At 64.8% G+C, this 83,827-nt stretch carries 78 protein-coding genes, 2 tRNA genes and 2 pseudogenes (1 of these 82 running past the window's edge); 66 read left to right on the forward strand and 16 right to left on the reverse strand.

What is annotated here, in order from left to right; translation table 11 throughout:
• Both xerC and FM069_RS09060 read left to right on the forward strand, forming a co-directional pair.
• A protein-coding gene (gene xerC / locus FM069_RS09055) for a tyrosine recombinase XerC (RefSeq protein WP_143488065.1) crosses the window boundary here: on the forward strand, positions 1-893 show its 3' portion. Its footprint begins 4 nt before the window's first position; only the last 893 of its 897 coding nucleotides appear in the window; its start codon lies off the left edge, out of view; it ends in the stop codon at positions 891-893.
• Positions 890-1,582, forward strand: coding sequence for an HAD family hydrolase (locus tag FM069_RS09060; protein ID WP_143487972.1), 693 nt, complete (start codon positions 890-892; stop codon positions 1,580-1,582). Before xerC ends, FM069_RS09060 begins: the two co-directional genes overlap by 4 nt.
• A gap of 60 nt (positions 1,583-1,642) precedes the next feature.
• On the opposite strand, the gene sutA is transcribed toward FM069_RS09060, so the two are convergent.
• The 4 genes from sutA to glnK all read right to left on the reverse strand — a co-directional run bounded on the left by sutA (position 1,643) and on the right by glnK (position 4,321).
• Positions 1,643-1,972: a transcriptional regulator SutA gene (gene sutA, locus FM069_RS09065; protein ID WP_143487973.1), complete on the reverse strand. Its 330-nt coding sequence runs from the start codon at positions 1,970-1,972 to the stop codon at positions 1,643-1,645.
• A 72-nt stretch (positions 1,973-2,044) separates the two neighbouring features.
• Positions 2,045-2,470 (reverse strand): secondary thiamine-phosphate synthase enzyme YjbQ, encoded by a 426-nt coding sequence (locus FM069_RS09070; RefSeq protein WP_143487974.1) that lies wholly within the window; start codon positions 2,468-2,470, stop codon positions 2,045-2,047.
• A 148-nt stretch (positions 2,471-2,618) separates the two neighbouring features.
• Positions 2,619-3,944, reverse strand: coding sequence for an ammonium transporter (locus FM069_RS09075; RefSeq protein ID WP_143487975.1), 1,326 nt, complete (start codon positions 3,942-3,944; stop codon positions 2,619-2,621).
• Between the two features lie 38 nt (positions 3,945-3,982).
• Positions 3,983-4,321 carry a P-II family nitrogen regulator gene (gene glnK, locus FM069_RS09080; RefSeq protein WP_143487977.1) on the reverse strand — a complete coding sequence of 113 codons (339 nt, stop codon included), beginning with the start codon at positions 4,319-4,321 and terminating at the stop codon, positions 3,983-3,985.
• 406 nt (positions 4,322-4,727) lie between these two features.
• On the opposite strand from glnK, the gene FM069_RS09085 reads away from it, so the two are divergent.
• The 3 genes from FM069_RS09085 (at position 4,728) to FM069_RS09095 (ending at position 8,276) form a co-directional block, all read left to right on the forward strand.
• On the forward strand, positions 4,728-4,982 hold the full coding sequence (locus FM069_RS09085; RefSeq protein ID WP_143487978.1) for an accessory factor UbiK family protein: 255 nt from the start codon (positions 4,728-4,730) through the stop codon (positions 4,980-4,982).
• Positions 4,983-5,227: 245 nt separating this feature from the next.
• Positions 5,228-6,661, forward strand: coding sequence for a M23 family metallopeptidase (locus FM069_RS09090; protein ID WP_143487979.1), 1,434 nt, complete (start codon positions 5,228-5,230; stop codon positions 6,659-6,661).
• Between the two features lie 118 nt (positions 6,662-6,779).
• A complete protein-coding gene (locus FM069_RS09095) occupies positions 6,780-8,276 on the forward strand; it encodes a YifB family Mg chelatase-like AAA ATPase (RefSeq protein ID WP_143487980.1) in 1,497 nt (498 codons plus the stop codon).
• A gap of 7 nt (positions 8,277-8,283) precedes the next feature.
• On the opposite strand, the gene mep72 is transcribed toward FM069_RS09095, so the two are convergent.
• Complete coding sequence (mep72, locus tag FM069_RS09100) at positions 8,284-10,089, reverse strand: biofilm-associated metzincin protease Mep72 (protein ID WP_407681569.1); 1,806 nt, start codon at positions 10,087-10,089, stop codon at positions 8,284-8,286.
• 75 nt (positions 10,090-10,164) lie between these two features.
• Positions 10,165-10,818, reverse strand: coding sequence for a biofilm-associated metzincin protease inhibitor BamI (gene bamI / locus FM069_RS22145; protein ID WP_143487983.1), 654 nt, complete (start codon positions 10,816-10,818; stop codon positions 10,165-10,167).
• 268 nt (positions 10,819-11,086) lie between these two features.
• On the opposite strand from bamI, the gene FM069_RS09110 reads away from it, so the two are divergent.
• The 4 genes from FM069_RS09110 (at position 11,087) to FM069_RS09125 (ending at position 15,819) form a co-directional block, all read left to right on the forward strand.
• Positions 11,087-11,437, forward strand: a complete 351-nt coding sequence (locus FM069_RS09110; protein WP_143487985.1) for a hypothetical protein — start codon at positions 11,087-11,089, stop codon at positions 11,435-11,437.
• Positions 11,438-11,919: 482 nt separating this feature from the next.
• Positions 11,920-12,456, forward strand: coding sequence for a hypothetical protein (locus FM069_RS09115; RefSeq protein ID WP_178106698.1), 537 nt, complete (start codon positions 11,920-11,922; stop codon positions 12,454-12,456).
• Between the two features lie 544 nt (positions 12,457-13,000).
• Complete coding sequence (locus tag FM069_RS09120) at positions 13,001-14,323, forward strand: hypothetical protein (RefSeq protein ID WP_143487986.1); 1,323 nt, start codon at positions 13,001-13,003, stop codon at positions 14,321-14,323.
• 167 nt (positions 14,324-14,490) lie between these two features.
• A complete protein-coding gene (locus tag FM069_RS09125) occupies positions 14,491-15,819 on the forward strand; it encodes a hypothetical protein (RefSeq protein WP_143487988.1) in 1,329 nt (442 codons plus the stop codon).
• A 12-nt stretch (positions 15,820-15,831) separates the two neighbouring features.
• Here FM069_RS09125 and FM069_RS09130 read toward each other — a convergent pair whose 3' ends face one another.
• The 5 genes from FM069_RS09130 to FM069_RS09150 all read right to left on the reverse strand — a co-directional run bounded on the left by FM069_RS09130 (position 15,832) and on the right by FM069_RS09150 (position 22,472).
• Positions 15,832-16,209 carry a response regulator gene (locus FM069_RS09130; RefSeq protein WP_143487990.1) on the reverse strand — a complete coding sequence of 126 codons (378 nt, stop codon included), beginning with the start codon at positions 16,207-16,209 and terminating at the stop codon, positions 15,832-15,834.
• Positions 16,210-16,338: 129 nt separating this feature from the next.
• Entirely contained in the window at positions 16,339-17,544 is a 1,206-nt protein-coding gene (locus tag FM069_RS09135) for a hybrid sensor histidine kinase/response regulator (protein WP_143487991.1), read from the reverse strand.
• Complete coding sequence (locus tag FM069_RS09140) at positions 17,538-18,152, reverse strand: chemotaxis protein CheB (protein WP_143487993.1); 615 nt, start codon at positions 18,150-18,152, stop codon at positions 17,538-17,540. Before FM069_RS09140 ends, FM069_RS09135 begins: the two co-directional genes overlap by 7 nt.
• Complete coding sequence (locus tag FM069_RS09145; protein ID WP_143487994.1) at positions 18,149-18,967, reverse strand: CheR family methyltransferase; 819 nt, start codon at positions 18,965-18,967, stop codon at positions 18,149-18,151. The genes FM069_RS09140 and FM069_RS09145 overlap by 4 nt, the downstream gene beginning before the upstream one ends.
• Before the next feature lies 1 nt (position 18,968).
• Positions 18,969-22,472 carry a response regulator gene (locus FM069_RS09150; RefSeq protein ID WP_143487995.1) on the reverse strand — a complete coding sequence of 1,168 codons (3,504 nt, stop codon included), beginning with the start codon at positions 22,470-22,472 and terminating at the stop codon, positions 18,969-18,971.
• 301 nt (positions 22,473-22,773) lie between these two features.
• Between FM069_RS09150 and FM069_RS09155 the strand changes: the two genes are divergently transcribed.
• The 9 genes and pseudogenes from FM069_RS09155 to FM069_RS09200 all read left to right on the forward strand — a co-directional run bounded on the left by FM069_RS09155 (position 22,774) and on the right by FM069_RS09200 (position 34,133).
• The gene (locus FM069_RS09155; protein ID WP_143487996.1) at positions 22,774-25,344 is read left to right on the forward strand and encodes an ATP-binding protein; all 2,571 of its coding nucleotides are present in this window, start codon (positions 22,774-22,776) and stop codon (positions 25,342-25,344) included.
• A gap of 236 nt (positions 25,345-25,580) precedes the next feature.
• Positions 25,581-26,354 (forward strand): ABC transporter ATP-binding protein, encoded by a 774-nt coding sequence (locus FM069_RS09160; protein ID WP_143487997.1) that lies wholly within the window; start codon positions 25,581-25,583, stop codon positions 26,352-26,354.
• A gap of 15 nt (positions 26,355-26,369) precedes the next feature.
• A complete protein-coding gene (locus tag FM069_RS09165) occupies positions 26,370-27,119 on the forward strand; it encodes an ABC transporter substrate-binding protein (RefSeq protein WP_143487998.1) in 750 nt (249 codons plus the stop codon).
• A gap of 74 nt (positions 27,120-27,193) precedes the next feature.
• The gene (locus tag FM069_RS09170) at positions 27,194-27,889 is read left to right on the forward strand and encodes an ABC transporter permease (RefSeq protein ID WP_143487999.1); all 696 of its coding nucleotides are present in this window, start codon (positions 27,194-27,196) and stop codon (positions 27,887-27,889) included.
• Positions 27,886-28,575, forward strand: coding sequence for an ABC transporter permease (locus FM069_RS09175; RefSeq protein WP_143488000.1), 690 nt, complete (start codon positions 27,886-27,888; stop codon positions 28,573-28,575). The genes FM069_RS09170 and FM069_RS09175 overlap by 4 nt, the downstream gene beginning before the upstream one ends.
• A gap of 129 nt (positions 28,576-28,704) precedes the next feature.
• Entirely contained in the window at positions 28,705-29,919 is a 1,215-nt protein-coding gene (locus tag FM069_RS09180; protein WP_233282011.1) for a methyltransferase, read from the forward strand.
• Between the two features lie 203 nt (positions 29,920-30,122).
• Positions 30,123-30,198, forward strand: a tRNA-Thr gene (locus FM069_RS09185).
• A gap of 163 nt (positions 30,199-30,361) precedes the next feature.
• A pseudogene (locus tag FM069_RS09190) lies at positions 30,362-31,682 on the forward strand (tyrosine-type recombinase/integrase).
• Positions 31,683-32,822: 1,140 nt separating this feature from the next.
• On the forward strand, positions 32,823-34,133 hold the full coding sequence (locus FM069_RS09200; RefSeq protein ID WP_143488001.1) for a PIN-like domain-containing protein: 1,311 nt from the start codon (positions 32,823-32,825) through the stop codon (positions 34,131-34,133).
• A gap of 84 nt (positions 34,134-34,217) precedes the next feature.
• Here FM069_RS09200 and FM069_RS09205 read toward each other — a convergent pair whose 3' ends face one another.
• Positions 34,218-34,880 (reverse strand): hypothetical protein, encoded by a 663-nt coding sequence (locus FM069_RS09205; RefSeq protein WP_143488002.1) that lies wholly within the window; start codon positions 34,878-34,880, stop codon positions 34,218-34,220.
• A 393-nt stretch (positions 34,881-35,273) separates the two neighbouring features.
• Here FM069_RS09205 and FM069_RS09210 point away from each other — a divergent pair, with 393 nt between their 5' ends.
• From FM069_RS09210 to FM069_RS09355, 30 genes and pseudogenes are all read left to right on the forward strand, one after another.
• On the forward strand, positions 35,274-35,738 hold the full coding sequence (locus tag FM069_RS09210) for a hypothetical protein (protein WP_143488003.1): 465 nt from the start codon (positions 35,274-35,276) through the stop codon (positions 35,736-35,738).
• Positions 35,735-36,247 (forward strand): ankyrin repeat domain-containing protein, encoded by a 513-nt coding sequence (locus FM069_RS09215; RefSeq protein ID WP_143488004.1) that lies wholly within the window; start codon positions 35,735-35,737, stop codon positions 36,245-36,247. The genes FM069_RS09210 and FM069_RS09215 overlap by 4 nt, the downstream gene beginning before the upstream one ends.
• Before the next feature lie 13 nt (positions 36,248-36,260).
• Positions 36,261-36,608, forward strand: a complete 348-nt coding sequence (locus FM069_RS09220) for a hypothetical protein (protein ID WP_143488005.1) — start codon at positions 36,261-36,263, stop codon at positions 36,606-36,608.
• A gap of 36 nt (positions 36,609-36,644) precedes the next feature.
• Complete coding sequence (locus tag FM069_RS09225; RefSeq protein WP_143488006.1) at positions 36,645-37,469, forward strand: AraC family transcriptional regulator; 825 nt, start codon at positions 36,645-36,647, stop codon at positions 37,467-37,469.
• Positions 37,470-37,540: 71 nt separating this feature from the next.
• A complete protein-coding gene (locus FM069_RS09230) occupies positions 37,541-37,948 on the forward strand; it encodes a cupin domain-containing protein (protein WP_143488007.1) in 408 nt (135 codons plus the stop codon).
• A gap of 234 nt (positions 37,949-38,182) precedes the next feature.
• A complete protein-coding gene (locus tag FM069_RS09235) occupies positions 38,183-39,211 on the forward strand; it encodes a GGDEF domain-containing protein (protein ID WP_143488008.1) in 1,029 nt (342 codons plus the stop codon).
• A gap of 994 nt (positions 39,212-40,205) precedes the next feature.
• Positions 40,206-40,652 carry a head completion/stabilization protein gene (locus tag FM069_RS09245; protein ID WP_143488010.1) on the forward strand — a complete coding sequence of 149 codons (447 nt, stop codon included), beginning with the start codon at positions 40,206-40,208 and terminating at the stop codon, positions 40,650-40,652.
• Positions 40,652-40,870, forward strand: coding sequence for a tail protein X (locus tag FM069_RS09250; RefSeq protein ID WP_143488011.1), 219 nt, complete (start codon positions 40,652-40,654; stop codon positions 40,868-40,870). The genes FM069_RS09245 and FM069_RS09250 overlap by 1 nt, the downstream gene beginning before the upstream one ends.
• 25 nt (positions 40,871-40,895) lie before the next feature.
• Positions 40,896-41,213, forward strand: a complete 318-nt coding sequence (locus tag FM069_RS09255; RefSeq protein ID WP_143488012.1) for a phage holin, lambda family — start codon at positions 40,896-40,898, stop codon at positions 41,211-41,213.
• A complete protein-coding gene (locus FM069_RS09260) occupies positions 41,210-42,034 on the forward strand; it encodes an N-acetylmuramidase domain-containing protein (protein WP_143488013.1) in 825 nt (274 codons plus the stop codon). Before FM069_RS09255 ends, FM069_RS09260 begins: the two co-directional genes overlap by 4 nt.
• Positions 42,031-42,390: pseudogene (locus tag FM069_RS09265) on the forward strand (Rz-like lysis system protein LysB); the annotation flags it as partial. The gene FM069_RS09260 and the pseudogene FM069_RS09265, both read left to right, overlap by 4 nt.
• A complete protein-coding gene (gene lysC / locus FM069_RS21705) occupies positions 42,317-42,577 on the forward strand; it encodes an Rz1-like lysis system protein LysC (RefSeq protein WP_218570289.1) in 261 nt (86 codons plus the stop codon). The pseudogene FM069_RS09265 and the gene lysC, both read left to right, overlap by 74 nt.
• Entirely contained in the window at positions 42,574-43,104 is a 531-nt protein-coding gene (locus FM069_RS09270) for a phage tail protein (protein WP_143488015.1), read from the forward strand. The genes lysC and FM069_RS09270 overlap by 4 nt, the downstream gene beginning before the upstream one ends.
• A gap of 415 nt (positions 43,105-43,519) precedes the next feature.
• Entirely contained in the window at positions 43,520-44,113 is a 594-nt protein-coding gene (locus FM069_RS09275; RefSeq protein WP_143488016.1) for a phage baseplate assembly protein V, read from the forward strand.
• On the forward strand, positions 44,110-44,454 hold the full coding sequence (locus FM069_RS09280) for a GPW/gp25 family protein (protein WP_143488017.1): 345 nt from the start codon (positions 44,110-44,112) through the stop codon (positions 44,452-44,454). Before FM069_RS09275 ends, FM069_RS09280 begins: the two co-directional genes overlap by 4 nt.
• Entirely contained in the window at positions 44,451-45,287 is an 837-nt protein-coding gene (locus tag FM069_RS09285; protein WP_143488018.1) for a baseplate J/gp47 family protein, read from the forward strand. Before FM069_RS09280 ends, FM069_RS09285 begins: the two co-directional genes overlap by 4 nt.
• Positions 45,284-46,189 carry a phage tail protein gene (locus FM069_RS09290; RefSeq protein WP_143488019.1) on the forward strand — a complete coding sequence of 302 codons (906 nt, stop codon included), beginning with the start codon at positions 45,284-45,286 and terminating at the stop codon, positions 46,187-46,189. The genes FM069_RS09285 and FM069_RS09290 overlap by 4 nt, the downstream gene beginning before the upstream one ends.
• Before the next feature lie 3 nt (positions 46,190-46,192).
• Positions 46,193-46,681, forward strand: a complete 489-nt coding sequence (locus FM069_RS09295) for a hypothetical protein (protein WP_143488020.1) — start codon at positions 46,193-46,195, stop codon at positions 46,679-46,681.
• A gap of 8 nt (positions 46,682-46,689) precedes the next feature.
• Positions 46,690-49,899, forward strand: coding sequence for a DUF4815 domain-containing protein (locus tag FM069_RS09300; RefSeq protein WP_143488021.1), 3,210 nt, complete (start codon positions 46,690-46,692; stop codon positions 49,897-49,899).
• Positions 49,900-49,902: 3 nt separating this feature from the next.
• Complete coding sequence (locus FM069_RS09305; protein WP_143488022.1) at positions 49,903-51,228, forward strand: hypothetical protein; 1,326 nt, start codon at positions 49,903-49,905, stop codon at positions 51,226-51,228.
• Between the two features lie 516 nt (positions 51,229-51,744).
• On the forward strand, positions 51,745-52,242 hold the full coding sequence (locus FM069_RS09310; protein ID WP_143488023.1) for a hypothetical protein: 498 nt from the start codon (positions 51,745-51,747) through the stop codon (positions 52,240-52,242).
• 146 nt (positions 52,243-52,388) lie between these two features.
• Positions 52,389-52,835, forward strand: coding sequence for an Rrf2 family transcriptional regulator (locus FM069_RS09315; RefSeq protein WP_143488068.1), 447 nt, complete (start codon positions 52,389-52,391; stop codon positions 52,833-52,835).
• An 88-nt stretch (positions 52,836-52,923) separates the two neighbouring features.
• Positions 52,924-53,814 (forward strand): NAD(P)/FAD-dependent oxidoreductase, encoded by an 891-nt coding sequence (locus FM069_RS09320; RefSeq protein ID WP_143488024.1) that lies wholly within the window; start codon positions 52,924-52,926, stop codon positions 53,812-53,814.
• Positions 53,815-54,007: 193 nt separating this feature from the next.
• Positions 54,008-55,177: a phage tail sheath protein gene (locus FM069_RS09325; protein ID WP_143488025.1), complete on the forward strand. Its 1,170-nt coding sequence runs from the start codon at positions 54,008-54,010 to the stop codon at positions 55,175-55,177.
• 28 nt (positions 55,178-55,205) lie between these two features.
• Entirely contained in the window at positions 55,206-55,721 is a 516-nt protein-coding gene (locus tag FM069_RS09330) for a phage major tail tube protein (RefSeq protein WP_143488026.1), read from the forward strand.
• Between the two features lie 491 nt (positions 55,722-56,212).
• Positions 56,213-56,533 carry a phage tail assembly protein gene (locus tag FM069_RS09335; protein WP_143488027.1) on the forward strand — a complete coding sequence of 107 codons (321 nt, stop codon included), beginning with the start codon at positions 56,213-56,215 and terminating at the stop codon, positions 56,531-56,533.
• 8 nt (positions 56,534-56,541) lie between these two features.
• Positions 56,542-56,664, forward strand: a complete 123-nt coding sequence (locus FM069_RS09340; protein WP_143488028.1) for a GpE family phage tail protein — start codon at positions 56,542-56,544, stop codon at positions 56,662-56,664.
• A complete protein-coding gene (locus FM069_RS09345) occupies positions 56,651-59,080 on the forward strand; it encodes a phage tail tape measure protein (RefSeq protein WP_143488029.1) in 2,430 nt (809 codons plus the stop codon). Before FM069_RS09340 ends, FM069_RS09345 begins: the two co-directional genes overlap by 14 nt.
• A gap of 13 nt (positions 59,081-59,093) precedes the next feature.
• A complete protein-coding gene (locus FM069_RS09350) occupies positions 59,094-59,534 on the forward strand; it encodes a phage tail protein (RefSeq protein ID WP_143488030.1) in 441 nt (146 codons plus the stop codon).
• On the forward strand, positions 59,531-60,793 hold the full coding sequence (locus FM069_RS09355) for a phage late control D family protein (RefSeq protein ID WP_143488031.1): 1,263 nt from the start codon (positions 59,531-59,533) through the stop codon (positions 60,791-60,793). Before FM069_RS09350 ends, FM069_RS09355 begins: the two co-directional genes overlap by 4 nt.
• A gap of 726 nt (positions 60,794-61,519) precedes the next feature.
• Here the strand turns inward: FM069_RS09355 and FM069_RS09360 are convergent.
• A complete protein-coding gene (locus FM069_RS09360; RefSeq protein WP_143488069.1) occupies positions 61,520-61,867 on the reverse strand; it encodes a helix-turn-helix domain-containing protein in 348 nt (115 codons plus the stop codon).
• Positions 61,868-62,274: 407 nt separating this feature from the next.
• Here FM069_RS09360 and FM069_RS22275 point away from each other — a divergent pair, with 407 nt between their 5' ends.
• From FM069_RS22275 to FM069_RS09380, 4 genes are all read left to right on the forward strand, one after another.
• The gene (locus FM069_RS22275) at positions 62,275-62,616 is read left to right on the forward strand and encodes an ogr/Delta-like zinc finger family protein (RefSeq protein WP_143488032.1); all 342 of its coding nucleotides are present in this window, start codon (positions 62,275-62,277) and stop codon (positions 62,614-62,616) included.
• Positions 62,617-63,645: 1,029 nt separating this feature from the next.
• Positions 63,646-63,721, forward strand: a tRNA-Thr gene (locus FM069_RS09370).
• 172 nt (positions 63,722-63,893) lie between these two features.
• Positions 63,894-64,190 (forward strand): DUF2934 domain-containing protein, encoded by a 297-nt coding sequence (locus FM069_RS22280; protein WP_143488033.1) that lies wholly within the window; start codon positions 63,894-63,896, stop codon positions 64,188-64,190.
• The gene (locus tag FM069_RS09380) at positions 64,187-64,402 is read left to right on the forward strand and encodes a hypothetical protein (RefSeq protein WP_143488034.1); all 216 of its coding nucleotides are present in this window, start codon (positions 64,187-64,189) and stop codon (positions 64,400-64,402) included. The genes FM069_RS22280 and FM069_RS09380 overlap by 4 nt, the downstream gene beginning before the upstream one ends.
• A 72-nt stretch (positions 64,403-64,474) precedes the next feature.
• Here FM069_RS09380 and FM069_RS09385 read toward each other — a convergent pair whose 3' ends face one another.
• Entirely contained in the window at positions 64,475-64,804 is a 330-nt protein-coding gene (locus tag FM069_RS09385) for a hypothetical protein (protein ID WP_143488035.1), read from the reverse strand.
• A gap of 305 nt (positions 64,805-65,109) precedes the next feature.
• On the opposite strand from FM069_RS09385, the gene rfbB reads away from it, so the two are divergent.
• From rfbB to FM069_RS09440, 11 genes are all read left to right on the forward strand, one after another.
• Positions 65,110-66,186, forward strand: a complete 1,077-nt coding sequence (rfbB, locus tag FM069_RS09390) for a dTDP-glucose 4,6-dehydratase (protein ID WP_143488036.1) — start codon at positions 65,110-65,112, stop codon at positions 66,184-66,186.
• Positions 66,183-67,061 (forward strand): glucose-1-phosphate thymidylyltransferase RfbA, encoded by an 879-nt coding sequence (rfbA, locus tag FM069_RS09395; RefSeq protein ID WP_143488037.1) that lies wholly within the window; start codon positions 66,183-66,185, stop codon positions 67,059-67,061. The genes rfbB and rfbA overlap by 4 nt, the downstream gene beginning before the upstream one ends.
• Positions 67,058-67,603 carry a dTDP-4-dehydrorhamnose 3,5-epimerase gene (gene rfbC / locus FM069_RS09400; protein ID WP_143488038.1) on the forward strand — a complete coding sequence of 182 codons (546 nt, stop codon included), beginning with the start codon at positions 67,058-67,060 and terminating at the stop codon, positions 67,601-67,603. The genes rfbA and rfbC overlap by 4 nt, the downstream gene beginning before the upstream one ends.
• Positions 67,600-68,466, forward strand: coding sequence for a dTDP-4-dehydrorhamnose reductase (gene rfbD, locus FM069_RS09405; protein WP_143488039.1), 867 nt, complete (start codon positions 67,600-67,602; stop codon positions 68,464-68,466). The genes rfbC and rfbD overlap by 4 nt, the downstream gene beginning before the upstream one ends.
• Before the next feature lie 48 nt (positions 68,467-68,514).
• Positions 68,515-70,344, forward strand: a complete 1,830-nt coding sequence (locus tag FM069_RS09410) for a sensor histidine kinase (RefSeq protein ID WP_143488040.1) — start codon at positions 68,515-68,517, stop codon at positions 70,342-70,344.
• On the forward strand, positions 70,341-71,708 hold the full coding sequence (locus tag FM069_RS09415; RefSeq protein WP_143488041.1) for a sigma-54-dependent transcriptional regulator: 1,368 nt from the start codon (positions 70,341-70,343) through the stop codon (positions 71,706-71,708). The genes FM069_RS09410 and FM069_RS09415 overlap by 4 nt, the downstream gene beginning before the upstream one ends.
• 497 nt (positions 71,709-72,205) lie before the next feature.
• Positions 72,206-73,636 (forward strand): arginine-ornithine antiporter, encoded by a 1,431-nt coding sequence (gene arcD / locus FM069_RS09420; protein ID WP_143488042.1) that lies wholly within the window; start codon positions 72,206-72,208, stop codon positions 73,634-73,636.
• Positions 73,637-73,670: 34 nt separating this feature from the next.
• Entirely contained in the window at positions 73,671-74,927 is a 1,257-nt protein-coding gene (arcA, locus tag FM069_RS09425; protein ID WP_143488043.1) for an arginine deiminase, read from the forward strand.
• A gap of 89 nt (positions 74,928-75,016) precedes the next feature.
• A complete protein-coding gene (locus FM069_RS09430; protein ID WP_143488044.1) occupies positions 75,017-76,027 on the forward strand; it encodes an ornithine carbamoyltransferase in 1,011 nt (336 codons plus the stop codon).
• Positions 76,028-76,093: 66 nt separating this feature from the next.
• The gene (arcC, locus tag FM069_RS09435) at positions 76,094-77,029 is read left to right on the forward strand and encodes a carbamate kinase (RefSeq protein WP_143488045.1); all 936 of its coding nucleotides are present in this window, start codon (positions 76,094-76,096) and stop codon (positions 77,027-77,029) included.
• A gap of 245 nt (positions 77,030-77,274) precedes the next feature.
• On the forward strand, positions 77,275-79,179 hold the full coding sequence (locus tag FM069_RS09440; protein WP_143488046.1) for a beta-ketoacyl synthase: 1,905 nt from the start codon (positions 77,275-77,277) through the stop codon (positions 79,177-79,179).
• A gap of 19 nt (positions 79,180-79,198) precedes the next feature.
• On the opposite strand, the gene cysQ is transcribed toward FM069_RS09440, so the two are convergent.
• Complete coding sequence (gene cysQ / locus FM069_RS09445) at positions 79,199-80,020, reverse strand: 3'(2'),5'-bisphosphate nucleotidase CysQ (protein ID WP_143488047.1); 822 nt, start codon at positions 80,018-80,020, stop codon at positions 79,199-79,201.
• Positions 80,017-80,583, reverse strand: coding sequence for an ADP compounds hydrolase NudE (nudE, locus tag FM069_RS09450; protein ID WP_143488048.1), 567 nt, complete (start codon positions 80,581-80,583; stop codon positions 80,017-80,019). Before nudE ends, cysQ begins: the two co-directional genes overlap by 4 nt.
• 103 nt (positions 80,584-80,686) lie before the next feature.
• Between nudE and yrfG the strand changes: the two genes are divergently transcribed.
• The 3 genes from yrfG to FM069_RS09465 form a co-directional block, all read left to right on the forward strand.
• Positions 80,687-81,343, forward strand: coding sequence for a GMP/IMP nucleotidase (yrfG, locus tag FM069_RS09455; RefSeq protein WP_143488049.1), 657 nt, complete (start codon positions 80,687-80,689; stop codon positions 81,341-81,343).
• Positions 81,344-81,359: 16 nt separating this feature from the next.
• On the forward strand, positions 81,360-82,250 hold the full coding sequence (locus tag FM069_RS09460; RefSeq protein WP_143488050.1) for a LysR family transcriptional regulator: 891 nt from the start codon (positions 81,360-81,362) through the stop codon (positions 82,248-82,250).
• Positions 82,251-82,644: 394 nt separating this feature from the next.
• A partial coding sequence (locus FM069_RS09465) for a type VI secretion system Vgr family protein (protein WP_143488051.1) occupies positions 82,645-83,827 on the forward strand: 1,183 nt, incomplete at its 3' end.

The raw sequence follows: 83,827 nt of genomic DNA on the forward strand, positions 1-83,827 counted from the left end.
AGGCCGAGCTGGACGCCTACCTCGACTACCTGCGCCACGAGCGCCAGGCGTCGCCCCACACCCTCGCCGGCTACCGCCGCGACCTGCACCTGCTGATGCACAAGGCCGCGGAAGCCGGGGTCGAGGGCTGGGCCGGCCTCGACAGCCATCGCCTGCGCCACCTGGTCGCGCGCCTGCACCAAGACGGCCTGTCCGGTCGCAGCCTGGCGCGTCTGCTATCGGCCACCCGCGGCCTGTACCGCTACCTGATCCGCGAGAAACGCTGCGAGCACGACCCGGCGGCCGGCCTGAGCCCGCCCAAGGGGCCGCGCCGGCTGCCGCGCGCTCTGGATGCCGACCGTGCCCAGCAGCTGCTGGACGGTGGCGTGGAGGACGACTTCATCGCCCGCCGCGACCAGGCCCTGCTGGAACTCTTCTATTCCTCCGGCCTGCGCCTGTCCGAGCTGGTGGGCCTCGACGTGGACGGGCTCGATCTGGCCGACGGGCTGGTACGGGTGCGCGGCAAGGGCGACAAGGTGCGGGTGCTGCCGGTGGGCCGCAAGGCCCGCGAAGCCCTGGAGGCCTGGCTGCCGCTGCGGGCCCTGGCGGCCGCCGACGGCGCGCTGTTCATCGGCCGCCAGGGCAGGCGCCTGGGCCCGCGCGCGGTGCAGCTGCGGGTGCGCGAGGCGGGCGTACGGGAGCTGGGGCAGCACCTGCATCCGCACATGCTGCGGCACAGCTTCGCCAGCCACCTGCTGGAGTCCTCCCAGGACCTGCGGGCGGTGCAGGAGCTGCTGGGCCACGCCGACATCGCCACCACCCAGATCTACACCCACCTGGACTTCCAGCACCTGGCCAAGGTCTACGACAGTGCCCACCCGCGGGCGCGACGGCGTACCGGAGACGAGACATGAGCATCCGCCTGATCACCTTCGACCTGGACGACACCCTGTGGGACAACCGGCCCGTGATCGAGGGCGCCGAGCAGGCCATGCGCGACTGGCTGAACCAGCACGCCACGGCCCTGGCGGAGGTGCCGGTGGAGCACCTGTGGGACATCCGCGCGCGCCTGCTCACGGAACGCCCGGAGCTTCGCCACCGCCTCAGCGAGCTGCGCCGCAGTACCCTGTTCAGCGCCCTGAGCGACGTGGGCTACGGCCAGGAGGAGGCCCGCGAACTGGCCGAAGGCGCGTTCCAGGCGATGCTGGAGGCGCGCCACCGCATCACCTTCTTCACCGACACCGTACCGACCCTGGAACTGCTGGCCGGGCGCTACCGGCTCGCGGTGATCACCAACGGCAATGCCGACGTGGGCCGGCTGGGCCTGGCCGACTACTTCACCTTCGCCCTCTGCGCCGAGGAACTGGGCATCGGCAAGCCCGACCCGCAGCCGTTCCACGAGGCGCTGCGGCGCGCCGACGTGCAGGCGAACGAAGCGGTGCACGTCGGCGACCATCCCGGGGACGACATCTTCGGCGCCCAGCAGGCGGGCCTGCGGGCGATCTGGTTCAACCCGCAGAACCGCGCCTGGGACGCCGAACACCGGGCCGACGCCGAGGTGCGCAGCCTCGCCGAGCTGCCCGGGCTGCTGGAACGTTGGTGATCCGCCGGGCATGAAAAAGCCCGCCGGAGCGGGCTTTTTCCAACGAGCGGGACGGATGCCTCAGATGGGACGGCTGCCGTATTTGCTGTCGGGCTTCTTCGGCGGGTCGGCGACCACGTTGGGCTCGACTTCCTGCACCTTGCCACCCCGGGCGAGGAATTCCTCCATCGCCCGCGCCAGCGCATCGCGCTCCTTCTGCTTGGCTTCGATGCTGGGCAGCTCTTCGGCTTCGACGGCGGCTTTCTTCTTGCCCTTGCCGGCGGCGCGCTCTTCGCCCGCTTCAGCTTCCTCTTCCCCCTCGGCGCTGTCATCGGCCGCGGCGGCCAGCTCCTCGCCGTCCTCCTCTTCAGCCGTATCCAGATCGTCCTGTTCCAGTTCTTCGTCGCTCATTGTTCTACCTCATGGGTTCAGCATCAGCAGTGGGGTCATACGCTCCGTCCGCGCAGGCGTCCGGAAAGAAACTCAGCGGGTCTCGCCGTGCAGGGTGGCCAGCACCTGGCGGGCGCCGCCGTGGTCGCGGTGCTCGCCCAGGTACAGGCCCTGCCAGGTGCCCAGCGCCAGCGCCCCCTCGGTTATCGGCAGCGTCAGCTGGCAGCCCAGCAGGCTCGCCTTGAAATGCGCCGGCAGGTCGTCGGGGCCTTCGTAGTCGTGCTCGTAGCCGGCTTCGCCGCGAGGCGCCAGGCGCTCGAAGAACCGCTCGAAGTCGCGGCGAACCGCGGGGTCGGCGTTCTCGTTGACGGTCAGCGAGGCGGAGGTGTGCCGCAGCCACAGATGCAACAGACCGACACGGTATTCGCGCAGTTCCGGCAACCCGGCGAGCACTTCATCGGTGATCAGGTGGAACCCGCGCGGGCGTGCCCGCAGGGTGATCGAACGTTGCCGCCACATGGCCGTTTCCCGCCTCGATTCCGCTTCGGCGCGCATTCTAGCGCGGCGACGGAAAAAGCAAAGCGGCGCGGAAAAACCCGCTGTGACGGGCATCCCGCCGAGACGCGAACGCCCGGGAAAACCCGGGCGTTCGGTGACGCAATCGCGGTTACAGGTTGTAGCCGCGCTCGTTGTGCTGCGCCAGGTCGAGGCCGACGGTTTCCTCTTCCTCGGTCACCCGCAGGCCCATCACCAGGTCGAGCACCTTGAGGATCACGAAGGACACCACGGCGGTGTAGATCACCGTCAGGCCGACGCCCTTGAACTGGATCGCCACCTGGGCAGCGATGTCCTCGACGGTGCCGAAGCCACCCAGGGCCGGCGCGGCGAACACACCGGTGAGCAGCGCGCCGATGATCCCGCCGATGCCGTGCACGCCGAAGGCGTCCAGGGAGTCGTCGTAGCCCAGCTTGCGCTTGAGGCTGGTGGCGGCGAAGAAGCACAGCACGCCGGCGGCGATGCCGATGATCAGTGCACCCATGGGGCCGACGGTGCCGGCGGCGGGGGTGATGGCCACCAGGCCGGCCACCACGCCGGAGGCGATGCCCAGGGCGCTCGGCTTACCGTGGGCGATCCACTCGGCGAACATCCAGCCCATGGCCGCGGCGGCGGTGGCGATCTGGGTGGTCAGCATGGCCATCCCGGCGGTGCCGTTGGCGGCGGCCGCGGAGCCGGCGTTGAAGCCGAACCAGCCGACCCAGAGCATCGCAGCGCCCACCAGGGTGTAGCCGAGGTTGTGGGGTGCCATGGGGGTGGTCGGGTAGCCCTTGCGCTTGCCCAGCACCAGCGCCGCCACCAGGCCGGCCACACCGGCGTTGATGTGCACCACGGTGCCGCCGGCGAAGTCCAGCACGCCCCAGTCCCACATCAGGCCGCCGTCGCCGCTCCAGACCATGTGGGCGATGGGCGCGTAGACCAGGGTGAACCACAGGCCGGAGAAGATCAGCATGGCGGAGAACTTCATGCGTTCGGCGAACGCACCGACGATCAGGGCCGGGGTGATGATGGCGAAGGTCATCTGGAAGGTGATGAACACGCTTTCCGGGAACAGCGCGGTGGCCGAGGTCAGGCCGTCGTGGCTGAGGCCCTGGAGGAAGGCCCGGGACAGGCCGCCGACGAAGGAATGCAGGTTGGTGACGCCCTTCTCCATGCCGGAGACATCGAAGGCCAGGCTGTAGCCGTAGATCACCCAGAGCAGGCTGATCAGGCCGGTGATGGCGAAGCACTGCATCATCACCGAGAGAATGTTCTTGGAACGCACCATGCCGCCGTAGAACAGCGCCAGGCCGGGGATCGTCATGAACAGCACCAGCGCGGTGGAGACCAGCATCCACGCGGTGTCACCGGAATTGAGCACAGCCTCGTCCGCCATGGCCAGGCCAGGGGTTGCGAGGGACAAAAGGGCGCCTAGCCCTGCGAAACGACGCAGAGTCATGTGTTTTTCTCCTGGGGCTTTAGGGGGGTGTCTGAGGCTTAGATCGCGTCGGTGCCGGTCTCGCCGGTACGGATGCGGATGGCCTGTTCCAGATTGACCACGAAGATCTTGCCGTCACCGATCTTGCCGGTGTTGGCCGCCTTGGTGATCGCTTCGATCACGCGGTCCAGATCCTTGTCGTCGATGGCGACGTCGATCTTCACCTTCGGCAGGAAATCCACCACGTACTCCGCGCCGCGGTACAGCTCGGTGTGGCCCTTCTGCCGGCCGAAGCCCTTGACCTCGGTGACGGTGATGCCCTGCACGCCGATCTCCGACAGCGACTCGCGCACGTCGTCGAGCTTGAACGGCTTGATGATGGCAGTGACTAGCTTCATGAAACTTCTCTCCCGTGTTGGTGGACTTGCCCCAGGAAGAACAAACCCGGGGCAAGTCTAAGCGCAGTGTCTGGCTTTTGTAATGCGCCGGCCGCCCGCGCAGGGTGCGGCGCCAACTGCCCGCCCGCGGCGAAGCGCTCCCCCGCCTCGCACGCCACACCGGAACCGCATCGGTGCAGGCTTCACTGGGTGGTTAGCAGAAAGCTTGCCAGCTCGGGGAAAGCTAGGCTTTTCAGGGAGATAGGCACGAGGCTTGGCGTTCGGTACGAGGCTTCGATGGGCCGGCGCACAACTCTGGTGCGCGGCAGCGCCTCGTCAGGCGCGAAAAGCGTGCAGCGGCCCGGCGGTCGGCAGCCGGCATGGCCGTGCTAGACTCGCCTCCGACCTGTTGCCGGAATGACCCCTCATGCTGCCGCCCAAAGCCTTCCTCGACGCCCTTTCCAGCCAGGCATCGCGCCTGTTCGACGGCGAGCGCCCGCTGCCGCGCCCGGAGCTGGAGCGCCAGCTCAAGGCCCTGCTGCAGAGCGGCTTCAGCAAGCTGGACCTGGTCAGCCGTGAGGAATTCGATGGCCAGATGGCCGTCCTGGCCCGAACCCGTGCCCGTCTGGAGGCGCTGGAAGCCAAGGTCGCCGCACTGGAAGCCACGCCCCCGGCGAGCTGATCCCGCCTCTTCTCTTTCTGTCTCCCCCGCTTGGCCGACGACCGGCATCCCTCTGTGCCATCTTGTGATGGCACGCCCGTGCCATTTGACTAAACTTGACCGGGCTGTCAGGGACGACAGTCGCGCCGGCCGGGCCTGAAACCCGCCCGGGCTCCTTCCGCTCGTCTCCTGATCGCATAACCCCCCAGCCGGCTGTCCTGCCCGTGCAGAGCGACTGCTTGCCCGATCTCAGCGAGGAGTTAGCGATGAAATCCCTATACGGAGCCCTACTGATTGCCACCGTCGCCCTGAGCGCCGCCGCCCCGGTCCAGGCCGGTGCGCAGGCCACGCCCGAACCGGCGCTGCTGTATTCCTACGCGGAAATGCGCAGCTTCGACCTGCCGGCCTACTTGGCCAGGCGTGCGCCCCAGCTGCTGCCCCATGCCGAGGCGATCAGCCACTGGGCTGGCTACAGCAGCATCAGCCCGAAGGTGCTGCTGACCCTGATGGAGATGCACAGCGCTGCCCTCAGCCGGCCCACCCCTTACGCCCTCGCCCACCCCTTCGGCCCCCTGAGCCAGGCGCCGGACGTTGCCGCCCAGGTGGAGGAGATCGCCAACCGCCTGGCCACCGCCTACTACGCGCAACTGGATGCGCCGGCCGCCGAACGCGGCCTCGCCGCCACGCCCCATGCCCTGGCCGAGGTGCTGCCGCCGGCCACCGACGATGCCGCCTTCGCCGCCACCTACGCCCGACTGTTCGGCCAACAGCCGCCGCGCCTGAATCAGAAGCGCCTGGCTGACTACCGCATCCAGGACGTACCACCCGCCACCCTGCTGCAGCTGCCGTTCCCGGTAGGCCAGGCCTGGGGCTTCGGCGGCGCCCACACCAACACCGGCAGCGGCCGTTTCCCGCTGTCCTCCATGGACTTCCACGACGGCGGCTACTGGGGCTCCGACACCTCCAACAAATGGGTAGTGTCCGCCGCCGACGGGCGCGCCATCCGCCATTCCTCGTGTTCGGTGGAAGTGGTGCATGCCAGCGGCTGGTCCACCACCTACTACCACCTGTCCAACGTGCAGATCCAGACCAACCAGACCGTGCGCAAGAACCAGCGCCTGGCCAACTACGCCAACAACATCAACCAGGCGCTGTGCAACGGCGGCCACTCCACCGGCCCGCACCAGCACTTCAGCCTCAAGCGCAACGGCGCCTACCAGCACCTGAACGGCGTGCAGCTCTCCGGCTACCAGATCCGTACCGGACGCGACAGCTACGACACCGACTGCAGCTATTTCTGGCTGAGCCGCAACGGCCAGCGTTACTGCGTCGGCTATCGCCTCAACAACCCTGGCGTCAGCGGTCGCGCCACCGCCGTGGACGGCGTGTCGCGCAGCGAGGCACCCAGCGCGCGCCTGTCCTGGCGGGCGGACATCACCAGCGATTACCGCGCGGTGCTGTCCCGCGGGGCGATGACCCTGAACATGGGGTTCTCCGCCGATGACGACGAAGGGGCACCGGCGAGCCGCGGCACTCCCGGCCTCGACGACGGGCGCTGCCAGCCCTTCGACGCCAGCCGCCGCGAACTCTGCCGCTACGTGCGCCCGGCCCTCGGCCAGCCCGCCGCGGAGGAGGCCTTCGCCGTGACCGACGCCGAGGTCCGCGACGGGCCGCACCCGCAGCCGCGGGTCGCCTTCTGACGCCCCGGACCGGCCCCGCAGGGCCGGTCCCGCCGCTGGACGACGGCTCACGGCGCTCCTAGACTGCCACGCGCACGCCACACGACTCGGCCACGCGCCGCACGATCAAGGAGCGATCATGTCACTGGCCATCGTCCACAGCCGCGCCCAGCTGGGCGTCGAGGCGCCGGCGGTCACCGTCGAGGCCCACCTGGCCAACGGCCTGCCGTCCCTGGCCCTGGTGGGCCTGCCGGAAACCGCGGTGAAGGAGAGCAAGGACCGCGTCCGCAGCGCCATCCTCAATTCCGGTTTCGATTTCCCGCCGCGCCGCATCACCCTCAACCTCGCGCCTGCCGACCTGCCCAAGGACGGCGGCCGCTTCGACCTGGCCATCGCCCTGGGCATCCTCGCCGCCAGCGGCCAAGTGCCGGCGGACGCCCTGGATGGCATCGAGTGCCTGGGTGAGCTGGCCCTGTCCGGCGCGGTGCGCCCGGTTCAGGGCGTGCTGCCGGCGGCGCTGGCGGCCCGCGCCGCCGGGCGCGCCCTGGTGGTGCCCCGGGCCAACGCCGAGGAGGCCTGCCTGGCAAGCGGGCTGCGGGTGCTGGCCATCGAGCACCTGCTGGAGCTGGCCGCCCATCTCAGCGGGCAGACGCCCCTGGCGCCCTACCAGGCCCACGGCCTGCCGAGCCAGCCCCGGCCCTACCCGGACCTGGCCGACGTGCAGGGCCAGCAGGCGGCCAAGCGCGCCCTGCTGGTGGCCGCCGCCGGGGCCCACAACCTGCTGCTGTCGGGCCCGCCGGGCACCGGCAAGACCCTCCTGGCCAGCCGCCTGCCGGGGCTGCTGCCGCCCCTGGACGAGCACGAGGCCCTGGAGGTGGCGGCGATTCATTCAGTGGTGAGCCACGCGCCCCTGGATACCTGGCCCCAGCGACCGTTTCGCCAACCGCACCACAGCGCCTCGGGGCCGGCGCTGGTGGGCGGCGGCAGCCGGCCGCGGCCCGGGGAAATCACCCTGGCGCACCAGGGCGTGCTGTTCCTCGACGAGCTGCCGGAGTTCGACCGCAAGGTTCTGGAGGTGCTGCGGGAGCCCCTGGAGAGCGGCGAGATCGTCATCGCCCGGGCCCACGACAAGGTGCGCTTCCCGGCCCGCTTCCAACTGGTGGCGGCGATGAACCCATGCCCCTGCGGCTACCTGGGCGATGCCGGCGGCCGCTGCCAGTGCACGCCGGATCGCATCCAGCGCTACCGGGCCAAGCTCTCCGGGCCGCTGCTGGACCGCATCGACCTGCACCTCACCGTGGCGCGGGAAGCCACCGCCCTGCAGCCCAGCGCAGGCGACGGGCCGAGCAGCGCGGAGGCGGCGGCCCACGTGGCGGATGCGCGCCAGCGCCAGCTGGCCCGCCAGGGCAGGGCCAACGCGTTTCTCGACCTGGACGGGGTGCGGCGGCATTGCGCCCTGGAGGAGGACGACCGCCGCTGGCTGGAGAAGGCGTGCGAACGCCTGGGGATGTCGCTGCGCGCCGCCCACCGGGTGTTGAAGGTGGCGCGCAGCCTGGCGGATCTTGAAGCCCGCCCGCGCCTGGCGCGCCACCATCTGGCGGAGGCGCTCCAGTATCGCCCGGGCGGGGCGGCGTGAGCCGCGCTTACAGGCGCTGCACCAGCACGTCGTCGATGAACAGCGACTGGGCCGGCTGGTCGCCCAGCAGGATCAGCTCGACGCGCTTGAGGTTGCCGGCCGGCAGCTGCACCTGGCCCTGCAGGGTGGTCCAGGTGTTGCCGGCGGTCTGCCGCAGCCCGATGGACTGGTAGGCGCCCTGGCCGCGGGCATCCTCCACATACAGGTAGCCGTACACCGAGCCCCGGACGCGGCTGTCGCGGCCCAGGGCCAGGGTCGCGGAGACGCGATACGCCTTGCCGCCCTCGACGTTGCCCAGCAGGCTCACGCCGGCGCCACTGCCGGCCACGCTGCGGCCGTAGGCCTCCAGGGCCAGGCGGCCACTGCGGGCGAAGGTGCTCGGGCGTACCTGGGCGTAGAAGCCGCCCCAGCCGGCGATGCCGTCCTCGAAGCCGTAGGCGATGCGCGCCGGAGCCGGCGGCAGTTGCGGCGCCGCATCGGTCCACTCGCTCAGTTGCACCTCGTCCGCCAGCAGGCTGGCGCCGCTGGAGGTCATGGCGGCGACGTACACCGCGCGGGCACCGGCGGACGGCTTGTAGGTGAAGCGCTTGTCGAAGCGGGTGAACTCGTTGCCGGTGATGGACAGGCTCACCGCCTGGGTGTCCTGGAAGGACAGGCGGCCATCGGCGCCTTCCTCGAGGATCGCCAGCATGGCGGTTTCCCGCACGCCCTTGGCCTTGAGCATCAACTTGCCTTGCAGGCGATAGTCGCCGCCGCTGCGCAGCCCGGCCACCGGGGTGACGAGGATGTCGAAGGAACGGGCATCCATTTGCACCACGGTGTCGCGGCAGCCCTGGCCGGCCTCCACCAGGCTCAGCTCGGAAGCGCCATAGAGCCCACGCCAGCCGTTCAGGCTGCGGAACTCGGGATCGGCGATCAGGCCCTTGAGCTCGGCCTTCTCGCACCACGGCAATTGCGGCGGGGTGGGCGGGGTCGGCTGGCCCGGATTCGGCTGCGCCACCTTGGTCGGGCGGTATGCGGCGATCTGGGCGGCCATGGCGTTCAGGGCGCGCACCGCGTCCGCCTTGCCGGCTTCCCCGCAGGCCTGGTTGGCGCAGTCCGCCGCGGTCAGCGCCGGGTTGGAGAAGAACGGCGCCTGCACCGGCGCGCCATAGACATGGGGGTAGGCCATGATGGTGCTGAACTTGCCATAGACGCCGTAGCCGCGGCTCCACTCGTAGGTGCCGCTGTGGCTGTTGGCGCCGCCGGTGCGGTAGTAGCCTTCGCTCTGGTCCTGCTCGAAGGAGTGGCGCAGGCCCATGTTGTGGCCGGCCTCGTGGGCGAAGGTGTTCAGGCCGCAATCGACCCCCACCAGGTTGAAGGCCATGTCCTTGGACCAGGCATAGAAGGTGCCGCTGTTCTTCGCCGCGCTGCCCATGTAGCCGATGCCGCAGGTGAACATGCCGCCGCCGGCGTCGGCGGACAGGTTGATCAGGCTGACCACGTCGGCGCCGTACTGCTCGCGCAGGCGCAGCACGTTGGCGTCGTCCTTGAAGCGATCGAGGTTGGCCGAGGTGACGTCGCGGTATTGCGTCCAGTCCAGCAGTTGCTTGTGCACCAGGCGCATGCGCAGGTCGACGCCGCTCTTTTCATAAGCGCGGTTGGCGAACTCGATGTAGCTGGCGATCCGCGCGTCGATGTCGCGGCCGTTGCGGTGGGCCACCGCGTCGGCGGTGTAGAGCACCAGTACGTCCACCGTCTGGGGCGCCGCCTGGGCATCCAGGGCGGCGGCGACAAGGGCCGGGGCGAGCAGCCATTGCAGTCCTTTCATCATGTGTCTCCGTGAGAGTCGGGCAAAGGGAAGGAACGGACCCCGTCCGGCGGACGGGCCCTGGAAGGAAACCGGGAATCAGCTCTGGGCCGGTGGCGGCAGCGGCGGCAACGCAGCCGGCTGCGCGTCGACGTGATCGGTGTGGGGATCGCTGCGGCTCGCCAGGGCGTTCTCATCGGTGATCACCGTCTGCCCGCTGGCGTTGTCCACCACCAGGGACACGCTGCCCTGCAGGGTGGCGACGCTGATGTGGGTGTCCAGGCGGCCGCGGACGATGGTCAGGCTCTCCATCGGGCTGCCGTCCAGCAGGCGCGCTTCCCAGACTTCCAGGCCATCGGCGTTGTGGGTGGAGACGAGCTGCGCCCGCATCGGCTCGGCACGGCCGGGCAGCGCCAGTTCCAGGACCTGGTCCTGCTGCAATTGGCCCAGTAGCGACGGGTCGGCCTGGGTGTAGTGCACCGTGATCCCGTCGGCCTGGCCTTCTCGGAAGTCACGGCTGGGAAACAGCTCGTGCCGGGCCGAGCGGGCGGAGGCCGCCGGCACGCCCGCGGGGGCTTTCCCGGCGGGCGCGGACGCCACGGGCATCGGCGCCCGGGCGGTCGGTGCCGGAATCGCGGTGGATTGGGCCACCGTGGCCGGCGCGGCGGGCTGGCCGTCGAGATAGATCAGGCTGCCGACGGTAGCGCCGGCCAACAGGAGGGCGACGCCTCCGATCACACCATACTGGGACATGCAGGAGGTCCATGCGTGGGAAAACGAGGCGCCCGTTATAGCGGCGCCACGAACACCGCCGCCGCCCACCCACGGCGAAAATGTGAAGGCGCCCGGAAAAAACCGACGCCGGCGGCCAGGGCCTATGAACGGGTTCAACTTTCCAGGCATTTCACGGTGTGACGCCTCGGTCACAGTACCCCCTGAGCCGCCGCGCCACGCCCTCGGCAGGCCCGCGCCCAGGCAACCGTGTGGCACTATCGGCCTTTCCGCCCGAGAGCACCCCGCCATGCCCGGCCATCCCCCGCTCCTCTCTGCCCGCCCGGTCGCCCTGGTGCTGCTGGTGGCGACCCTGGCCGGGTGCTACCACCGCGCCGACGATGCCGAGGCCATGGAAAAGGACTTCGAGGCCTGCAAGGCGCTGATCGAACAGGCCGCCCACGACGACTTCGACAAGGCCCGGGTCTCCTACGCCACCGCGGGGACCTACCGCATCGACGAGGACAATGCCGCTCTCATCGAAATCGACCTGTGGTTGCAGACCCGGAAAGCGACCCTGGCCAAATCAGCCCTGTGCACCCTTCCACTGTTCGGCAAGCCGGACCTGGTGTTGACGGATCCGGCGGCGCCGGGCATTTGAGGGCGCCGGTCCTTACGCTGGCCTTACATGGAGCACCGGAAACAGCTCTGGCATTCGCCGCGCGCGCCCCGGTGCAGGCAAGGGGCGGGCCTCTTCGCCCGCGGGACGATCGTCCACCATTCATGGGGGGTTCGGCTGCAGGCCCCTCAAGACGAGCCGCCTAGCAGCACGCGGGAACAAGCCTACCAGGAGCCGGATACCAGCCCCCGCAGGCCGCGGGTTTCTCGCTTTACCCAGCCTTTACACCCCGCTGACCGTCCGCTGCAGTCTAAATTTGTGCCTGGAAGGAACCGGGCTAACGTGTTGGAAGCTCAGACGCTTTCTTTCAAGCCCGCCCACCCAGGCGGGCTTTTTCTTGCCCGCGCGCCGAGCACGAACGCACTTCTTGAAAAAAGTTCCCCAGCGGTAATGTGACACTGGTCACATTTCTCAAGAAACCCTCTATAGTGCGCGCCCCTTGAATCCCGACATGGAGGTCGCGCGTGCGCACTCTGGTTTCCGTACTTGCCCTTTCCCTGCTCAGCGGATGCGCCAGCATCGTCAGCGAGAGCAAATACCCAGTCAACATCGTCACTTTCCCGGCTGGCGCCCAAGTGGACATTCACGACCGCAGCGGCGCCACCGTCTACACTGGCACCACGCCGGCCCTCGTCAGCCTGGACTCCGGCGATGGTTACTTCGGCCGCGCGGCCTACACCATCGACCTGAAGAAGGACGGCTTCGCGCCGACCCAGACCAACCTGCGGGCGTCCATGAACGGCTGGTACTGGGGCAACATCGTCTTCGGCGGCCTGATCGGCATGCTGATCGTCGACCCCCTCACCGGCGCCATGTACAAGCTGCCCGGCAACAGCAGCACGTCCCTGCAGGCACTGCCGGCACCGGCCCCGGTGGCCTCCGCACCGACGGCACCCGGCCAGGCCGACGCCGAGCGGGCACGCCAGGTCCAGGAACTGCAGCAGGCCAACCTGCCTTACGAGGAATACCAGCGCCGCTACCAGGCCCTCCAGTCCCGCTGATTGCCGAGCCGTTCACCGCAGGTACGCCCGCCAAACTGTGCACTGGATCACTTTCGACCCACCTGCCGGGTCCAAAGGGCGTCGTGGCGCTTTACCATGACGCCCTCGCCGGCGCGCAACGCCGGCCTCGACAGGACGTTGCCATGCCCGCTCGGCCCAGCACCCGCACTCCTGCGCCCCGGCATTCTGTGGGCAGAAAACCCTCCGCCACGGCGCTACCGTGTAAACCGATACCAGGCAGCCAGTCGATTCGCGAGCCAGTGCTTCGTCTCTTCGAGGAAGACACCCCGTATCGTTGCCTTCACGCCAGTATTCCAGGCGCACCCGCTCCGCGAAAGCCTCTGGCAACCCAACCTGAGCCGGGCGCCCATCGCCCCTGTGCGAGCGAGACACCCGATCAACATCGTGGGCAAGCAGGCTCGTCGATCAGTCGACTCGACCTTGATGCACCCTGCCGTTCAGCGCTCGGGATGCCCGGCCATCGCGCTGATGGATGCGTCACTGCGCGCCCCCAGGACTTTCCGTTTCCGTTAAGGACAATGACATGAACCCTGCCGCCTCCCTCACCCTGGCCGTGACGCTGGGCCTTTCCTCTGCCGCTGGCGCGGTCGAGCTGTCTGCCAGCGGTGCCGGCCAGGTGCTGATCTACCCGCTCTATAGCGTGGAATCGGGCAACGACACGGCCATCCACGTGACCAATGCGAGCATGACGCCCACCGTGGCCAAGGTCCGTATCCTCGAGGGGCTGGAGGGGCGCGTCGTCCACAGCTTCAACCTCTACCTGGGCAGCCATGACGTGTGGACGGGCGTACTGACCCGCAGCGACAGCGGCGCTCGGCTGGTCAGTGCCGATAGCAGCTGCACGTTGCCGCAGCTGCCAGCCGAGGGCGTGGAGTTGGCCGGCGCTACCGATCCGGGCCTGGCGGCACGCGCCCGGGTCGGCAGCATTGAAGTCATCGGGATGGCAGGAAACTGGGCAAGCGTGCCGAGTCTGCCCCCGCAGATGGGAAGCGCCCCAATCATGGGCATCCCGTGCGACGCGCTTCGCGATGCTTTTGGCGAAGGGGGCGTTTGGGCTCAGGACAGCAATGCCGGGCTCTATCCCCCTGCCAACGGGCTTTCCGGTAGCGTGACCCTCACCAACGTGATGAACGGCCACCAGATTGCACTGGATGCCACTGCACTGCTGGATTTCAGCCAGAACGCCCGCCAGACCCGACCAGAAAACCCCGAACCCACCCTGGGCCAGAGCGAAACGACCTACGCGGCGATGCGCGACGCGGTGCTGCCCTTCCGCAATGGTACCGAAGCCGTCACGGCGCTGCTGACCCACCAGAGCGGCGATGGCGACTACGCCTATGGCGCCGGGCTCAATGCCGAAACCGACTGGGTCATCACGTTTCCTACCAAGGCTTACTTGAACGCGGTCCCTGACGCCTCGCTGCACTCGCCGTTCTCCGTGACGCCCGGCCCGGCGGGAACCACCTGTGAAGCAACCCAGCCCTGGTACCAGTCGCGTGAAGCACTGCTTTCTGCCGACCACACAATCGACCTGTGTGGCATCACCAATGTCATTGGAATCGGAACCAGCAATATCCTCGGGGGCCAGTACGTCCGCACGCAGTTGGCAGTACCCCTGTATTCAGCAGGATGGATGAGCTTGTGGTTCTGGCCACCAGGAAGCGGGATCATGGCCCCCCCCTCTCCGCTTCGAAATCTCACCGTGTCTTCTGGATCAGCGCCTTTCAGCCTTCAAGGCCTGGGGATGATCGGGTTCTCCATCATCCGCATCCAGAACGGAGACGTCGATGGGCTGCTCTCCAATTATGTCAGCGTCAAGCGCCTGACCTCACCCGCAGGCCATTGATGCCTATCAGCCCACCCATAGTGATGCGCCGGTCTTCGAAAGGGTTTCGTTGGGCAAGGCCGCCTGTGCCGATGCCATGGGCTTTCCCTTTTCAGGACGGGCTTATTGCATATCGCCCGACGCCGAGCAGGGCGGACCGTTTGCTTCACTTCATAAGGATGAATGACATGAAGGGTGTTTCCTTCTTCGCGCTGGCTCTGGGCCTGAGCGCAGGCTGCGCTGCCAATGCGGTCGAACTGGCGGTCAATGGCCAGGGGCAGGTCCTGATCTATCCCCTCTACAGCGTCGAGTCGGGCAACGATACAGCGATTCACCTCACCAACACCGCCAGTCGCCCCGTCACGGCAAAGGTGCGGATCCTCGAGGGGCTGAATGGCCAGGTGGTGCACAGCTTCAACCTTTACCTGAACGAATACGACACCTGGACCGGCGTGCTCGTCCGCAGCGAGACCGGGGCCCGGCTGGTCAGCGCGGACGCCAGCTGTACGGTCCCCTCGCTGCCCGCAGAGGGTGTGGAGCTGGGGGCTGGCGATCCCGAGCTGGCGGCGCGCAGTCGAGTGGGCACCCTCGAGGTCATCGAGACAGGCGTCTACATGGCTCCGGCCTCGCAGAGTGAGGAGTTTGCACTCATGCAGCTGTTCTATGGCTATCCCGCCGATTGCGGTCGCTTCAGCGCTGCGTTCGCCGAAGGCGGCGTCTGGGCCCAGAACAGCAAGGCCGGGCTTGCCCCTCCCGAAGGCCAGCTGTTCGGCAGCGTGACCATGACCAACGTGATGAACGGCGAGCAGATCGCCCTGGACGCCACGGCGCTGCTGGACTTCAGCCAGCACGCCCGCCAGACCCGTCCGGAAGACCCCGAGCCCACCCTGGCCCAGAGCGAAACGGTGTTCGCGAAGATGCGTGGGACGTCGGTGTCCTTCCGCAATGGGGCCGAAGCGGTCACGGCCCTGCTGACCCGCCGAAGCGCCGACGGCGAATTCGCCTACGGAGCCGGGCTCAACGCCGAAACCGAGTGGGCCGTCACGTTTCCCACCAAGGCTTACCTCAACGCCGACCCGGAGGCGAGCCGGTATTCCCCTTACTACAACCCACTCGTCATTGACGGGCGTCGGTGCGAAGGGTTCTACAGCCCTTACCGAAATCGTGACGGCTCGTCACGATTTGAATGGGCGTGGGCTAACCTCTGTGCGATTACCAACATCGTTGGGTTTGGCGACAGCGACATACTCGGTGGTCGATACGTCCGTACGCAGTTGCAAGCACCCGATAGCGATACCGGCTGGGTAAGCTTCGACCTTGAGGATGCTGGGGGTACCATGGGCCCGCCGAACCAGTACCGGAACCTCGCCGCCTTCCCTGGACCGGCGCCCTTCAACCTCAGAGGGGTGGGCATGATCGGGTTCTCCGTCATCCGCATCCAGAACGGCGATGTGGGGGGCCTGCTGTCCAACTACGTGAGCGTCAAGCGCCTCACGTCACTGGCCGACCCGGAATAGGCCGGCGGCCGCTCAGCCCAGCAGGCTCTCCATGGTGCGTTTGAGGGTCTCCATGGAGAACGGCTTGCCGAGCACGGTGGCCTTGTCCAGCACATCGCTGCCGGTCTCGAAGATTTCCGTGGCGTAGCCGCTGATGAAGATGACGTTGAGGTTAGGGCGCAGCTTGAGGGCGGGTTCGGCGATCTTCACCCCGGACACGCCGCCGGGCAGACGGTAGTCGCTGATCAGCAGGTCCAGGTGCGGGCGCCCGGACAGGATAAGGAAGGCGGCGTCCGCCGAGTCGGCCTCCAGCACCTGGTAGCCTTCGCCGGTCAGGTAATCCACCAGCAGCATGAGGATCGCCGGCTCGTCCTCGACCACCAGTACCGTCTTGTTCACTGCGTTTTCCATGGTTCAGCATCCGATTGAGCGGCCTGGCGCGGCCGGCGACCTGGGCGGAAGCCGGGCAGGTCGCGGATTTCGACCGTGCCGGCCGGGCAAGTTTCCAGGGGCGCGACGAAGCGCCCCAACGGTCGGCCCTCAGGCCGGGGCGGCGTCCCCGGTCCCCAGGGGCAGCACCACGCTGAACAGCGAGCCTTCGCCCGGAGTGCTCTGCACCTCGATGCGGCCGCCATGGGCCTTGACGATCTGCTCCGAGATGTAAAGCCCCAGCCCGAGGCCGGCCACCGCCTCCGTGCCCACCCCGCGCTCGAACTGCTGGAAGATCCGTTGCTGGTTCTCCGGCGAGATACCGATCCCACGGTCGCGCACGTCGATGCGCCCCCCTTCTTCCACCGGGTAGGCACGCACCTCGATAGGCTTCTTCTCGCCGTAGCGCAGGGCGTTGGTCAGCAGGTTGGCCAGCACCTGCTCGATGCGGAACTCGTCCCAGACGCCGACGATGGGCGTCTCGGCCGACACGGACATGCTGTACTCGGCGGTCACCAGCTGGTGGGAGAAGCTTTCCACCACCTGCTGCACCAGCCGGCTCAGGTCGAAGCGCTTGGGCCGGATCGACAGCTTGCCGGTGCGGATGCGCGAGACGTCCAGCATGTCTTCGATAAGGCGGATCAGGCTCTGCAGTTGGCGTTCGTCCCGGGCGAACATGGCGCTCAGCTTGTCCAAGGTGAAGGCTTCGGCATTGGCCCGCTCCAGCTGCATCTTGCGCAGCTGGGTATCGAGGATCAGCCCATTGAGGGGCGTGCGCACCTCGTGGGAGACCATGGACATGAAGTCGTCGCGCATGCGCAGGGAGCGCTGCAGCTCCTCCTGGGTGGCGCGTAGCTCGGCGAGCAGGGTCTCCTGCTCCTGGCGGCTGCGCTCCAGCGCCTCCACCTGGCGCATCATCACCTTGCGCTGGCGGTAGAGGTCGACGAAGACGTTGACCTTGCTCTTCACCGCGTGCATGTCCAGGGGCTTCTGCAGGAAGTCCACCGCGCCGCTCTCGTAGCCCTTGAAGGCATAGTTGAGCTCGCGGCCGGCGGCGCTGACGAAGACGATGGGGATGTGCTTGGTCTTCTCCGTGCCACGCATCAGCTCGGCCAGTTCGAAGCCGTTCATGCCGGGCATCTGCACATCGAGTATCGCCAGGGCGAACTCATGCTCCAGCAGCAGCGCCAGCGCCTCGTCGGCGGACTGGGCCTTGAACACCTCGCGCCCTTCGCCCTTGATCAACGCCTCCAGGGCCAGCAGGTTCTCCGGCAGATCGTCGACGATCAGCAGTTTGCTTTCGGTTGCGCTCAGCATGGGGCAGCATCCAGTTGGGCCAGCACGGACGGCATGGCGCGCAGGGGAAGAATGAAGTCGGGGCGGTGCCGCGCCAGGGCGGCCTGGGGCATGGTGGGCACCTGGGCGTCCGCCGGGTCCTGGACCAGGGTCAGGCCGCCGCGGCGCTTGATCCAGGCCAGGCCCGCGGCGCCGTCGTCGTTGGCGCCGGTGAGCAGCAACCCGGCCAGGGCTTCCCCGTACACGTCCGCGGCGGACTCGAAGAGGAAGTCGATGGAGGGCCGCGAAAAGTGGAACGGCTCTTCCCGGCTGAAGGAGAAACTGTGGTCCTGCTCGATGGAGAGGTGGTAGCCAGGCGCGGCGAAGTACAGCACCCCCGGGCTCAGGGTCTCCTTGTCCTCGGCTTCCTTCACCCGCAGCGCCACCCGCGCCTGGAACACCTCGGCGAGGCGGCTGTGGCGCTCCTCCGGCAAGTGCAGCACCACCACCACCGGCAGCCGATAGCTCGCCGGCAGGGTGGCGAACAGCTCCAGCATGGCCTGTACGCCGCCGGCGGAGGCGCCTACCACCAGCGCGTCGAAGCGACGGTCTGCCAGGCGGGGCGCGGGATCGAGGAACGAGCCGTTCATAGCTTGCGGAAGATCCGTTCCTGGCGCTGCACGGCCTCGAAACGCTGGGCGTAGTTGGAGAAGTCCAGGCTCTCCTTGCTGCCCAGGCCGAGAAAACCCCGGTGGCAGAGCGATTCGTGGAACAGGCCGAAGGCCCGGTTCTGCAGCTTCTTGTTGAAGTAGATGAGCACGTTGCGGCAGGAGATCAGGTGGGTCTCGGCGAACACGCTGTCGGTGGCGAGGCTGTGGTCGGCGAAGGTCATCCGCTCCCGCAGGGCCTTGTCGAACAGGGCGCCGTCGTAGGCGGCGATGTAATAGTCGGAGAGGGACTGGCGGCCGCCGGCCTTCTGGTAGTTCTCGGTGTAGCCGCGGATGTTGTCCAGGGAGAAGATGCCCTGCCGGGCCTTCTCCAGGGAATGCGGGTTGATGTCGGTGGCGTAGAGGATGCTGCGGTCCAGCAGGCCCTCCTCCTTGAGCAGGATCGCCATGGAGTACACCTCTTCCCCGGTGCTGCAGCCGGCGATCCAGATCTTCAGCGACGGGTAGGTGCGCAGTACCGGTATCACCTGCTGGCGCAGGGCGAGGAAGTACGACGGGTCGCGGAACATTTCGCTCACCGGGATGGTGAGGTACTGCAGCAGCTGCATGAACGCCTGGGGCTCGTGGATCACCCGCTCCTGCAGGGCCGAGATGGTCTTGCAGTCGAACTGGGTCAGGGCGTGCAACACCCGGCGCTTCAGGGACGCGCCGGAGTAGTCGCGGAAATCGTAGCTGTACTTGAGGTAGATAGCCTCGATCAGCAGGCGCAGCTCGATTTCGATGTCACGATCGGGCATGTCAGATCCGTTCCAGTTTGGGCATCCAGACGCGGATCAGGGAGAACAGACGATCCAGGTCTATCGGCTTGGCCAGGTAGTCGTTGGCGCCGGCCTGCAGGCAGCGCTCCTGGTCGTCCTTCATCGCCTTGGCGGTGACCGCGATGATCGGCAGCTTGCGCCAGCGCGGGTCCTTGCGGATTTCCATGGTGGCCTGGTAGCCGTCCATTTCCGGCATCATCACGTCCATCAGCACCAGGTCGATGTCGGCCACCTCGTTGAGCTTGTCGATGGCCTCCAGGCCATTGCGCGCCACTTCCACCTCGGCGCCCTTCTGCTCCAGGGCGCTGGTGAGGGCGAAGATGTTGCGCACGTCGTCGTCCACCAGCAGGATGCGCCGCCCTTCGAAGACCTTGTCGCGGCTGCGGGCGGTCTTGAGCATGCGCTGGCGGTCGCTGGAGAGTTCCGCCTCCACCTTGTGGAGGAACAGGGTGACCTCGTCCAGCAACCGCTCCGGCGACCGGGCGCCCTTGATGATGATGGAGCGGGAATACTTCATCAGCTCCGCCTCCTCGTCCCGGGACAGGTTGCGCCCGGTGTAGACGATCACCGGCGGGAACGAGCAGATTTCCTCGCTGGCCATGCGCTTGAGCAGTTCGTTGCCCTGCATGTCCGGCAGTTTCAGGTCGATGATCATGCAGTCGAAGATGGTGGTGTGAAGCTTCTCCAGGGCCTCGCTGCCCAGCTCCACCGCGGTGATCTCGATGTCCTCGTCGCCGATCAGACGGGCGATGCTGTCGCGCTGGCGGGCGTCGTCCTCCACCAGCAGGATGTGCTTGACCTTCTGGTCCAGCTTGGCCTCCAGCTTGCCGAACACTTCCTTGAGCTGTTCGCGGGTGGTGGGTTTCACCGCGTAGCCGATGGCGCCAAGGTGCAGCGCGGCCTCCATGCGGTCCTCCACGGAGATCACGTGGACCGGGATGTGGCGGATCTTCGGGTCTTCCTTGAGCTGCTGCAGCATGGTCAGGCCGGAGCCGTCGGGCAGGCGCATGTCCAGCAGGATCGCGTCCGGGCGGAACTGCCGGGCCAGGCTCATGCCCTCGTCCACCCCGTGGGCCACCAGGCAGTGGTAGCCCAGTTCGTGGGCCAGGTCGAAGAGGATCTTGGCGAACTTCGGCTCGTCCTCGATCACCAGCACCGCGCGGTTGGCGAACGGCGCGCGCTCGCGGTCGTCGGCGAAGCTGGGCAGCGGCGGTCGCTCGGTGGCGGGGAGGCTGACAGCGGGCGCCTCGGCGACGCTGGGCGTCGGCGAGATCGGCAGGCTGGCCAGGGCGGCGGTGGGCAGCGGCGCCGGCGTGGTGTCCAGCAGCGGCTCCTCGTAGGTCTCCGGCAGCAGCAGGGTGAAGGTGCTGCCCTCGCCCGGCCGGCTCTCCACGGTGATGGTGCCGCCCAGCAGGCGGGCCAGGTCGCGGGAGATGGACAGGCCCAGACCGGTGCCGCCGTAACGGCGGTTGGTGGTGCCGTCGGCCTGGCGGAAGGCCTCGAAGATGCTTTCCTGCTGGTCCTGGCGGATGCCGATACCGGTGTCGCGCACGGCGAAGGCGATGCCCTTGGGATGCGGGTTCACGGTCAGCGACACCTCGCCTTTCTCGGTGAACTTCAGGGCGTTGGACAGCAGGTTCTTGAGAATCTGCTCGACCCGCTGGCGGTCGGTGAACAGCACCTTGGGCGCGGCATCCGCCAGGGAGACGCGGAACGCGAGGTGCTTCTGCCCGGCCAGGGGTTCGAAGAGCATCTGCAGCGATTCCACCAGCTTGGAGACCCGGCTGCTCTCCGGCCGCACGTCCAGCTTGCCGGCTTCCACCTTGGAGATGTCGAGGATGTCGTTGATCAGATTGAGCAGATCGTTGCCGGCGGAATAGATGGATTCGGCGAACTTCACCTGCTCGTCGTTCAGGTTGCCGTGGTTGTTGTCCGCCAGCAGCTTGGCGAGGATCAGCGAGCTGTTCAGCGGCGTGCGCAGCTCGTGGGACATGTTGGCGAGGAACTCGGACTTGTAGCGGCTGGCGCGCTGCAGCTCCAGGGCGCGCTGCTCCAGCTGCTCCTGGGCCTCGTTGAGGGCGTTGTTCTTCTGGTTCAGGGTGTCGCGCTGGTTGGACAGCTCCTGGGCCTGCTCCGCCAGCTGCTCGTTGGTCTGCTCCAGCTCGGCCTGCTGGCTCTCCAGGTGGCTCTGGGATTCCTTGAGGATGCGCGACTGTTCTTCCAGTTCCTCGTTGGCGGTCTTGAGCTCTTCCTGCTGAACCTGCAGCTCCTCGTTGAGCTGCTGGGTCTCGGCCAGCACTTCCTGCAGGCGATGACGGTAACGGGCGGCCTCGATGGAGCTGCCGATGTTGCCGGCGATCAGCCGCAAGAACTCGGCGTCGCGCTCGGTTGGCGGGCGCAGGAAGCCCAGCTCCACTACGCCGTTGACCTTGTCCTCGTCGGTGAAGGGCAGCAGCACCACGCTGCGCGGCTCGCCCTCGCCCAGCCCGGAGTTGACCTTCAGGTAGTGGGCCGGCAGCTCGTCCAGCTGGATCAGGCGCTTCTCCTGAGCGGCCTGGCCCACCAGGCCCTCGGCGCTGTAGAAGGACTGGTCGGCCTTCTCCTGGTCACGGGAGAAGCCGTAGGAAGCGATGCGGGCCAGGCCGCCATGGTGCTCGCGCACGTACAGCGCGCCCACCACGCAGTCCAGGTACTGGGCGAGGAACTCCAGCACGTTGCGGCCCAGCTGGCTCATGCCCGGCTGGCCGATCAGCTTTTCCGCCATCTGGGTCTGGCCGCTGCGCAGCCAGGCCTGGTGGTGCAGGACCTTGGCGTGCTGGTCCTGTTGGCGCAACGCGCCGTTGTAGGTCCGCGACAGCGCCATCAGCTCGCGGCGGCCGAAGTAGGCGAGGAAGCCGCCGACCCCGAGGCTGAACAGCAGGTAGAAGCCCACCAGCCAGAACGTGCTGCTGTTAGCGGTGTTGCGCCGCTGGAAGCGCAGCTGTTCCTCGGTGCCGATGAACTGGGCGAATTCGGCGCGGACCTCGTCGGTGATGCGCTTGCCGCGACCGGAGCCGATCACCGGCGCCAGATCCTGCCCCGCGCGACGCATGGCGATCAGCTCGGCGGCCACCGCGTTCCACTGCTTCTGCAGGGCCTCGATGCGCTTGAGGCGGTCGATCTGCTGGGGGTTGTCCGCCACCAGGTCCAGCAGGGTGCGGATCTGCGCATCGAAGCGCGGCACGGCCAACTCGTAGGGATCGAGGAAGCTCTCGGTGCCGGTGATGATGAACCCGCGCATGCCGGTTTCCTGGTCCACCGCCAGCTTGGTGGCCTCGTTGGCATTGCTGATCACCCGGTCGGTGTGCTCGACCCAGTCCAGCACGTTGAGCAGGTAGCCGATGAGGGCGGCGAAGAACACAGCGCTGAGCAGCCCGACACCCAGCGGCAGGGTGACGTTGCGGGCAAGGATACGGCGAAAACTTTGCTCGTCGAGGCTGGTCATCGAAAGGGATTCCGGGCGCGGGTGGTCGGTCGGTTGACGGAAAAGGCGGACAAAGCCCCGGATGGTACTGGCGCCACCGGGAGACTTCAAACGGCCACGCCGTTACTGGGGCGTTCGCGATGCGAGCCTGCAGGCATGGCAACCTGCAATCGACTGCGGCCCCCGAAAAGGGTTCGGACGATTTTCACGCTGCCCGCGAGATCGATGGAATCTTTTCCCGCCCCTCCATTTCTAACCAGCGCCCGAGGGCCCTCGCCGCGTCACCGCACTCGCGTCACCGTAAAACCAGGATGTTTTCGCCATGCCTTACCAGACTCCCTCCGCATCGCCCGCGCCGGGGCCGAGCGAGCCGATCATCGGCCACGGCCCCATGGCCGACCTGATCCGCGGCCGCGACTGGAGCACCAGCCCCCTCGGCCCGATCGGCGACTGGTCGCCGATCCTCAAGGCAATCCTCGGCGTCGGGCTGAATTGCAGCTTTCCCGTGTGCATCTACTGGGGCGAGGATTTCCACCTGCTGTACAACGACGCCTGGAGCGCCATCCCCGGCGACAAGCATCCCTGGGCCCTGGGGCGCCCGGCGCGGGAGGCCTGGTCGGACATCTGGCCGATCATCCAGCCGATGTTCGAGGGCATCATGCGCACCGGGGCGGCGGTACACACCGAGGACGGCATGCTGCCGATGCAACGCCTCGGCTACGTCGAGGAGTGCTACTTCAACTACAACGTCAGCCCCATCCCCGGCGTCGACGGTCGCCCGGTGGGGCTCTACAACACGGTGATCGAGACCACCACCAAGGTCCTCGGCGCGCGCCGCGCCCACCTGCTGGCGACCCTGGCGGAGGCTGGCGCTCAGAGCGAAACGGTGGACGACTTCTGCCAGCGGGCGCAGCCGCTGCTGGCGAGCGCTCCGGCGGACCTGCCGTTCGCCCTGCTCTACCTGGTGGACCCGCGGCAACCCGGCCGCCTGCAACGCGTGGTCGCCAGCGGCCTGCCGGGCGACCACCCCCTGGCACCGGAGATCATCGCGCCGGGCGATGCCTCGTCCTGGCCCCTGGCCGAGACCCAGACCCGCACCGGCCACACCTGCACCGACCTGGCCCAGCGCGCGCCGGGGCTGGTCCTGCCGCCCTGGCCGGAGCCCGTGCACAGCGTGCAGATCCAGCCGCTCCACGAAGCCCGGGGTGGCGCCACGCCCATGGGCTACCTGGTGGCCGGCGTCAGCCCTCGGCGCGCCCTGGACGGCGCCTACCGGACCTTCCTCGCCAGCCTCGCCGACAGCCTGGCCCTGGGCGTCGTTCAGGCCCGTGCCCAGGAGGACAGCCGCCTGCGCACCGCCGCCCTGGAACAGCGCATCGAATTGCGCACCCAGGAACGCGACCGCCTGTGGAGCCTCAGCCAGGACCTGTTGTGCGTGGCCAGTCCGGAGGGCGTGCTGCTGAGCATCAACCCGGCCTGGGAAGACACCCTCGGCTGGAGCGAGGCCGAACTGGTGGGGCGCACCGTGCACTGGCTGGTGCACCCCGACGACCTGGAGCGCACCGAGCGCGAGCGCCGCAGCCTCGCCGAGGGCGTGCGCACCCGGCCCTTTGAGAACCGCCTGCGCGACAAGCACGGCCAGTACCGCTGGCTGGCCTGGCGCAGCACGCCGGGCGACCGCTACATCTACAGCAACGCCCGCGACGTCAGCGAGGAAAAGCGCACCCAGGACGCCCTCAAGCACGCCGAGGAAGTGCTGAACCAGGCCCAGAATATGGAAGCCCTCGGCCAGTTGACCGGAGGCATCGCCCACGACTTCAACAACCTGCTGGCCGGGGTCATCGGCAGCCTGGAACTGATCCGTCGCAAGCTGCCGCCGGCCGCCCGCGCCGACGTGGAGCGGCTGCTGGACGCGGCCAGCGTATCGGCCAACCGGGGCGCCGCGCTGACCCACAACCTGGTGGCCTTCGCCCGCCGCCAGACCCTGGCGCTGGCCACGGTGGACCTGAACGAGCTGGTCCGCACTCAGGAGGACGGCCTGCGCCGCCTGCTCGGGCCGCGCACCGCCCTGGTCACCCGGCTGGCCGCCGACCTGTGGCCGACCCGCAGCGACCCGCACCAGTTGCTGCGGGTACTACAACACCTGATCGAGAACGCCCGGGACGCCATGCCCGGCGGCGGCCGTCTGCTGCTGGAAACCGCCAACCTGAGGGTGCCCCAAGATGCCCCGCCCCAGGAGGACGCACCGCCCCCGGGCGATTACGTCCTGTGCAAAGTGTGCGACAGTGGCAGCGGCATGAGCGCCGACACCCTCGCCCACGCCTTCGAGCCGTTCTTCACCACCAAGACCATCGGCCAAGGCACCGGCCTGGGGCTGTCCATGGTCCACGGTTTCGTCAAGCAGACCGGCGGACACATCCGTATCCATAGCGAAGCGGGCCAGGGAACCCGCGTCGCCCTCTACCTGCCCAGGGACACCACCATGCAAGAACGCAACGACACACCCGACAGCGCCCCCGCCGCCGACGGCTCGGTCAAGACCATCCTGGTGGTGGAGGATGCCGACATCGTGCGCATGCTCACCGTCGAGGTCCTGGAAGACCTCGGCTACACCGTGCTGCAGGCGGCCGACGCCCAGGAAGCCCTGCCGATCCTTCAGGGCCCGCAACCTCTGGACCTGTTGATGACCGACATCGGCCTGCCGGGCATGAACGGCCAGCAACTGGCCCAGGCCGCACGCCAGGCGCGCCCGGACCTTCCGGTGCTGTTCGCCAGCGGCTACGCGGAGATCGCCGACATCGACGGGCAACTGCTCACCGGCGGCATGGAGATGATCGCCAAGCCGTTCAGCATCGACCTGCTGCGGGAGAAGGTCAGCGGCATGCTGGCCTGACCGCGGAGGGCCGCCGGCGCGCCGCCGAGGCGGCCCCGGCATGGCCCGGGAACGGCGTCAAACGGGCGTTCTTGTGGTTACGCGACAGCGCGCTGCGCCGATGCGACACATTGCCATCACGGTCCGCGCCGGCCGCCGCGGTGCGCTTGGCGCCCCACAGAACGCTGTGCTAGGTTGCCCTCGCCAGGACGGCCACGAAGCAGACGGAGCGCATTCGAATAATAAGAGGTATCCCCATGGCCGAGGCCACGCCCGCGCTGGAAATCCGCAACCTGCACAAACGCTACGGCGACCTCGAAGTGCTCAAGGGCATCTCCCTCACCGCCCGCGACGGCGACGTCATTTCCATCCTCGGCTCCTCCGGCTCCGGCAAATCCACCTTCCTGCGCTGCATCAACCTGCTGGAGAACCCGCACCAGGGCCAGATCATCGTGGCCGGCGAGGAACTCAAGCTCAAGGCGGCGAAGGACGGCGAGCTGGTCGCCCGGGACAACCGCCAGATCAATCGCCTGCGCAGCGAGATCGGCTTCGTCTTCCAGAACTTCAACCTCTGGCCCCACATGACGGTGCTGGACAACATCATCGAGGCGCCGCGCCGGGTGCACGGCCAGAGCCGCGCCGAGGCCACCGAAATCGCCGAGGCGCTGCTGGCCAAGGTCGGCATCGCCGACAAGCGCCACGCCTACCCCGCCCACCTCTCCGGTGGCCAGCAGCAACGCGCGGCCATCGCCCGCACCCTGGCCATGCGCCCCAAGGTGATCCTGTTCGACGAGCCGACTTCGGCCCTCGACCCGGAAATGGTACAAGAAGTGCTTAACGTGATCCGCGCACTCGCCGAGGAAGGGCGCACCATGCTGCTGGTCACCCATGAACTGAATTTCGCCCGCCAGGTATCCAGCGAAGTGGTGTTCCTGCACCAGGGCCTGGTGGAAGAACAGGGAACGCCCGAGCAGGTGTTCGAGAACCCGCGATCGGCGCGCTGCAAACAATTCATGTCCAGCAATCGCTAACGGAGCATCAATCCCATGAAGAACTACAAGAAGATCCTGCTGGCCGCGGCCGCTTCCCTGGCGTTCGGCTCGTCCGCCTTCGCCGACACCCTGAAGATCGGCACCGAAGGCGCCTACCCGCCCTTCAACCTGATCGACGCCAGCGGCCAGGCCGGTGGCTTCGACGTGGAGATCGCCAAGGCCCTGTGCGCCAAGATGAAGACCGAGTGCGAGGTGGTCACCTCCGACTGGGACGGCATCATCCCGGCCCTCAACGCGAAGAAATTCGACTTCATCGCCGCCTCCATGTCGGTGACCGAGGAGCGCAAGCAGGCGGTGGACTTCACCGACGCCTACTACACCAACAAGCTGCAGTTCATCGCGCCCAAGGCCAGTGACTTCAAGACCGACAAGGACAGCCTCAAAGGCAAGGTGATCGGCGCCCAGCGGGCCACCATCGCCGGCACCTGGCTGGAAGACAACATGGACGGCGTGGTGGACATCAAGCTCTACGACACCCAGGAAAACGCCTACCTCGACCTCGCCTCGGGCCGCGTCGACGGCGTACTGGCGGACAAGTTCGTCAACTGGGAATGGCTCAAGAGCCCGGCCGGCAAGGACTTCGAATTCAAGGGCGACCCGGTGTTCGACAACGACAAGATCGCCATCGCAGTGCGCAAGGGCGACCCGCTGCGGGAGAAGCTGAACACCGCGCTCAAGGACATCATCGCCGACGGCACCTACAAGAAAATCAACGACAAGTACTTCCCGTTCAACATCTATTGATGTAGTCGCGGTCGTAGTCCGGCCGGCGCCCCACGGCGCCGGCTTTCCCCCCGCATGCCTGCAGTAGCCCACAGATGACGTTCGATCTCCACGGATTCGGCCCCGCCCTGGCCGCCGGGACGCTCATGACCATCAAGCTCGCGCTGTCCGCGCTGAGCCTGGGTCTAGTGCTCGGCCTGCTCGGCGCGCTGGCCAAGACCTCCGCCGCCAAGCCGCTGCAATGGCTCGGCGGCCTGTATTCCACCCTGGTCCGCGGCGTGCCCGAGTTGCTCTGGGTGCTGCTGATCTACTTCGGCACGGTCAATCTGATGCGCAGCCTGGGCGAGGCCATCGGTTATCCGCAGCTGGAACTGAGTGCCTTCGCCGCCGGCACCATCGCCCTCGGCCTGTGCTTCGGCGCCTACGCCACCGAGGTGTTCCGAGGCGCGATCCTGGCGATTCCCAAGGGCCACCGCGAGGCCGGCCAGGCGCTCGGGCTGTCGCGCCCGCGCATCCTCTGGCGGATCATCTTGCCGCAGATGTGGCGCATCGCCCTGCCCGGCCTGGGCAACCTGTTCATGATCCTGATGAAGGACACCGCGCTGGTCTCGGTGATCGGCCTGGAAGAGATCATGCGCCGCTCGCAGATCGCCGTGACGGCCAGCAAGGAGCCGTTCACCTTCTACATGGTCGCCGCCTTCATCTACCTCGGCCTGACCGTGGTCGCCATGACCGGCATGTACTTCCTCGAGCGCCGCGCCGCCCGCGGTTTCATCAGGAGCGCCGCATGAACTGGGACGTCATCATCAAGTGGCTGCCGAAGCTGGCGGACGGCGCGCTGCTCACCCTGGAGCTGGTGGCCATCGCGGTGGTCGCCGGGCTGATCCTGGCGATCCCCATGGGCATCGCCCGCAGCTCGCGCAACTGGTACGTGCGCGCCGTGCCATACGCCTACATCTTCTTCTTCCGCGGCACCCCGCTGCTGGTGCAGCTGTTCCTGGTCTACTACGGCCTGGCGCAGTTCGACGCGGTGCGCAAGGGCATGCTCTGGCCCTACCTGCGCAACCCGTTCTGGTGCGCGGTCATCACCATGACCCTGCACACCGCCGCCTACATCGCGGAAATCCTGCGCGGCGCGATCCAGGCCATTCCCCGTGGCGAGATCGAGGCGGCCCGGGCGCTGGGCATGTCCCGCAGCCAGGCGCTGTTCTTCATCATCCTGCCGCGGGCCGCGCGCATCGGCCTGCCGGCCTACAGCAACGAAGTGATCCTGATGCTCAAGGCCAGCGCCCTGGCCAGCACCATCACCCTGCTGGAGCTGACCGGCATGGCGCGCACCATCATCGCCCGTACCTACCTGCCGGTGGAGATCTTCTTCGCCGCCGGGCTGTTCTACCTGGCGATCTCCTACGGGCTGGTCCGCGCCTTCAAGCTCCTCGAGCGCTGGCTGCGGGTCGACGCCAGTCAGGGACGCTGAGTCAGGGGCGCTGAGCCAGCAGCGCTGGGCTGGGACGACGCCCGACCGGGGCGCCGAGGCCTCCACGAAAGGCCGCCGCGCCCTTCGCGCTATACTCGCTCTCCCTGCGCCACCGGTCCTCGTTCGTCCGTGAACCCTTCCCTGCCCCTCCAGGGCCCGCACCTGCGGGTGCGCTTTCTCGCGCTGGACGCCTTCCTCCACGCTCACCAGGAGCTGTGGCGCCCCAAGCCCTTCACCACGCCGACCCTGCCCTGGGAAGCCCGGCATCCGGACCTGGCGCAGTGGCTGCGGGCGCGCGACCTGGCGGCGGCCGAGGCCGACCATGCCCGACCGGAACGCCTCACCGGCGCCCCGGCGCCCTACCCGGCCCTGGCCGCCGAGGCGGCAGCCCTCACGGCACTGGCCCCCTTCCCCCGGCAACCCACCCCGTCGCTGCCGAGCCGTTTCAACGTGGATGTCCCGGGTCGCAAGTGGCAGCAGATCGACGCCTTCGCCGCCAGCCTGCGCTTCACCGACCCGGTGCACCACTGGCTCGACTGGTGCGCCGGGAAAGGGCATCTGGGCCGGCGCCTGGCCCATGACGGCCATCCGCTGCGCTGCCTGGAACAGGACCCCGACCTGGTGCGGGAAGGCCAGCGCCTGAGTGATCGCCTGGGCCTGGAGGCCGAACACCTGCAGCAGGATGTGCTGGCCGAGGACGCAGCCCAGCGGCTCGACGCCCACCACACCCCGGTCGCCCTGCACGCCTGTGGCGACCTGCACCTGCGCCTGATGCGCCTGGCTGACGCCGCCGGCTGCGCCCGGTTGGCGCTGGCCCCCTGCTGCTACAACCGCACCGAAGCCTCGGCGTACCAGCCGCTTTCCCAGGCTGGCCGCGAAGCCGCCCTGGCCCTCGACCGCGAGGACCTGCGCCTGGCCATCAGCGAGACCGTCACCGCCGGCGCCCGGGTGCGCCGCCAGCGCGACCGCTCCATGGCCCACCGCCTGGGCTTCGACCTGCTGCAGCGGCACCTGCGCAGCGAGGACCACTACCTGCCCACCCCCTCCCTGCCCGGTACCTGGCTGGAGCGCCCCTTCGCCGAACAGGCCGTCGCCCTGGCCAACGGCCGCCTCGACCTGCCCGCCACCCTCGACTGGGCCCACTGGGAAACCGCCGGCTGGCGACGCCTGGCCGAGGTCCGTAACCTGGAACTGCTGCGCGGCCTGTTCCGCCGCCCCCTGGAACTCTGGCTGGTGCTGGACCGCGCTCTGTACCTGGAAGACCGCGGCTACCGCGTACAGGTCGGCCCCTTCTGCGATCAGAACCTCACGCCGCGCAACCTGCTGATCGTCGCCGAGCGCTGAGCCTCGGGGACCCTGGGCGTACGAAGCCGGGGGAAGAGAGAGTTATCCGCCTGCGGCTTCGCCGTTCAGACGGTCGATGACTTTTAAAGCCGACAATGAAGGCGCCTCGCCCGCCCACCGCCCCAACCATGGCCTCAACCGTATTCCTCAAACGCATCAACAGTTTACTCGCCGAGCCAGATGGCTATAATGCTGCCCTCCCCGCCGGTATAGCTCAGCTGGTAGAGCAACTGACTTGTAATCAGTAGGTCCCGGGTTCGACTCCTGGTGCCGGCACCATTCAAGGTTCTATAGAAAGCTTTCAAAATCTCTGGAACCCCCGAAAAACCCGCCTTCTGGCGGGTTTTTTCGTTTTGGCGTTCCGTCGGATTCCGAGGGTAGCCAGCGCTAATAAGGGTAGTTTTAAGGATAGAGGTCCGTTTCGATATTGGAGACTACCCTTATGGCCCGCACCACTGCCCCGCTTACAGACACCGCCTGTCGCACGGCAAAGCCCAGAGAGCGCGAGTACAAGCTCTTCGACGGCGACGGTCTTTACCTGCTTGTGCAACCCAACGGCCGCAAAGGCTGGCGGCTCAGGTACGTGAAACCCGATGGCCGCGAGGGCCTGACCGCCCTCGGCAGCTATCCGGTGGTCGGGCTGGGCGACGCACGCCGCAAGCGCTTCGAGATCAAGCAGCAGCTCGCAAACGGCATAGATCCCATCCAGTACAAGCAACAAACCAAGACCCAGGCCGTTATCAACGGCCGCACCTTTGAAAGCGTTGCGCTCGACTGGCACACGAGCATGGTGCCCAAGTGGGCGCCCGGCCACGCCAAAACAGTGCTCAGCCGCTTGAAGACTCACGTATTCCCTTTGATCGGTGCCAGAGCAATCGTTGAGTTGGACACCCACGACCTCATGCAGCCACTTGAAGCCGTGACGAAGCGCGGCACCATCGACGTGGCGCTCAGGATCAAGAACTACCTGCAAAGCATCATGCGTGAAGCCAAACGACTGCGACTAAATCACAGCGAACCCGGCTCATGACCTCGATGGCTCGATCAAGACACCACGGGTAACTCACAGACCCGCACTACCCTTATCGCGGCTGCCAGAGCTACTGGCATGCATCGAGGACTACAGAGGTCGCCCGCTTACGCGCCTCACGGTGATGCTGTCGCTGCATGTATTCGTACGCTCCAGTGAACTGCGCTTCGCCCGCTGGAACGAATTCGACCTCAAACGCGGAATTTGGGAAATCCCCGACACCCGCCCGGCGCTGGACGGCGTGCCGTTTTCCACAAGAGGTACGAAGATGGCCGGGGACATTCACGTTGTACCCTTATCGCCGCAAGCAGTGGCCTTGCTTGAGCAGATCCACGCGATCACCGGCAAGTTCGAGCTGGTGTTCGCGGGGGATGCCAAGCCGTGGAAACCGATGTCCGAGAACACGGTGAATGCCGCGCTCAGGACGATGGGCTACGACACCAAGGTGGATATCTGCGGCCACGGGTTCCGGGCCATGGCGTGCAGTGCGCTGGTCGAGTCTGGCCTATGGTCGGAGACGGCTATCGAACGGCAGATGAGCCACAAGGAACGTAACAACGTGCGCGCCGCCTATACCCACAAGGCCGAGTTCCTCGAAGAACGCCGGATGATCATGACCTGGTGGAGCCGGTTTTTGGAGGCGAACCGCGAGGACCATGTGACGCCGCATGAGTTTGCCAAGCAGACGGGCGAGAACGTCACGCGGCTTCGCAGTGCCAAGAGGGCCGAGTAACCCGCCGCACCACCACCTCAACTCGCTGTGAAGTTACCCACAGCACCGCATGAAGCTCCTCCGCGCGGGTCCTTTCAAACGGGGCTGCAAAGCCGCCCCGTTTGAAAGGACCATACCTAAGAAAAAACTGCTGGCACAGCTTACGTCTGTGGAAAACCACTGATGTCCACCGGGGGATAGTTTATCCACAGGCGCTAAATCCCTGATATCGCGCTGCTTGACGAATATTGTCCACAAGCGTAGACCGGGAGTCGCAAGAGCTGTCGATGCAGCACCCCAGGTGACCTGAACCTTGGAGGTCACGCCGCTCCCGCGGTGGTTCACCCGCAAGTACGATTCGCGTCCGGCAGCTCGTACGGTCACTACCCATGTGATGGATGCCACCTCAATATCGTTGCCCCTGCGGCAACCACCCTACCCATCTGCTCAGCAGCAACTTATCCGCTTGGCCATTTCGCGTGCGCCAACCTGCGCCCGTCTCTTTCACCGGAAAGAGACGGGCGCTCCTGACACTGCTGCAGCCCTGAACGCACATGGCTCAGCGGCAATTCCCCTTGTGACAATCGGCGTGACAAACGCCGATGTCTCCAGCAACAGCGATGTAGATGATGGTGCCGCAGACCAAGGAATGGACTGCACCTGACTGACAGTCAGGCATGCCCCGGTCATCGCATTGCTGCGCTCACCCGGCTCAGGATCTCGCGGCACTGGTCTCGTCAGCCAATGCAGCCTCCACCCGCCCACCGGTAACGGTGTTCAGGAGGCCAGATCATGAGATGCCCTTGCTCCCGGTCGTAAGGAGCCGCCAGTCCCGCGTAGAGGACACTCCCCACAGGTCGCAGGGGCCTTGATCCCTGATAACACTCAGCATTCTTGGCGGGATGACGTGGGGATTGTGCATAGGATCGAGCACGAGGCTGGTGGCTCTGATCAGGAAATTGACATGGCGGTGTAACCTCAGAAGGCTAAGCCCGCATGGGCTCAGATTGTTTTCTGAGAGCCAAATCAAGCGCGCCTCGGACGTCTTGCTGATTGAAAACAGCAATTTTTCTCTTCAGACAAAAAGTCCTCAACTTTGCAGCACAGCTATGGGTAATAGACAAAATGATGGCCAATTGATACCCTCAGGAAAGCAAGCTCTTGCCTCAATACGAGCAACAACAGGACACCGATTTCCACCTAGCACGTAATAGACAAAAAATTATCACGCAGGTCGAAGAGTTAAGGAAAACTATGAAAAGTGAATTCCCGTGGTACTTTAAGCCCAGTACTGAAGAAACAGATAGTATTTGGAAAACCGGAATACTTACAGTCGACGCCAACGTTTTACTTGACCTATATCGATACCACGAGAAGACAAGAAACAGCTTACTTGAGAGCATGCAAAAATTCGAGGGCGCACTTTGGCTTTCAAAACAAGCATCTGAAGAATTTTTTCGGAACAGAAACAAAGTAATTGTATCCGCGAGCAAGACTTTTAAAGAAGCTAAAGATGAAATCGAAAAGCTAAAAAAGTCTATTGAAACCACGGTCAATCAGCTCAAGGGAAATCGAATCATCCCCGCTGACGTAGCTGATCAAATGTTGGAAGGAATAACCCCAAGCATTCATAGATCCCTGGAAATAATTGACGAAGCTGAAGCTAATCATCCGAATTTCTTAAGCGAAGATGATGTACTCGAAAAGCTCGCAGAGCTTTTTGAAGGAGCTATCGGAGAAAGTTTTTCGGATGAGCAACTTCCTGCTCTAAGAACTGAAGCAGAAGAGAGGAAAGTCAACAAAATTCCTCCAGGATATCTAGATGACGAAAAAGACGGCGACAGGCCATACGGCGATTTCTTTCTTTGGCGACAGATTCTAGACCATTCAAAAAAACATGAAAAGCCAATAATATTTGTTACGTCTGAACGAAAAGAAGATTGGTGGGAAAAGCTCTCGGGAAAAACAACTGGCCCTAGAATGGAGCTTTTACGAGAGGCTAGTGAATACACCGGCCAGAGAGTTATTATCTATCAGACAGATAAATTCTTAGAGTTTTCTCTACGACGCCAGGGTCAAACAGTAGACAGAGAAGCTGTAGACGAAATTAGAGCCATCGATAATTTAAGAACTGAGAAAGAACATGCGGTAGAAATCATTGCACAGGAAATCATATCAGCCTCCACGGAACACCACAGCGGAGAGCTGATTGTTAATCTCAGGAGACCAGTTAAGAACTTTACTGGCAGTGGTCACTTCGACCCTATTATGGAGGCACCACCGGAAGTTAGTGTCGAACTGGTATCGGCACCTTCCGAGTTACCTAACTGCACAATTAGCGCCGGCACCGGCACTAACTATGATTTCAACATCCATTTAAAATCTGACAGCAAACACGTCACCCTACCTGTCGGTGAGTATGTGTTTGAGTACACTGCGCGCATTACCAGCGAAGAGCCTCAAGCACAGTGAGTATAGGCTAGTAGATACCCTATCAATTTAGTAATGGCAGGGTATCTAAATTATTCCTCAAGCAAGCTGTAGGCCATCGAATTTCTAAAGTATCTGAACCGGCCCAATGGAATTCCCTTTTACTCCACCTGCGTTACGTTTTTTAATTTCAGGAAATACTTCATTAGTTATCTCCTGCATCAAATTCACATAAAACTGCATCGCCAACTCCGCCACAACTCGCGGCTCTTCTACCCCCGGCCGCTTTTGTCGGTAATAATCCATTGATTTAGATAAATGCTTCTTCGGCGGCAAGAAAGTTGCCCCTCTATTCGTAACGGGTAGAAGAGGTCTATCCCAAGGCGACCATGACAGGTGTATGCCGCCCAAAACAGGCTGAGCTTTGAGATTGGCGTTCCAATCCATTATCACATCAGAAATAGAATGCTCCGTTACATTCCTAGCCTGCGCCACATACTTAAGTAAAGGATCTTCTTTCCTTAACTTCTCATACTTCGACTTGAGCTTTTGCCATTTTTTCTCACCATGGCATCGCACTAACACTTTATTCCATGCACGATCAATGGCCTGCAAAAACTCGCGCCAAGCCATATCGTACTGATGGAAACTCCCTACCCCAACCTCGACCATTTTCTTATATGCATTTGTCGCACCGACCAATTCTACAAATGCTGCGATCAGCGCTAGGTCGTATTCTTGCAGATCATCGACGGTTACATTATACAAGTCAAAGTTTAGCTCACTCATCTGCAACTACTCCTAACAGAACACCACAAATATTAACCTAAACTTGTTCATTAAAGCAGAGAGAGCAGCGCCTTTTCAATATGCAGATACTTTAAAATATTTCAGATCGGCCTCAAGCATATCAAAGGCAGGATTAAAGCAACTACACTCAGCAGGATAGCTTTAGAGGTACTTTTTATGAAGCCCCACAAAAAAGCCATATAAAACAATGTATTGCATGGACATTCGACTCCTGGTGCCGCACCAATAAAATCAAAGGCTTGCAGCGATGCAGGCCTTTGTTTTTTTGCGCCCCCCGTACATTAATCGCAAAATGTGAGGCCGGTCAGCCAAGGCGATGGCCCCGGGCCGGTACACTTGGGAGCATCAACAGCACCACCGGAGAGCTGCACCATGGAAGGCACGATATACCTGCGGACATTCACTGCGGACGAACTTGTTCTCGACGAACAAGAGACCCGGCAAGCTCTCAAGTTCTTCTTCCCTGCTGATAGCGCCAATATTGACGCGATGGCGGTAACCGGCAACACGCGCAACTTTGCGCAAGGCCTGCTCGTCGCCGGCATCGATGCGTCTTACACGATGGGATATGCGGACGCGCTCGTCTCGTCCCTCTTTCGATCTGGACCCAATGCAGGCAAGTTGATCAAGGGGTTCGGCAAGAAGGCCGCAAAGCACAGGTTCAAACACGCCCGGGCCTCCGACCTGATGGATGCTGAAATCTACGAGACCGTGCGCGTTGAAATCAGCCGCCGTTTCCGCACCGATCTGTTCGTGATGCGCGCCCGCGGCGGACGCCATGAAGTTCGCAGCGCCATCGCTTTCTGCCCCTCCTTCACCTCGGGCCGACACTCATGATCAAGCGGCTGCTCTCTGGTCTGGTGATTCTGACCCTGGTCTCGATATCAGTATTGGCGTTGAACTCAATGCGCCAGTACCGTGTGCAGCAGCTCATCTTGTGCAGCGAGCCTGGCAATGGGTTCGTCATGCCGGCACCGATCTGCCGCCAGTACCTGCTCCATTTCCGCATGGAGCCAGCCGATATCCAGCAGTTGCAGGCCGATGGCGGAATCGCCTTCGTGCTTCAATCCGAGCATCCTCGGCGGTTTGAATTGGCTGCACGATTCCTGGCCAGCGGCCTCGATGTGAATGCCGACATTCGGGCCGCTCAGGGGGAGCGCACCTACACCGCCTTGCACAGCGCCGTCATCCTCAACCAGCCCGAAAACATAGCGTTTCTCCTTCGGCACGGCGCCGATAAATCGAAGCCGAACAGCGAGGGGGAGACCCCGGCCCAAGTCGCTGAACAGCTCCAGAATCAGCGCCCCGGCGAAGACAGGTCGGCGGTCATCAGGGCGCTGCGATGAGCAGGGCTCACGCATGAGCCGTCTGTGGGTGTCGCTTTCGGTGGCAGCCTGTGCCGTGACTGGCGCCGTATTCATTGGGTTTAGCCAGCTCAGGACCGAGGACCTGATCAACTGCAGCCAGGAAGACAGCCCGATGGTCATCCCGCCATCGATCTGCCGGCAATACACCCTGCTGATGCGAACGGGACCCGAAGATATCGAGCGCATGCGCGCACTCAATGGCCTGGCCTATATCCTGGCCCCGCCCGCCGAGGGGAAGTTCGAGATCGCCGAGCGCTATCAGGAAAGAGGGCTCGATATGAACGCCGAGATCAACACCAAGAAAGGTGCCATTCAAGACAATAAGGTGCGGGCGGCGTAGGCTCGGCAGGATGGCGCAATATCAGGAAAATCCCTCATGGTGCGAAATACGGGTCGTTCAGCCACGTCCGACTGGGTAATACGCAGCGCGCAAGCTGGCAGCATAGAACGCATCGAAGCGTGGTTTGGTAATCATGGTTATGACCCTCACCGACACGATACCTACTCGATTGGCCGGACCCTTGCCGGCGTGCAGAGTTTTCACTACAAAGGTTCCCTCCGCCACGGTGTGCCAGGCAACACTCTCGTGCTTCACCCTGACGAAGTCCATGATGGAATGGCTGGCACAGAGGCGGGTTTTCGCTACCGCATGGCCTACATCGACCCCTCGCTCATACAAAACGTCCTGGGTGGCGAACCGCTGCCTTTTATCGCCGGTGGGTTGTCGAATGACCCGCGCCTGTACCATGCCAGCGAAGCACTCGTGCAAGCGGTGGACCATCCCTTAGAAGCGTTTGAAGAGCAGGATGCCCTGTATGACTTGGCTGTAGCTTTGCGTGCCGTTGCAGGCAAGCCCAGCGGCCGCAAGCGCCTGGATTACCAGTCGGCCGAACGCGCCCGGGCATTCATCATGGAGCATCTTCACTTGGGTATTACTCTGGAGATGCTTGAGCACGTCACTGGGCGCGAGCGGTGGAGCCTGTCACGGGATTTCAGGACGCTCTACGGGACTAGCCCTTACCGCTTCGTCACGCTCCGTCGCCTGGACTGTTTTCGCCGCCTGATTCTGAATGGTTTAACGCTAGTGGATGCGGCGCTTGCCGCAGGGTTTCACGGCCAGAGCCACCTGACCCGACACTTCACGCGCTGCTTCGGGGTGCCGCCTTTACGCTGGTTGGAGCGTTTGCGGCGCGCCCGCTGACTTGCAGGATCGTACAAGAGCCGCACACGTTGCTATGGATAGGCTGAAGCTCCAATTCCAGAGGATCTTTCATGTCTACTTCCCATCAGCAACATGCATCGTTCGCCGTGAATCTGGCTCAAAAGGCTTCGCTGATCGAACAACAATGGAGCCCTAGAGTCGTCGCAGAGATGAACGATTACCAGTTTAAGGTCGTGCGAATCGAGGGCGAATTTATCTGGCATTCGCATCCGGAGACTGACGAAGCCTTCCTTGTACTCGAAGGTACCCTGCGCATCGATCTGCGAGATGGTTGCGTCCATGTGAGTGCCGGCGAGCTTTATGTCGTTCCGCGTGGTGTTGAGCACAGGACAGCAGCCGATGGCGAAGCGAAAGTGATGATGATCGAGCCTAGAGGCATTTTGAATACAGGCCACGAAGGAGGCGAAAGGACCGCCGTGAGCGATCTTTGGATCGAAGGCACTAGCCTTAGACCTTGATACTGCGGCCCGTCCAACCTCTGGGCTAGACCGGATGCGGGTCGTCCGTGGTGCGCAGTCGGTGGCGGGTGGTCAGTGGCTGGCTCGGCTGCTGACACCCGCTCACTACAGTGTGACTTCTAATGATGCAGGGAAACTAAAAAGGCGGCGCAACGATCACAAATGCGGGCCTTAATCTCGGCAAGTGATTAGCAAGGAAAAGATATCGCAAGCGAGAAAGGGAAAGCTCGCATTGTGAAAAACACCATCATTACAAGCACGCTATGTTCTGGCACCAAACGCTTGCTTGATCTTCCGTCTGCGTCAAATTCCATGAGGGTGGCCGCGCTCATCGAGGTCGAGGGACGAGCATTTCTGGGGGCATTCGTATATCTGCCGTGTTGGGTAGGAATATCCATATCAACTGGAGTGGCTGGCAGTGCCCCCGGGTATGCCGCATGTATCACAGCACTCCTGTCAGTGGTTGTGGCCTTTCGAGTAGTACTCCACTTCCACCTGCGTAGATTGATTGAGTACTCTGAGCGCATTGCCCGCCTAGCGCTCCTTATACTTGTTCTCGGACTGGGGCTGATCATGGGGATAGTGGCCACCCTTGCAGCTCACGATGCCGGGCTTCGCCCGATTTTTTATTCAGTCGTAGTGGTTTGTGGTGTGCTCTGCACCGGCGGCATGTCGATTCTCTCGATCGATCCCGCGATTAGGTATGGAATGCCTATCGTTATGTTCGGCCCCTTACTCTTTGGCTTCGCCGCTGAACCCACGACACTCAATATTACATTGTCCATTCTACTGCTTGTTAATGTTGCCTATTTATTTGCTACATCAAGACGTGTGCAGCTCGATTACTGGGATGGGGCTCCCTTGAAAGAGATGCTCAAAGAGCAAGCCGCGCAGTTCGAGAGACAGAGTCTGACTGATGGGCTTACCCAAATTCCCAACCGGCTAAATGCCACGCAGCATCTCTCTGGAGAGTGGAGCAGATCGCTGCGAGAAGGCTTACCCCTTACGATAATGATAGTCGACATCGATCACTTCAAATCTATAAACGATAAGTACGGCCATCTGTTCGGCGACAAATGTTTAATCGCCGTCGCAAACACTCTAAAGACCATCATCAGGGAACCTGATTTTGTTGCTCGCTACGGCGGCGAGGAATTTATAGTCGCACTTAATAAAACGACCGAGGAGCAGGCATTACGATCGGGGAAAGGCTTAGAGAAGCGGTTGCCAGTATGGACTTGGAGTTTCAGGAGCAGAGGGTGAGCATCAGTTGCAGTATTGGTGTCGCGACAGCGCTCCCCTCCATGCCATCGAACAACCTAGAGGCGTTTATAGGCCGCGCTGACGCGGCAATTTACCAAGCAAAATAGAATGGTCGAAACCGAATAGTGGCTGCGGGTAGGTCGCCTCAGCCCTGAAACGTCGCTCAGCTGTACTCCAGGCCTTTGTCTGAAACCGGCGCCAAAGATGTGGAAGCGGCGCTTTGGCGTTGCAGTGACCATGAGAGGACAGATGAATAACCAATGGACCGACGCGGTAGATTCTCTCAAAAGAGCGACTCAGGAGCGCGCCGTCGCAGAATTACTTGAAAGCTACGGGATAGGGAAAGGAACAACGACACGGACCTGATACTGCCGATCAACGATCCCTGCTCTGAATGCTCCAACGCGGTAGTAGTCCGATCCAAGACTGGATGGGTCGATCATGCTATGGGGGGCGCCCTATAAAAATAAAAAAGATCAGTAGGTTAGGAAGAGTGAGTGCTTGTAACCCGAGGGTGCGCTCAAGAGCGTGCTGGTTGCGCTCCTCACCGTGAAGCCCCTCACTCTCGTATCGAAGAAGACCTGGCCTCTCATCGGTCAATCTCCGAGCGGTTGTCGACAGGTCCTGCACCGCACTGATCGCCAAGCCAGTTGAAAAACATCGACTGGTTTCCCGCAACGTCTTCTGTAGCGCCAGGATTCTGGCAAATAGCAGCCGGGCTTATCGCCACCGCTACACCTAGCAATTCCACGCCTTGCAGCTCGCGCGCTTGTAGCCCTCCGGCCTACAAGCCCCGCTCGTTGTCGCGAAAACGGCCTGCCGCGACCATAGCTCCATCGCCCGATAACGGCGAACAGGGCTGGCGGTCATCCCGGCCGCTGCAACCACGCTGCCCTGGCGGTTCCCCGCAACCCGGCGGCCCGGGGCAGAACAGGGGTTTACTCCTTTTCCCTACTGTTCTGCCCCGGCTCCCGCCGACTTATCGAGCCTGATCATGAGCGGATTCATTGCTGGCGGTGCCCCGCCTGCCGAACACATCAACACCGATGGCTTCTGGCCGAGCATCGACCTGGAACAGATGCGCGAAGTCTTGCACATCGAGTCGGGGATCGATTCGGCTCGGCTGGAAACCGCGGTCATCGCAGCCGCGATCAATATCAACCGTGGATTGGCTGCCTGGCAGGCCGACCAGCAAGCCAAGGGATTTACCCGCCTCGCCGATGTGCCGGCCGGACAGGTACGCGGCATTTCCACCCTGGTGCGCCTTTATATCGAAGCGGTCCAGGCTGCGACTGGCGCGGAGGTCATCGAGCGCTACGGAGACCAGGATGGGCACGACATCAACGCCCTGTTGGCGCAGCGCGACGGTTACCGACGCGACCAGCGCTGGGCGCTGCGCGACCTGGTCGGGCGCCCCCGGGTTAACGTGGAGTTGCTCTGATGACGACCATCGTCCGCTCCCAACAGGGCGACACCCTCGACCGCTTGTGCTGGCGCCATTACGGCCGGACGGCCGGCATCACCGAACAGGTGCTGGAAGCCAATCCGGGGCTGGCCCACCTGGGTCCCCTTTTGCCCACCGGGCACCCGATATCCCTGCCAGACGTCATGACCGCCGCCAGCGCTCCCGAGCGCGCCACTGTCAACCTCTGGGATTGATCACATGACCCCTGGAAAAAAATCCATGCTCGACAAACCCGATACCTGGGCCTGGCTAGTGACCTGGCTCGAACACCAATGGCCGGCTATCTATGCCGCCGCCCTCGGCTTCTGGATCGCCGCGCTGCGCGTGATCTACGGAGGCGGCGGGTTGCGCAAGGCCGCACTGGAAGCCCCCCTGTGCGGGTTCATCACGTTATCCGCCAGCTCCGGGCTGGAGGTGTTTGGCCTGACCGGGGCAAGTGCGCCCTTCATCGGAGGAATTATCGGCCTGCTGGGTGTCGAGGGCGTTCGCTCACTGGCACGCCGCTACGCTGAGCGGCCCCTGGAGTCGCGGCCATGATCCTGAGATACGGTGACCGCGGCCAGGATGTCCGCACCCTTCAAGCCCACTTGAATCGAGCGGGCGCAGGGGTGGCCGTCACTGGCGAATACGACGACGCCACCGAGGCGGCTGTTCGCAGCGTTCAACAACGCTTCGGCCTGGTGGTGGATGGGGATGCCGGGCCCAAGACCCTGTCGGCCCTGGCCGGCGAACAGACATCCCATCTTTTGCGCCAGGGCGCGCTGCGTGAAGCAGCCGACCGCATCGGTGTCCCCTTGGCAGCGATGCAGGCGGTCAACGCGGTGGAAAGCAACGGCGCGGGTTTCCTGAGCAACGGCCGGCCGACCCTCCTGTTCGAGCGTCATGTCATGTACGAACGGCTGCTGATGCCGCGGCCAGGCGAAAGCCGCGACACGCGCCAGGCAACCGTCGATGAGCTGGTTCGCCAGTATCCGAACATCGTCAATCCGGTTCGTGGTGGCTATGTCGGCGGTACGGCGGAGCACCAGCGCCTGGCGCTGGCCTGCCAGCTCGATGGCAATGCCGGCATCGAGTCGGCCAGTTGGGGACTGTTCCAGATCATGGGGTATCACTGGCAACGCCTGGGCTATCCCAACCCCCAGGCGTTCGCCAATGCCATGGCGGACAGCGAGGGCCATCAATTGGACGCGTTCGTGCGCTTCATCGAGTCGGACACCGCCTTGCTCAAGGCACTGAAGGGCTGCAAATGGGCCGACTTTGCCCGGCGCTACAACGGCCCGGCCTACGCTCGCAATCTGTACGACGTGAAGCTCAAGCGCTCGTTCGAGCGCTTCAGCGCCGCAGTGACTCACCCATGAGTCTCGTGCGGCAGGCCTTGCTGGGGTCTGCATTGTTCGCGGCCCTGGGGCTTTTTTGCTGGGTCCAGCACGTACGCCTCGAAGCCTCCCAGGCCAAAGTCGAGCACGCACGCGAGGAACGGGATGCAGCCCGGCGAGAGACCGAGCACCAGACCACGCAACTCAGCCGGCTCGACCAGGAACTGACTCGCCAGCGGGATGCACAGCGAACCCTCGGCGAACGCCTGGCTACCACTCGCAACCTGCTGGCCCAGCGCCAGCGCACTCTCGAGGAATTGACTCGTGAAAACCAAGCTCTACGTGCCTGGGCTGCTCAGCCTCTGCCTGACGTGGCTCGCAGGCTGCGCCAGCGCCCCGCCCTCGTCGGCGCCGACGCTTATCGTCAATGGGTGTCCAGTGGTGAGCCGCTGCACACTAAGCCCGGCGAATCCAGCCACTAACGGCGATCTGGCCGCTGATCTCGAACGCATCGAAGGCGACTGGGCCGCCTGTGCCAGCCAGGTAGACATGGTCCACCAGTACCAACAGCAGGTCACCCGATGAACAAACCAGAAAATCTACGCGCCTACTTGCTGGGCGCCATCCCGACCCTGCGTGACACCCCGAATGGGTTGCTGCTATCCGTCGAAGATGGACAGGTACGCTGCACCTCCGCGCCGTCCCTGTCCTTCGAATACCGCTATACGCTGCGCCTGACCCTGGCTGGCTACTCCGGCCACCCTGATACCGTGATAGTGCCCTTGCTGGCCTGGGTACGCATGCAGCAGTCCGAACTCCTGGTAAACCTGAGTCCGGAGGCGCAGCGCATCGCCTTCCAAGTAGGCTCGCTGGACGGCGACACGGTGGATCTGACCGTGAGCCTTCCGCTGAGCGAACGCGTCGTGGTGGCGCGACAGGATGATGGGACCCCTCTCATTACCCATGCCGCCGAACCCGCCTACGAGCCCTATCAATCACCTACCGATGTGCAGGTCATTGCCGAAGGCGACGTGCTCCTGGAATGGCGTTCTGCCGATACGGGAGATGCCATGGCGCTTGCCATGCCCCACCCAAAACCACGCCGCCCCTGATTGTCCGGGGAGGCTCCGGACAGATCTCGATGCTATACATCAGTGGGTGGCGAGCTCCCGCCACCTCGCTCACCCCCGGTACCCTGCCCCCTGACGTGCCTGCGCCCTCGGCGTTTTCCGCCTATTCGGGTTCCCCTTCCCCGCGAAGGGGCCACGACAGCCCCCTCCTCGACGATATGCAGCCGCAACGTGACGCGCTCGGGTCGCTCCTCTGAGCGGGCAATTACGCCCACACAGTGCATATCCCGCCATTCCCTTGTTCGTTACCTACGACGGTTTCATTCGCGTCTGTTTTTCGCCTGGGGCAAGCGAGCCAGTACTCCTTTTTTCCTGATTTTGCCCAGTCCACTTGTAACGCTGTGGCTTACAACCCCCGCCAGCTGCGGCCCGCAGAGGAAGCAGCGACTATCACGGCATGGACATCGCCACTCTCTCCCGCCTCATCGAAAACCTGATCCGCTTGGGCACCGTTGCCCAGGTGCAACACGTTCCGCCCCGGGTACGCATCCAAACCGGTGAGCTACTCACCGGTTGGTTGCCCTGGCTCGCAGCCCGAGCTGGCGCCGACGTCGACTGGGATCCACCCACCATCGGCGAACAGGTCCTGGTGCTCAGCCCCTCCGGCCAAACCGGCAACGCGGTGGTGCTGACCGGTCTGTACAGCCTTGCGATACCGGCCAATGCCGATCGCCCAGGTTTGTACCGTCGGACATTCGCCGATGGCGCCGTCATCGAGTACGACCGCCAGGCGCACCACCTGCGCGCCACGTTGCCCGCAGGCGGTTCCACCGAGCTGGTGAGCGACGGCGGCATCCACATCGTCGGCCCCATCACCCATGAGGGCGACTACACCCACCAAGGCGACTACACCCAGACCGGCAATCAGCAGGTCACGGGTGTCGTGCAGGTGAGCGAGGACGTACAGGCCGGGCCGAAACGCACCAGTCTGGTCGGCCACGTCCACACCGGCACCCAGCCGGGCAACGGCCTTTCCGGAGTACCCGCATGAATCGCATCAACGGCAGCGCTCTCGGCGATCTTGACCATCTCGGCCAGAGCGTCGCGGACATCCTCACCACGCCGATCAATTCCCGCGTGATGCGCCGCGACTACGGCTCGCACCTGTTCGAGTTGGTCGACGCCCCTTTCAACCCCTACACCGCGCTGCTGGCCAAAGCCGCGGCCGTCATGGCGCTCAACCGCTGGGAGCCACGGCTGAAGCTGTCGCGCATCAACCTCGCCATGGGCGAACGTCCAGGTTCGGGCGTCGTCGAGCTGGAGGGGTACAACCTCGCCAGCAACGTGGCGTTCAGCCTGCGCGTGCCGCTGGCGTTCGGGAGTGCTTCATGACCACCACCTTACCCGCTCCGGATATCGTCGAGATCCTCGACTTCGAACAGATCCTCGCAACCCGCAAGGCAGCGTTGCTCTCGCTGCTCCCCGCCGCCGAGCAACAGGCCATGGCCGCTCGGCTCGCGCTGGAATCGGAGCCGCTGACCAAGCTGCTGCAAGAAAGCGCTTACCGCGAGATGCTACTGCGAGCGCGGATCAACGATGCAGCCCGGGCGAACTTGATCGTCTATGCCACAGGCCTGGATCTGGACCACATCGGCCAACTGTTCGGCCTGCCGCGATTCACCAGGGAGGCCGATGAGCGCTACCGGCAGCGACTGCTGCTGCGCATCGCCGCCATGGCAGGCAACGGGACACGTGAACACTACATCGGCGTAGCCATGGCCGTTTCCACCCAGGTGGTCACCGCAGCGGTGCTGCAGCCTACCCCCGGACGCGTCGACATCGCGTTGTGGCTAGCGCCAGGCGCCGACTCGGCCGCGCTGCTGGCGGCAACCTGGGCAGCCTTCGATGCCCCTGGGGTGAAGATGCTCGGCGTCGACCTCAGCGTGCGCCTGGCCGTCGCTCGCGCGGTGAACATCACTGCACGCATCTGGCGTGAAGCCTCAGCACCTACCAACCTGGTAGCGCGGATCGCTACCGCCTTCCCCCAGCAACTGGCCGCTTATGCACAGTTGGGCCGCAGCGTATCTCGATCGTGGATCGTCAGTGCGCTGCACCGCGAAGGAGTGGCGCGAGTCGAGTTGGACCTGCCCGCGGATATCGCCATCGGCGCCGACCAGTACGCCACGTTGGGTGCTCTCGACCTGATCGACCGGGGCGTCGCATGACTACCGCACGAGCGCTATTGCCACCTAACGCCACCCCGCTGGAACGGGCGGTGGCAGCCGTGGGGCTGGGTGAGCTGGAAGTCCTGGCCGACCTGCCGGCCGGGGTGCAGAACGAACTTCCTGCCGGCTTTGCGCCGGTACTGGCCGCCCAGTACTTCCTGGCCCAGTTCGCCGACTATTTCGGCGATGCGAAAGCATTGCTGGACGCAGGCCTGCCCTGGCTGCGCGAACGAGGTACCGACGCGGCCGTGGTGCGTGCGCTGTCCTGGATCGAGATCTCAACCGCTGTCGAGGAGGACGGTGCTCTGCTGCACCTCGACCCGGGCACTCCGCGGGCACCGGCACGGCTGGATGACATCCGTCGCCTGATCGACGCCAGCATCCCGGCCCACGTGCGGTTCTACCGGCTGTTCCATGGCTACGACCTGCGCCATGCCCGACTGGACCGTGGCCGCTGGGACGGTTGCCTGCTGGACGACGATTCCGGTGTCGTCATCGACGGTCTGAAGGTCTCGTTCGGCGAACGCATTGCCCTCGAACTGGCGCCTCCGCCGCGACGCGTCATCGTCAGCATGGCAGCGCTCCAGGCAAGTACGTTGCGTCGCGACGCCATGTACTGGGACTCCTGGGTACTGGATAGCACCTGGCAGGTGGATCTGTTCGGCGGCGTGGGCGTGCTGATCAGCGCCATGGCGCCCGATCGCAATCTGCCAACCCCCCTGTTTGCGCCGGGCAAGCTGATAAGCGACCACGTCGCACACCTTCTGCCGCCGCCGATTCCGGCTGCGGGTATGGACTGTTTCACCCTGGCGCCGCCTCGCTACGTTTCCCGCGGTTGGACAGGGCCCTGGAAGGGCCTGTGGCGCCTCGTCATTCCCTCAAAGACCCACACAGAGACCTGACCTATGGCAGCGTTACAAGACGACGGCCGCATCGGCGAATGCGCGCAGTTCCTTTCCCTCCCCATCCATTTCGCCTGGGGCCGCGGCAATTCGGCCTGGGATGTAACCCCGGAGCCCGAGCCTACCAATGCCACCACGCTGGTGGATGAGGTGGGTCGCCGCACGCTGACCCAGGGGCAGTTCGTTACACCCGACCCGACGGGCGAAATCGAACTACCCGGTGGCCAGCGCTATCGCCCTTCGGCCACGCCTACCAAATGGGCACACATCCGGGTGACCTTCGACTTCGAGGACGCCGCCAACGAGACCATCCGCGAGGTGGCAGTGTTCTACGGCACCGTCATTGCCGCAGGTCTGCCTGCCGGGCAGCGCTACTTCACGCCGGCGCAATTGATCGACCGCGGCCGCATGAAGGTCTTGCAACGCCTGCCCAACAAGATCAAGCGCGAAGCTGGCACCCGCCAGACCTTCGAATACGTACTGCCCTTCTGAGGCCTCCGATGACTGACTACTACGACCGCCACGACCCGGCGAAACATTACGACCGTATTCTGTTCCGCCCTGACCGGGTGCTGCAGTCCGCGGAATTCAACGAGCTGCAGAGTGGCCTGCGGGATCGCCTGCAAAGCGTCGCCGATGCACTGCTGAAAGACGGCGACATCGTGCGTGACTGCAACATCGTGATCGATGCGGCCACGGGTAACACCAACCTGGAAAGCGGAGCCCTGTACCTGGCCGGCGCAGTGCGCGGCATCGCGCCGGCGCAAGTGAAGATCGCCCTGACCGGCACAGTGACCGTGGGCGCCTACCTGGTGCAGCATACGATCACCGAACTGGAAGACCCGGCCCTGCTCAACCCCGCCAGTGGCACCCGTGGTTACAATGAACCGGGCGCCCATCGCCTGCAAATCGTCGCCGAATGGGGCATTGCCGGCAGTCGCAGCGATGGGGAGTTTTATCCGGTATACACCGTGGTTGACGGTTTCGTGCGTCCACGCACTACGCCCGTCAGCCTCGATGGCGTTGCCCAGGCCATCGCTCGTTACGATCAGGAGTCCACCGGCGGAGGGACCTACGTATCCGAAGGGCTGGACGTTACCTATGACGGCAGCACCGCCGGCGATGTCCAGACCTGGCTGGTTGCAGCCGGCAAGGCCCATGTCCAGGGCCAGGCATTGGAGTTCATCACTTCGCGGCGACTGACCTACGAAGCCGCCCCCGAGACACGCCTGATCAGCTCGGAAGCCCACCTGGTGAATGGCCCAGCCCGCCAGCGTATCAACGTGAACCGGCCGGCCATTGCCACCCTGGATACGCTGCAGGTCACCATGGACCGTACCGTGGAGGTCACCCACGGGGCCTTCGTCGGCGTTGCCGATGCGCTGCCCGACGACGGTGTGATCGATCTGTTGCAGGTCAAGCAGGGCACGACCGTCTATGCCAAGGGTACCGACTACAAGCTCGGCGCCGCCGCAGTGGACTGGACGCCCAGTGGCGCCGAGCCGGCTACTGGCTCCACCTATTCGGTCACCTATCGCTACATCAAGAATGTCCAGCCCATCGACCCCGATGCTCGCGGCTTCAGCATCGAAGGTGGGGTCGCCAACACCCTTGCACTGGTCACCTACCGCACGAAGCTGCCGCGTATCGATCGTTTGTGTCTGAATGTGGGGGGCGGTGCCGTCTGGCTACGTGGCGTACCGGCACTGGACAATCCCGTCCCGCCCCCGGTGCCCTCGACTCTGCTATCACTCGCCCTGGTCAACCAGACGTGGCTCAACGATACACGTAGCGTGGCGCCTGATAGTTATCGCGTCACCTCCATGTTCGAACTGGCGCGTTACAGCAATCGCCTGGACAGCCTGGCGCGCTTAGTGGCCGAGCAGCGCCTGCGCTCGGATGCCGGCTTGCGTAACACCTCGATCAAACGCGGCCTGTTCGTCGACCCGTTCCTGAATGATGAACTACGCGATGCCGGTCTCGAGCAGAGTGCGGCCATTGTCGGTGGCGAATTGACCCTCGCGATTGCAACCACTCTTCACAGTGTTTCCCAGGACGTGGCTGGCCCAACGCTTTGCGAGCTCGCGCCGATAACGGAGGTCGCTCAGCAGAAGCGTACCGGCTGGATGGCCGTCAACGCCTACGGCTCACAGCTGCCAGTACCTGCCTCCGTCACCCTGACGCCGGCAATTGACCGCTGGACAGAAACCAAGACCGTGTGGGCCAGCCCCATCACTCAGCGAATCCAGAACTCGGGTAACTTCGTATTCGTTCCGAACGGCCAGGTCACCGTTACCCGAGAGGTATTCGAGCAGACTGCCCGCGAAACCATTTGGACCTTGCGACAAATCCCGGTGGCTTTCGAGGCACGTGGTTTTGGTCCCTACGAGCGGCTGACGGCCATGACGTTCGACGGGGTCAGTGTTTTGCCCAGCCCTGCGCCGGCCGCCAACAACGTTGGGGTGGTCTCAGGTTCTTTCACCATTCCGGCCGGTATTCAATCCGGCAGCAAGAGCGTACGCCTCTCCGGCTCGGGCGGAAGTACAGGCACCGCCGTCTATTTTGGCGAGGGCACCCGAGAAATCGTCACGAAGACCGAGGTCACCACGATCGAGGATGTACTGGTCTATCGCAGCGATCACCCCGAACTGGACTGGTGGGGTCACCGGACGAAGCCCGACACGTGCGTAGTGGATCCACTTGCCCAGACTTTCCGCGTGACTCGTACGTGCCAACTGGCCCAGGTCAAGTTGCGCGGCAAGCGCTCGGGCGACTCTCCGCTGCTGCTGCATATTCGCGAAACCAGCAATGGACTGCCCACCGGAAAGGTGCTGGCTGAGCAGCGGATTCCGGCCAGCGTATTCCAGACCACCGAATCCATCGCGGCCATCCGCCTCGACCAGCCGCCTGTGTTGTTCGCCGGTACCGAGTACGCGCTCGTGGTGATGACCAACGATACGGCCCAAGAGCTGGTCATCGCGGAACTGGGCAAGTACGACGTGGAGTTCGGCGCCTGGGTCGGTTCCCAGCCCTACGAAGTCGGTGTACTGCTGTCCTCCGCCAACGCCCAGACCTGGACCGCGCACCAGGATCGCGACCTGTGGTTTTCCATGGATCGCGCTCAGTATGCCCCCGCGAATCGCACCAAGGTCGTGCCGTTGGGCAACGTGAAAGTGAACAATGCCACTGATCTGGCCGTGCTGGGGGTTACCCGTGCACCGGGTGCTGGCGCCGGGGTGGATTTCCGTCTGAAGTTCCCGGATGGCAGCGTGGTGGAGACCGCCGCCGAACAGTACCTGCAGCTGTCCGCACCCATTACTGGGCAGATCGCGGTAGAGGCCGTCATCCGGGCAACTGAAGACCTGTCGGGCATCCTGCTGCCCGGGACCTCGCTGGTGGCCGGCACGCTCGGCAACAACCAGACCTATATCACGCGCGCCATTCCTGCGGGCGTTGCTCAACGGCTGACCGTGGTCTACGACGCCATCCTGCCGCCCGGCTGCAGTGTGGTCGCCCATTACCGCGTTGACACCGGCCCGTGGCAAGTGTGCAACGCACCGACCGCGGCGGGTGCGGACAACGAGGCGATGGAACTGACCTCCGTGACCCCGGGCGTCACCGGCGCCAACGTCCGGGTCCGTCTGACCCTCACTGGCAGTCCGGCTGCCCGCCCCCGGGTACGGGATCTGCGCGTCATCGTTTCGGAGTAACCCATGGCGATCATCGACGAAAAAACCCTCCGCGGCCTGCCATTGCCGCACCCGGAGAACGACCTGGGCGACGACGTCCTGCGTTTGCGCACTGCACTGGTTCAGATCGATGCGCTGGTAGCCGAACTGCAGCCGTTGCGGCCGGCCCTCAGCGCCCTGGCCGAGTTGAGTCCGGCAGCCAACAAGCTACCGTTCTTCAGCAGCGCCAGCGCTGCGGCGTTGACCACCCTCAGCGCCTGGGTACGCAGCAACTTGCTGACCGTCACCAGCGCCGACGGCGGTCGCGCCGCCCTCGGCCTGGGCACGGCCGCCACACGCACCGTCGGTATGGACACCGGCAATCTGCTCGAAGTCGGAGCGCTGGGCCTGGGGGCAGCCCTGACCAGTCGAGGGGTGTTCGATCTGGACAACGCACCGCTGGGGACCTGGATTGCCGTCAACGGCAATCAGGCCGACGCCGTGGCCAATCACTGGCCGCCCATAAGCGACACGGCAGCGCGCTGGTGGAACGTGTTCACCACCGGCCAAGCCAACCGTGTCACGCAACTGGCCTTGCATGGCAGCGATACCGCCGGCACGCCACTGCTGGCGGTTCGTTTCAAGCAGGACGCCACCTGGTCCGCCTGGGTGATGAATTGGCACAGTGGCAATTTCAACCCGGCCACTAAGCTCAATGTCGGCGCGGGCGGGATCGGCGCCACCCTGGACCTGCGCACCTGGAAAAGCCGCACACCGGCCAACGTGCCGGAAGGCAGCGTTCGTGGCTTCATGGACGGCGGCCCGAACGGGCTCGCCATTCCCGGCCTCACCGCGACCACGTATGGCATTGGCTCGTTCGACAAACAATGGCCAGATATCAGCGGTGCGGGTTCCTGGCAACGGCGTTTCGAAACCCAGGGTCGGGTCTGGGTCTCACCGGCGCTGGATGACAATACCTGGGGGAATTGGCAGGAAATCGGAAATGTGCGCGTACGACCACTTGCCGACCTGGGGACTGTAATCCGTAACAGTAACGATACATTGTCTTTTGATATTGGCCTACGTGAGTTCTTCACGGTAAAGGTTCTTCCCTATTCATCTGGCCCTGGCTTCATTGGCACTACCACTGTTTCATTCGATAACATTCCTGATATCAGCACGGGCATCGTGACTTGGCATGTCGAGATTCAAGGCGGTTCGCAAAAAACAATAGCCTGGCCTAACACCGTGAAATGGACAGGTGGTACGCCAGCTCTCAATGGCGCAGGAAAGCGTGACTTATTCATGTTTTACAGAATGGCTGGGCGTGCAACTGTCTATGGCATGCTGATCGACTCAGGGGATCTCTAATGTTTACTGGATCGTTCATGCGGCCTAAATCCTTGGGTTTTAGTAGAACGTTCTACGGGAGTGCCAATTCTTCCGACTGGTCACTTCCTTATCCCGGTCAATACTCGACTACTGTCACTGCCGGAGGGGGCGGTGGAGGCGGAAGCGATCCGTTCTATGCAACTCTTTATGGAGAGGCTGGAGGCTACGGCCCTACCAACTACGGCATCCTTACCATCACGACAGCTGTAGGAGTTGCGGTAGGTGCAGGAGGCGCCGGGGGCGCGCTTGCAAGCGACGCAGCCGCAGACGGCACTTCTGGTGGCTATTCCGGTATTGGAGCAAACGGTAATGGCGTTTCTTCGAACGGCGGTAGTGGCGGCCGTGGAGCATACAGGTCTTTCCAAACTACCCCCTTTAACCCACGCCCCTTCGGTAATGGGGGGGCAGGAGGCTCTTATAACGCCTCTTTCGAACCCACTAAAGGTGGTTCCGGCGGAGCTGGCAAAGTTATTATTACGTTGATTGGATAAAGCCATGTATATCGACCTCGAAACCCTGGAATACCCACTGACTGAATACCAAGTACGCGAACGCTTGTCGCCCGCGACACTGGCCAATCCATTGCCAGACGAACATGCCCAATCCCTGGGCTACGCGGTCGTCCAGCCCACCGAGCCGCCCGAGCTGCCCAACAGTTGGGACAGCCTGCAGGAGCTGGCACCGAAGAAAGTCAAAGGTGTGTGGGTACAACGCTGGAGCATCGTGACGGGTGAAGAACCGCCTACGGATTGGCGTCTGTCTCCCCTGGCCTTCCTGATGCGATTCGATCAGGAGCGCCTGGCAATCCGCACGGCAGCCAAAAAGGACGTCCAGGTGGAGGATTTCCTCGACCTGGCCGGGCGGGCCCGCTACGTCGACCTCAGCGCTCCGCTGGTCAGGCAGGGCGTGGATTATCTGGTGAGCCTGCAGCTTCTCACCGCCACACGGGCAGCCGAAATCCTGGATACACCCCCGGTGCCAGCAGAACGCTAGCCAGTCGACGGCGGGGTCAATGAGTCCCCCATCGGCACGATCGCAACGCGGTTGCGTCGAGGGGGGAATCGAACGGTCAGTGAAGATGCGGTGCGTGCCTTACCCCGGTATCGTTCATGCTCTTCCTCATCGATCAGGACCGAGCCGTGAGAACCGATAGCCGCCTGTCCCGCATGCTGCATGTGATGCTGCACATGGCCCGCGACGGTCGCCCCGTCACCTCCGAGCAGATCGCAGAAATGCTCGGTACCCATGCCGCCGTGGTGCGGCGCACCCTGACCGGACTTCGACAGGCCGGCTATGTACGCGCCGAGAAGGGTTATAACGGCGGCTGGACCCTGGCATGCGACCTGACCCAGGTAACCCTGCTGGATATCCACAACGCAGTCGGTGGGCCGCGGATCTTCGCCATTGGTACCGATCGCGAACATCCCAATTGTGCCGTGGAACGTGCGGTCAACGCCTCCCTCGAAGAAGCACTTGGGCAGGCTCAGGCCTTGCTGCTTGAACGTTTGGGCGCAGTCACGCTGGCCGACCTTTCCAGCGAATTCAACGCGTTGTGCGGTACTCACGCCCCTTCTTCGTCTGACTGACCGCTCCAGCCCGCTCGCACGCACTTCAAACCTATCGCCCATTAGTGTAACTTTTAAAGTTACATAAACTCGCGAACTGAGGTGCACCATGGTCTATGACGTGATCATCATCGGCGGCAGCTATGCCGGTTTGTCGGCGGGCCTGCAACTGGCGCGTGCCCGCCGGCGCGTACTGGTGATGGATGCCGGTGAGCGACGCAACCGTTTCGGCTCCCTTTCCCACGGGTTTCTCACCCAGGATGGTGTGGCGGCAGCCGATATCGCCGCCAAAGGGCGTGCCCAATTGATGGCCTACGACACGGTCGATTGGCTGCCAGCCCGGGTCGACCGGGCGCAGCGTCATGCCGAGGGCTTCGACGTGACGGATGACCAGGGACGAAGCCACTTTGCGCGCCTGCTCATTCTCGCCAGCGGGGTCGTGGACGAATTACCGGCCATCCCCGGCTTGGCCGAACGCTGGGGCAAACAGGTTTTTCATTGCCCCTATTGCCATGGCTATGAGCTGAACCGAGGACGAATCGGTGTCCTGGCCTCTACCCCTCTGTCGATGCATCACGCCCTGATGTTGCCGGACTGGGGCGAAACCACCCTGCTGCTCAACGGCAGCTTCGAACCGGACTCGGCGCAGCGATCGCAATTGCAGACTCGGGGAGTAACCCTTGAGGAGGGTCAGGTGAAACGACTGGAAGGCTCTGCGTTGACGGTTGTGATGAGCGATGACCGGGCCTTGTCGTTCGACGGTCTGTTCGTCGCCACACGCCTGCATGTTTCCCCGCTTGCCAAGCAGCTGGGCTGCGCACTGGAAGAATGGCCGCTGGGTGTCTTCATTCGTACCGATGCAACCCAGGCCACCTCGGTACCCGGCGTCTTCGTCTGTGGTGACACCGCCAGGGCCGCGGGCAACGTAGCCCTGGCCGTCGGCGACGGTGCGTTGGCGGGCGCGGCGGCGCACCGGGCACTGATGTTCGGCCTGGGATGAAGGATCATCCCATGAGCGCCCGGTGCATGCGCCCGCCGGTTGTCATCGGTGCCTGAACGTCCCTTTACGCCCCGCAAATCGGCCTTCGCAAGCGCTCCGGTTGTAACGCCAACCGCTACAACCGCGGTCGCTTTCGCCCACCGGTCTCTCCGCGACATCCTGCACGGACACCCACCCTGTACAGGAAATACCCATGACCACCGGTTACCACCACGGTGTACGAGTTCTCGAAGTCAACGAAGGCTCCCGCACCATTCGCCCCGTCTCCACCGCCATCATCGGCATGGTTTGCACCGCCGAAGATGCCGACCCCACCGCGTTCCCCCTCGATACGCCAGTCCTTCTGACCGACGTGCAACGTGCCGTCGACAAGGCCGGTATCAAGGGTACGCTGGGTGCCAGCCTGCAGGCGATTGCCGATCAGGCCCAAGCGGTTACGGTCGTCGTCCGCGCCAAAGAAGGTCAGACCGAAGCCGAAACCGTCTCGAACCTGGTTGGCACCACCGCAAGCGGGCGCTACACCGGCATGAAGGCTCTGCTGGCCGCTCGCGGTCAGCTCGGCGTCACTCCACGCATCCTCGGCGTACCGGGCCTCGACAGCCAGCCGGTGACCGCTGCGCTGGTGGGCATCGCCCAGCAGATGCGGGCGTTCGCCTACGCCAGTGCCTGGGGCTGCGAAACCAAGGAAGACGCGACCGCCTACCGCGCCAATTTCGGCGCCCGTGAGCTGATGCTGCTCTGGCCTGACTTCCTGGCCTGGTCCACGCGTGACAGCAAGACCGAAACCGCCAGCGCCACGGCGCGGGCGCTGGGTCTGCGCGCCCAGCTGGACCAGTCGGTGGGCTGGCACAAGACCCTTTCCAACGCTCCGGTCAACGGCGTCACGGGTCTTAGCCACGATGTGTTCTGGGACCTGCAGAACACCGCGACCGACAGCGATTACCTCAACAGTCACGACGTGACGACCCTGATCAACCAGAACGGCTATCGCTTCTGGGGCAGCCGGACCTGTTCGGACGATCCGCTTTTCGCCTTCGAAAACTACACCCGCACCGCCCAGGTGCTGGCCGACACCATCGCCGAGGGCCAACTGTGGGCGGTGGACAAGGGGCTGCACCCGTCCCTCGCTCGCGACCTGGTGGAAACCGTCAACGCCAAGTTCCGTGAACTGGTGGCGGCCGGCTACCTGATCGGCGCCGAATGCTGGTTCGATGACAGCATCAACACCAAGGACACCCTCAAGGCCGGGAAACTGTACCTGGACTACGACTACACCCCGGTACCGCCGCTGGAGGACCTGACCCTGCGCCAGCGCATTACCGACCGTTACCTCGCGGACTTCGCCAGCCGCGTCAACGCCTGACCCACGACGACTATAGGAGCGCCCTATTATGGCGATGCCCCGCAAACTCAAGAACATGAACATTTTCAACGATGGCCAAAGCTACCAAGGTGTGGCCAAGACAGTCACCCTGCCATCCCTGGGCCGCAAGATGGAGGCGTTTCGCGGCGCCGGCATGAGCGGCCCGGTCAAGGCGGACCTCGGTCTTTCCGACGACGGTATCGCCCTGGAGTGGACCTGCGGCGGATTCGACGTCGCAACGTTGCGCCAGTGGGGTGCAATCCGCGCCGATGGCGTTCTGCTGCGCTTCGCCGGTGCCTACCAGCGTGACGATACCGGTGAGGTGGACGCGGTCGAGGTGGTGGTGCGCGGCCGCCACGAGACCATCGAACCGGGTGAAGGCACTCCGGGCGAAGATACCGAGCAGAAAGTGACCACCACCTGCAGCTACTACAAGCTGACGGTGAACGGCCGGGTCGAGATCGAGATCGACCTGCTCAACTTCATCGAGATCGTCGATGGTGTGGACAGGCTGGCCGAGCAGCGCAAAGCGATCGGTATCTGATCATTCCTACGTGAGAACTGCCCATGGTCCGCACCTGCGGGCCATGGGCATGCCCGCATCCCCCTTCCTTTCCATCAGCAGGGTCTCACCGACCTGCCGACACTCCCATCGCCTGCGTTTCACACCCTCCGAGACACTCAATCCGGAAAGCCATCAAGGCATACAGCGCCATGCCTGTCCCGTATCGAGCTCTCGATGACCGACGATGCGCTCAGCCTCTCGCGCGTTGGCATCCGCCCTTCTCGAATCGCCTCGTTGCCTCTATCCCGAAGTTCGCCTGATGCCCATCGGCATCGGGGCAGCGCGTTCATGCCTGACGACCACGCCTCGCAAGACGTCCACCGCACTGGGCTGCAGTGATCGAGGAGCCGACTCCTGGCGGGGATGGGGCAATCCATCTTGTAAACGCACTCGCTACGCACTACGCCGCTATCGACCGGCGCGTGCGTACGGCACAGTTTCAAGGGTCAACCCACCCTTCGGAGCCCACCATGGACACCCGTATCAATACCCCAGCAAATGACGACAACACCCTCATTCTGGATCAGCCGATCGCCCGGGGCGATCAGCTCATCGAACAGCTGAGCCTGCGCAAGCCCTCCGCGGGCGAACTGCGCGGGATTGCGCTGAGCGAACTGCTGCAGCTCGACGTCGGCGCCATCATCAAGCTGCTTCCGCGCATCAGTGCACCGTCCATCACCGATCATGAGGCCAGGCTGATGGACCCGGCGGACCTGCTCGACGCAGGAGGAAAGATCGCCACTTTTTTGCTCAAGAAATCGGCCCGGGCGGAGCTTTACCCCACCGCGTAGAAGATGCGATGGCCGATCTAGCAGTGGTGTTTCATTGGGCGCCAACCGACATGGATCGGTTGGGCCTGCTGGAACTGATGGAGTGGCGCGATCGCGCACGTGCAAGGGTAGAACCAAATGGCCGTGAATAAGGCACAGGTGCTGCTGTCCTTCCTGGACAAGGTGAGCGGCCCCTTGAAGAAAATCCAGGACAACCTCTTCGGCACCATCCGAGAACTCACCGCAGCGCAGGCGAGCCTGCGTACCCTGAATCGTGCCCAGTCCGATATCAGCGCCTGGAATACCCAGAGTGCGGCGGCCAGGAACACGGCGGAGGCCATGCGTGATGCCCAGACACGGGTCAGCGGGCTGGCTCAACAAATGGCCAACGCAGGCCAACCCACCCGGGCCATGACAGCGGACTTTCAGGCAGCCGTGCGCGGATCGGACGCGCTCACCCATCGTTACGAGCAGCAACAGAATGCGCTACGGCAACTGCAGAACCGACTGAACGGTGCCGGCGTCGACACCCGCAATCTGGGCAAGGCGGAGTCCACTCTGCAAGCCCTGATCGCAGCCGGTAACGACCGCGTCAAGACCAGCGGCGAGCGACTCGCCCAGCAACGCGAGAAACTGAACCGGGTAGGAGAGGCTGGCCTCAATGTGGCCGGCATGGCCAAACGCCCGTTGATGGCAGCGGTTAAATCCTTGCTACCCCATGAAGGCAGCGCCCTCCAGCTTCAGGCCTCGATGAAGCTATCGGATGGGTCGGTGCCAGAAGACTTCCAGCGTCTCACTGACCTGGCTACCCGACTTGGAGAACAGTTGCCCGGTAGCTCGGCGGACTACCTGGACATGATGACCGTACTGCAGCGCCAGGGGCTGAGCGCCCGCTCGATCCTCGACGGCACGGCCGAGGCGGCGGGTTACCTAGGCGTTCAGCTGCGCATGCCCGCGGATGCAGCAGGACAATTCGCCGCCAGGATGCAGGCCGCCACCCGCGCCTCCGGCGCGGACATGATGGGCTTGATGGACGTCGTGCAGCGCGTCGACAACATGGGGCTCGGCAGCGACGACCTGTTGCAGGGGTTCACCCGCATGGCGCCGGCCATGGATCTGATCAAGCAGAGAGGGGGAGAAGCAGCCAACTCGCTCGCCCCACTGCTGGTGATGCTCAACGAGGCGGAAGTGTCCGGCGAGTCGGCCGGCGTTGCCATCAGCGAGGTCTTTCAGGCGGGCCTGGATACCAAGCGCCTGGCAGAAGCGAACAAGCTATTGAAGGCCACGAAAGCCGGCTTCTCCATGGATTTCAGCGACGGCTCAGGCGGGTTCGGTGGAATCGATACGCTGCTCGCCCAACTTCAAAAGCTCAAGACGCTGGACGCCACGGCCCGTGTCCCCGTCATGGCCTCGCTATTCGGTGATGACCAAGAGACGTTGAAAGCCGCGGAAGCTCTGATGAATCAGGGTACGGCGGGTTACCAGCAGGTCATCGCCCGGATGCAAGTCCAGGCGGACCTGCGACAGCGAGTGAATGGGCAGCTTGAAAGCGTCAGTAACGCGATGGAAGGCGCGCGGGACAGCTACAACGATGTTCTGTCTGCGTTGGGTGAAACCGCTAAACCCGAATTGATCTCGCTGCTGAAGACATTCAGCGCGTTGGCAGCCTCGGTACGGGCATGGATCGAGGAAAACCCCACACTGGCGAAATCACTGGTCTGGGTCGTCGCGGTGATCGGCCTCGTAGCGGGAGCCCTTGGCGGCGTCGCACTGGGAGTTTCAAAACTGTTGGGGGCCTTCGCCACGCTTCGGGTCGTCTGGAGTGTCATCGCCGGGGGGATGGCCCTCATGAGCAGCCCCGTTTTGCTGATCGTCGCGGCGGTCGCCGCACTCGCCGCAGGCGCTTACCTGCTCTATAGCAACTGGGGCGCGGTCTCGAACTTCTTCACCAATCTGTGGCAATCGGTCCTGACCTCCCTCAACAGCTTCTGGAATGAGGTCAAGGCCGCCTTCGCAGGAGGCGTGGGCGGCATCCTGACGATATTGACCAACTTCAGCCCTCTGGGACTGTTCTACACCGCCTTCGCCAGCGTCCTGAATTATCTGGGCCTGGAGCTGCCCATCCGTTTCAGCGAAGCCGGCGGCATGCTCATGGATGGACTGGTTAACGGCATCAAGGCCAAGTTCAGCGCAGTGAAGGACGCCATCACCAGCGCCGCCGGATCTGCCATCGACTGGTTCAAGGAGAAGATGGAAATCCACAGCCCGTCACGGGTGTTCGCCCAATTAGGCGACTTCACCATGCAGGGCTTCGTGACAGGCCTGGAAAATGCCGACGGCCCGCTTGGTATGCGGGGCGTGGGAAGCGGCATCCGCTTCGATAGCCGTCCCCCACTGAGCGCCAGCCAGGCGGCCGGCTACAGCAGCCAGGACACCTACCAGATTCAAATCAACGTCGGCGCCAATGGCGATGCCCAGGGTGTCGCCCAGGCCGTGCGGGCCGAGCTCATGCGCATCGAGGCGGAAAGAGCCGCCCGCCGCCGCAGCCGTCTCACTGACCAAGACTAACCGGAGAATCCTCATGATGATGGCGCTCGGGCTGTTCGTCTTCAGCCTACCCACCCTCGCGTACCAGGAATTGCAACGCAAAACCGAATACCGGCATGCCAGCAGTAGCCGTGTTGGCAGCAATCCTGCCCGCCAGTTCGTCGGCCAGGGCGAGGACAGCATCACGTTACCTGGCGTGTTAATGCCGGAGCTGGCCGGTAGCCCTATCAGCCTGGATGTGCTTCGCTACATGGCGGGTACCGGTAAGGCCTGGGCCCTGGTGGAAGGCACGGGGCGGATTTACGGGACCTGGGTGATCGAAAATATCGACGAGACCCGCTCCCTCTTCTTCACGGACGGCGCGGCACGGCGCATCGAGTTCAGCCTGTCCCTCAAACGCGTGGATGATGGCCGCGCCGACCTGTTGGGTAACCTGGCGGACGCCGACTCCCAGCTGCTGCGAGCACTCCTGTGATCCGCGAGCTGCAGGACCACGGCAGTACCCTGCTGCATGGCGCACGCGACGACCATGCCGGACGCGACGGTTACCCGGTACCCATCTACCGGGTGGTGGTGGATGGCCGGGACATCTCGACCCTGATCATCCCCCGGCTGATCCGCCTGGAACTGACGGACAACCGAGGCATGGAAGCAGATCAGTTCAGCCTGAGCCTTTCCGATCACGATGGCCTGCTGGAGCTTCCGCCTCGTGGGGCGACGATCCGAGTATGGCTGGGGTGGTCCACCACGGGCCTGGTAGACAAGGGCAGCTACATCGTCGACGAAGTCGAGCACAGCGGGACACCTGACGTTCTCGATATTCGCGCCCGCAGCGCCGACCTGCGCAAGACACTGAAAAAGAAGCGCGAGCGCAGTTTCCACGCCACCACGCTGGGCACCATCCTGCAATCTCTTGCCGAAACCTACGACCTACAGCCCCTGATCGATCCGACGCTGGCGGCAGTGCCGGTGGCCCACCTGGATCAGGCCAATGAGTCCGATGCCAACCTCATCACACGCCTTGGCGAGGACAACGATGCGGTAGCCACCGTAAAAGCGGGACGCCTGCTGTTCTTTCCGCGCGATGGTGGAAGGGCTGCCAGCGGCGCCTCGCTGGGCCACGCGTACCTGAACCGGCAGGACGGAGATCGCCACAGTTATCTGCAGGCGGATCGGGACAACTACGAGGGGGTTCGGGCCTATTACTACGACCTGGACAGCGCGAAAAAGGAGCAGGTCGTGGCAGGCAACGGCGACACATTAATGGAACTGCGCCACACCTATGGCGATCGGGACACGGCCTTACGCACAGCGCAGGCCCACTGGCGTCGGTTGCAACGGGGCAAGGCGTCCTTCCGCTACACACTCGCGCAAGGCCGACCCGACCTGATACCGGAAATGACTTACACCGTCTCGGGCATGAAAGCGGAAATTGACGGGGTCATCTGGCAGGGTAGCCACGTTCAGCACAGCCTTACAGCCGAGGGCGGCCTGAGTACCAGTCTCGATCTCGAGAGTCAGCTAGCGGATTTCGAAATCGCCGAATTGGCCGACGGAACCAGCGGCTATACCGGCGTCGTGGCGTGGTATCGAGCAAGCGAGACCGGAAAAGAAGACAAGGTCACAGCAGGCGATCAGCATAATCCTCGGCACCTGACGGCGCTGTATGCAACGAAAGCTTCGGCGAAGCAGGCCGTTGAGAAGGAATATGCGCGATTGAAAGCGAGTGCGTAGCGAAGCAGGAGGAGGGAGCTCGATGCGGCGGCTTTGGGCCGCCGCCCTCGAAGAATGACGGGTTAACTTTGACTTAAAACTATCAGCGAGTGAGTGGCTGCATACCGAATCCTGCTCCATTCATCACTGGCGTGCGCCGCATAAGTTGGTCCAGCGCCTCCACATACCTTAGGACGCTTGAACGATCTTTCTCATTCAAGGCTCTGTACAACGTCAGCAGCAACCACTCGTGAGGTGCGAGTGCTAACCCATACAGAATCAACGCCCGACCCGTTTCGATTGTGCTAGACATAAGCCCGCTCCATTGTCCTGACTCCCCTTTTACTGCGAACAGCAGTATTCCGTTGAAGCAAAAGGCAAAAGGCCATTACAGCCAGTGCTGTGACAACGGTTTTAGGTTTCGTTCATTTTTTATCGATGCGAAACCGCACACGATTGGAGTGAAGATTGGGCTTTCGGACAGGCGGTATAGGCAACGTTAGAAAGAGCCTCGCCAAACTGCACGTGCTCACTGACCTCGTTTCGGTTTACAAAAATAAGCTGTTCGAGCGTTAAGACAATAACTGCCAGCTTTTCTGTCCGGCGTCTACCAGGCACTCATTGCTACAACCGCCATCAGCGATGGCAGGACTCCAAGCCGTACGTTCAGATACGCGAAGATGGGTGCAGCCGACTCGATTCAACGGGGCGCTGACAAGACCTTGAGTTAGGTGCGCCGGAAGCAGGTCAGGGCGCCTGATTGGCGTATGCAGCTGCAGAGGCAGCCAGTACGTAGGCATGACGGAGAATGGATTCTCTGTCGGCGGGATCTCGTAGTCGGCGCATATAGCCAACCATCTGGGTTTCTTCTTCGTTCAGCGCATCAGCCTGAAGCGGCACTCGTCGTCCGGTAACGACGTAATAAACATCCACGCCGATGTCCGCAATGGCCGCGAGATAGCCCGCATCGGGGCTACGGTCACCTTTTTCATAATTGAACTGCGAGTTCTTGGTCACGCCCCCAGCCGCAGCAAATTCCGACTGGTTGTAGCCCAATCGCAGGCGCTCCTCTTTCAGGCGCTCATGGATACCCACGAATGTCTCCAAAATCACGTTGACTTTCCATCATTCGTGGGAAATACTGCAGCTGTCATCACACGAAATCACACGAAACTGCACTATGCCTAACCCTCCGCTCACCAAGCAAGCTCGGGATAAAGCCAGTGAATGCCCGGTTCTTGAAGGCCCTGCCCTCCGTGCCTTTGCCGAGCCTGCAAGCGGCACGACAGTACTAGCTGCACAGCGCGCTGCGGCCGAAGAAACGCCTGCAAGGCGAGATCGATCGGTGTGCGTTCTACTCGGCTTGAAGTCGAGTTCGGACCTCGTGCAAGACCGGTCGTGATCGCCAGCTAGAGGATGACATTCACTTTTCCAAACCCACATTTGGTTACCGACCGATCCGACGTGGCAGACCGTTGCCCCTATCTACAGAGGATTTCTCAATGAGCCAGGCCTCCCGTAAACCCCGTTCGCAGTTCAATTGCCCCTTCTGTAATTCCAAGTTGATCTGCCGCACCAGTTGGCGCGCCCATACGCTTCTGCGCCAGGAACTCTACACGTGCAGCAATCCGTTCTGTAACGCCGGGATTGGCGGCCACACCGAGTTGACTCATTTGATCAACCCGAGTGGCTTGGCGGATGCTCCTTCATGCTCCCTGCCGGAAACATCACACTACGCGCGCCGCATGGCACAGCGCGCCCACGACACGCAGTCCGCAGAGAATGATGCGCCGGCTGATCATGCACGCTCCATTGCCTGTGCAACGGGGACCGCAGACGCATGAGCGCCTCACGCCGGAGCGATATGACCCGGCAGAGATTGCGTCATTGGTTCAGATGCATCCGCCTGGAAAACCGGATTGGAGGCACGCTGTCACGATGGGCACCGCTCGGGACCAGGACTTGGCGTACCTTGCCAGCCGGCTCGCTTCAGCACGCACGCGCCCACATGCTCGTCAGGAAAAAACGAACCGTATCCACGGGCGTATTCGTGGGGCGCAATCGATACGCCACGCTATCAGTACGATCCTGAGCGCACACGACCAGATCGATAGCTCGCTCCCAGCAATCAAGCCGACCTACCCATTCCCCGATACCCGCCTATGGGTAGGGGAGTGCTGCACCTGGAAGGACCGCCTGTATGGGCCTCATTACCTCTGATATGCCTGTTGATCATTCCGCCTCGAAGCGACTGTTCCTTCCATGCCTGACCCGCACGCTGGAGGCGACCCCAAGGAACGCAATGCTCGGAGTAGAAGCGAATAGGGGAAGCGCACCTAGCCTTTCTCATGGAGCCATTGCCAGTACGCCCCTTTTGAGCACTCTACGCGCAGGTCACACCGTCATTAATAAAGGACTGGCCGCGCTGGAACGTCATGCAGCAGACCCAGACCTGTGCATTCTGCTGTTATCCAGTCTGGAGGGTTACATAGCTGGGCTGCTGGAGCTGGCAGAGATCAGTCCGACAGTCGCAATCGCCTTGCGATGCGAGGTGGAGCAGTTGGCCCGACCGCACCCTCAGCAGGGACCACAAGCATGAGTCACCACCCCATGAAAACCAGCCTGCGAAACAAGGACCAAGTTTCGACGCTACAGCCCTCCCAGGTCATACCGGTAGCTCTAAATTTAGTCACTGCCGCCCTTGAGGATGAATAAACCCCAAAACGTCGGCGTTCCATCCCGAACAGTCAGTAGGCGAAAACAACAACGGCGCGGTTCGTCATCAATCCTGCGCTCACCGACTGGGGGTGAGTTGCCGGCCGGTTCGAAAGCAAGCACAATTGCGACCCTGCGGGGCCTCTTGGCCCTTGCGTGCCGGCATAGCTCAGTAGGTAGAGCAGCGCATTCGTAATGCGAAGGTCGGGGGTTCGACTCCTCTTGCCGGCACCAACTTCCATGAAAGCCCGGCCATGCCGGGCTTTTTTGATTGGCCTTGTTCTACAGCCTGTGCTGCATCGCGCGCGAGGTGCGTGTGACGATCAGTGGCAAGGCATTCATCCGGCCTCCTGAACTTTGTCCCAACGTGCCCTTCTACCGACAGAGACTCTGTTGGAGGACTACCATGGCGCATTCAAGCGAAGACATTCGGGAGCGAGCCTACCGCCTCTGGGAAGCTGAGGGTAAGCCCGCGAGCGAGCACCTGCATCACTGGGAAAAGGCGTTGGGCCTATTGGCCGATGAAGCGAGGCTAGCCTCTTCGATTGAAAAGTTGACAAAAGACCCGACGTTCAAAGGGCGTATCGCTGCACTCCTAGAGGCTGGATTGAGCACCATTCCAAGAGCGCGCAAAGAACCTGATGCAGGGGTTTTGGCTCATTCGGCCGTTGTGGTTCCCCGTCGTACCGGGGAACCGCAATGAAAGAGCATCGTTATTTGGTCAGCTATATCGTCGATAACCAGCCCAGCTCGGCCGAGCTCTCTACCCAGGACGATCCGTTGACACCGGATCAAGCGCTCGAACGCTTGAAAGCGCTGCATGGTGCTAGTGCAGCGCTGACGGATGTCCAAGTAGCGCCGATTCTTCATCCTAAGGAAAAGGGCACTACTCCTGGTCATCATCAGCAGCCATAGACCGATAAAAAAGCCCGCTCGGATCGCGGGCTTTCCCTGAATGGGTTTACCTATAAACCCGATTACTGATGATCACGTGGATCTCGAGCCTTTTTGGTGCTGAGTTAATAAGCAGTTGGCGTTTCGGATTAATGGTTCTTCTCGTTCTTGAGCAATCGCTGACTGAAAGCGCTGCAGCGTTTTTAGAAAATGGTCAATTTGCTCTTCACATAGCACGATGTGCTGATTATTACCCTGTTCGTTATCGTTTTGACCGATTATGAACACCTGTTCCGTTTCCAGATAATCGAAGGTGTACTTCTTGAATGGACGGAGGGGTTCTCTCTCGCTCGTAGCCTGTGCCATCTGGAATCTCCTTGCGACGACTGCTAGCGCTACCGCACAGGGCAGAAAATCCGCCATGGCGATTCTTCCCTGCATACATCACCTCTAGACGCACAGACCTTTTGCCTATATTTCCCGGCACGCCTTACAGGTTTTCCTATATTTTATAGAGGCCTTTTACGCCTTACAAGTGCGCCGTTGAGTGATGGCCATTCGCCCGACGAGCTGCCCCATCCCCCGATCCACGGAACTCCGCGCGTGAATGCCGCTCCCTTTGAACCCCCGCCGGCGGCCGTCCACCGGTTACACTTGCTTCCCACGTACCCGGTGGACAAGCTATACGCCGCCCAACCGGGCCCCCTTGTGAAGAGAGCACGATTTCCATGCGCATTTTGGTGACCGGCGGCGCCGGTTTTATTGGTTCGGCGCTGATCCGCCATGTGCTGCGGCATACCGAGCACAGCGTGCTCAACCTCGACAAACTCACCTACGCCGGCAACCTGGAATCCCTGGCGACGGTGGCGGACGATCCCCGCTACCGCTTCCTCCAGGCCGACATCGGCGACGCCGCTGCGGTGAGCCGGGCGCTGGAGGACTTCCAGCCCGACGCGGTGATGCACCTGGCGGCAGAGTCCCACGTGGACCGCTCCATCGACGGTCCGTCCGCGTTCATCCAGACCAACATCGTCGGCACCTACGCCTTGCTGGACGCGGTACGTGCCTACTGGCAAGCGCTGCCCGAACCGCGCCGCGGAACGTTCCGCTTCCACCACATCTCCACCGACGAGGTGTACGGCGACCTGCACGGCGCCGACGACCTGTTCCGCGAGACCACGCCCTACGCCCCCAGCTCGCCGTACTCGGCGAGCAAGGCAGCGTCCGACCACCTGGTCCGCGCCTGGCACCGCACCTACGGACTGCCGGTGCTGGTGAGCAACTGTTCCAACAACTACGGCCCGTATCACTTCCCCGAGAAGCTGATCCCGCTGATGATCCTCAACGCCCTGGAAGGCAAGCCGCTGCCGGTCTACGGCAATGGCCAGCAGGTGCGCGACTGGCTGTACGTGGAAGACCACGCGCGGGCCCTGCTGCAGGTGGTCACCTGGGGCATGGTGGGCGAGACCTACAACATCGGCGGGCACAACGAGAAGCGCAACCTGGACGTGGTCCAGGGAATCTGCGCCCTGCTGGAGGAACTGGCGCCGGCCAAGCCCGCCGGCGTCGCGCGCTACGCCGACCTGATCCGCTTCGTCAGCGACCGCCCGGGCCACGACCTGCGCTACGCCATCGACGCCGGCAAGATCGAGCGCGAGCTGGGCTGGACCCCCGCGGAAACCTTCGAGAGCGGCCTGCGCAAGACCGTGCAGTGGTACCTGGACAACCTCGACTGGTGCCGCCGCGTTCAGGACGGCAGCTACCAGCGCGAGCGCCTCGGTAGCCTGGGAGGGTCGCAGCCATGAAAGGTATCGTTCTCGCCGGCGGTTCCGGCACCCGGCTGCACCCCATCACCCTGGGCGTCTCCAAGCAGCTGCTGCCGATCTACGACAAGCCCATGGTCTACTACCCGATCTCGGTGCTGATGCTCGCCGGCATCCGCGAGATCCTGATCATCTCCACGCCCCAGGACCTGCCGCAGTACCGCAACCTGCTGGGCGACGGCAGCCAGTTCGGCGTGCACTTCCACTATGCCGTGCAGCCGTCCCCGGACGGCCTGGCCCAGGCATTCCTGATCGGCGAGTCGTTCATCGGCGACGATTCGGTGTGCCTGATCCTCGGCGACAACATCTTCCACGGCCAGCACTTCACCGAGCAGCTGGAGCGGGCCGCCGCCCAGCCCAACGGCGCCACGGTGTTCGGCTACTGGGTCAAGGACCCGGAACGCTTCGGCGTGGTGGATTTCGACGCCGACGGCCGCGCCCTCTCCATCGAGGAAAAGCCGCGCCAGCCGAAGTCCAGCTACGCGGTGACCGGCCTGTATTTCTACGACAACGACGTGCTGCGCATCGCCCGGGCGGTGAAGCCCTCGGCCCGTGGCGAGCTGGAGATCACCGACGTGAACAACGCCTACCTGCAGCGCGGCGACCTGCGGGTGGAGCGCTTCGGCCGCGGCTTCGCCTGGCTCGACACCGGCACCCACGACAGCCTGCTGGAGGCCTCCCAGTACGTGCAGACCATCGAGCACCGCCAGGGGCTGAAGGTGGCCTGCCTGGAGGAAATCGCCTTCCAGCGCGGCTGGATCGACCGCGAGCAGTTGCTCAGCCAGGCCCGCGCCTTCGGCAAGACCGGCTACGGCCAGTACCTGTTCCAGCTGGCGGGGGAGATCGACGCGCCATGAACGTCATCGCCACCGCCCTGCCCGACGTGCTGATCATCGAACCCAAGGTGTTCGGCGACGCCCGCGGCTTCTTCTTCGAGAGCTTCAACGCCCAGGCCTTCGCCGACGCCACCGGTGTGCGCCGCGACTTCGTCCAGGACAACCATTCCCTGTCCCAGCGCGGCGTGCTGCGCGGGCTGCACTACCAGATCGAACAGGCCCAGGGGAAACTGGTGCGGGTGGTGCAGGGCGAGGTGTTCGACGTCGCGGTGGACGTGCGCCGCCGCTCGCCCACCTTCGGCCAGTGGGTCGGAGTGCGCCTGTCGGCGGAGAACAAGCGCCAGCTGTGGGTTCCGGAAGGCTTCGCCCACGGGTTCCTGGTGCTCAGCGAGCAGGCCGAGTTCCTCTACAAGACCACCGACTACTACGCGCCGGTCCACGAGCGCTGCATCCGCTGGGACGACCCTGAGCTGGCCATCGACTGGCCGCTGGACGGCGAGCCGCAGCTGTCCGCCAAGGACCTCGCCGGCGTCGGCCTGCACGAGGCCGAGACCTTCCCATGAGCATCCTCGTCACCGGCCACCACGGCCAGGTCGCCCGTGAACTGCAACGCGCCCTGGCGCCCTTGGACGAGGTGCTCTGCCTGGGGCGCGAGCGCCTCGACCTGGCCGACCCGGCGCGCATCCGCGAGACCGTGCGGGCGCTGCGCCCGACGCTGATCGTCAACGCCGCCGCCCACACCGCGGTGGACCAGGCCGAGCAGGAGCCGGACGCCGCCTACGCCCTGAACGCCACGGCCCCCGGGGTGCTGGCGGAGGAAGCGGCGGCCCTGGGCATCCCGCTGATCCACTACTCCACCGACTACGTGTTCGACGGCGACCAGGCCACCCCCTATCACGAGGACGACCGCCCCAATCCCCTGGGCGTCTATGGCGCCAGCAAGCTGGCCGGCGAGCAGGCGATCCAGGCAGTGGGCGGTGCCCACCTGATCCTGCGCACCAGCTGGGTGTACTCCCGCCACGGGCGCAACTTCCTGCTGACCATGCTGCGCCTGCTGCAGGAAAAACCGCACCTGCGGGTGGTGGCCGACCAGGTCGGCGCGCCCACCTGGGCCGGCGACATCGCCGACGGCACCGCGGCGCTGATCCAGCGCTGGCGCGCCGGCCATGCCCACTGGGGCACCTACCATTTCACCGCCGGCGGCGAGACCTCCTGGTACGGCTTCGCCAGCGCCATCGCCGAGCACCTGCGGGCCGAGGGAAAACCCTGCGCCACCCTGGAGGCGATCCCGTCCCGCGAGTACCCGACCCCGGCCCGGCGGCCGCTCAACTCGCGCCTGAGCGGCGACAAGCTGCGCCGCGACTGGGGCCTGGCGCTGCCCGACTGGCGTGCCGGCCTGGACGCCTGCCTGGCGGCACCCCGCTGAACCCGCCAGCACGGCCCGCCCGGCGCGGGCCGCGTGCATAATGCGCGGATGAACCGCAGCCCCACCGACCCGTCCACCGCCCGGCCGCGGCGCCCCCGCTGGCGCAGCCTGGCGCTGCTCGCCCTGCTGCTGGCGCCGCTGCTGTGGCCACTGCAGCTGTTCGTCGAGCGCTACTACAGCCACGAACTGCTGGAGCAGAACCGCCAGACCCTCGACCTCTACACCGCCAACCTGCTGGGCACCCTGCGCCGCTTCGAGGTGATGCCGCCGCTCCTGGGGGACCTGCCGCTGCTGCGCGCCGCGCTGCTCAACCCGCAGGACGCCCAGGGCATCGACCAGGCCAACCGCCTGCTGGGGGAGATCCGCCAGCAGACCGGCGCCGACGTGATCTACCTGATGAACCCCGAGGGCCTGGCCCTGGTGGCCTCCAACTGGGACCAGGCGGACAGTTTCGTCGGCCGCAACTTCGCCTTCCGCCCCTACTACCGCGAGGCCATGCAGGGTCGCCTGGCGCGCTTCTTCGGCCTCGGCACCACCTCCGGCAAGCGCGGCTACTACTTCGCCAGCGCGGTGCGCGACGGCGAGCGGATTCTCGGCGCCCTGGTGGTGAAGGTGGACCTGGACTACGCCGAGACCCTCTGGGGCAAGACCCCGGAGCAACTGATGGTCACCGACGCCAACGGCGTGGTGATCCTCACCTCGCGACCGGAATGGCGCTTCCGCGCCAGCCGCCCGCTGGACATCGCCGAGCGCGCCGCCATCGTCGACACCCAGCCCTACCCGGAGCAGGCGCCGACGCCGCTGCGCCTGCGCCCCGGTGCCTGGCTGACCCTCGACCGGCAGTTGCCGGAGACCGGCTGGACCGTGAGCATCCTGGCGCCCCGGGAGCTGGTGGACCGCCAGGTGCGCACCGCCATGGCCATCGGTGGCGGCGCGCTGCTGGTGCTGATCCTGTTGCTGGGGCTGATGATGCTGCGCCGTCGCCACTACCTGGAGCGCATCGCCCTCGACGCCCGCGCCCGGCACCAGCTGGAGCAGCGGGTACTGGAGCGCACCCGCGACCTGGAGGCCCTCAACAGCCGCCTCAAGGAGGAAGTGCTGGAGCGCGAGCAGGCCCAGCAGGAACTGGTGCGCGCCCAGGACGAGCTGCTGCAGGCCGGCAAGCTGTCGGTGCTGGGCACCATGTCGGCGAGCATCAGCCACGAACTCAACCAGCCCCTGGGGGCGATCCGCAGCTACGCCGACAATGCCGGGGTGCTACTGGACCACGGCCGGGTCGACGACGTGCGGGAAAACCTCACGCTGATCCGCGAGCTGACCGGGCGCATGGCGTCCATCATCACCCACCTGCGGGCCTTCGCCCGGCGCGACCGCCACGCCCCCGAGAGCGTCGCCCTGCAACCGGCCCTGGACGACGCCCTGGCGTTGCTGGCCAAGCGCCGGCGGGCGATGGACGTGGAGCTGATCCGCGACCTGCCGGAGGCGACCCTGTGGGTCCAGGCCGGCGAGACGCGCCTGCGCCAGGTGCTTGGCAACCTGCTGGCCAACGCCCTCGACGCCCTGGGCGAGAAGGCCCAGCCGCGACGCCTGTGGCTGAGCGCCGAGCGCACCGCCGACGGCATCGAGCTGACCCTGCGGGACAACGGCCCCGGCTTCGGCCCGGAGGCCCTGGCCCGCGCCCGCGAACCGTTCTTCACCACCAAGACCAGCGCCCAGGGCCTGGGCCTCGGCCTGGCCATCTGCGACAGCCTGATGCGTGCCCTGGGCGGCGAGCTGGTGCTCGCCAACCATCCCCAGGGCGGCGCGCTGATCACCCTGCGCATGCGCGCCGCCATACCCGGCGTCACCCCGCAGTCACCCGAGGACTCCCCGCCATGACCGCCATCGACCCCTCCATCCAGGTGCTGCTGATCGACGACGACCCGCACCTGCGCAAGGCCCTGAGCCAGACCCTCGACCTCGCCGGCCTGAAGGTGCAGACCCTGGCCGAGGCCGAGGGCGTCGCCGAGCGCCTCGGCCGCGACTGGCCGGGAGTGGTGGTCAGCGACATCCGCATGCCCGGGCTGGACGGCCTGGCGCTGCTGGCCGCGCTGCATGCCCGCGACCCGGAACTGCCGGTGCTGCTGATCACCGGCCACGGCGACGTGCCGCTGGCGGTGCAGGCGATGCGCGCCGGCGCCTACGACTTCCTGGAGAAACCCTTCGCCAGCGATGCGCTGCTGGACAGCGTGCGCCGCGCCCTCGCCCTGCGCGCCCTGGTGCTGGAGAACCGCAGCCTGCGCCTGGCCCTGGCGGACCGCCAGGAGCTGAGCGGTCGCCTGCTGGGCCAGTCGCCGGCGGTGCAGCGCCTGCGGGAGCAGATCGGCGCCCTGGCGGCGACCCACGCCGACGTGCTGATCCTCGGCGAGACCGGCGCCGGCAAGGAGGTGGTGGCGCGGGCGCTGCACGACCTGTCGAGCCGCCGCGACGGCCCCTTCGTGGCGATCAACGCCGGCGCCCTGGCCGAGTCGGTGGTGGAGAGCGAGCTGTTCGGCCACGAGGCCGGCGCCTTCACCGGCGCCCAGAAGCGCCGCATCGGCAAGTTCGAGTACGCCAACGGCGGCACCCTGTTCCTCGACGAGATCGAGAGCATGAGCCTCGACGTGCAGGTCAAGCTGCTGCGCCTGCTGCAGGAGCGCAGCGTCGAGCGGATGGGCTCGAACCAGTTGATCCCCCTGGACATCCGGGTGATCGCCGCGACCAAGGAAGACCTGCGCCTGGCCGCCGACCAGAACCGCTTCCGCGCCGACCTGTATTACCGGCTGAATGTCGCCAGCCTGCGCATCCCACCCCTGCGCGAGCGCGGCGAGGACGCCCTGCGGCTGTTCCAGCAGTTCGCCGACAACGCCAGCCAGCGTCACGGCGTGGCGCCGCGCAGCCTCGACAGCCAGCAGCGCGCGCAGCTGCTGACCCACAGCTGGCCGGGCAACGTGCGCGAGCTGCAGAACGCCGCCGAACGCTTCGCCCTCGGCCTGGACCTGGCGCTGGACGACGCCACGCCGGAGTTGCCGGTGGTGAGCGGCGGCCTCAGCGAGCAGGTGGAGGCCTTCGAGCGCGCCCTGATCGCCGCCGAGCTGACCCGTCCCCACAGCTCCGTGCGCAGCCTCGCCGAAGCCCTCGGCCTGCCCCGCAAGACCCTCCACGACAAGCTGCGCAAGCACGGCCTGCACTTCGGTGGCGGCAGCGCCGACGACGCCGACTGAGTCTCCTCTCCGCGGCCCCGCGGCAGCATTTCGCGGAGCCGCGTCACCCCGCTGCAACATTTTCTGACGATCCTGGATCCGTCCGCCGGAGCCCGCGCGAGGCGCGGCGTCGGCCCCTGTCGCGTCGGCGCGCAGGTCGCTGACGGTGAGCGCCGGCGCGACGCGAATGTCGACCGAACGGGCAACTTTTCGGTGATCGAGGGCTCTGGAAAAAGACCGCGCCATGCCGCCGCCCGCCCTCCGCCGAAGGTGTTTGCAGGCTTGCAGACGAGGACATTTGTTCTACGGTCTATCGGGGGCTCGCACCACGGCCACGTGCCCCGCCGCCCCTTGGAGCCTCCGAGACCACGACTGATCGGAGCTCCAAAACGTGCGCCAGATCAGGGAAAGGAGTTCGCCGGCAGGACGCTTGGCTCGCGCTTGATACACGTCAATGTGCCGCAGCGAGTGCGCGCGCCTAATACCCTCAACTTCTGCCCGTCGTAAGGAGGCACGCCATGTCCGACAACCCCTCACAAAAACTCCGACTGGGCGCCCTCGTCGCGCTGGTCGTGGGTTCGATGATCGGTGGCGGTATCTTTTCCCTGCCCCAGAACATGGCAGCCAGCGCCGACGTCGGCGCCGTGCTGATCGGCTGGGCGATCACCGCCGTAGGCATGCTCACCCTGGCCTTCGTCTTCCAGACCCTGGCCAACCGCAAGCCGGAACTGGACGCCGGCGTCTACGCCTACGCCAAGGCCGGTTTCGGCGACTACATGGGCTTTTCCTCCGCCTGGGGCTACTGGATCAGCGCCTGGCTGGGCAACGTCGGCTACTTCGTCCTGCTGTTCAGCACCCTGGGGTTCTTCTTCCCGGTGTTCGGCGAAGGCAACACCCCGGCGGCCATCGTCGGCGCCTCGGTGCTGCTCTGGGCCGTGCACTTCCTGGTGCTGCGCGGGATCAAGGAAGCGGCCTTCATCAACCTGGTCACCACGGTCGCCAAGGTGGTGCCGCTGCTGATGTTCATCGTGCTGGCCGGCGTGGCGTTCAAGGCGGACATCTTCACCCGCGACGTCTGGGGTGAGATGAACCCCGACCTGGGCAGCGTCATGGACCAGGTGCGCAACATGATGCTGGTCACCGTCTGGGTGTTCATCGGCATCGAGGGCGCCAGCATCTACTCGGCCCGCGCCGAGAAACGCTCGGACGTGGGCAAGGCCACCATCATCGGCTTCCTCGGCGTGCTGGCGATCCTGGTGATGGTCAACGTGCTGTCCATGGGTGTGATGAGCCAACCGGAGCTGGCCAAGCTGCCCAACCCGTCCATGGCCGGCGTGCTGGAACACGTGGTGGGCCACTGGGGCGCGGTGCTGATCAGCGTCGGCCTGGTGGTGTCGCTGCTGGGCGCACTGCTGTCCTGGGTGCTGCTCTGCGCGGAGATCATGTTCGCCGGCGCCCGCGACCACACCATGCCCAATTTCCTCAAGAAGGAGAACGCGCAACACGTCCCGGTCAACGCCTTGTGGCTGACCAACGCCATGGTGCAGCTGTTCCTGGTGGTGACCCTGTTCGCCGCCAGCACCTACACCAGCCTGATCTACCTGGCCACCTCGATGATCCTGGTGCCGTATTTCTGGTCGGCGGCCTATGGCGTGCTGCTCAGCGTCCGTGGGGAAACCTACGAGAACGCCCCCGGTGAGCGTCGCAAGGACCTGATCATCGCCTCCATCGCGCTGATCTACGCCGTCTGGCTGCTGTATGCCGGCGGCCTGAAATACCTGCTGCTGTCGGCGCTGCTGTACGCCCCCGGCGCCCTGTTCTTCGCCAAGGCGAAACGCGAGCAGGGGCTGGCGGTGTTTACCACCCCCGAGAAGGTGATCTTCGCCACCGTGATGGTGGGCGCGCTGATCGCCGCCTACGGCCTGTACAGCGGTTTCCTGACGCTCTGACGTACCGATTCTGATTTTGCAAGGAGACTCTGCCATGACCACTCAACCCCAAAAACTCGGCGTGCATTCCGAAGCCGGCAAGTTGCGCAAAGTGATGGTCTGCTCCCCCGGGCTGGCCCACCAGCGCCTGACCCCGAGCAACTGCGACGACCTGCTGTTCGACGACGTGCTGTGGGTCAACCAGGCCAAGCGCGACCACTTCGACTTCGTCACCAAGCTGCGCGAGCGGGGCGTGGAAGTGCTGGAAATGCACAACCTGCTCACCGAGACGGTGAAGAACCCCGAGGCCCTGAAATGGATCCTCGACCGCAAGATCGTGCCCAACCAGGTGGGTGTGGGCCTGGTCAGCGAAGTGCGCGGCTGGCTGGAAGAACAGGAGCCGCGCAAGCTGGCCGAATACCTCATCGGCGGCGTCTCCGGCGCCGACCTGCCGGGCACCCAGAGCGCCGAGATCGTCAAGATGTTCCGCGACTACCTGGGCCATTCCAGCTTCCTGCTGCCGCCGCTGCCGAACACCCAGTTCACCCGCGACACCACCTGCTGGATCTACGGCGGCGTGACCCTCAACCCGATGTTCTGGCCGGCGCGACGCCAGGAAACCCTGCTGGCCAGCGCCATCTACAAATTCCACCCGGAATTCGCCAACGCCGACTTCCAGGTCTGGTATGGCGACCCGGACAAGGACCACGGCCTCGCCACCCTGGAGGGCGGTGACGTGATGCCCATCGGCAACGGCGTGGTGCTGATCGGCATGGGCGAGCGGACCTCCCGCCAGGCCATCGGCCAGCTGGCCCAGTCGCTGTTCAACCACCATGCGGTGGAACGGGTGATCGTCGCCGGCCTGCCCAAGTCCCGCGCCGCCATGCACCTGGACACCGTGTTCAGCTTCTGCGACCGCGACCTGGTCACGGTCTTCCCGGAAGTGGTGGAGCAGATCGTGCCGTTCAGCCTGCGCCCGGACGAGAGCAAGCCCACCGGGATCGACGTGCGCCGGGAGAACAAGTCGTTCCTCGACACCGTCGCCGAGGCCCTCGGCCTGCCGGCCCTGCGCGTGGTGCAGACCGGCGGCGACAGCTACGAGGCGGAACGCGAGCAATGGGACGACGGCAACAACGTGGTGGCCGTGGAGCCAGGCGTGGTGATCGGCTATGACCGCAACACCTACACCAACACCATGCTGCGCAAGGCCGGCGTCGAGGTCATCACCATCAGCGCCAGCGAACTGGGACGCGGCCGGGGCGGCGGCCACTGCATGACCTGCCCAATCGTCCGCGACCCCATCGACTATTGATCCACCGCGGCGGCGTCCGAGCGGCGCCGCCCCTTCCCGCCGGCCCACGAGGCGCGGGACCGATTTCCACTTCCACGAGGAGAAGAATCATGGCGTTCAACATGCACAACCGGAACCTGCTGAGCCTGATGCACCACAGCACCCGGGAATTGCGCTACCTGCTGGACCTGGCCCGCGACCTGAAACGCGCCAAGTACACCGGGACCGAGCAACCGCACCTGAACCGCAAGAACATCGCGCTGATCTTCGAGAAGACCTCGACCCGCACCCGCTGCGCCTTCGAGGTGGCCGCCTACGACCAGGGCGCCAACGTCACCTACATCGACCCGAACTCCTCGCAGATCGGCCACAAGGAGAGCATGAAGGACACCGCCCGGGTGCTCGGCCGGATGTACGACGCCATCGAGTACCGCGGCTTCAAGCAGGAGATCGTCGAGGAACTGGCGAAATTCGCCGGGGTGCCGGTGTTCAACGGCCTGACCGACGAGTACCACCCGACCCAGATGCTGGCCGACGTGCTGACCATGCGCGAGAACAGCGACAAGCCGCTGCATGACATCAGCTACGCCTACCTGGGCGATGCCCGCAACAACATGGGCAACTCCCTGTTGCTGATCGGCGCCAAGCTGGGCATGGACGTGCGCATCGCCGCGCCCAAGGCCCTCTGGCCCCACGCCGACTTCGTCGAGGAGTGCAAACGCTTCGCCGAGGAAAGCGGCGCGCGGGTGACCCTCACCGAGGACGCCAAGGAAGCGGTCAAGGGTGTCGACTTCATCCACACCGACGTGTGGGTGTCCATGGGCGAACCGGTGGAAGCCTGGGCCGAGCGCATCCAGGAACTGCTGCCCTACCAGGTCAACGCCGACATCATGAAGGCCGCCGGCAACCCGCGGGTGAAGTTCATGCACTGCCTGCCGGCGTTCCACAACAGCGAGACCAAGGTCGGCAAGCAGATCGCCGAGAAGTACCCGAACCTGGCCAACGGCATCGAAGTGACCGACGACGTGTTCGAGTCGCCCGCCTGCATCGCCTTCGAGCAGGCCGAGAACCGCATGCACACCATCAAGGCGGTGCTGGTCTCGACCCTCGCCGACGTCTGACAGCGGCCTGAGCGACGCCCCGCCCCGGCGGGGCCGTCGCACCCTACCCGATTCGAGGAGTTTCCCATGCGTATCGTCATCGCCCTGGGCGGCAACGCCCTGCTCCGCCGCGGCGAGCCCATGACCGCGGACAACCAGCGCGAGAACGTGCGGGTCGCCGTGCAGCAGATCGCCAAGATCACCGGCGGCAACGAACTGGTGATCGCCCACGGCAACGGCCCGCAGGTCGGCCTGCTGGCCCTGCAGGGCGCCGCCTACACCAGCGTCAGCCCCTACCCGCTGGACGTGCTGGGCGCCGAGACCGAAGGCATGATCGGCTACATGATCGAACAGGAGCTGGGCAACCTGCTGCCGTTCGAGGTGCCCTTCGCCACCCTGCTCACCCAGGTGGAAGTGGACGCCCGCGACCCCGCCTTCCAGAACCCCACCAAGCCCATCGGCCCGGTCTACAGCAAGGACGACGCCGAGCGCCTGGCCGCCGAGAAAGGCTGGAACATCGCCCCGGACGGCGACAAGTACCGGCGCGTGGTGCCCAGCCCGCGGCCGAAGCGGATCTTCGAGATCCGCCCGATCAAGTGGCTGCTGGAGCACGGCAGCGTGGTGATCTGCGCCGGCGGCGGCGGCATCCCGACCCGCTACAACGCCGACGGCAAGCTGGAAGGCGTGGAGGCGGTGATCGACAAGGACCTCTGCTCCGCCCTGCTGGCGGAACAGCTGGACGCCGACCTGCTGGTGATCGCCACCGACGTGGACGCCGCCTACGTGGACTGGGGCAAGCCGACCCAGCGGGCCATCGCCCAGGCCAGCCCGGACGAGCTGGAAGCCATGGGCTTCGCCGCAGGCTCCATGGGGCCGAAGGTCCAGGCCGCCAGCGAGTTCGCCCGCAACACCGGCCGCGCCGCGGTGATCGGCGCCCTGGCCGACATCGAGGCCATCGTCACCGGCAAGGCCGGCACCCGGGTCGACGCCGGCAACCGCGGCATCGTCTACCGCGAGGCCTGAGCCGAGGCCGGCCGCCCCCGGCGGCCGGCTCGTGGAGGTCCGCCGTGCAACGCGGCGGACCCGCTCGCGCACTGACCGCACGCGCACGGCGTGACTCGACGGTCATCTCCCACGTCAGCTAAGTCATTCGGATCGTTCGAACCGCCCAACGGATAGCGGGTTTCGACGGCCCCGTGACGCCGGCGCCCCTCGAGGCACCCACCCGCCGCACGCCCGTCGCCGCCCTTAGCAGGAGTTGTTGAGAGATGTCTCGATTGCCGGTCATTGTGGGATTCGGCGGCTATAACGCCGCCGGCCGCAGCTCGTTCCACCACGCCTTTCGCCGCACGGTGCTGGAAACCCTCGATGCCCGGGCGCGCCAGGAGACCCTGGCCGGCCTCGCGGTGATGATGAAACGGGTGACGGTGGTGGACGACCAGTACCGCGACGAGACCGGCGCGCCCCTGACCCCGGTAGACATCGAGGCGCGCTACGGCGCGGACATCCTCGCCTCGACCCTGGTCCGGCGCATCGAGAAGCGCTACCTGGACGTGGACGCCGCCCACTGGCACAAGCAGCTCTCCCTCGAGGCCGACGCCCCGCTGCACTTCACCACCCTGCGCAAGCAGTTGCCCGAGCCGCTGCCGGCCAACTGGTCGGTGGAGCCCCTGGACGGCCAGCAGGTGCGGGTGACCCTCCACGGCAGCTGCGACATCAAGGTGGACAGCTACCGGCCGCTGCCGGTGAAATCCGCCGGCCAACTGCCCAGCGGCTTCGAACCGGGCGAGCTGTACAACTCCCACTTCCACCCCCGCGGCCTGCAGCTGGCCATCGTCGCCGCCACCGATGCCCTGCGCTCGGTGGGCCTGCCCTGGGAGACCATCGTCGACAGGGTCGAGCCGGACGAGGTGGCGGTGTTCGCCGGCAGCATCATGAGCCAGCTGGACGAGAACGGCTTCGGCGGCCTGATGCAGTCGCGGCTCAAGGGCAGCCGGGTGTCCTCCAAGCAACTGGCCCTGGGCCTGAACAGCATGCCGGCGGACTTCGTCAACGCCTACGTGCTGGGCAGCGTCGGCACCACCGGCAGCGTCACCGGCGCCTGCGCCACCTTCCTCTACAACCTGCAGAAGGCCATCGACGCCATCGCCGCCGGGCGCACCCGGGTGGCCCTGGTGGGCAACAGCGAGGCGCCCATCACCGCCGAGTGCATCGAGGGCTACGGCGCCATGGGTGCCCTGGCCACCGAGGAGAACCTGCGGCTGATCGAAGGCCGCGACGAGGTGGACTTCCGCCGCGCCAGCCGACCCTTCGGCGAGAACTGCGGCTTCACCCTGGCGGAGTCCAGCCAGTTCGTGGTGCTGATGGACGATGCCCTGGCCATGGAGCTGGGGGCGGACATCCATGGCGCCCTGCCGGACGTGTTCATCAACGCCGACGGCTACAAGAAATCCATTTCCGCCCCCGGCCCGGGCAACTACCTGACCATGGCCAAGGCGGTGGCCAGTGCGGTGCAGCTGGTGGGACTGGAGGGCGTGCGTGAACGCAGCTTCATCCACGCCCATGGCTCCAGCACACCGGCCAACCGGGTCACCGAATCGGAGCTGTTGGACCGGGTCGCCGAGGCCTTCGGCATCGAGGCCTGGCCGGTGACGGCGGTGAAGGCCTACCTCGGCCACACCCTGGCCACCGCCAGCGCCGACCAGGTGATCGCCGCCCTGGGCACCTTCAAGTACGGCATCCTGCCGGGGATCAAGACCATCGACCGCGTCGCCGACGACGTGCACCAGCGGCATCTGGACATCATCGCCGGCCGCGACCGCCACCTGGACGGCCGCGAGATGGACGTCTGCTTCGTCAACTCCAAGGGCTTCGGCGGCAACAACGCCAGCGGCGTGGTGCTCTCGCCGCGGCGGGTCGAGGCCATGCTGCGGCGGCGCTACGGCGAAGCGGCGTTCGAGGACTACCAGGCGCGCCGCGAGGCGACCCGCGCCGCGGCCCTGGCCTACGACGCGGAGGCCCTCAAGGGCCGCTTCGACATCCTCTACCGCTTCGGCCAGGACCTGATCGACGACAGTGCCATCCAGCTGTCGCCGGAGCGGGTGGTGGTGCCCGGCTTCACCCGCCCGGTGACCTTCAAGCCGGACTCGCGCTACCGCGACATGCTGGACTGAGCCCGCGCCGGCGCAGGCTTCAGTCCAGCGCGCTGGCCAGGCGGATCAGCTCGGCGCGCCAGTCGACCCCCAGGGGCAGGGCCAGGAAAGACGGGTTCAGGTAGGTCGCCCGGGCGCCATAGGCCAGGGGCGCGCCGTGGCTGTCCAGCACCTCACCACCGGCCCCTTCCAGCACGCCCTGGGCGGCAGCGGTGTCCCACTGGGAGGTGGGCGCCAGCCGGGGGTAGCAGTCCGCCTCGCCCTCGGCCAGCAGGCAGAACTTCAGCGAACTGCCGACATTGGCCAGGCGCAGCCCGCCGAAGCGGGCGTCGAGGCCAGCCAGCAGGCGCTCCTGGGCCGGGCTGCTGTGGCGACGGCTGGCGACCACGGTGAAGGCGCCGTCCGGCACCTCGCGCACGTGGATCGACCGCGGTGCGCCGTCACCCTCCACCCGCCAGGCGCCCAGGCCGGCGCCGCCGTAGTAGCAGCGCCCGTCGGCCGGAATGCCCACTACTCCGAACAGCACCCGGCCGTCCTCCACCAGGGCGACGTTGACAGTGAATTCCGCGGAGCCGGCGATGAATTCCTTGGTGCCATCCAGGGGGTCCACCAGCCACCAGCGGCGCCAGCCGGCCCGGGTGGCCAGGGGGATCTCGGCGTCTTCCTCGGACAACACCGGCACGTCGGGGGCGAGGGCGGCGAGGCCCTCGGCCAGCACCCGGTGGGCAGCTAGGTCGGCGGCGGTCACCGGCGAGGCGTCGGCCTTCTCGGTGACCACCACGTCGGTGCGCCAGTACGGCAGGATCGCCTCGCCGGCGCGGCGCACCAGGTCGAGGACGGCAGGCAGGAGCGGATGGCTCATGGGACGAAGACTCCACGCTGGGTGAGCAGGTCGCGGGCCAGGTACAGCGCCGCCAGGGCGCGGCCCTCGCTGAACCGGGGGTGCTGCGCCAGGGTCGCCAATTCCCGCAGGTTGACCCGCTCCACCCCCATGGGCTCCGGCTCGTCCCCCGGCAGGCGCTGGGGATAAAGATCCAGGGCCAGCACCACCTGGATCACCTGGCTCATGTAGCCGGGCGACAGGCTCAGCTCAGTGAGGCGCTCCAGGCGCCGCGCACCGAACCCCGCCTCTTCCTGCAGCTCGCGGTTGGCCGCCTCCAGCACGTCCTCGCCCGGCTCGATCAGGCCCTTGGGCAGGGACAGCTGGTAGTCGTCGACCCCGGCGCAGTATTCCTCCACCAGCAGCGCGTGGTCGGCATCGGCCATGGCCACGATCATCACCGCGCCGTAGCCGCTCCCCTTGCTCGCCAGCCGCTCGTAGGTCCGCTCGACCCCGTTGGCGAAACGCAGCTGCAGTTCCTCGACGCGGAACAGGCGGCTGCTGGCGACGATCTCGCGGGCGAGCACGGTGGGTTTCTGGCGCATGGGAGTCTCCTGGGCGAGCGGACGGGTATCATACCCCGGCTTTTCCGATTATCCCTGTCGGGTTCGCCGCCGCGGACCCGCCCCACCGCCCAGGATGCGCCCCATGCTCCCCCTCGCCTGGTCCGCGATCGACACCGTGCTGCTGGACATGGACGGCACGCTGCTCGACCTGCACTTCGACAACCATTTCTGGCTGGAGCACGTGCCCCAGCGCTACGCCGAGCACCACGGCATCAGCCGCGCCATGGCCGACCTGGAGCTGCAGCCGCTGTTCCTGCAGCACGCCGGAACCCTGAACTGGTACTGCACCGACTTCTGGACCCGGGAGCTGGGGCTGTCGATCCGCGAGATCAAGCGCGAGGTGGCCCACCTGATCGCCCTGCGCCCGGACGCCGACACCTTCCTTGCCGCCCTGCGCCGGGCCGGCAAGCGGGTCGCGCTGATCACCAACGCCCACCGCGACTCCCTCACCCTGAAGCTGGAGCGGGTGGAACTGGCGCCCTGGTTCGACCGCCTGATCAGCTCCCACGACTATGGCTACCCCAAGGAGGACCCGCAGTTCTGGCAGGCGCTGCAGGTGGACTTCGGCTTCGACCCGGCGCGAGCGCTGTTCATCGACGACAGCCTGCCGATCCTGCGCGCCGCCCGGCGCTTCGGCGTCGCGCACCTGATGGCGGTGCGCCGCCCGGACAGCCGCAAGCCGGACAAGGACACCGAGGAATTCGCCGCGGTGGACGACTACCGCGCCCTGCTGCCCTGAGCACCGGGAGCCGCCCATGGACCTCAAGCAACTGCGCTTCCTCGTCGCCCTCGACGAGACCCGTCACTTCGGCCAGGCTGCCGCCCGCTGCCACGTGACCCAACCGACCCTGTCCATGCGCCTGCGCGGGCTGGAAGAAGAACTGGGCCTGGAGCTGGTGCGCCGTGGCCAGCGCTTCGAAGGCTTCAGCCCCGAGGGCGAGCGCATCCTCGCCTGGGCGCGCCAGGTGCTGGCGGCCCAGGATGGCCTGCAGGCGGAGGCCGCGGCCTGTCGCGGCCAGTTGGTAGGTACCCTGCGCCTGGGCACCGTGCCCCTGGCGGGCTTCGACCCCATGTGCCTGGTGCGGCTGTTCGTCGACGACCACCCGCAGCTGCGCTTCCAGCTGTCGGTGCTGAGCAGCGAACAGATCCTCGAACGCCTGGCCAGCAACGGCCTGGACCTGGGCCTGTCCTACCTGGACCGCCTCGACCGCGGTCGCTACGAGGCCCTGGAACTGGCCGAGACCCGCATGGGCCTGCTCCACGACCGCCGTCACTTCGGCTTCGACGCCTGCCCCGACTGGCCAGCCCTGGCGGCGCTGCCCTTGGGCCTGCTGAGCGGCGGCATGCACTTCCGCCAGTCCCTCGATCACGCGTTCCGTAGCCGCGGCCTGACCCTGCGGCCGCGCCTGGAGACCGACGCCGTTCAGCCGCTGCTGCAGGCGGTGGGGGCCGGCCTGTGCTGCGCCATCGTGCCCCTGGACGCCGGCCTCGCCGACCTCAACGCCGACTGGGCGTTGTGGCCCTTGGAAGGCGTTCGCACCCTGGCGCCCCTGGGACTGATCCGCCGGCTGGACGAACCGCGCCCCGCCCTGGCCGACGCCTGCTTCGCCCTCGCCCGCGAGGCCCGCGACCGCGGGGCGCTCTAGGTTCTGTACGAAAAGTCGTCGAGCGCAGGCACTTTTCGTACAGAACCTGGCTGTTTCGACGTTATAGAGCGCTTGCATGGCAATCGCCTGATGGGCGGGAGCGCAGGTCTTTCGTCGCGCGGGGGGCCTTCCAATGCCTATCGGTGACGTTGGGTGTCCAGGCATCTCTGGCATGCGTGCGTGAGCTGCACCGTTTTTTGTGAACCGGTCGTGCATTCAGAAATATGCCGGGAGCCCGCAACCGGGGGCCTGCGCAAACAGCGACCGAGTTGGCATCCCGCCATGAGATGGCAGGTTAATATCGCGCCGCACCCAGGCAGCCCGCCTCGGTGCCTGGCCGGCCGGAGGGGGTCGCGCCTGTCGTCGTATCGTTTTTTCCGCAAGGAGGCACTTCGTGAATCGCGTCCTCAACGTCACCACCGCCCTGGGTCCGACCGTGCTGCGCTTCGCGGCACTGAGCGGACGGGAAGCGCTTTCGCGGCTGTTCGACTTCATGGTGACCCTGAAGAGCGAGCAGAAGGACCTGGACCCGGAATCGATGCTGGGCACGCCGGTGACGGTGGAGATCGAGCTGCAGGGCGGTGGCACGCGCCACCTCAACGGCCAGTGCATCCACTTCAGTCAGGTGGGCAAGCAGGGCCGGTACTACCTCTACGAGGCCCAGGTCAAACCCTGGCTGTGGTACGCCACGCGGCGCTCGGACTACCAGATCTTCCAGAACCTGAGCGTGCCGGACATGGTGAAGAAGGTCCTGGGTGCCTACCCGTTCCAGACCCGCTTCATGCTCAGCCGCAGCTACCGCACCTGGGAATACTGCGTGCAGTACCGGGAGACCGACGCCAACTTCGTCATGCGCATGCTGGAGAACGAGGGCATCTGGTTCTGGTTCGAGCACAGCGCGGGCGAGCACGTGATGGTGATCACCGACGACGTGGGCCTGTGCGACCCGTTCCCGGGGTACGCCACGGTGCCGTACTACGGCCCGGACTTCACCTACCCGGACAAGGACCACCTGGACCACTGGACGGCCGGCGGGCGGGTCAAGCCGGGCAAGTACATGGCCCGGGACTACAACTTCAAGATGCCGCGGGCGGACCTGACCACGCGCCACGAGACGCCGGGCGAGCATGCCCACGGCAGCTACGATATCTTCGACTACCCGGGCGGCTACGCGACCCTGGACGAGGGCGACCCCTACGCCCGCTCGCGGATGGAGGAGCTGCATGCCGCCCACAAGCGCGGGCACGCGGCGGGTCGTGCCCGGGGCATGGCGCCGGGGCGGCTGTTCACCCTGGAGAACCATCCGGTGGGCAGCCAGAACCGCGAGTACCTGGTGGTCGCGGCGGACTACCAGTTCAACGACAACGACTACGAGTCCAATGCCGGCTCCGACAGCCACGTGCTGCGGATCAAGCTGGAGACCCATCCCTCGGACCTGCCGTTCCGGCCCGAGCGGATCACCCCCAAGCCGCAGACCATGGGGCCGGAGACGGCGGTGGTGACCGGGCCCAAGGGCCAGGAGATCTACACCGACGAGTTCGGCCGGGTGAAGGTGTCGTTCCCGTGGAACCGCTACT

The organism is Pseudomonas mangiferae (assembly GCF_007109405.1).
Lineage (GTDB): Bacteria > Pseudomonadota > Gammaproteobacteria > Pseudomonadales > Pseudomonadaceae > Pseudomonas_T > Pseudomonas_T mangiferae.

Bases quoted from the DNA above. Each gene is read 5' to 3' on its own strand.
- FM069_RS09285 (WP_143488018.1), top strand. From the start codon at position 44,451: ATGACCACCACCTTACCCGCTCCGGATATCGTCGAGATCCTCGACTTC.
- FM069_RS09325 (WP_143488025.1), top strand. From the start codon at position 54,008: ATGACCACCGGTTACCACCACGGTGTACGAGTTCTCGAAGTCAACGAA.
- FM069_RS09175 (WP_143488000.1), top strand. From the start codon at position 27,886: ATGAACTGGGACGTCATCATCAAGTGGCTGCCGAAGCTGGCGGACGGC.
- FM069_RS22280 (WP_143488033.1), top strand. From the start codon at position 63,894: ATGGCGCATTCAAGCGAAGACATTCGGGAGCGAGCCTACCGCCTCTGG.
- FM069_RS09415 (WP_143488041.1), top strand. From the start codon at position 70,341: ATGACCGCCATCGACCCCTCCATCCAGGTGCTGCTGATCGACGACGAC.
- FM069_RS09335 (WP_143488027.1), top strand. From the start codon at position 56,213: ATGGACACCCGTATCAATACCCCAGCAAATGACGACAACACCCTCATT.
- FM069_RS09380 (WP_143488034.1), top strand. From the start codon at position 64,187: ATGAAAGAGCATCGTTATTTGGTCAGCTATATCGTCGATAACCAGCCC.
- FM069_RS09140 (WP_143487993.1), bottom strand. From the start codon at position 18,152: ATGAACGGCTCGTTCCTCGATCCCGCGCCCCGCCTGGCAGACCGTCGC.
- FM069_RS09295 (WP_143488020.1), top strand. From the start codon at position 46,193: ATGGCAGCGTTACAAGACGACGGCCGCATCGGCGAATGCGCGCAGTTC.
- arcA (WP_143488043.1), top strand. From the start codon at position 73,671: ATGACCACTCAACCCCAAAAACTCGGCGTGCATTCCGAAGCCGGCAAG.
- cysQ (WP_143488047.1), bottom strand. From the start codon at position 80,020: ATGAGCCATCCGCTCCTGCCTGCCGTCCTCGACCTGGTGCGCCGCGCC.
- FM069_RS09135 (WP_143487991.1), bottom strand. From the start codon at position 17,544: ATGCTGAGCGCAACCGAAAGCAAACTGCTGATCGTCGACGATCTGCCG.
- FM069_RS09260 (WP_143488013.1), top strand. From the start codon at position 41,210: ATGATCCTGAGATACGGTGACCGCGGCCAGGATGTCCGCACCCTTCAA.
- FM069_RS09330 (WP_143488026.1), top strand. From the start codon at position 55,206: ATGGCGATGCCCCGCAAACTCAAGAACATGAACATTTTCAACGATGGC.
- FM069_RS09245 (WP_143488010.1), top strand. From the start codon at position 40,206: ATGAGCGGATTCATTGCTGGCGGTGCCCCGCCTGCCGAACACATCAAC.
- FM069_RS09160 (WP_143487997.1), top strand. From the start codon at position 25,581: ATGGCCGAGGCCACGCCCGCGCTGGAAATCCGCAACCTGCACAAACGC.
- FM069_RS09230 (WP_143488007.1), top strand. From the start codon at position 37,541: ATGTCTACTTCCCATCAGCAACATGCATCGTTCGCCGTGAATCTGGCT.
- FM069_RS09145 (WP_143487994.1), bottom strand. From the start codon at position 18,967: ATGCCCGATCGTGACATCGAAATCGAGCTGCGCCTGCTGATCGAGGCT.
- FM069_RS09430 (WP_143488044.1), top strand. From the start codon at position 75,017: ATGGCGTTCAACATGCACAACCGGAACCTGCTGAGCCTGATGCACCAC.
- FM069_RS09385 (WP_143488035.1), bottom strand. From the start codon at position 64,804: ATGGCGGATTTTCTGCCCTGTGCGGTAGCGCTAGCAGTCGTCGCAAGG.
- FM069_RS09280 (WP_143488017.1), top strand. From the start codon at position 44,110: ATGAATCGCATCAACGGCAGCGCTCTCGGCGATCTTGACCATCTCGGC.
- FM069_RS09165 (WP_143487998.1), top strand. From the start codon at position 26,370: ATGAAGAACTACAAGAAGATCCTGCTGGCCGCGGCCGCTTCCCTGGCG.
- FM069_RS09255 (WP_143488012.1), top strand. From the start codon at position 40,896: ATGCTCGACAAACCCGATACCTGGGCCTGGCTAGTGACCTGGCTCGAA.
- FM069_RS09075 (WP_143487975.1), bottom strand. From the start codon at position 3,944: ATGACTCTGCGTCGTTTCGCAGGGCTAGGCGCCCTTTTGTCCCTCGCA.
- FM069_RS09305 (WP_143488022.1), top strand. From the start codon at position 49,903: ATGGCGATCATCGACGAAAAAACCCTCCGCGGCCTGCCATTGCCGCAC.
- FM069_RS09110 (WP_143487985.1), top strand. From the start codon at position 11,087: ATGCCCGGCCATCCCCCGCTCCTCTCTGCCCGCCCGGTCGCCCTGGTG.
- FM069_RS09120 (WP_143487986.1), top strand. From the start codon at position 13,001: ATGAACCCTGCCGCCTCCCTCACCCTGGCCGTGACGCTGGGCCTTTCC.
- FM069_RS09340 (WP_143488028.1), top strand. From the start codon at position 56,542: ATGGCCGATCTAGCAGTGGTGTTTCATTGGGCGCCAACCGACATGGAT.
- FM069_RS09215 (WP_143488004.1), top strand. From the start codon at position 35,735: ATGATCAAGCGGCTGCTCTCTGGTCTGGTGATTCTGACCCTGGTCTCG.
- rfbA (WP_143488037.1), top strand. From the start codon at position 66,183: ATGAAAGGTATCGTTCTCGCCGGCGGTTCCGGCACCCGGCTGCACCCC.
- FM069_RS09060 (WP_143487972.1), top strand. From the start codon at position 890: ATGAGCATCCGCCTGATCACCTTCGACCTGGACGACACCCTGTGGGAC.
- FM069_RS09345 (WP_143488029.1), top strand. From the start codon at position 56,651: ATGGCCGTGAATAAGGCACAGGTGCTGCTGTCCTTCCTGGACAAGGTG.
- FM069_RS09225 (WP_143488006.1), top strand. From the start codon at position 36,645: ATGGTGCGAAATACGGGTCGTTCAGCCACGTCCGACTGGGTAATACGC.
- bamI (WP_143487983.1), bottom strand. From the start codon at position 10,818: ATGTCCCAGTATGGTGTGATCGGAGGCGTCGCCCTCCTGTTGGCCGGC.
- FM069_RS09440 (WP_143488046.1), top strand. From the start codon at position 77,275: ATGTCTCGATTGCCGGTCATTGTGGGATTCGGCGGCTATAACGCCGCC.
- FM069_RS09250 (WP_143488011.1), top strand. From the start codon at position 40,652: ATGACGACCATCGTCCGCTCCCAACAGGGCGACACCCTCGACCGCTTG.
- FM069_RS09085 (WP_143487978.1), top strand. From the start codon at position 4,728: ATGCTGCCGCCCAAAGCCTTCCTCGACGCCCTTTCCAGCCAGGCATCG.
- FM069_RS09350 (WP_143488030.1), top strand. From the start codon at position 59,094: ATGATGATGGCGCTCGGGCTGTTCGTCTTCAGCCTACCCACCCTCGCG.
- FM069_RS09150 (WP_143487995.1), bottom strand. From the start codon at position 22,472: ATGACCAGCCTCGACGAGCAAAGTTTTCGCCGTATCCTTGCCCGCAAC.
- rfbB (WP_143488036.1), top strand. From the start codon at position 65,110: ATGCGCATTTTGGTGACCGGCGGCGCCGGTTTTATTGGTTCGGCGCTG.
- mep72 (WP_407681569.1), bottom strand. From the start codon at position 10,089: ATGATGAAAGGACTGCAATGGCTGCTCGCCCCGGCCCTTGTCGCCGCC.
- nudE (WP_143488048.1), bottom strand. From the start codon at position 80,583: ATGCGCCAGAAACCCACCGTGCTCGCCCGCGAGATCGTCGCCAGCAGC.
- arcD (WP_143488042.1), top strand. From the start codon at position 72,206: ATGTCCGACAACCCCTCACAAAAACTCCGACTGGGCGCCCTCGTCGCG.
- FM069_RS09410 (WP_143488040.1), top strand. From the start codon at position 68,515: ATGAACCGCAGCCCCACCGACCCGTCCACCGCCCGGCCGCGGCGCCCC.
- arcC (WP_143488045.1), top strand. From the start codon at position 76,094: ATGCGTATCGTCATCGCCCTGGGCGGCAACGCCCTGCTCCGCCGCGGC.
- rfbC (WP_143488038.1), top strand. From the start codon at position 67,058: ATGAACGTCATCGCCACCGCCCTGCCCGACGTGCTGATCATCGAACCC.
- FM069_RS09070 (WP_143487974.1), bottom strand. From the start codon at position 2,470: ATGTGGCGGCAACGTTCGATCACCCTGCGGGCACGCCCGCGCGGGTTC.
- rfbD (WP_143488039.1), top strand. From the start codon at position 67,600: ATGAGCATCCTCGTCACCGGCCACCACGGCCAGGTCGCCCGTGAACTG.
- FM069_RS09320 (WP_143488024.1), top strand. From the start codon at position 52,924: ATGGTCTATGACGTGATCATCATCGGCGGCAGCTATGCCGGTTTGTCG.
- FM069_RS09095 (WP_143487980.1), top strand. From the start codon at position 6,780: ATGTCACTGGCCATCGTCCACAGCCGCGCCCAGCTGGGCGTCGAGGCG.
- glnK (WP_143487977.1), bottom strand. From the start codon at position 4,321: ATGAAGCTAGTCACTGCCATCATCAAGCCGTTCAAGCTCGACGACGTG.
- FM069_RS22275 (WP_143488032.1), top strand. From the start codon at position 62,275: ATGAGCCAGGCCTCCCGTAAACCCCGTTCGCAGTTCAATTGCCCCTTC.
- FM069_RS09270 (WP_143488015.1), top strand. From the start codon at position 42,574: ATGAACAAACCAGAAAATCTACGCGCCTACTTGCTGGGCGCCATCCCG.
- FM069_RS09155 (WP_143487996.1), top strand. From the start codon at position 22,774: ATGCCTTACCAGACTCCCTCCGCATCGCCCGCGCCGGGGCCGAGCGAG.
- FM069_RS09170 (WP_143487999.1), top strand. From the start codon at position 27,194: ATGACGTTCGATCTCCACGGATTCGGCCCCGCCCTGGCCGCCGGGACG.
- FM069_RS09130 (WP_143487990.1), bottom strand. From the start codon at position 16,209: ATGGAAAACGCAGTGAACAAGACGGTACTGGTGGTCGAGGACGAGCCG.
- FM069_RS09275 (WP_143488016.1), top strand. From the start codon at position 43,520: ATGGACATCGCCACTCTCTCCCGCCTCATCGAAAACCTGATCCGCTTG.
- FM069_RS09220 (WP_143488005.1), top strand. From the start codon at position 36,261: ATGAGCCGTCTGTGGGTGTCGCTTTCGGTGGCAGCCTGTGCCGTGACT.
- FM069_RS09125 (WP_143487988.1), top strand. From the start codon at position 14,491: ATGAAGGGTGTTTCCTTCTTCGCGCTGGCTCTGGGCCTGAGCGCAGGC.
- FM069_RS09090 (WP_143487979.1), top strand. From the start codon at position 5,228: ATGAAATCCCTATACGGAGCCCTACTGATTGCCACCGTCGCCCTGAGC.
- FM069_RS09460 (WP_143488050.1), top strand. From the start codon at position 81,360: ATGGACCTCAAGCAACTGCGCTTCCTCGTCGCCCTCGACGAGACCCGT.
- FM069_RS09310 (WP_143488023.1), top strand. From the start codon at position 51,745: ATGTATATCGACCTCGAAACCCTGGAATACCCACTGACTGAATACCAA.
- sutA (WP_143487973.1), bottom strand. From the start codon at position 1,972: ATGAGCGACGAAGAACTGGAACAGGACGATCTGGATACGGCTGAAGAG.
- FM069_RS09210 (WP_143488003.1), top strand. From the start codon at position 35,274: ATGGAAGGCACGATATACCTGCGGACATTCACTGCGGACGAACTTGTT.
- FM069_RS09205 (WP_143488002.1), bottom strand. From the start codon at position 34,880: ATGAGTGAGCTAAACTTTGACTTGTATAATGTAACCGTCGATGATCTG.
- FM069_RS09290 (WP_143488019.1), top strand. From the start codon at position 45,284: ATGACTACCGCACGAGCGCTATTGCCACCTAACGCCACCCCGCTGGAA.
- FM069_RS09300 (WP_143488021.1), top strand. From the start codon at position 46,690: ATGACTGACTACTACGACCGCCACGACCCGGCGAAACATTACGACCGT.
- yrfG (WP_143488049.1), top strand. From the start codon at position 80,687: ATGCTCCCCCTCGCCTGGTCCGCGATCGACACCGTGCTGCTGGACATG.